The sequence below is a fragment of the Alphaproteobacteria bacterium genome (assembly GCA_016722515.1).
In the GTDB taxonomy this organism is placed as follows: domain Bacteria; phylum Pseudomonadota; class Alphaproteobacteria; order Rickettsiales; family JADKJE01; genus JADKJE01.
In genome coordinates this window covers 230,686-346,028 of record JADKJE010000002.1, presented here as the reverse complement: position 1 = coordinate 346,028, position 115,343 = coordinate 230,686, and the positions used below count along the sequence as shown (strand labels likewise).

Annotated in this window: 106 protein-coding genes, 1 tRNA gene, 1 other RNA gene and 1 pseudogene (2 of these 109 only partly in view); 40 read left to right on the top strand and 69 right to left on the bottom strand. The window is 44.0% G+C overall.

From position 1 onward, the window contains the following. From tsaB to IPP74_06310, 7 genes are all read left to right on the top strand, one after another. Window positions 1–585 carry the 3' portion of a tRNA (adenosine(37)-N6)-threonylcarbamoyltransferase complex dimerization subunit type 1 TsaB gene (gene tsaB, locus IPP74_06340; protein MBL0318890.1) on the top strand. It extends 114 nt beyond the left edge of the window, so the window shows 585 of its 699 coding nt (coding positions 115–699); the start codon falls outside the window, past its left edge; its stop codon occupies window positions 583–585. 72 nt (window positions 586–657) lie between these two features. After that, the gene (locus tag IPP74_06335; protein ID MBL0318889.1) at window positions 658–1,317 is read left to right on the top strand and encodes a porin family protein; all 660 of its coding nucleotides are present in this window, start codon (window positions 658–660) and stop codon (window positions 1,315–1,317) included. A gap of 109 nt (window positions 1,318–1,426) precedes the next feature. Beyond that, on the top strand, window positions 1,427–2,371 hold the full coding sequence (locus IPP74_06330; GenBank protein MBL0318888.1) for a ribose-phosphate pyrophosphokinase: 945 nt from the start codon (window positions 1,427–1,429) through the stop codon (window positions 2,369–2,371). Window positions 2,372–2,393: 22 nt separating this feature from the next. Further along, window positions 2,394–3,086, top strand: coding sequence for a 50S ribosomal protein L25/general stress protein Ctc (locus IPP74_06325; GenBank protein ID MBL0318887.1), 693 nt, complete (start codon window positions 2,394–2,396; stop codon window positions 3,084–3,086). 26 nt (window positions 3,087–3,112) lie between these two features. Beyond that, a complete protein-coding gene (locus tag IPP74_06320; GenBank protein ID MBL0318886.1) occupies window positions 3,113–3,679 on the top strand; it encodes an aminoacyl-tRNA hydrolase in 567 nt (188 codons plus the stop codon). Window positions 3,680–3,693: 14 nt separating this feature from the next. Continuing rightward, window positions 3,694–4,794, top strand: a complete 1,101-nt coding sequence (gene ychF / locus IPP74_06315) for a redox-regulated ATPase YchF (GenBank protein MBL0318885.1) — start codon at window positions 3,694–3,696, stop codon at window positions 4,792–4,794. A 5-nt stretch (window positions 4,795–4,799) separates the two neighbouring features. Beyond that, window positions 4,800–5,591, top strand: a complete 792-nt coding sequence (locus IPP74_06310) for an FKBP-type peptidyl-prolyl cis-trans isomerase (GenBank protein MBL0318884.1) — start codon at window positions 4,800–4,802, stop codon at window positions 5,589–5,591. 14 nt (window positions 5,592–5,605) lie between these two features. Here IPP74_06310 and IPP74_06305 read toward each other — a convergent pair whose 3' ends face one another. The 7 genes from IPP74_06305 to IPP74_06275 all read right to left on the bottom strand — a co-directional run bounded on the left by IPP74_06305 (window position 5,606) and on the right by IPP74_06275 (window position 15,385). Further along, window positions 5,606–6,280, bottom strand: coding sequence for a M50 family metallopeptidase (locus tag IPP74_06305; protein MBL0318883.1), 675 nt, complete (start codon window positions 6,278–6,280; stop codon window positions 5,606–5,608). A gap of 16 nt (window positions 6,281–6,296) precedes the next feature. Then, window positions 6,297–6,839: an RDD family protein gene (locus IPP74_06300; GenBank protein MBL0318882.1), complete on the bottom strand. Its 543-nt coding sequence runs from the start codon at window positions 6,837–6,839 to the stop codon at window positions 6,297–6,299. A 2-nt stretch (window positions 6,840–6,841) separates the two neighbouring features. Next, complete coding sequence (gene surE, locus IPP74_06295; GenBank protein ID MBL0318881.1) at window positions 6,842–7,591, bottom strand: 5'/3'-nucleotidase SurE; 750 nt, start codon at window positions 7,589–7,591, stop codon at window positions 6,842–6,844. A 6-nt stretch (window positions 7,592–7,597) separates the two neighbouring features. Then, on the bottom strand, window positions 7,598–8,872 hold the full coding sequence (gene serS / locus IPP74_06290; GenBank protein ID MBL0318880.1) for a serine--tRNA ligase: 1,275 nt from the start codon (window positions 8,870–8,872) through the stop codon (window positions 7,598–7,600). Then, entirely contained in the window at window positions 8,847–9,632 is a 786-nt protein-coding gene (gene tatC / locus IPP74_06285; GenBank protein MBL0318879.1) for a twin-arginine translocase subunit TatC, read from the bottom strand. Before tatC ends, serS begins: the two co-directional genes overlap by 26 nt. 137 nt (window positions 9,633–9,769) lie before the next feature. Next, the gene (locus IPP74_06280) at window positions 9,770–14,653 is read right to left on the bottom strand and encodes an NAD-glutamate dehydrogenase (GenBank protein ID MBL0318878.1); all 4,884 of its coding nucleotides are present in this window, start codon (window positions 14,651–14,653) and stop codon (window positions 9,770–9,772) included. Between the two features lie 231 nt (window positions 14,654–14,884). Next, a complete protein-coding gene (locus IPP74_06275; GenBank protein MBL0318877.1) occupies window positions 14,885–15,385 on the bottom strand; it encodes a CarD family transcriptional regulator in 501 nt (166 codons plus the stop codon). A gap of 255 nt (window positions 15,386–15,640) precedes the next feature. On the opposite strand from IPP74_06275, the gene IPP74_06270 reads away from it, so the two are divergent. After that, window positions 15,641–16,969, top strand: a complete 1,329-nt coding sequence (locus IPP74_06270) for a peptidoglycan DD-metalloendopeptidase family protein (protein MBL0318876.1) — start codon at window positions 15,641–15,643, stop codon at window positions 16,967–16,969. Here IPP74_06270 and IPP74_06265 read toward each other — a convergent pair. Continuing rightward, window positions 16,959–18,686 (bottom strand): hypothetical protein, encoded by a 1,728-nt coding sequence (locus IPP74_06265; protein MBL0318875.1) that lies wholly within the window; start codon window positions 18,684–18,686, stop codon window positions 16,959–16,961. The two genes, IPP74_06270 and IPP74_06265, sit on opposite strands and share 11 nt — an antisense overlap. Window positions 18,687–19,064: 378 nt before the next feature. Between IPP74_06265 and mreD the strand changes: the two genes are divergently transcribed. The 13 genes and pseudogenes from mreD to IPP74_06200 all read left to right on the top strand — a co-directional run bounded on the left by mreD (window position 19,065) and on the right by IPP74_06200 (window position 32,129). Next, window positions 19,065–19,598 carry a rod shape-determining protein MreD gene (gene mreD, locus IPP74_06260; GenBank protein ID MBL0318874.1) on the top strand — a complete coding sequence of 178 codons (534 nt, stop codon included), beginning with the start codon at window positions 19,065–19,067 and terminating at the stop codon, window positions 19,596–19,598. Continuing rightward, on the top strand, window positions 19,588–21,351 hold the full coding sequence (gene mrdA / locus IPP74_06255; GenBank protein MBL0318873.1) for a penicillin-binding protein 2: 1,764 nt from the start codon (window positions 19,588–19,590) through the stop codon (window positions 21,349–21,351). Before mreD ends, mrdA begins: the two co-directional genes overlap by 11 nt. After that, window positions 21,348–22,475, top strand: coding sequence for a rod shape-determining protein RodA (gene rodA, locus IPP74_06250; GenBank protein MBL0318872.1), 1,128 nt, complete (start codon window positions 21,348–21,350; stop codon window positions 22,473–22,475). The genes mrdA and rodA overlap by 4 nt, the downstream gene beginning before the upstream one ends. A 9-nt stretch (window positions 22,476–22,484) precedes the next feature. Further along, complete coding sequence (locus IPP74_06245) at window positions 22,485–23,777, top strand: D-amino acid dehydrogenase (protein ID MBL0318871.1); 1,293 nt, start codon at window positions 22,485–22,487, stop codon at window positions 23,775–23,777. A gap of 142 nt (window positions 23,778–23,919) precedes the next feature. After that, a complete protein-coding gene (locus IPP74_06240; protein ID MBL0318870.1) occupies window positions 23,920–25,344 on the top strand; it encodes a hypothetical protein in 1,425 nt (474 codons plus the stop codon). A gap of 56 nt (window positions 25,345–25,400) precedes the next feature. Continuing rightward, entirely contained in the window at window positions 25,401–25,757 is a 357-nt protein-coding gene (locus tag IPP74_06235; protein MBL0318869.1) for an STAS/SEC14 domain-containing protein, read from the top strand. Window positions 25,758–26,076: 319 nt separating this feature from the next. After that, window positions 26,077–26,682, top strand: coding sequence for a hypothetical protein (locus IPP74_06230; GenBank protein ID MBL0318868.1), 606 nt, complete (start codon window positions 26,077–26,079; stop codon window positions 26,680–26,682). A 187-nt stretch (window positions 26,683–26,869) separates the two neighbouring features. Further along, complete coding sequence (locus IPP74_06225) at window positions 26,870–27,853, top strand: AAA family ATPase (GenBank protein MBL0318867.1); 984 nt, start codon at window positions 26,870–26,872, stop codon at window positions 27,851–27,853. Next, window positions 27,850–28,437, top strand: a complete 588-nt coding sequence (locus tag IPP74_06220) for a BON domain-containing protein (GenBank protein ID MBL0318866.1) — start codon at window positions 27,850–27,852, stop codon at window positions 28,435–28,437. The genes IPP74_06225 and IPP74_06220 overlap by 4 nt, the downstream gene beginning before the upstream one ends. Next, window positions 28,437–29,380 (top strand): annotated as a pseudogene (gene gshB, locus IPP74_06215) (glutathione synthase). The gene IPP74_06220 and the pseudogene gshB overlap by 1 nt, the downstream one beginning before the upstream one ends. A 92-nt stretch (window positions 29,381–29,472) precedes the next feature. Beyond that, window positions 29,473–30,501, top strand: a complete 1,029-nt coding sequence (locus IPP74_06210; protein ID MBL0318865.1) for a Ppx/GppA family phosphatase — start codon at window positions 29,473–29,475, stop codon at window positions 30,499–30,501. Further along, entirely contained in the window at window positions 30,449–31,168 is a 720-nt protein-coding gene (locus IPP74_06205; GenBank protein MBL0318864.1) for an RlmE family RNA methyltransferase, read from the top strand. The genes IPP74_06210 and IPP74_06205 overlap by 53 nt, the downstream gene beginning before the upstream one ends. A 28-nt stretch (window positions 31,169–31,196) precedes the next feature. After that, entirely contained in the window at window positions 31,197–32,129 is a 933-nt protein-coding gene (locus tag IPP74_06200; GenBank protein MBL0318863.1) for a tyrosine recombinase XerC, read from the top strand. A 2-nt stretch (window positions 32,130–32,131) separates the two neighbouring features. Here the strand turns inward: IPP74_06200 and IPP74_06195 are convergent, their stop codons facing one another. From IPP74_06195 to secF, 16 genes are all read right to left on the bottom strand, one after another. After that, the gene (locus tag IPP74_06195) at window positions 32,132–33,454 is read right to left on the bottom strand and encodes a hypothetical protein (GenBank protein MBL0318862.1); all 1,323 of its coding nucleotides are present in this window, start codon (window positions 33,452–33,454) and stop codon (window positions 32,132–32,134) included. Next, window positions 33,451–34,371 carry an ABC transporter ATP-binding protein gene (locus IPP74_06190; GenBank protein ID MBL0318861.1) on the bottom strand — a complete coding sequence of 307 codons (921 nt, stop codon included), beginning with the start codon at window positions 34,369–34,371 and terminating at the stop codon, window positions 33,451–33,453. The genes IPP74_06195 and IPP74_06190 overlap by 4 nt, the downstream gene beginning before the upstream one ends. Window positions 34,372–34,400: 29 nt before the next feature. After that, the gene (locus IPP74_06185; GenBank protein ID MBL0318860.1) at window positions 34,401–35,024 is read right to left on the bottom strand and encodes a hypothetical protein; all 624 of its coding nucleotides are present in this window, start codon (window positions 35,022–35,024) and stop codon (window positions 34,401–34,403) included. Then, window positions 35,018–35,722, bottom strand: coding sequence for a TPM domain-containing protein (locus IPP74_06180; GenBank protein ID MBL0318859.1), 705 nt, complete (start codon window positions 35,720–35,722; stop codon window positions 35,018–35,020). Before IPP74_06180 ends, IPP74_06185 begins: the two co-directional genes overlap by 7 nt. Further along, entirely contained in the window at window positions 35,723–36,316 is a 594-nt protein-coding gene (locus tag IPP74_06175) for a LemA family protein (protein ID MBL0318858.1), read from the bottom strand. A gap of 97 nt (window positions 36,317–36,413) precedes the next feature. Beyond that, a complete protein-coding gene (locus IPP74_06170; GenBank protein MBL0318857.1) occupies window positions 36,414–36,509 on the bottom strand; it encodes a hypothetical protein in 96 nt (31 codons plus the stop codon). Window positions 36,510–36,557: 48 nt separating this feature from the next. Beyond that, window positions 36,558–36,633 (bottom strand) — tRNA-Ala (locus IPP74_06165). A 105-nt stretch (window positions 36,634–36,738) separates the two neighbouring features. Beyond that, window positions 36,739–37,203 (bottom strand): type II toxin-antitoxin system HicB family antitoxin, encoded by a 465-nt coding sequence (locus IPP74_06160; protein ID MBL0318856.1) that lies wholly within the window; start codon window positions 37,201–37,203, stop codon window positions 36,739–36,741. Between the two features lie 30 nt (window positions 37,204–37,233). Next, window positions 37,234–37,893 carry a dTMP kinase gene (gene tmk / locus IPP74_06155; protein ID MBL0318855.1) on the bottom strand — a complete coding sequence of 220 codons (660 nt, stop codon included), beginning with the start codon at window positions 37,891–37,893 and terminating at the stop codon, window positions 37,234–37,236. Continuing rightward, window positions 37,886–39,190: a hypothetical protein gene (locus IPP74_06150; protein ID MBL0318854.1), complete on the bottom strand. Its 1,305-nt coding sequence runs from the start codon at window positions 39,188–39,190 to the stop codon at window positions 37,886–37,888. The genes tmk and IPP74_06150 overlap by 8 nt, the downstream gene beginning before the upstream one ends. Before the next feature lie 82 nt (window positions 39,191–39,272). Further along, window positions 39,273–40,679: an insulinase family protein gene (locus tag IPP74_06145; GenBank protein ID MBL0318853.1), complete on the bottom strand. Its 1,407-nt coding sequence runs from the start codon at window positions 40,677–40,679 to the stop codon at window positions 39,273–39,275. After that, on the bottom strand, window positions 40,679–42,058 hold the full coding sequence (locus IPP74_06140; GenBank protein ID MBL0318852.1) for an insulinase family protein: 1,380 nt from the start codon (window positions 42,056–42,058) through the stop codon (window positions 40,679–40,681). The genes IPP74_06145 and IPP74_06140 overlap by 1 nt, the downstream gene beginning before the upstream one ends. Before the next feature lie 133 nt (window positions 42,059–42,191). Beyond that, window positions 42,192–42,842, bottom strand: coding sequence for a DUF3035 domain-containing protein (locus IPP74_06135; GenBank protein ID MBL0318851.1), 651 nt, complete (start codon window positions 42,840–42,842; stop codon window positions 42,192–42,194). 20 nt (window positions 42,843–42,862) lie between these two features. Continuing rightward, window positions 42,863–43,366, bottom strand: a complete 504-nt coding sequence (lspA, locus tag IPP74_06130) for a signal peptidase II (GenBank protein ID MBL0318850.1) — start codon at window positions 43,364–43,366, stop codon at window positions 42,863–42,865. Beyond that, entirely contained in the window at window positions 43,363–44,322 is a 960-nt protein-coding gene (locus IPP74_06125) for a bifunctional riboflavin kinase/FAD synthetase (GenBank protein ID MBL0318849.1), read from the bottom strand. The genes lspA and IPP74_06125 overlap by 4 nt, the downstream gene beginning before the upstream one ends. Before the next feature lie 12 nt (window positions 44,323–44,334). Next, entirely contained in the window at window positions 44,335–45,279 is a 945-nt protein-coding gene (gene secF / locus IPP74_06120) for a protein translocase subunit SecF (GenBank protein ID MBL0318848.1), read from the bottom strand. 158 nt (window positions 45,280–45,437) lie between these two features. Between secF and uvrB the strand changes: the two genes are divergently transcribed. After that, a complete protein-coding gene (gene uvrB, locus IPP74_06115) occupies window positions 45,438–47,441 on the top strand; it encodes an excinuclease ABC subunit UvrB (GenBank protein ID MBL0318847.1) in 2,004 nt (667 codons plus the stop codon). Here uvrB and IPP74_06110 read toward each other — a convergent pair. The 4 genes from IPP74_06110 to IPP74_06095 are packed head-to-tail and all read right to left on the bottom strand — an operon-like array spanning window position 47,438 to window position 51,426. Beyond that, on the bottom strand, window positions 47,438–47,953 hold the full coding sequence (locus IPP74_06110; protein ID MBL0318846.1) for a GNAT family N-acetyltransferase: 516 nt from the start codon (window positions 47,951–47,953) through the stop codon (window positions 47,438–47,440). The two genes, uvrB and IPP74_06110, sit on opposite strands and share 4 nt — an antisense overlap. After that, window positions 47,935–48,882: an ATP-grasp domain-containing protein gene (locus tag IPP74_06105; protein ID MBL0318845.1), complete on the bottom strand. Its 948-nt coding sequence runs from the start codon at window positions 48,880–48,882 to the stop codon at window positions 47,935–47,937. Before IPP74_06105 ends, IPP74_06110 begins: the two co-directional genes overlap by 19 nt. Before the next feature lie 55 nt (window positions 48,883–48,937). Then, the gene (locus tag IPP74_06100; protein MBL0318844.1) at window positions 48,938–49,960 is read right to left on the bottom strand and encodes a D-alanine--D-alanine ligase; all 1,023 of its coding nucleotides are present in this window, start codon (window positions 49,958–49,960) and stop codon (window positions 48,938–48,940) included. Then, a complete protein-coding gene (locus IPP74_06095; GenBank protein MBL0318843.1) occupies window positions 49,957–51,426 on the bottom strand; it encodes a KamA family radical SAM protein in 1,470 nt (489 codons plus the stop codon). Before IPP74_06095 ends, IPP74_06100 begins: the two co-directional genes overlap by 4 nt. A gap of 172 nt (window positions 51,427–51,598) precedes the next feature. Between IPP74_06095 and IPP74_06090 the strand changes: the two genes are divergently transcribed. Continuing rightward, complete coding sequence (locus IPP74_06090; GenBank protein MBL0318842.1) at window positions 51,599–52,378, top strand: phosphatidylcholine/phosphatidylserine synthase; 780 nt, start codon at window positions 51,599–51,601, stop codon at window positions 52,376–52,378. Between the two features lie 34 nt (window positions 52,379–52,412). On the opposite strand, the gene ccmD is transcribed toward IPP74_06090, so the two are convergent. From ccmD to ssrA, 3 genes are all read right to left on the bottom strand, one after another. Next, window positions 52,413–52,514, bottom strand: a complete 102-nt coding sequence (gene ccmD / locus IPP74_06085) for a heme exporter protein CcmD (protein MBL0318841.1) — start codon at window positions 52,512–52,514, stop codon at window positions 52,413–52,415. Further along, the gene (locus IPP74_06080) at window positions 52,514–53,110 is read right to left on the bottom strand and encodes a hypothetical protein (protein MBL0318840.1); all 597 of its coding nucleotides are present in this window, start codon (window positions 53,108–53,110) and stop codon (window positions 52,514–52,516) included. Before IPP74_06080 ends, ccmD begins: the two co-directional genes overlap by 1 nt. Before the next feature lie 23 nt (window positions 53,111–53,133). Next, window positions 53,134–53,482: a transfer-messenger RNA gene (gene ssrA / locus IPP74_06075) on the bottom strand. A gap of 32 nt (window positions 53,483–53,514) precedes the next feature. Between ssrA and IPP74_06070 the strand changes: the two genes are divergently transcribed. Together IPP74_06070 and IPP74_06065 are read left to right on the top strand one after the other, a co-directional pair. Beyond that, window positions 53,515–54,471 (top strand): FAD-dependent thymidylate synthase, encoded by a 957-nt coding sequence (locus tag IPP74_06070; GenBank protein ID MBL0318839.1) that lies wholly within the window; start codon window positions 53,515–53,517, stop codon window positions 54,469–54,471. Between the two features lie 67 nt (window positions 54,472–54,538). Continuing rightward, the gene (locus tag IPP74_06065) at window positions 54,539–56,818 is read left to right on the top strand and encodes a PAS domain S-box protein (GenBank protein MBL0318838.1); all 2,280 of its coding nucleotides are present in this window, start codon (window positions 54,539–54,541) and stop codon (window positions 56,816–56,818) included. A gap of 13 nt (window positions 56,819–56,831) precedes the next feature. Here IPP74_06065 and IPP74_06060 read toward each other — a convergent pair whose 3' ends face one another. Genes IPP74_06060 through tkt form a run of 3 tightly spaced genes read right to left on the bottom strand, consistent with a single transcriptional unit; the run spans window position 56,832 to window position 61,091 of the window. After that, the gene (locus tag IPP74_06060; GenBank protein ID MBL0318837.1) at window positions 56,832–58,031 is read right to left on the bottom strand and encodes a phosphoglycerate kinase; all 1,200 of its coding nucleotides are present in this window, start codon (window positions 58,029–58,031) and stop codon (window positions 56,832–56,834) included. Between the two features lie 4 nt (window positions 58,032–58,035). Continuing rightward, window positions 58,036–59,040 (bottom strand): type I glyceraldehyde-3-phosphate dehydrogenase, encoded by a 1,005-nt coding sequence (gap, locus tag IPP74_06055; GenBank protein ID MBL0318836.1) that lies wholly within the window; start codon window positions 59,038–59,040, stop codon window positions 58,036–58,038. A 26-nt stretch (window positions 59,041–59,066) separates the two neighbouring features. Continuing rightward, window positions 59,067–61,091 (bottom strand): transketolase, encoded by a 2,025-nt coding sequence (gene tkt / locus IPP74_06050; GenBank protein MBL0318835.1) that lies wholly within the window; start codon window positions 61,089–61,091, stop codon window positions 59,067–59,069. Window positions 61,092–61,238: 147 nt separating this feature from the next. Between tkt and IPP74_06045 the strand changes: the two genes are divergently transcribed. The 4 genes from IPP74_06045 to IPP74_06030 all read left to right on the top strand — a co-directional run bounded on the left by IPP74_06045 (window position 61,239) and on the right by IPP74_06030 (window position 66,081). After that, entirely contained in the window at window positions 61,239–62,051 is an 813-nt protein-coding gene (locus IPP74_06045; protein ID MBL0318834.1) for an ABC transporter permease, read from the top strand. After that, on the top strand, window positions 62,041–63,396 hold the full coding sequence (locus tag IPP74_06040) for an ABC transporter ATP-binding protein (protein ID MBL0318833.1): 1,356 nt from the start codon (window positions 62,041–62,043) through the stop codon (window positions 63,394–63,396). Before IPP74_06045 ends, IPP74_06040 begins: the two co-directional genes overlap by 11 nt. Window positions 63,397–63,404: 8 nt before the next feature. Then, window positions 63,405–64,070 carry a sulfotransferase gene (locus IPP74_06035; protein ID MBL0318832.1) on the top strand — a complete coding sequence of 222 codons (666 nt, stop codon included), beginning with the start codon at window positions 63,405–63,407 and terminating at the stop codon, window positions 64,068–64,070. Between the two features lie 151 nt (window positions 64,071–64,221). After that, complete coding sequence (locus IPP74_06030) at window positions 64,222–66,081, top strand: hypothetical protein (protein ID MBL0318831.1); 1,860 nt, start codon at window positions 64,222–64,224, stop codon at window positions 66,079–66,081. Window positions 66,082–66,228: 147 nt separating this feature from the next. Here IPP74_06030 and IPP74_06025 read toward each other — a convergent pair whose 3' ends face one another. From IPP74_06025 to coxB, 9 genes are all read right to left on the bottom strand, one after another. Then, window positions 66,229–67,623 carry a threonine synthase gene (locus IPP74_06025; protein ID MBL0318830.1) on the bottom strand — a complete coding sequence of 465 codons (1,395 nt, stop codon included), beginning with the start codon at window positions 67,621–67,623 and terminating at the stop codon, window positions 66,229–66,231. A 27-nt stretch (window positions 67,624–67,650) separates the two neighbouring features. Further along, window positions 67,651–69,144 carry a carboxypeptidase M32 gene (locus tag IPP74_06020; protein MBL0318829.1) on the bottom strand — a complete coding sequence of 498 codons (1,494 nt, stop codon included), beginning with the start codon at window positions 69,142–69,144 and terminating at the stop codon, window positions 67,651–67,653. A gap of 10 nt (window positions 69,145–69,154) precedes the next feature. After that, window positions 69,155–69,892, bottom strand: coding sequence for an SURF1 family protein (locus IPP74_06015; protein MBL0318828.1), 738 nt, complete (start codon window positions 69,890–69,892; stop codon window positions 69,155–69,157). Window positions 69,893–69,925: 33 nt separating this feature from the next. Further along, window positions 69,926–70,207 carry a DUF983 domain-containing protein gene (locus IPP74_06010; protein ID MBL0318827.1) on the bottom strand — a complete coding sequence of 94 codons (282 nt, stop codon included), beginning with the start codon at window positions 70,205–70,207 and terminating at the stop codon, window positions 69,926–69,928. Window positions 70,208–70,341: 134 nt separating this feature from the next. Then, window positions 70,342–71,178, bottom strand: coding sequence for a cytochrome c oxidase subunit 3 (locus IPP74_06005; protein MBL0318826.1), 837 nt, complete (start codon window positions 71,176–71,178; stop codon window positions 70,342–70,344). 114 nt (window positions 71,179–71,292) lie between these two features. Beyond that, the gene (locus IPP74_06000) at window positions 71,293–71,817 is read right to left on the bottom strand and encodes a cytochrome c oxidase assembly protein (GenBank protein ID MBL0318825.1); all 525 of its coding nucleotides are present in this window, start codon (window positions 71,815–71,817) and stop codon (window positions 71,293–71,295) included. Between the two features lie 114 nt (window positions 71,818–71,931). Continuing rightward, the gene (locus IPP74_05995; protein ID MBL0318824.1) at window positions 71,932–72,873 is read right to left on the bottom strand and encodes a protoheme IX farnesyltransferase; all 942 of its coding nucleotides are present in this window, start codon (window positions 72,871–72,873) and stop codon (window positions 71,932–71,934) included. Further along, complete coding sequence (gene ctaD / locus IPP74_05990; GenBank protein ID MBL0318823.1) at window positions 72,874–74,469, bottom strand: cytochrome c oxidase subunit I; 1,596 nt, start codon at window positions 74,467–74,469, stop codon at window positions 72,874–72,876. A 24-nt stretch (window positions 74,470–74,493) separates the two neighbouring features. Next, a complete protein-coding gene (gene coxB / locus IPP74_05985; GenBank protein ID MBL0318822.1) occupies window positions 74,494–75,321 on the bottom strand; it encodes a cytochrome c oxidase subunit II in 828 nt (275 codons plus the stop codon). 305 nt (window positions 75,322–75,626) lie between these two features. On the opposite strand from coxB, the gene IPP74_05980 reads away from it, so the two are divergent. Then, window positions 75,627–76,814, top strand: coding sequence for a DNA polymerase III subunit beta (locus IPP74_05980; GenBank protein ID MBL0318821.1), 1,188 nt, complete (start codon window positions 75,627–75,629; stop codon window positions 76,812–76,814). A gap of 79 nt (window positions 76,815–76,893) precedes the next feature. Here IPP74_05980 and IPP74_05975 read toward each other — a convergent pair whose 3' ends face one another. The 3 genes from IPP74_05975 to secB all read right to left on the bottom strand — a co-directional run bounded on the left by IPP74_05975 (window position 76,894) and on the right by secB (window position 78,699). Beyond that, on the bottom strand, window positions 76,894–77,262 hold the full coding sequence (locus tag IPP74_05975) for a hypothetical protein (GenBank protein ID MBL0318820.1): 369 nt from the start codon (window positions 77,260–77,262) through the stop codon (window positions 76,894–76,896). A gap of 347 nt (window positions 77,263–77,609) precedes the next feature. Beyond that, complete coding sequence (locus IPP74_05970; protein ID MBL0318819.1) at window positions 77,610–77,978, bottom strand: hypothetical protein; 369 nt, start codon at window positions 77,976–77,978, stop codon at window positions 77,610–77,612. Window positions 77,979–78,144: 166 nt separating this feature from the next. Then, the gene (secB, locus tag IPP74_05965) at window positions 78,145–78,699 is read right to left on the bottom strand and encodes a protein-export chaperone SecB (GenBank protein ID MBL0318818.1); all 555 of its coding nucleotides are present in this window, start codon (window positions 78,697–78,699) and stop codon (window positions 78,145–78,147) included. A 150-nt stretch (window positions 78,700–78,849) separates the two neighbouring features. Here secB and IPP74_05960 point away from each other — a divergent pair, with 150 nt between their 5' ends. From IPP74_05960 to IPP74_05940, 5 genes are read left to right on the top strand one after another with little or no spacing between them, the layout of a single operon-like run. Further along, window positions 78,850–79,506 carry a Tim44 domain-containing protein gene (locus IPP74_05960; protein ID MBL0318817.1) on the top strand — a complete coding sequence of 219 codons (657 nt, stop codon included), beginning with the start codon at window positions 78,850–78,852 and terminating at the stop codon, window positions 79,504–79,506. 15 nt (window positions 79,507–79,521) lie between these two features. Further along, entirely contained in the window at window positions 79,522–80,781 is a 1,260-nt protein-coding gene (locus IPP74_05955) for a murein transglycosylase A (GenBank protein MBL0318816.1), read from the top strand. 11 nt (window positions 80,782–80,792) lie between these two features. Then, complete coding sequence (locus IPP74_05950; protein MBL0318815.1) at window positions 80,793–81,992, top strand: efflux RND transporter periplasmic adaptor subunit; 1,200 nt, start codon at window positions 80,793–80,795, stop codon at window positions 81,990–81,992. Continuing rightward, complete coding sequence (locus IPP74_05945; GenBank protein MBL0318814.1) at window positions 81,989–85,141, top strand: efflux RND transporter permease subunit; 3,153 nt, start codon at window positions 81,989–81,991, stop codon at window positions 85,139–85,141. Before IPP74_05950 ends, IPP74_05945 begins: the two co-directional genes overlap by 4 nt. Beyond that, a complete protein-coding gene (locus IPP74_05940) occupies window positions 85,131–86,666 on the top strand; it encodes an efflux transporter outer membrane subunit (protein ID MBL0318813.1) in 1,536 nt (511 codons plus the stop codon). Before IPP74_05945 ends, IPP74_05940 begins: the two co-directional genes overlap by 11 nt. Window positions 86,667–86,847: 181 nt before the next feature. Here the strand turns inward: IPP74_05940 and IPP74_05935 are convergent, their stop codons facing one another. The 4 genes from IPP74_05935 to IPP74_05920 are packed head-to-tail and all read right to left on the bottom strand — an operon-like array spanning window position 86,848 to window position 90,213. Then, the gene (locus IPP74_05935; GenBank protein MBL0318812.1) at window positions 86,848–87,534 is read right to left on the bottom strand and encodes a hypothetical protein; all 687 of its coding nucleotides are present in this window, start codon (window positions 87,532–87,534) and stop codon (window positions 86,848–86,850) included. 19 nt (window positions 87,535–87,553) lie between these two features. Next, window positions 87,554–88,237, bottom strand: coding sequence for an IS30 family transposase (locus IPP74_05930; GenBank protein MBL0318811.1), 684 nt, complete (start codon window positions 88,235–88,237; stop codon window positions 87,554–87,556). Window positions 88,238–88,285: 48 nt separating this feature from the next. Further along, window positions 88,286–88,567: a helix-turn-helix domain-containing protein gene (locus IPP74_05925; protein ID MBL0318810.1), complete on the bottom strand. Its 282-nt coding sequence runs from the start codon at window positions 88,565–88,567 to the stop codon at window positions 88,286–88,288. 56 nt (window positions 88,568–88,623) lie between these two features. Further along, window positions 88,624–90,213 (bottom strand): ABC transporter ATP-binding protein, encoded by a 1,590-nt coding sequence (locus IPP74_05920; GenBank protein ID MBL0318809.1) that lies wholly within the window; start codon window positions 90,211–90,213, stop codon window positions 88,624–88,626. 377 nt (window positions 90,214–90,590) lie between these two features. On the opposite strand from IPP74_05920, the gene IPP74_05915 reads away from it, so the two are divergent. Then, window positions 90,591–92,729, top strand: coding sequence for an ankyrin repeat domain-containing protein (locus IPP74_05915; GenBank protein MBL0318808.1), 2,139 nt, complete (start codon window positions 90,591–90,593; stop codon window positions 92,727–92,729). Window positions 92,730–92,869: 140 nt separating this feature from the next. Here IPP74_05915 and IPP74_05910 read toward each other — a convergent pair whose 3' ends face one another. The 3 genes from IPP74_05910 to IPP74_05900 all read right to left on the bottom strand — a co-directional run bounded on the left by IPP74_05910 (window position 92,870) and on the right by IPP74_05900 (window position 96,370). Continuing rightward, the gene (locus IPP74_05910; GenBank protein MBL0318807.1) at window positions 92,870–94,297 is read right to left on the bottom strand and encodes a PcfJ domain-containing protein; all 1,428 of its coding nucleotides are present in this window, start codon (window positions 94,295–94,297) and stop codon (window positions 92,870–92,872) included. Window positions 94,298–94,506: 209 nt separating this feature from the next. Then, window positions 94,507–94,752 (bottom strand): hypothetical protein, encoded by a 246-nt coding sequence (locus IPP74_05905; protein MBL0318806.1) that lies wholly within the window; start codon window positions 94,750–94,752, stop codon window positions 94,507–94,509. Between the two features lie 148 nt (window positions 94,753–94,900). After that, window positions 94,901–96,370, bottom strand: a complete 1,470-nt coding sequence (locus tag IPP74_05900; protein ID MBL0318805.1) for an exodeoxyribonuclease VII large subunit — start codon at window positions 96,368–96,370, stop codon at window positions 94,901–94,903. A 103-nt stretch (window positions 96,371–96,473) separates the two neighbouring features. Between IPP74_05900 and purD the strand changes: the two genes are divergently transcribed. Beyond that, window positions 96,474–97,754 (top strand): phosphoribosylamine--glycine ligase, encoded by a 1,281-nt coding sequence (gene purD, locus IPP74_05895; GenBank protein MBL0318804.1) that lies wholly within the window; start codon window positions 96,474–96,476, stop codon window positions 97,752–97,754. A 125-nt stretch (window positions 97,755–97,879) separates the two neighbouring features. On the opposite strand, the gene mltG is transcribed toward purD, so the two are convergent. The 6 genes from mltG to ubiG form a co-directional block, all read right to left on the bottom strand. Further along, window positions 97,880–98,890, bottom strand: a complete 1,011-nt coding sequence (gene mltG, locus IPP74_05890; GenBank protein ID MBL0318803.1) for an endolytic transglycosylase MltG — start codon at window positions 98,888–98,890, stop codon at window positions 97,880–97,882. A gap of 2 nt (window positions 98,891–98,892) precedes the next feature. Continuing rightward, the gene (gene fabF / locus IPP74_05885) at window positions 98,893–100,155 is read right to left on the bottom strand and encodes a beta-ketoacyl-ACP synthase II (protein MBL0318802.1); all 1,263 of its coding nucleotides are present in this window, start codon (window positions 100,153–100,155) and stop codon (window positions 98,893–98,895) included. A 13-nt stretch (window positions 100,156–100,168) separates the two neighbouring features. Further along, window positions 100,169–100,414: an acyl carrier protein gene (locus IPP74_05880; GenBank protein ID MBL0318801.1), complete on the bottom strand. Its 246-nt coding sequence runs from the start codon at window positions 100,412–100,414 to the stop codon at window positions 100,169–100,171. Between the two features lie 99 nt (window positions 100,415–100,513). Then, window positions 100,514–101,251, bottom strand: a complete 738-nt coding sequence (fabG, locus tag IPP74_05875) for a 3-oxoacyl-[acyl-carrier-protein] reductase (GenBank protein ID MBL0318800.1) — start codon at window positions 101,249–101,251, stop codon at window positions 100,514–100,516. Window positions 101,252–101,382: 131 nt separating this feature from the next. After that, on the bottom strand, window positions 101,383–102,117 hold the full coding sequence (locus IPP74_05870) for a response regulator transcription factor (protein MBL0318799.1): 735 nt from the start codon (window positions 102,115–102,117) through the stop codon (window positions 101,383–101,385). A 232-nt stretch (window positions 102,118–102,349) separates the two neighbouring features. Continuing rightward, entirely contained in the window at window positions 102,350–103,099 is a 750-nt protein-coding gene (gene ubiG, locus IPP74_05865) for a bifunctional 2-polyprenyl-6-hydroxyphenol methylase/3-demethylubiquinol 3-O-methyltransferase UbiG (protein ID MBL0318798.1), read from the bottom strand. Window positions 103,100–103,224: 125 nt separating this feature from the next. On the opposite strand from ubiG, the gene IPP74_05860 reads away from it, so the two are divergent. From IPP74_05860 to IPP74_05850, 3 genes are all read left to right on the top strand, one after another. Further along, window positions 103,225–104,463, top strand: coding sequence for an aspartate kinase (locus tag IPP74_05860; protein ID MBL0318797.1), 1,239 nt, complete (start codon window positions 103,225–103,227; stop codon window positions 104,461–104,463). Between the two features lie 2 nt (window positions 104,464–104,465). Next, window positions 104,466–104,783, top strand: coding sequence for an iron donor protein CyaY (gene cyaY, locus IPP74_05855; protein MBL0318796.1), 318 nt, complete (start codon window positions 104,466–104,468; stop codon window positions 104,781–104,783). Between the two features lie 103 nt (window positions 104,784–104,886). Next, window positions 104,887–106,587, top strand: coding sequence for an ATP-binding cassette domain-containing protein (locus IPP74_05850; GenBank protein MBL0318795.1), 1,701 nt, complete (start codon window positions 104,887–104,889; stop codon window positions 106,585–106,587). Here the strand turns inward: IPP74_05850 and IPP74_05845 are convergent. The 10 genes from IPP74_05845 to IPP74_05800 form a co-directional block, all read right to left on the bottom strand. Continuing rightward, window positions 106,554–106,856 (bottom strand): hypothetical protein, encoded by a 303-nt coding sequence (locus IPP74_05845; GenBank protein MBL0318794.1) that lies wholly within the window; start codon window positions 106,854–106,856, stop codon window positions 106,554–106,556. The genes IPP74_05850 and IPP74_05845 overlap by 34 nt on opposite strands. Before the next feature lie 17 nt (window positions 106,857–106,873). After that, the gene (locus IPP74_05840; GenBank protein MBL0318793.1) at window positions 106,874–107,446 is read right to left on the bottom strand and encodes a hypothetical protein; all 573 of its coding nucleotides are present in this window, start codon (window positions 107,444–107,446) and stop codon (window positions 106,874–106,876) included. 112 nt (window positions 107,447–107,558) lie between these two features. Next, window positions 107,559–107,804 carry a hypothetical protein gene (locus IPP74_05835; protein ID MBL0318792.1) on the bottom strand — a complete coding sequence of 82 codons (246 nt, stop codon included), beginning with the start codon at window positions 107,802–107,804 and terminating at the stop codon, window positions 107,559–107,561. Beyond that, window positions 107,801–108,172, bottom strand: a complete 372-nt coding sequence (locus tag IPP74_05830; GenBank protein ID MBL0318791.1) for a hypothetical protein — start codon at window positions 108,170–108,172, stop codon at window positions 107,801–107,803. The genes IPP74_05835 and IPP74_05830 overlap by 4 nt, the downstream gene beginning before the upstream one ends. A gap of 165 nt (window positions 108,173–108,337) precedes the next feature. Continuing rightward, on the bottom strand, window positions 108,338–108,676 hold the full coding sequence (locus IPP74_05825; protein MBL0318790.1) for a hypothetical protein: 339 nt from the start codon (window positions 108,674–108,676) through the stop codon (window positions 108,338–108,340). A gap of 89 nt (window positions 108,677–108,765) precedes the next feature. Further along, window positions 108,766–109,503, bottom strand: a complete 738-nt coding sequence (locus IPP74_05820) for a hypothetical protein (protein MBL0318789.1) — start codon at window positions 109,501–109,503, stop codon at window positions 108,766–108,768. Between the two features lie 113 nt (window positions 109,504–109,616). Then, complete coding sequence (locus IPP74_05815) at window positions 109,617–110,372, bottom strand: hypothetical protein (GenBank protein ID MBL0318788.1); 756 nt, start codon at window positions 110,370–110,372, stop codon at window positions 109,617–109,619. Window positions 110,373–110,546: 174 nt separating this feature from the next. Further along, window positions 110,547–111,308 carry a hypothetical protein gene (locus tag IPP74_05810; protein ID MBL0318787.1) on the bottom strand — a complete coding sequence of 254 codons (762 nt, stop codon included), beginning with the start codon at window positions 111,306–111,308 and terminating at the stop codon, window positions 110,547–110,549. A 174-nt stretch (window positions 111,309–111,482) separates the two neighbouring features. Beyond that, window positions 111,483–112,238 carry a hypothetical protein gene (locus IPP74_05805; protein MBL0318786.1) on the bottom strand — a complete coding sequence of 252 codons (756 nt, stop codon included), beginning with the start codon at window positions 112,236–112,238 and terminating at the stop codon, window positions 111,483–111,485. Between the two features lie 12 nt (window positions 112,239–112,250). Further along, on the bottom strand, window positions 112,251–115,343 hold the 3' portion of the coding sequence (locus tag IPP74_05800) for a hemagglutinin repeat-containing protein (protein ID MBL0318785.1). The gene runs 1,095 nt beyond the window's last position; 3,093 of the gene's 4,188 nt are visible here — the last part of the coding sequence; its start codon lies off the right edge, out of view — the gene reads right to left on this strand; it ends in the stop codon at window positions 112,251–112,253.

Sequence of the window (115,343 nt, the reverse complement as noted above, 5' to 3'; positions counted from 1 at the left end):
TTATTATCATTAATAGAAAAAACCCTTACCAAAGCAGCGCTTGAATGGCCAGCCATCACAAGGGTTGGTGTAACCATAGGGCCTGGCAGCTTTACAGGCGTTCGCATTGGCATTGCTGCCGCTAAAGGATTATGCCTACCTGGAGCCATTCCTTTACACGGAATAAGCTGCCTGCTCGTGCAGGCCTGGGCAGCACAACAGATCATTCAAAGTCAGACTTTTGCTTCTATGCCCACGGAAATAATGGTGGTCATGGATGCGCGGCGACAACACGTTTACTCACAACGATTTGGCCCCACCCTCCAAGCGCTTTCGTCCCCCGCGTTATGTTCGTATGAAGAAGCTGCGCAACATATTCAGGCCCATACCTGCCTTGTTGGCTCAGCCATTGATCTTTTATTGCCCTACATACTAAACCCCTCATGCATCCTTATCCGTGATATGCTGCTTAACGCATCCATCGTCGCACAAGCGATTGAGTTTTATCTGAAGACCAGTGAGGAAAGCAACCTGATGTCTACGTCTACGATTGAACCTCTTTATATTCGCCCTCCTGACGCAAAACCGCAGAGCATCCCCTTCTAAAATATTCGTTGCCCTCCACATAAAATCTACTTATACTGCAAGGCATTGATTCATTGAAAACTGGAGATCACCATGAAACATTTAACAATCGCTAGTCTGTTTGCTATTTCTGTTTTGGCCGCTACCAGCGCGCAAGCTCAGCGCCCTGCACCTTCATCATTTTATGGAAGCATCAATGCAGATCTTGCCTTGCCAAGCGATTCCGATGTGAAAGGTGTGGTATCTGGTGATGTAAAATATGGGTTCAGCAGCGGTGGTAATTTCGCTATCGGGTATCAAACAGCAGAATCAAAAGGCGCATTTGGTCGCTTCCGTGTTGAGTTAGAAGGCGGTATGTATCGTTATGGCCTAGACTCAGTAACCGCTGGCTTGGTTACCAATTCAGACCCTAAGGGCGATTTGTCTATGTATACCGTTATGGGCAATCTTTTGTATGATATCAAAACACCTTACATCGTCACCCCTTATGTTGGTGTTGGTGTTGGTGAAGCATTTATCAGTTACCCTCGTAAGGATAATTTAGGAAACACCGATTCAACTGATTCAAACTTTGCCTACCAGTTCATGGCCGGCCTTTCCTATTCCCCAGAATCGATGCCTCAATCAGACGTGTTCTTTGGCTATCGTTATCTGAATGCAGGCACCCCCGAATACCCGACTATTGGTGGCAAGGTTAAAATTGATTCTGTTGAAGCCAGCAACCTTGAACTTGGCTACCGATATCATTTCTAAGCTTTGGCATCGGGACTCATTGGTTTTGGGTTAAATTTCTGATTTACAAAGAAACCTTTACCTGATATGCTGCCACACCCTAATATCAAACCATTTCGTGGAAAGTGACATGAAGATCCTGTCATGCAGTAGTAACATTCCTCTTGCCCAAGATATCTGTGCCCAGCTTGGCACGGCCTTGACGGGTGCTGACATCAAGCGTTTTGCTGACCAGGAAGTCTTTGTCGAAATCAACGAAAATGTGCGTGGGTGCGATGTCTTCGTTATACAGCCCACCTCTTATCCTGCCAATGACCATATCATGGAATTGCTCGTATCGTTAGATGCGTTGCGTCGGGCATCCGCTAAACGTATTACGGCCGTTATCCCCTATTTTGGATACGCCAGACAAGACCGCAAGCCCGGCCCCAGAACACCTATTTCTGCAAAATTAGTTGCGAATTTAATTACCTCAGCTGGCGCTAATCGGGTTCTGACACTCGATCTTCATGCTGGACAAATCCAGGGCTTCTTTGACATTCCAGTTGATAACCTGTATGCTGCACCGGTTTTTGTCCGTGATATTTGCAGCCACTTCAGCCAAGACAACCTCACCGTTGTCTCTCCTGATGTAGGCGGCGTAGTGCGGGCACGGGCGATTGCCAGGCATCTGAATGCCGATCTGGCGATTGTTGATAAACGTCGGGAGCGCGCTGGTGTTTCTGAAGTGATGAATATTATTGGCGATGTTAGCGACAGACATTGTGTCATGGTTGATGATATCGTTGATTCTGCTGGGACGTTATGTAATGCAGCAACTGCCCTTATGAAAGAAGGGGCGTTATCTGTTTCTGCTTATGTAACCCACGGCGTGTTATCGGGTAAAGCTGTTGAACGTGTTGCTAACTCAGCACTTAAAGAATTAGTCATTACCGATAGCATCAAGCCAACGGAAGCTGTCCTTTCCACTGGCAATATACGTATTCTTACCATCGCCCCTTTGTTGGCCGAAGCCATCAAGCGGGTTGCAGAAGAAGAGTCTGTATCAAGTTTATTTGAAGTGCATTGCACATAAAGAGATAACAAGGAGTTCAAGTATGTCACAAGCTATCGAATTACAAGCTAATTTACGCCAAGGAACCGGAACCGGTGATGCCCGTTCTTTACGCAGACAAAATCAGTTACCTGGTGTTGTATATGGCGGAAGCATCGAGCCAATGCATGTTGCCATCGATTCTTCTGCGCTTCACAAAGCTTATTTAAACGGCGGTTTTTATTCTAGAGTCGTTAATTTGAAATTAGGCAATGAAACTATTCGCGTTTTACCTCGTGAAGTTCAACTTCACCCAGTAACGGATGCACCTTTACATGCGGATTTCCTTCGTCTAGTAAAAGGCCATACCGTAACTGTGAACGTACGCGTTATTGTTAAAGGCGCTGAAAAATCTCCCGGTATCAAACGCGGTGGTAACCTTAATCTTGTTCGCCACGAAGTACAGTTTGAGTGCGATTCTGAGCATATTCCTGATTCTATCACTATCGATGTAAGCGGCCTTGAAATTGGTGATAGCGTTCATATCAGCCATGTTCAATTACCACAAGGCGCCACCCCAACCATTAAAGACCGCGATTTTACGGTTGCGACGATTGTTGGCCGTCTCAGTGAAACAGAAGCTCAACCAGGCGCTGACGCTGCTACACCTGGTGCTGCAGCTGCCGCACCAGCGGCTGCTAAAGCTCCTGCTGCAAAAGCTCCTGCTGCAAAACCGGCTGCTGGGAAAAAGGGCTAGATTTCTAATCTAGTTTTAACATTCTCATGTTAATTGTTGGCCTAGGAAATCCTGGAAAGCAGTACGAATCAACACGTCATAATGTTGGTTTTATGGTTATGGATCGTGTTGCTTCTGAATATGGGTTTCCTGCTTTTAAGGAAAAGTTTCAGGGGCTATTTTCAGAAGGGATGGTTGCGGGTCAGAAAGTTTACCTCTTAAAACCTCTGACCTTCATGAATCTTTCTGGCCAATCGGTACGCAGTTGTTGCCAGTTTTTTCGTATCCCCACCGAGAAGCTCGTCGTTGTCCATGATGACCTTGATCTGACCTGTGGAAAAATTCGTGTAAAAAATGGCGGTGGGAATGGCGGGCATAATGGACTCAAAAGCATTGATAGCTGCCTTGATGTCAATTACACCCGCATTCGTTTTGGCATTGACCATCCGGGTCATGCCCAGGATGTCGCCCATTATGTCCTTAGTTCTTTTTCAAAAGAAGAGCGTGGCATAGTCGATGATGTTATTAAACACATTAGCCAGTTTATGTCTTTGATTTTAACCGGCGATTATGATCATTTTATGTCAAAAGTTGCTCAATCCAAAAGCGTCTAACCTAAGGAGTCGATATGGGATTTAATTGTGGTATTGTTGGTCTGCCAAATGTTGGCAAGTCTACTCTCTTTAATGCATTGACCAGTACCGCAGCGGCAGAAGCTGCCAATTATCCGTTTTGTACCATTGAACCCAATGTAGGACGCGTTTCGGTACCAGATGAACGTTTGACCACCCTGGCTGCGATTGCTGGATCCAAAGCCATCATCCCAACCCAACTGGAATTTGTTGATATTGCCGGACTAGTAAAAGGCGCCAGTAAAGGGGAAGGGCTGGGGAATCAATTCTTGGGTCATATCCGCGAAGTCGATGCTATCATCCAGGTATTGCGGTGTTTTGAAGATGGTGATGTCACTCACGTTGAAGGAACCGTCGATCCGTTGCGCGATGCTGACATTGTGGAAACAGAACTAATCTTTGCCGATCTCGATAGCATTGAACGCAGGCTTCCTAATCTGCAGAAAAAAGCCAAGTCAGGCGATAAGGAAAGCAATGAAATCCTTCCGATTCTTGAAGCGGTTAAACAGGTGCTTGAACAAGGCAAACCTGCCCGGACTGTTAAGCTTGACCCTAACCAGGTAAAGCATTTCAAACAACTTCAACTCCTTACGGCAAAACCTTTGGTGTATGTTTGCAATGTTGCCGAACATGAAGTCCAAACAGGTAACGTACATAGCGAGAAAGTAAAGCAAAAGGCCGCTGCCGAGAAAGCCAGCGCTGTTATTATTTCTGCCAAAATTGAAGCAGAAATTTCTGCTCTCCAGGATGAAGCAGAAAAACAAGAATTTCTAAGTTCGCTTGGCCTTAGCGAAACTGGATTAAGCCAGATTATCCGAGAAGGCTATGCTGTCCTTAATTTAAATACCTTCTTTACCATTGGCCCAAAAGAAGCACATGCCTGGACCGTTCTCAAAGGTGCTGTTGCCCCTCAGGCTGCCGGCGCCATCCATACTGACTTTGAGAAAGGCTTTATTCGCGCTGAAACTATCTCCTATCATGACTTTGTTTCCTGCAAGGGTGAACAAGGCGCAAAAGAATCTGGTAAAATGAGACTTGAAGGAAAAGAGTATCTCGTGCAAGATGGAGATATATTCCATTTTAGATTTAATGTTTAGGCCCTATGAAAAAAAATGCTTCGGAAGGACTGATCCCCAATAGAGTTATTTTTTGGCTAACCATTGCCGTTATTGTTTATGCTGTTTTTAATGCAGTTAAAGACGACAATAACAGCGCAGACAAAAAAAAGAAAAAAGCAGAACAAGAACAATCTGCCACGGCTGAGGTCCCTAAAACACCTCACGTTGTTACCGCCGAACACAATCATTTGATCTTAAAAACGCAGAACGCTCAACCCGCATTACAGCCCAGCGCACAGCAACAAGCCGCTACATCTTCGCCGATCCCTATGCCTCCACCAGGTTCTTCGGCTCCGGAGACATCCTCTGGCGAAGGGCATTCGATGGTTGAACGGATGGTAGCCCGCTATCTTGCTCCCACATTGCAGAAATCAGTTGAGACACAAATTGATGCCCGCATGGAACAATTGCATCGGCAAAAGAAGCTGATGGCAGCCAATCCCAAAAGCCAAAGAATGGAACTTAAAACCTTTGATAACATCATCGGCAAAGGCAATATCATCCGTCAAGGCAGCGTGGTGGAATTTGATATCACCCTTTGGTATTTTGATGGCCTTGAAGTCATGCCTAAACGCACCGTCACCATCATTGAAGGGCACAGTCAAATTTACGAGGGGGTTGAACAAGGCCTGATCGGCATGAAAGAAGGCGGAACCCGTACCTTAATTATCCCTGTTCATCTCTTAACTTCTAGAAATGACAATGTGTTAGGCGCGGTCACTTTTTATCCAGAAACAGGGTTACTGGCAGAGGTCGAAGTAAAAGACGTTAAATAAAAGGCGCCAAACACTTACCACCCGTTCATGCAATGATCTATCCAGATAAACCGCATCGTAATCACCGCCATAGCAAACCAACACATTAACCACACAGGGGTTGGCGCAGATAAGAGATCACTCAGGCTTTGTGCATCCACATCCATCTGTAGAAACACAGAATCGATCGGCACCAGCATAACGCTTATAATCAATGAAAGGCTGATGATTTTATAGAAGATGCGTACGCCCACAACTCTGCGCAGCGGGATAATCATAATTAATCCAAAACAGACTAATTCTCCAAGCAACAAAGCATTATCAGATTTACCAACGAATAAAATGGTGATACCCACCAGCAACGCAGCGATGGTCGCAGCAAAATTACCCAGTTTGGGCGACATTATTTGCGCTGAATAGTAAATTAGGACGCCACCGAATATATTTCCCATATAGCCAGCAAACAGCGGTATCCATAAATCATGATGCGTAAAGACAGCTTTTACATTGCCTTTTGCAAAATCAAGCGACATAAACTTGCCACCACTTAAGACAGCGACCATACCTTGGCTAAATTCATGAAAAAACAATCCCAGCCACCTGACTGGAATATCTAACAATGGCAGAAAATAGATCGCTATCGCTACCCCGAGCGCCAATAGGAACTGCTCCGTCCGCTGATGAATAATTTTCTCAATTGTATTGAGCATATCTCCCCGGTGGTTCTCAACACGTTTCTAAATAGCGTTTCAACTTATTTTCGTGAATTACCACTGTGTGTGATATGATATCATGCCACCCCTGTCCTTTACTGCTAAAAACAATCCAGATAAACCCCAACCCCAATGGTAGGGTTGCCAACATATACCCCATGAGTCGAATCACGTATTGTTTTTTGGAGGGTTCCGCCAACGTCTCAGCATCGACTATTTTTAATTTAAACAGCGTTTTGCCCGGTGTAGCATTTTTAGAAATCCAAAAAAGAAAAATTAAAGCCAGTAAAAATAGGGATTGCAGGATATAACTGGTTATGAATTTCCCAAAGATGATTTGATCCTTATGAGTCACAATGCGATTTGCTATTTCATAACTGGACATATCGCCAAACATCATCTTATTAAAGATGGCAAACAAGGGAACAATAATGATGCAGCTGAGAATTAAATCAATAAAGGTTGCCAACAACCTGATAAGCGCTGATGCATAAGGAGGTTTATTCTCTAACACTGCTTTTGCCTTTTTCTGAGCAATTGTTTTATATAATAGCATTGTTAATCTCCCATTTCTGCTGTTAGGGTTAGTAGTGTAGCATGATCCGTCAATCCAAGACAAAGCGGGGTAATAGACGTATATCCGCCATACACTGCATGGATATCGGTACCCATAACCGTATTATCTTCGATTCGTCTTTTTCCTATTGTGAAACATCTTTGGTTAAATTCATCTAAATGGCTGATTAAATTTCCACCAATTTTTCGTTTTCCAAGCGATGTTCGTTTGATTCCTTTGGATGGACCGGCTGGAAAATTAACATTCAGGCAAAAAGGTTCACTCATTGAAGGCAACAAAAGGTGGCGAAGGACATGTAGGCCATGCTCTTGGGTAAAATCCCAAGAGAGTGGATGTGTATCCGTATAATATTGACTCAGGCAAATAGAGTTAATCCCAGACAACATGGCTTCAAACCCGGCAGAGACCGTACCAGAATACAGAACATCATCACCTAGATTTGCACCACGATTTATACCAGACAAGACTAAGTCGGGTTTTTTATGGAGCATAATTTCATTAATGGCCAGCATCACACAATCGGTCGGCGTACCATTAATGCTGAATCTTTGGGTAGCATGCTGCGTGATATAAAGCGGACGCTGTAGCGTTACCGAATGGCCACAACCGCTTTGATCACTTTCAGGAGCAATCACCCACACATCTGACGACAGGTTACATGCCAGTCGGTAAAGCAATTCAATCCCGTCGGCATTATAACCATCATCATTCGTGATCAGAATTCGCAACATTCCTGTCTACACTAACGGTTTGATAACACTAAGACCATCCATATACGGCAACAAGGCTGAAGGTATCCGCACGCTACCATCTTGCTCTTGATAATTCTCCAGAATAGCCACGATGGTCCTTCCTATCGCCAATCCAGACCCATTGAGTGTGTGAATCAAATGGGTGTGTTTTTCTCCCTGAACTCGATGTCGTGCTTTCATGCGGCGCGCTTGAAAATCGCCACAATTTGAACAGCTGGAAATCTCCCGGTAAGCCTTTTGGCCAGGAAGCCACACGTTAATATCATAGGTTTTCTGCGAAGCAAATCCAGTATCTTGCGAACATAACAACATCACTTCATAAGGAAGCTCCAATCGTTGCAACACGGTCTCAGCTGCACTTAACATACGCTGATGTTCTTTTTCCGATTCCTGGGCAATGGTAGCACTCACCATTTCGACTTTACTGAACTGGTGCTGACGAATCATGCCCCGCGTATCTTTCCCCGCTGATCCAGCCTCAGAACGAAAACAAGGCGTGTAGGCCGTAAAGCGGAATGGAAGCTTATCAGTGTCCCATATAGCATCTCTCACCAAATTAGTCAGCGAAACTTCCGATGTTGGAATGAGCCAATGCCCCGTATTTGTCTTAAATGAATCTTCTCCAAATTTTGGAAGCTGGGTGGTCCCAAACATGGTTTGGTCCTTAACTAACAAAGGAGGCACCACTTCCTGATAACCAAATTCTCGTGTATGGATATCCAGCATAAAGTTAGCCAGCGCCCGCTCCAATCTGGCAAGTCCTGATCGCAACACCACAAAACGACTGCCCGATAATTGCGCTGCCGCCTCAAAATCCATCATTCCCAGCTTTTCACCTATTTCCCAATGCTCTTTGGGTTCAAATGCAAATGATTTAGGCTCTCCCCATTTTTTTACGACCACATTATCTTTCTCGCTCTCACCATAGGGAACTTCATCGATAAGTATATTAGGAAGCCAGGATAATGTTTCAGCCAACGGATCATGATCCTGAATGGATTTTTCTTTTTCGGCTAGTTGCAGATTAATCTGTTTAGATTCTTCTAATAAGGCAGAGGCATCAAGGCCTTTGGATTTTGCCTGGCCTACTTCTTTAGCAATTTGATTCCGCTTAGCTTGAAGCAGTTGAACTTCAGACATTGATTCACGGCGTTGTTTATCCAATTCCAGCAATTCGGATGAACGTGTCTTTTCACCTCGTTTTTGCATGGCTTGATCAAAGGTTTCGGGATGTTCACGTATCCACTGAATGTCGAGCATAACGCAGTTTCCTCCTTTCAATAAGTTTACCAGTCCATATAGAACATTCGTACAAGAAGCATAACGGTAAGGAAAGTGAAATTTGACTCAAAACATCTGGAGGAGTCAATATAGCACCAATGATAAAGATAATGACGATAGCAATCCTACGTTTTTTAGCCAAAGACTGCGATGAGATTAAACCGGCTGCAATCAAGGCCACAAGCAATACAGGCATTTGAAATGCTACTCCAAATGCCATCACCAGCTGCATCACTAAATCCAGATAATCACTGATCCTGGCTTCCAGCTGAATTGCTAAATGCCCCGATCCTCCCAAGGTTTCAAATCCAACAAAGAATTTCCATGCAAACGGAATAAGCACATAGTAAGCAAATGCCGCACCCATAAAAAAGAGAGCAGGCACCGCAACGAAGAATGGCATTACCAATTGCTTTTCATGCTTATAGAGCCCAGGCGCTATGAAACGGTAAATCTGATTAGCCATAATCGGAAACGTTAAAAACAAAGCCGCAAAGAAAGAGACTTTCATGTAGGTCATGAATGCTTCGGTCAGTGCCGTATAGATCAATCGGCGATCCTCCCCTTTTAATACATCAGCAAGTGGCACTAATAAAAACTGATAAATGTCTTCGGCATAAAAATATGCTGCGCAAAACAAAGCAAGGAACAAACCCGCGCAGAGGACGACCCTGCGCCTGAGTTCGGCAAAATGCGCCAGTAACGGCGCCTCCATTAATTCGCTTTGTGGTTCATTCATAGGGCATTTCTACTATTTCAGCACAGATCGGTATAAATCTGCGATGGTGGCAGGCAAGCGCAGTGCTTTGTTGCTTTCACACCACCCACCTTTTGGCATCCCCTCTTCCCAATAGAGGAGAGGATGCATTAAAGATTCTAACCAATCGCCGCCAAAGACTCAACCCGTTTCACCGCTATAAGCAATACGGGGAAGTCAAGTTTGCTTTGCGACTGTATATCCACAATAAAACGCTCATAGCGTTCCAGCTCTTTGACATATTCGTTCCACCAGGCATTGAGCGCAATGGCTGCACTCTGTTGCTTTTTGCAATGCGCAAGAACCGATGATGTCAAACGCATCTGTTGGATATACAGATCGCCAATAATGGTCTTAAGCGATAATCTTTCCCAATAATTACCCAGTGGCAAATTATTCATCTGCGAACGTAACCAGCCAATATGCAGTTTAGTCCCCAATAGGAAATAAATTTCGCCAACGAGACCAGGAGCTTCTTTACCAGCTTGCGCTGCTTTGACAATATCGCATGCGGATGGGAGCGCCACCAATTTTGCGATATGCGAAGCTAGCGCTTTAGGAATACCAGCATCAACATAGCGGGTGCACCGCGCATCAAATGCATTTTTGGCAACCGGTGCCAAGATGTTTTCGAGGCAATCCACTAATTGTTGAACACCGTCTTTATATTGATTCACAACAGCTTCGATATCAAGCGGCTGGGTATAATTTCTTAATAACCAGAAAATGACCCGTTCCAGAAGATTCCTCAGTTCCCAATGAATATTGGATAATTCATCTACGGAGACCTTACCATCTAGTTTCTCAAGCTCATCCCAAATTTTTGGAAGCTGATAGATATCACGCGCAGCAACATAGGCACGTGCCGTATCACACGCTTTCAAACTGGTATCTTCAACCACCTGGTTATAAAAACTGCTGCCCATCCGGTTAACAAAATCATTGGTGATGATCGTTGCGATAATTTCGCGTTTTAACTGATGGTTCATCAATTCCGCTGTATATTTCTTGCGTAATAAGGATGGGAAATAATCAAGGAATTCGCCATTAAAATACGTACTGTCCGGTACATGAGAATCAAGGATCTCGGTGTAAAGATTTAACTTGCTATACGCAAGCAATACGCAGAGCTCTGGACGTGTTAGTGACATCTTGCCTTCTGATCTTAACTTGGTAACCGCTTCACTATCAGGCAAGAATTCAATGGAACGATTTAATAATGACGACTGCTCCAACCGAGTCATAAAACGATCATGCAGCTCAAGGCTGGTTGGCCCCTGGCTCATAGCGATAGTCACCGCCTGCGTTTGTAAGTAATTGTCGCGCAAAACCAGCATTCCGACATCATCCGTCATATCCGCCAAAAACTTGTTACGTGCTTCTAACGACATATTATGGTTTTCGGCAATTGCCGTCATGGCAATTTTGATATTCACCTCATGGTCGGAACAATCCACACCGGCCGAATTATCCATCGCATCGGTGTTGATACGCCCGCCAGCACGTGCATATTCAATACGCCCTAATTGGGTGCATCCCAAATTTCCGCCTTCACCCACGACTTTACAGCGTAACTCACTGCCATTGACCCTGAAAGCATCATTGGCTTTGTCACCGACTTGTTCGTTGGTTTCGGTTTTCGATTTGACGTAGGTTCCAATACCTCCGTTCCACATAAGTTCAGCTGGCGCCAGCAAGATAGCCCTAATCAGCTCATCGGGCGTGCATTCTGCACGATGAAAATCAAGTGCTTCCTGAGCTTCGCTAGAGAGCTTAATCAATTTACTGGAGCGCTCGAAAATGCCGCCCCCCTTAGAAATAAGCTTAGGATCGTAATCCATCCACGACGAACGTGGTTTTTCAAATAAGCGTTTACGTTCTTCAAACGATATCGCTGCATTGGGATTAGGGTCAATGAAAATATGGATATGGTTAAAGGCTGCTAGTAATTTAATATGGTTAGACAAGAGCATACCATTGCCAAAAACATCTCCGGCCATATCGCCGATTCCCACGGTAGTGAAATCTTCCTGAGCGATATTTTTACCCATTTCATGGAAATGCCGCTCAACCGATACCCAACCACCTCGAGCCGTAATACCCATTTTCTTATGATCATAGCCAGCAGAACCACCCGATGCAAAAGCATCCCCCAGCCAGAATCCATAATGTTCTGATACAGCATTGGCAATATCAGAGAAAGTTGCCGTGCCTTTGTCAGCCGCTACGACTAAATACGGATCATCGTCATCATAACGAGTTACCTGCTTAGGATGCACCACGTTGCCTGACACGATATTATCCGTAAGATCTAACAACCCAGAAAGGAAGGTTTTATAGCAAGCAATCCCTTCAGCAAGAGCCTGTTCACGCGTTCCACCCACGGGTGGTTTTTTAACAACAAACCCACCCTTGGAGCCAACTGGCACGATGACCACGTTTTTAACCATCTGAGCCTTAACCAATCCCAGAATTTCTGTACGAAAATCTTCTGGACGGTCCGACCAGCGAATACCACCACGAGCCACTTTACCACCACGCAAATGAATACCTTCTACCCGAGACGAATAGACAAATATTTCGGCATATGGTTTAGGCAATGGCATGTCCGGAACCATTTCTGAACGAACCTTGAAGGAAATATAATCCTTTGGACCGCCCGATTCGGCAACCTGGTAATAATTGGTCCTCAACGTTGCTTTAACCAAAGCAACGAATCGACGCAAAATGATATCCTCAGCAATATTCGTCACTCGTTGCAATTCTTCCTCGATGCTTTTTTGAATAGAGGCCGATTTATCCGATGTTTTCGCTGCTTTTGGTTCCTTGCCATTTAATTCAAATCGCTGAACGAATAAATCACGAATAAGGCGAGACACCTCAGGATATTTCGCAAGTGCTAGCTCAATCAGTTCCTGACTATAATGGAAGCGGATTTGCCTTAAATAACGGGCATAGGCTCTTATTAACATTACTTCACGGTAGTTAAATCCCGCAATGAGGATAAGTTTATTATAGGCATCATCATCTGCCTCTCCCGACCAAATCCGGAAAAGTGCTTCCTCAAATTTTTGCTTAATTTGCACCAGCGGTTGTTTATTGCCTTCTCCCAACGTCAAGCGGTAGTGATGGACCCAAATGGCTCTGCCTGCATCATCAAAATTAACTGGAAAACTTTGGGAATCAATCGCTCGCAATCCCATATTCTCAAGCTTAGGCATAATATCAGACAAGACTAGCTGTTGATCAGGATTAAATATTTTGAGATGCACAATTTTTTTATCGTCATCTGAACTTTCGTAAAGATTGAATACCGTTTTCTTCTCTTTGAGCGCTTGCTCGATGGGTTCAATATCATAAAAGCCGCATTTGGGAGCAAATTTGTTTTTATACCCAGCCGGAAACGCATTCGCATATTTGCGGTATAAACTATCGCCGACACTTTCATCCATTCGCGCAACTAACTCATCATGCAACGAATCATTCCATGAAAAAGCGGCCTCTACCAACTTGGCTTCAAGACTATTGATATCATATTTAGGTATCGCACCAGGGTCTGTTTTCACAATAATCTGTAAACGCGCCATTTTGGAATCAGATATTTGTGTATAGCGATTGGCAACCGTCCCACTAAAGGCCTTCGTAAGGATTGTCTCAAACTCGTTTTGCAACGAAGTAGACACACGATCTCGGGGAACAAAGATAATGCAGCTCATAAAACGTTCAAAACGGTCTTTACGAACGAACAGACGTATTCTTGGCCTGATTTCAAGGGCAATAATACCCACACAGGTTTCGTAAAGATCATCCACAGATATCTGCAGCAATTCATCCCGAGGAAACGCTTCAAGTACAGCAACAACCTCTTTACCACTATGCCCCTCAGAAGCAAAGCCGGCTTTGCTAATCACTTTTTGAATTTTCTTACGAATTAAGGGAATAAGGCTGGCACTTTGGAAGTACACCCTGGAAGTAAACAAGCCCAAAAAGCGATGCTCTCCGACCACGTTCCCCTGTTGATCGAAACGCTTTATCCCAATAACATCCATATAGACGTTACGATGCACTTGCGAAAGGCGGTTTGATTTGGTGATCTCGATCAATTCCTCATTTTTTACGAAATGGAGAACTTCAGGAGGTAAGGCTTGTAAGCCAACGGGCTCAGAGGTAGCATCCTTGTAACGATACACACCAAGCTCTGATCCTGGCAAAATCCTCAAACAATCCTGACCTTTCTCATCGACGAATTCATACTCAACACTGCCTAAAAAGGTAAAATTATTATCACGTGCCCACATCAAGAAAGCTTCCACTTCCTCTACTTCAGACTTTTCAATTTTTTCAGGAAGATAGGATAATTCAAGAATTTCTCTATCAAGCTGTTTTAGCATATGCTTCCAATCCTCAACCGCAAAACGCGTTTTCGTAAGGACTTCATGCAACATGCTCTCGAGTAGCTTATGGTATTTTTTATCGGAAAGGTAGGTGATCTGAATGTGAACAACTGATTCACGCTTAACCTCCTCACCTTTGGAGTTATAAGGCAGCAATCCTTTGATCTCACCTTTGGTATCCCTTTTAATAGACAACACGGGGTGAATCAAAAGATAGACCTGGTATCCTAACCGGTTAAGAGCGCTTGATACTGAATCAATGATAAAAGGCATATCATCATTGACCATCTCGATAATCGTGTAATGGGATGTCCAGCCATTCTCTTCTGTTTTAGGATTATAAATTCTGATTTTAGATGCACCCACCTTCCGTTTAGACGAAAACTCGTACAGTGATTCAGAAATTTTGAATAGATCATCGTAAGAATAAGCCGCCAAATCCTCACCACTGACCTGATGAAAGAGCTGTTCTATAAAGCCCTTAAGCAATGCCGGGGCACCTTTGGGACCTTTATCCGTAATAGCTTTAATAATTTTCGCTGTTTCTTTGTAGACAACTTTAGGCATATCGGCCGACCTCACATCTATTTCAGTGCTCGCGTTTTCCATATAAGGATCCTTAATCTGGCCCAAAAAGGGCATATCATAACTTATAGTGAGATTATTAAAAATTTCTATAGGAAAGTTAAAAACATGGAAATAATATGAGAATTAATTCAAAAACCGGGATTACGCACTCGTTTGAACACTAAAAATAGCGCTGATCACAAATGTGTCTTTCTTCCATTACCCGGATTTTCAGACTCTTTTCAAAACGTAAGGAGACGAGCCAAAGGCGAATTAAGCGGCTTGTTTTATTTTGAGTATATCGAAAACCAAAAGCTTAGCCTGATCACGATTTAGCGATTCAATAGCAGAAAGCTCATCAATAAAACGCTTGAAAGCAGAATCATAAATTTGACGTTCGCTATAAGAACAATCTGGATTTTCAATATTACGATGAAGATCACGGACAACAGTAGCCAGCGATGATAAATTACCTGAGTTAATAAGCGACTCAAACAATTGGGCTCTGCGACTCCACATGCCACGATGATTGGTTGGCCTTGTTTTAAGGACGGCCAGGGCCTCCTGCAATTCTTTTTTAGTACTTAATTTACGTAAACCTGCAGCAATAATGTTTTTAACAGGAACATGAACCGTCATTTTGTCTTGGGGAAAAGATATAACAAGTACATCAACAGAAATACCACCAACTACTTGAGCAATTTTTGAGGTTACTACACCGACTCCGTGGGTGGGATATACAACATGATCATTCAAAGAAAAAGCATTCATCATTACGTTAGAGCCTCGGCGTTAATAAATTGTTAACCCATACCAAACAGTCACTGTACCACAGAACCCAGCAAAGATAAACAAAAAACAACCACATTGATAAAGGTGCATTTAAAGATTGCATTATTATAATTAAAATGTATAATTACTGCTCACATTGAGTTACTTTTGTCCGTTTCGCCTTGATGCCATGAGGAAATCCAGGTAAACACAAGTATAACTCATGCCACAGCCTTCGCTAAACCAAAGTAGGTGGTAATGAATATCATTCCTAAAAGACAGGCATTTTTTGTCGTCGCTTTTGTTGCTCTCTACCTGGTTACGGTTGGTATATTTCATATCAACAACCCTCAAGGCCAACCAAAGCATCTCTCTTCCCGCCCCTTTGTTTATCGCGCTGAAGCACCTGTTGCTGCATCCAACAGCGGCATTAAGCAGCTGGATGTCAAAGTTCGAAATGGCGATAATTTTGGCTCTATCCTTAAAGATGCCGGCATCAGCGATGAAGACAGCTACGCCGCACTTCAATCGCTAAAAAGCAAATATGATCCTACCCAACTTTCAATCGGTCAGGAAATCAAAATTACCCGTTATGACATTGACCGCAAAGCCCGACGTTACGAGTTACGCTCCCTCACCATCGTTCAAACCCCACAAATTAAGCACACCACTGTGCGCACCCATTCCGATGATTTTATAACGTCAACCACCATTGAGCCCACTGTTAAAAAGACATTTCATGCCGTAGCCGAAATTAAAGACAGCCTGTTTAATGCGGGCACTTCTGCCGGGATCCCTGTTAATATCCTTATGGAAATTATTAAATCGTATAGTTATGACGTTGATTTCCAGCGAGACATTAAACCCGGAGATAAACTAGAGATTTTATTTGATCGTTACTACACCGAAAGTGGGGAATGGGTACGAGATGGCAGTATTATGTACTCGTCATTACGTTTAGCCTCTGGTAAACCCCTGAATTATTATTATTTCCAAACCCCACAGGAATCAGGTTTTTATAATGAAAACGGCTTTTCCATTCGCAAATCCATCTTAAGAACCCCGATTAACGGCGCCCGCATTACCTCAGGTTTTGGCATGCGCATGCACCCATTACTGGGTTATACAAAAATGCATAAAGGCGTTGATTTTGGTGCGCCGGTTGGAACGCCTATTTATGCCGCAGGCGACGGTAAGGTCGTCAAAATTGGAGTCTATGGTGGTTATGGTAATTATATACAGATCAAGCATAACAATGAATTTTCAACAGCCTATGCCCATATTTCTCGTTTTGCCAAAAACGTGACTAATGGCGTTCGTGTTAAGCAAGGGCAAGTCATTGCCTATGTAGGCTCAACCGGAAGATCCACGGGCCCCCATCTGCATTTTGAACTGTTGCGCCTCTCTCAGCCTGTTGATCCCAAATCAATCAAGGCTGTGCCACAAATGCGCCTGGCTGGCAAAGATTTCAAACGTTTTGAAAATAATCGTGAGCATATTCATACCTTGCTCACCTCTTTGCCCAGTATGTCCAATATGGCCGAGGCCCTCCCTAATGCAACTGAGCCTAAAACATCTAAGCAATAATATCCATGTGTTGAATCGCGCGATGGAACTCAGCCTGTTCAATAAGGGGATTCTCCACCAGTGAGGTCACTCTATTAAATCGGATATCTCCCCGCAAATGGCTGCTGACTAATTGTTGGTCAAAAATCACTTTTATATCCTGTTGCATGGCCGAACTGATCTCACTCTCACTACGGATAATTAATTCTAAACGCTTTTGATTTTCGTCGCCAGAAATCAACCCATCAAATTGAATCTTACCTAAATCCTGCACATGGGCATTGACTACAAACCGTTGTTTTTTACCCTCATCCTCGGCTGATTCCGAATTTTTTCTTTTTTCCGGATAGGTTTTCATGAACATGGGCAATTGCAACACTTCATTTCCTTGTTGCCACGGAAATAATAACGTTTGCCAGTCGCGTGACAGCAATGAATGATCATAAACCATTTTTACAGCGTGAAATTCCTGATGCAGCTTATCATATAATTCGGCATGTCCGTTTAATCGCAGATGTGACTTTTGCTCTGTTGTAAGAAAATCATCCAACGAGCCACTCACGATCGCTTGAAGAAATTGAGTCGACGAGGTGATAGAAGCCGAAGATAGTTTTAAATGCCCCCCCTTTTCTGACTTCGTTTCTGCAGTCGACGGCAATGAGGACAACGCCTCAAGCAGCCGCTCAAATAACATCCACCTCACATCGCCGTTGTTTCCCAAAGGAAGATGCTCCATCATCGCATCGAATGCCTGGCTCACAGGAGGGCTAATCGCTGTAATACTTAGAATGATCTCCTCGTCCTGAGGAAAAGCGTTCGCTGGAATAACCAATGTGCCCACCGTTGTTCTAATTGAAAATACCATGGCATCTGGATGTTGTTTCAATGGGTTTTCTAACACAAATGTAGAATCTGTTTCTTCAGCCCCAGCACCTAAGAATACATTCGACGGATATGGTTGAATGCTTAGCTCAGCCTTCATATTCCCTGCAAACAAAAATTCCAGTCCAGCTTTTGGCAACCCGTGCGCCAGGGATTTATTAATGTTAAGCTCTGGAATTAACTGCTCATGATGCTTATCGCTGATAGTGGCCTCTAACCATGATTCTATGATATCCACATTTACATCCTTCAGCTGAGCAATCACCTGTTGTGGAGCAGTCGTCGTACTCATCTCTTCTAACGAAAGCACCTGTGCATGCAAACGATAGCCTTTAAGATCCCCAGCATTAGCTGGTGGCACACTATCGTCACTGACAGATCCAACGTCAACTCCCAATATAAAATCATCTATTGGCAAACCTGGTTGAGCCTGCAAAGGATCCGTGGCTTTTGGTTGAAAACTGCGAAGCGTCACCTCTGTCGTATACGATGGCGTTTGTAGCAAAGGGGATGCAGCTGGTTTCGCATTTATTTCGGCTTCAATGGATTGTTCAACATGATTAATTGTGGCAGGATCAAAATTAAGTGGCGACAACCTCACCCTGACAAGCGGACTATTTTCCACCCATTGGATATTGGCTACTGCTTTTTGTGCAATGGCATACGGAAGAAGAAAATCACCTTTGACCGTTTGGGCTATTGTTTGACTCTGCGCGGGATTGGGCGTAAGCACTGCATTTAAATGTGTACCTTTAGGAATTTGATTCATTAAAACCGAAAGTGGAAGCACGGGCACTAATCGCTGCCCAAGTACAGTTGTTAAATTGGGAACTAACTGCTGACCTGTTATTTCCATGTCTTTTTTCTATTCCCGTTCATTTTCTTTGATTCCCTTAATATTCAGAGTATAGATTTTGAGCTTCTATGGCAAACAGAAAATAATCAGAAACCTGCGCAGCATTTTATCAAGATAGCATAGATTATTTCCCTAATGGAAGGGTGTTTTAAATATTTTATCCCTTGGTTTTTAATCAAGCCCCTTTCCCACATGACAAACACTCTAAAACAGCATTCGGCTGCTTCGTAACATTGAACCTAAAAAGAGCCTTTAAAACTATTACAGGAACCATACGTGCTGAATATACCCTATTTTTAGGTTGAAAAAACAACCGCCATATAAATAGACATCTTGATCCAAGCTAGCTATAATACCTATAGGTCATAAGGTATTTTTTTGATAAGCATGAAATTTAAGCGTTTTCTCAAATCCTATTCCCTTCTGCACGCGCCAAAGCTTCTGCTGATCTTTTCGCTGTGCCTGGAAGCGCTCGTCCCGCCCATCCCTGGCATCATTGATTTTATGCCGTTGCTACTCATGATGATTGCCTTTTACTGGTCTATCTATCATCCCGAACGCCTTCCTTACCCTTTTTTATTTTTCATCGGGTTCTTCCAAGATATTATTTTTGATGAAATGTTAGGACTATCCTCTTTCATCCTTATTGTCTTTTCAGTCCTTTTAAGACGAACACAAAAAAAACTTATTCATCGCGGATTTTTAACTTTATGGTGCGTATTCTGTCTTTTGATTATGGCATTTGAAGCGTTGCGTCTGCTGATTTCGGCGTTTTCAAGCCCGTATGTCTACATGCTTGAAACCGTCCTCATGCAGGGCATCATCAGTGCCGCCTGTTACCCGTGCATTCATTTTCTGTGTAGCGGAATTTTAACCATTGAGCACGACAATAAACGACGCTATGCGAAATGAAATAAAGCGAAAAAAACAATTTAGTAGACGTGCCCTTGTTTTTGGAGGCGCTGCCGGCTGTTTGGTAACAGGTTTAATCAGCCGCCTTTATTATCTGCAAGTGATTAAGGGTGATAAGTACAGGACACTTTCCGATAGTAACAGCGTTAAACTGGCGATTATTCCGCCGCCAAGGGGGGTCATCCTTGATCGCCACAACCTCCAAATGGCTAAGAACCGAAATTTTTACCGAATCCTTTATTCCCCTAATAAGGCTATCGATTATCATAAAATTGTTGGAATACTCACCGACATTCTTAAGCTCACGCCTGAGCAGCAAAAAGTCATGTTGCTTAAAATCAAACGCAGCCCCCGCCTTACCGTTGAATTATACGACCACTTAACCTGGGAAGAATTAGCTCATCTCAATATCCGCTTACCCGACTTACCCGGCATTGAAATTGAAATGGGTAAAATGCGTGATTATCCGTTTGGAATGTCAGCCGCGCACCTGCTTGGCTATGTTGGTTCACTGGATAAAAAGCAACTCGAGGCAAATCCCTTTCTGAATCACCCCGATCTCAAAGTTGGCAAGAACGGCATTGAAAAAGCGCAGGAAGAAACACTCCGTGGCAAGGTTGGGGTCAGGCGTATGGAAATTGATGCCAGAGGCCTCACTATCCGGGAATTATCACGTGAAGAAAGTGTTATCGGCAACACACTCAAATTAACGATTGATTCTCGATTGCAAACCCATGCACAGCAGCACATGCAGAATAATGGAGCCCTTGTCATGCTGGACATCCCAACAGGTGATGTCCTGTGCATGTACTCATCCCCCAGCTACGATGCAAATCAATTTATATATCCCGATTATCTCAAATCCTTAATGCGTAACCCGCTTAAACCTTTTCTGAATCGCTGTATTTCAGCAACGTACCCACCAGGATCAACCTTTAAGGTTTCGGTAGCTTTGGCCGCCCTAGAAGCTGGGGTCATTGATGAAAATACCTCATTCTTCTGTGGTGGTGGCCTTGCACTGGGTAATCATTATTTTCATTGCTGGAAAGAAGACGGACATGGAACCATCTCTACCGTAAATGCAATCGCCCAGTCATGCGATACGTTTTTCTATAATACCGCACGGAAGCTTGGCATTGACCTCATGTCTGAGATGGCATTCAGGGTTGGCCTTGGCAAACGTACCGGTATAGAGCTTCCGAGTGAATATGCGGGTTTGATTCCCACAAGGCCTTGGAAAAAGAACGTGTTAAAACAGGAATGGCAGCAAGGCGATAATTTTAATACTGGAATCGGCCAAGGCTATGTTTCAACAACCCCGTTACAGCTGGCCCTTATGATTGCAAGGATTACCAGCAACAAACAGGTTGAGCCCCGCATTATCAAAGCAGCACATGCTCCTCAATTTTCCGATTTACATATTTCAGAAAAGAGCCGTGCAGTTGTTCGCAAGGGAATGGAGACAGTGGTTAATTCGCCGTTAGGCACAGCCTACGCACATCGTATCGAAGCGCCCGAATTTGCGATGGCAGGCAAAACAGGAACAGCTCAAGTCGTCTCCAAAAAGAATGAGGACAAAGTTGCCGAAAAAGAAACCCATGCTCTCTTTGTTGCTTACGCTCCCATGTCACACCCCCGTTATGCAATAGGGATTATCGCAGAACACGGAGGACACGGTGGAACAACCGCAGCTCCCATTGCAAAAGAAATGCTGACTAAAGCCCAGGAACTAAAGAGCGGAGAAACCTCATGACTCGATATGCACATCAGACGCTAAGCGATAAACTGCAAGCAGTTCCAAAGTTATTACTTCTTCTCATGACGGCCATCTCTGTTTTTGGATTTTTCATGATGTTTTCAGCAGCAGGCGGCAACATGTCGCCTTGGGCTTCACGACAGATATTTCGGTTCTTATTCTTTTTTATACTAATGATCGTCATTGCTATCACCGACATTAAAATATGGCTTCGTTATTCGTATGTTTTTTACCTGGCAGGATTAGTCATGCTGGTTGGCGTTGAAGTGGTGGGCTCAACTGTGATGGGTGCGCAACGCTGGCTTCGCATTGGGGCATTTTCTATTCAGCCTTCTGAAATCATGAAACTGGCCATGATTTTTGCGCTTGCCCGTTATTTTAACGGGTTACCTGGCCAGGAAGTTGAACATAATCTTCCCCTTTTGCCCGCTCTTGGCATTATTGGCATTCCCGTAGGATTGATTGCCCACCAGCCAGATCTTGGAACCGCGATGATTTTACTAATGGTCGGTGTCATTATCTTTTTTGCAGCAGGCGTGCAGATTTGGAAGTTCATAGCCGTAGGCGCTACCGGGCTTGCCTTCCTTCCCTTGGTATGGCTTAACCTCTATGATTATCAAAAAGAACGTATCCACACTTTTTTAAATCCTGAAGAAGACCCCCTCGGATCAGGTTATAATGTGCTTCAGTCGATTATCGCGATTGGTTCAGGTGGATTTTCCGGCAAAGGATTCATGCGAGGTTCACAAAGCCAGTTAAGCTTCTTACCAGAAAAACAAACCGACTTTATCTTTACGATGGTCAATGAAGAATTTGGCTTTCTGGGTGGCGTCTTTGCGCTGCTTTTATTTCTAGGCATCACCCTTTATGGTATTTATCTTGCTTCAAAAGTGAATAGCCAGTTTGGCCGCCTACTTGGTGCCGGCATTATTGGCATGCTCTTTCTGCATGTATTTATCAATGCTGGTATGGTGATGGGGTTATTACCGATTGTCGGGGTTCCTTTTCCATTGGTATCATACGGAGGAACAATTATGGGCGTAACCATGTTAGGGCTTGGGTTTTTAATGAATGTCTATATTCACCGCAATTCGACGCTTGATAATTATCGTGGGTTCTAGGAGACAAATATGCGTGTTGCAATCCTTGGTGCGGGTGTTATTGGTGTTACGACCGCTTACTACCTTGCAAAGTCAGGATATAAAGTAAGCGTCTTTGATCGTGCCCCCGGCAGTAGCCAAGAAACCAGCTATGCTAATGGCATTCAATTAAGTTACAGCCATGCCTCTCCCTGGGCCGAGCCAGGAGTGATTCCTAAAATTATCAAATGGTTTGGTGATGATGAGGCTCCTTTAGTGTTTCGTTTTAAACCTGATCTTTCCTTAATGCGCTGGGGGCTTTCCTTTCTTAAACAATCATCAAGTAAACACCACTTATATAATACCGCATCGATCTGGCGCCTTTCATCCTATTCGCGCTCTATTTTGCATGAGTTTCTCGCCCATGAATCGGTAGAATTTGATTATCTTCAGAAGGGTATTTTGCATATTTTTCAACATCAGGATGAATTAGATAACGCAATCAAACAAGCGCAATATCAAGAAAGCCTCGGCTGTGACTATGCATTGTTGAACCGCCAGGCCTGCTTTGAAAAAGAGCCCATCCTTGAACAAAGCCCTTATCCGCTGGCGGGAGCGATTTATTATCCCTTGGATGAAGTCGGCAATATCTTTACCTTTACTCAGAAAGTAACGGATATCTGTAAAACATTAGGTGTTACCTTCCATTTTAATACCACGATCGAATCACTTCATACACAACAGAATCGTGTGGTATCGATGAATACCAATCAGGGAGTTTTTGATTTTGACCTCTATGTAGTCGCACTGAGCGCCTATAGTGGCGCTTTAGTGCGCCCCCTTAAGATTCATCTGCCTATTTATCCGCTTAAAGGCTACACCCTCACTATTGCGGTTCCAGAGAATCATCCATTACCCCTCCCTGAATCAAGCATTACCGATGAAGCCAATAAAATTGTTTTTTCGCGTCTTGGTAACGCGCTCCGTGTTGCCGGCACCGCAGAAGTCGCTGGGTTTGATACCTCCATCCAGAAAAAACGGATTGAACTTATGAAAAAACAAACCGGCGATATATTTCCAGCTTACCAACACCTCATCCATCAACCTGGTGCCGTACAGGAATGGGCCTGTTTGCGCTCAAGCACTCCCTCAGGCGTTCCAATTATTGGTCAAAGCAGCTATTCAAATTTATATCTCAATACGGGTCATGGCTCCCTCGGATGGACGATGGCTATGGGTTCCGCTAAAATTTTACATGATTTAATGGTTCTTGGAAAATCTGAAATCCCCAGCGATACCTACGCTCCCCAAAAAACACACCATTCATCCCAAAAGAGCAGTTAGAACGTAGAGAGAGAGAAAGAGTCCGCCGAGCTGAATATACGCTATTTCAGTTAATGTATTTTAACCATTCTAAATGGATACAAAAGTTGTTGTTCGAATTCTCTTTTCTATTGTATCCTTATGTTAGCCATAAGGGGGATGCATGTCCAAAGATATAACTCCATTTTTTCCAAATTTATCCGGATCCAATGCCATTACACATATCTCTATAAAACAATGTCCAGGAATGTGGACCCTCATTTTTCCAGTTGCTGATGATGATAAGAAAGCTTTCGATTCTGCCATGAAAGATTTGGTAAGAGATGTCATTACGAGATTAGACCATAAAGATATTATTGAAGTGCGGATGGAACCCAATATGGTATCTGAATATCTGTTGCTGCTTGCGCGCCGACTCTATGTCATCAATGGCGAAAACAGGGTCGTTATATCACCTTGGAATTCCATAAAAATATCGATTCTGGATAGCGACAATAACATCATTGAGACCGTTGGCATAGACTCCTATCTCTGCGACCTTGCTGTTAATATCTCCATTATAAATGAGAAATTATTACGCACTCTGCTGCACCATATTGCAACGTCAAAAGATCAAGTGAAATGTATTTTCAGTCAGCGCATTAGCCAGCTCGACTGCGTTGAAGAAGGTTGCAAAGCCTATTCCTCTTTTTTAGAAACATGCGGTGCTTTTGAAGAATATATTGACCGTCTGTCTCGCAAAAAGCAACCTGATAGAATGTGGAAACATTTTATCCAAACACGCCATAATCAGTATCTGGATATGAGTTTGGGCATATTAGCCCAGCGGACACACGACATGTCTAACTTACCTATGGTAGAGCAACAATTTCAAAGCTTATATCTATTTTCTCAAAAGACTTATCGCGAAATAAGACTGATAAAAGCAATGATGAAACTTGACCAGCTGCAAATAAAGTACGATCAGTCATTTCACGATAAGGATAAATCAAAAAAACTGAGAAACCGATTACATCACGTCAAAAAGACCCTTGCTCACTTAAGTCATGACACATTTCACTCTCCCCGAATTTTGAACCCCAGAGAGCTTGACTTGATCAATGACCAAGACTCACCGGAATCGTCTGCCCTGAGCATGGATTTACAAATCTCATTATCCACACCATGGGATATGGGCACGGCTCAACATAACCTCAATCGTTTTCTCCGCGCTGCTGATAGGTACTTTGTTCCCAAAGAAACCCTGACTCTTTGGTTTAGTTACCTGCATCCCTTACTTGATATTGGCATATTGAACCAAGAAAACCTAGCCTATCAAAAACGTTTTGATGATTTCATGCTCAGGCACAATATCAAAACAGAAGAGTCTGCTCAAACAAGTCATCGATCACACTGGCTTTCCACTATTATAACGTTTCCGTTTCCAAGGAAAAAGCCCATAGGGCCTACACCGGTTATTTTAGCCCCATCCCACACGGATGCGGAAGAGGCAACAGCCACCTCCCAAAAATACCGCTCAAGAAACGTCCGTTTTCTGGCCAAAAGCGCCTCATCAAAAGAAAGGACAGTGTCTGGCATTCCCCGTTAATCAATTCACCACCTTTTGAGGCTATAATGGAAAGGAAGACAAGAAAGGAAATGCGTATGATTAGCTTTGAGTATCTATCCAGGAACATCGTTAAAGTTACGATTCAGGGCAAAGTGCAGATAGGCGATTTTTCAGCCATAACCCCGCAAATCGATAACGTAATCCAGCAATCTGGGAAAATCCGTATCTTGGTCGATGGCAGCCTGTTTAAGGGCTGGCAAAGCGCACGCGCCTTTCAGGAACACATCCATTTTGTTATGCTCCGCCACCGAAAAATCCAGCGCGTAGCGATTATTCCTGGCGCATTATGGCAATATGCCATGATCAATATGGCCAAAAGGTTTGTGACATTTGAGATGAAGATCTATAAACGCAAACACATAGAAGAAGCACAAACATGGCTTCTTAGCTAGTGCTTTAATTCATACACTTCTTTTAGGTTTAGCCTTGCTAGAGCGCATGCTTCAGCCAAACGTTAGGGTTCTTCAATTAAATCTATATTGACTTTATGGGGTTTAATCCCTATAATTCCTATATAGTTTAAGCAGAAGGAGTTTGAAAATGCACCCATCTACCCTTTTTGACATCACTGCCTTTGTCACAATCGTTTTTTTTCACGGCGCTTGTTGTTGCCTGCCCATGAGGCCTTCTATGAGTTTTTGCTCATAATTCACAGCAACCACACCATCCAGGAAAGAGGACTTTATTTCATATAGTTAAGAAGGAATTACGATGCCAGGATCTAGAAATATACTTAGACAACCAGAAGACTGGTTTGTTCAATTACACAAAAAACACGTCCAGGAAAACAGGAAAGACAAACTTGTTGAAAAATACCTTAACCAATTGCATGGCATGAGGTGGTATCAGCAACTTTCACCGGCAATAAAAAAAGAAGTATGGAACCACTTGCACACCAAGTTGCATGAAGAGGTAAAACGCGCAGGAACCATATCGGAATATAGCTATGCCAGGGCTGCTCTGAGGCGTGGGGTCATCGCGGCAATCGTTACCGCTGGCGTGATGACACCACTTGCCTTCTTGATTGGCGGATTTACCCTGGGTATTGGACTTCTTGTTCCTCTTGTTGGCGCAGCGGTTGCTTTTGGCTTGGTGATGGGAACAGCTTTTATCAATTACGCTCAGCGTATCGAAGCCGGCGTTAAAGGAACCTTTGATTTGCATACGGACAATCATGTCTCACTCCTTAAGGACCTTGCAACCAAGAGGCAAACAAAGGCGTTTCAGAATGAGCTTGCAAAGATCAAAGACAAAAAAACCTTTGTGGAGCGATTATATGAACAACGACAAAACATAGGCTTATCGGTAAATGCCTAATAGGTCCTGCTGTAGAGTTTATTCACTCTTCCCAAGCGCGAACCGTGAACCGCAGACATAATATTATGAAACAAGAAAAATCTAGAGCACGACATATTGGGCATTTACCAATCATAAACACTTTCCTCTCAAACTCTTAACATGACGCATGTACATCACGTCAAAAAAAGTCTATTATAAGGGAGTTATGGCACATCATTCCTACATCATCGTTATTGGTAATGAGAAAGGCGGATCAGGTAAAACCACCACCGCAATCCATTTAATCATGAGCTTATTGAAACTTGGATTTACGGTCTGCAGTATCGATACCGATCCGCAGCGTTCACTCACCAGTTATATTGAAAATCGTCAGCAGACGATTATTAAGCAAAATGTGCAATTACCTTTTCCTCGTCATTTTATGATTAAGCAAAGCCCCTTCAAAAATGCAGTCGAAAGTGAAGCCGACGAAAGCAACCGGTTACTTGCTGCTATCAGTAAAGGCCTGGAGACATCTGACTTTATTGTGATTGACACACCAGGAAGTGATAATTTCATGTCACGCTTGGCTCACTCCTATGCCGATACCGTCATTACACCGGTAAATGATAGTTTCATGGATCTGGATGTGCTTGCCAAAGTAGATAATGGCAAACTTGATATTGAACGCCCTGGACGCTATAGCCAGATGATTTGGGAAGTAAAGCTGCAAAAAGCCAAACGGAATCGCGGTCAGATTGACTGGGTGGTGATGCGCAACCGTCTTCTTAATTTAGACGCTAAAAATAAACGGCATGTGGCGACGGTATTAACCAATTTATCCAAACGATTTGGTTGCCGAATTGTTCCTGGGTTCAGTGAGCGTGTTATTTTTAAAGAATTATTTTTAAGCGGTCTTACCTTGCTGGATGTAACCGATTCCAGTTTAGATGTAAAACTTAATTTATCTCACGTAGCCGCACGGCAGGAGCTGTTCCGTTTTATCGAATCGCTCAATATTCCATTTTTAAAAGGGAAATTAAAACTTTCCGCCTTGCTGCATAATAGTCACCAGGGTGGGCCTGAATCAACGCCTCTTCATGACCTGGCTCCGCAGAATATGTTTATCAAATCAACTCTGGAGAGTATGGACACCTTACGCAGCTTGCGTTATAATCTGAACAATGTTTTTCAAAAGGAAACGGCATGACCCTCATTTCAAAAATCAACCTTACACTTACACTCGGCGTCTTAACAATGTTATCGCTTAATGGATGCGTTCCGGTAGTCGGAGCTGCGGCAGCAACCACAGGGGTTTTTGCTTCGCAAGACCGTACTGTAGGCAATGCTATCGACGACAAAACCACGTGGGCAAAGATTAAAGACCAATATATTCAAAGCCCAGATCGCCAGTTGCTTTCTGGCGTCAATGTCGAAGTGATAGAAAACCGCGTCTTACTTTCTGGAAGCGTTGACACACAAGAATCCGCACTTAAAGCAGTTGAATTGGCCTGGAAAGTTACCAGTGTAAAAGAGGTCATTAATGAGATTCAAATTCGCAAAAAGAGCGCAAAGAACTTTGCCATTGATAGCTGGGTAACCACACAGGTTAAATCAAAATTATTAGCCAACGAAAATGTACGCTCCATTAATTATCATGTCGAAACCGTCAATGGCGTTGTGTATTTATTTGGTTTGGCCAAAAGCCAGAGCGAGCTTGAAGCGGCAACCAAAAGCGCCAGCACCGTTCCTGAAGTTAAAAAAGTTGTCAGTCACGTTCGGATACAAAAATAATGGCTATCATTGCCGTTCAAATGGACCCTATTGAGTCCATCAACATCAAAACAGACACCACGTTTCTGTTGGCGCTTGCCGCCCAGAAACGTGGTCACCGGCTTTATTATTACCAGGCAAAAACCCTGTCCTTCGAAAATAATACGATTACTGCCCTGGCTTATCCGATTACCGTTAAAAACATCGAAGGCGCACATTATACACTTGGAAAGTCTGAGCGGCTTGATTTGGCCAAAACAGATGTTGTGTTAGTACGCCAGGACCCACCCTACGATATGGCCTACTTGACTTCGTGCCATTTGCTGGAGCATATTGAGAAACAAACCGTTATTGTGAATAACCCTAAAGCCATTCGCAATTCTCCGGAAAAACTTGCCATTCTCCAATTTTCCGACCTTATCCCACCCACGCTCATTTCAACCGATAAAGAAACTATCCTTGCGTTCCTGGAATCGCACCATGATATCATTTTAAAACCCCTTTATGTCTGCGGTGGCACCGATGTGTTTCGTGTTAAAGAAGGCGACGCCAATACGATAGCGCTTATGGATATTTTACTTACCAAATACCAGCTACCGCTGATTGCACAAACTTACATTCCAGAAGTTACCAAAGGGGATAAACGGGTTATATTAATTGATGGCGACCCGGTAGGAGCCATTTTACGAGTACCCAAGGCCGGCGAAACCAGGGCCAATCTTCACGTCGGTGGCAAGGCTGCCCAAACCGAGTTGACCGCCCGTGATACGTTCATTTGCCGCCGCATTTCTGGCTATCTGCGGGAACAGGGTCTATTCCTTGCCGGCATTGACATTATCGGCGATTTTTAACCGAAATCAACGTCACCTCCCCTACCGGATTCCACGAAATTAACCATTTTAACCACAGCTCACTAGAAGAGACCTTCTGGGACAGGCTAGAGCCACACATTCCCTCCCGTTAATAAATTTTGTCATAAATTTACGAAATAGCTGATTTTAACAAGATTTTCTGGTAAGATACCCCTCAATAATCGTATGTAACAGGAACTCAGGTATGTTTGAAGGGCGGCAACCCTCCAAAATTTATGCTGCCATTGACCTTGGCACAAATAATTGCAGGTTGTTAATTGCAGCCTATGTTGGCGGCCAACTTGTTGAAATTGACCGGTTTTCTCGTATTGTCCGTTTGGGTGAGGGAATCACCTCCCATAATGTCCTTTCTCGCGAGGCAATGTCCCGCGCATTAGATGCTCTTCGTGTCTGTTACCGCAAACTTTCCATGTATCAGCTTGATGGGTTTCGTTTTGTTACAACGCAAGCCTGCCGTCTTGCCGACAATGCCGATGATTTTATCGAGCGGGCCCAGCGCGAAGCTTATATCAACCTTGAAATTATCTCCACCGAAGAAGAAGCTAAGCTTGCCTTTATGGGGTGCGCTTCCTTAATACGCCGTCCTAAAAAAGACGTCTTGTTGATTGATATTGGCGGAGGCAGTACCGAATGCGTGTGGGGCCGTTTTAACGAAGACAATGCGTTCTCTATCATCGGCTGGTTTTCACTTCCCTGTGGCGTCATGACACTCTCAGAACTCTTCAACGAAGACCAAGATACGGATTGCCATTATGAGCAAATGCTGAGTCATGTCCTGTCTATTTTAGCCGACAACGACCAGACACCCTGGGGTAGCCATGCATTTGCCGATGTTGATATGCAGGTTATTTGTGCCTCTGGAACCATTACCACCCTCACAGCCGTGTACCGTAACTTGGAACGCTATAACCGCTCAGAAATCGATGGCTTACACCTAACGACCACCCAAATTAATGATGCCATTAATATGATCAAACTCATGAACCGGCAAGAACGCACCGATCATCCTTGTATCAGCTCCGACAGGGCTGATTTGATGTTGCCAGGATGCGCGATTTTACAGGCTATTTATCAACATTGGGATATACCATTGATGACTGTAGCCGACCGGGGAGTACGTGAAGGGATCATTTATTCCCTCGTCAATCAGGACATTGCCCATGAACAAGCAGCTAGGAAAAAACAAACCGCGCGCAGTGAGGCGGTTGACTAAAACCGTTAAAACGGCAAAAGGTCGTAAACTCTCTTCAACCTTGTGGTTACACCGCCAACTGAACGATCCTTACGTGGCACAAGCCAAGGAAGATGGTTACCGTTCGCGTGCCAGCTATAAGATCAAGGAGGTCCAGGAAAAATTCCATATATTCAAGCCGGGCTCCCATGTCGTCGATATTGGTAGTGCACCAGGCGGCTGGTGCCAGGTTGCATCCGAATATATCGCTAAAAATCCAAACAAGCCCGGTATGGTCTATGCCATCGATATCTTAGAAATGCCTCCTATTCCAGGCGTTACGTTTATCCAAGGCGATTTTACCAGCGAAACGGTTCGTCAACAATTTCACTCCAGCATAAGCGAACCTATTGATGTCGTGATGAGCGATATAGCGCCTTCTACCTGTGGCAATCCGCAAATAGACCATCTGCGTTGTGTTGCCATGTGCGAAGAAGCACTTTTTTTTGCTTTGGATGTTCTCAAACCCAACGGGCATTTTGTGGCTAAGATTTTTCAAGGCGGCGAAGAACCTATTTTCTTCAATTTGCTGCGTCAGCATTTCAAAGAAGTAAAACGGTTTAAACCGCAAGCAAGCCGTGTAGGTTCACCAGAAATTTACCTTGTTGCGCTACATAAGAAATCAGCGGTTCCACCTTCGACCACCTAATTGCCACTCATTTAGAGGATAGGTTGACATGTCTGCATTGCACATTCCGGAAATCCTGGACGAATGGTCTGAATACCTAACGCATGAACGGCGTTATTCCAGGCACACCCTGGATAATTACCTGCGCGATGTACGACAGTTCCTTGCTTTTTTGCAGCAACATCGGGGGCAAGAAACATCGGTTGATGCATTGGTCAAACTCGAATTACCTGTTTTTCGTGCGTGGTTAGTGTACCGCAATAAAGAAACCTATCATTTCCGGGCAACCGCACGCGCCGTATCATCGGTAAGAAATTTTTTCCGCTACCTTGCCAAATTTCATGATCAGGTAAACCCTCATATTCAAAAACTAAAAACACCGTCTATTCCAGAAGCATTACCTCGTGCCTTGTCGATCAATGAAAGTAAAAAAACACTGGATGAGGCGATGACCATGGACGATGAGCCGTGGGTGAATGCTCGCAATCATTGCCTTGCATTGCTGCTCTATGGTTGTGGGCTGCGTATCAGTGAAGCATTATCCCTTACCAAACGAACCGTATCTAAAACGCACACACTGCATATTGTGGGTAAAGGCAATAAAGAACGTCAGGTGCCTCTGTTGCCGATCGTCCGGCTGGCACTGGATGACTATCTTGCGCAGTGCCCCTTTCCCATTAGCATTGATGATGTCATTTTTAAAGGGGTGCGGGGGAAACCTTTACGCCCAGAAATTTTTCAAAAACTTCTGCGGGATATCCGCAAACTCTACCAACTCCCCAATACGGTAACACCGCATGCATTGCGCCATAGTTTTGCTACCCACTTGTTAGTGAACCATCCTCCCGGCATGGATCCCTTGCGTTTTATCCAGCAATTGCTTGGGCACGCCTCCCTGGCAACAACACAGCGTTATACTAAAATTGACAGTGACTATTTATTAGCAGCTTATCAAAAAACACATCCACGTGCAGGTGGGTAACGTTACTGCGCCTTCTGCCAATATTGACGCCATTTTCGTATAATGCCCACCACGACAAGTATCGCCTGTATATAACCAGAAACAACCGGCGTCATATCAGTGCTGATAAAGTTAGGTAATTTAAGAGGAATAAACAGCTTCGCAATTCCCCCCATATGCAGCACACCAAACAAGCTCGGCACAATCGCATATAAGACAAACAGATAAAATAAAGTAACGATTGCTGGACTGCGGCCATTGGGTGTTAACCGAAAATAATGGAGTATGGCAATGTCACGCAACATAAATCCAAGCATCGATAGTAATATAAGAGACCGTGTTTGTTGATCTTCTTGATGACCAATCAGCGATATAACCGTGACAACCAGGCATACACAAAGACTCGGAATCCAGCGTGGCACAGCATAAAGAAACGTTGCTTTGGCATTTTCTTTCCAGGCATTAAGGCATTTGCGATAACGGATTCCATCCCATACATCCATGAATGCAATCACGTACGTCCAGCTTAAGGCAATGAATGCTGCCGATGAAAGCAAAACAGGGGCTTCACCAGCAGTGTAAAACCCAGGAAAATACACCATACAAAAAATAAGAAAAGCGAGCCAATACCAAGGCGTGTTATGCATCCGCAACTGTAGGCGCAATAAACAATAAATCCCGAGCAGCAGCCACATCAAAAGCAGCAAGGTGGTGATATTGGCAAAAATCACGCTTGATAATGTCACCCCATACCACGACATCATCGGCGCGGCTTTGATTCCCCAAAACTCAGTATGATCGATTGCAAGGATGGTTGAGGCTCCGTAGGCTCCGAGGATAAGGCCGCCAATATAGGCGGCATTCACCCCGAATCTTGCTTTTACATGTGGCCTTCCCTGCAACTGCACCAGGCTGAAGAAAAGCGAACCAACGTGGCAAAGGAGGCCGCCCATTACATAAGCCCCGACAATCTGCAAGGCAGACCCCGTGGCTTCTTCCATAGGAAAAACCAGCACAAATATCGCAAGTGCACATAATCCGCCATACCACATAAAAATAGTACTGCCGAGCAATTTGCCCCAGCTTAAATTCCAGGGAGTCACCGAGGATAACCGTTGGAAATCCCAGGTGTTTTCTTGTATTTCTTCAATGACCACCTCGCATGCCCTACGCCCGCCCCATAACCCGATTAATACCAGATAAATGGTCGACATCATGTGCGAAGCAAAATGAAACTGAAACGCTATATAGGCAATAACACTGATTACCAGCGGCATCATTACAAGACGATGGGGGGTTAATTCTGACCAGCTATAACGCTGTATATGAGGATTAAGCTGCATCATAACGGATTTCCTTTTTGCGTTAATGACAGATAAATATCCTGCAATTTCTGTTTTTGAAGTTGAAATGACATCACAGGAATATCCTGTTCTATCAGCCTCTTTAAAAATTCATGATGTTGGGCTTCTGTCATGTTCAATTCAATATAGATTTCGCGACCTTGTGTTTTAACACCAAGAACCTCAGGCATATTTTTTATTTTATCTTCAAATGCCACGGCATCCTCAGGTAATGTCAGCATAATCAGGCTGGTGTCTTTATTGGCAGGCTGCGACAAACGATGTTCGACCACTTCGCCATCGCGCAGTACCAGCATGTCGGTACAATAATCTTCGAGTTCAGCCAGAATATGCGACGACACAAGCAACGTCATCCCTTCGTTATTTAGTGTCTTAAACAGGTGTGATAATTCAGTGCGTGCTTCAGGATCAAGTCCTGATGCAGGTTCATCCAACAGCACTAATTGTGGTCTATGTACAAGCGACATAGCAATGCCTAAACGTTGGCGCCAACCGCGTGAGAGGACACGTGATGAAGAATGTAAATACGAGGTCAGTCCCACACATTGCGCTGCCCATAAGACTTGTTTTTCTATCGTATTTTGCGGCAATTGATGGATGCGGGCAATGAACATTAAATTCTGATAAACGGTAAGGTCGTGATAGACCCCAAAAAAATCAGACAGATAACCAAGCATCTGATGCGCACGACGCGGATGCTCAACCACATTGACACCATTGACAGTAATCTGGCCTGAAAATGGTTCATCAAGCGCCGCAATGCACCGCATCAAGGTTGTTTTCCCTGCACCATTTGGCCCAACAAGTGCCGTTATGCTTCCTGAAGGTATGTCAAACGACACATTATTCAGTGCACGCTTACTGGGATATTCAACATATAATTTTTCGACATGGATCATAACCATCCTATTATTTTATAAATAGTGCACTATTTCCGCATGACAACCACATCGGTTTTTAATAAATCGGCACCACCATCATCAGGAAAGTGAGGCACAAGTAACTGAGTGGCTGCGTCAATAGCCGTTACGCAGGATTGGGTTAATCCCTGTAAGCGGATAGACGCGGTTAAGTTGCGAATGACTTCATTCCATTGTTCGTCAGAAATCATCTCACGCACAACCTGATTGGGCACTATCTGAACATAATGTTCAGCCAGCGAAACATAGAGTAATAGCACAGGAGTTTTGGCTGGCACCTGCCGCGAAAGAGTTACGTATTCTTCACATGCACGACGGCTAGCTCGTTGCGTACGAATATGTTTAGGAATCAAAAAAGCCCCCCCCATACCAACCCAAGGGATCACCGCAACTAATCCAATAACAGCCAGTTGAACAACCAGAAGCATCGGAAAATGTATTATTCTTTCGTTAACCCACAACAGCGCTGCAACCAGCGTTCCCAACATCAACCCATAGACCAGAATAAAGCTATGGTACACGTCACTAGCGCGGGCAATAATCGTGACTAATTCGGCACTGGTTTGTTCTTCCGCTTTTTGCGTAGCCAGCGATATCGCATCTTTATCCAGTTGTGAAAATAGATTTACCATGATCCTGATGACCCTCCTCCACCAAAACTACCACCGCCACCGCTAAAGCCACCGCCTCCCCGACCATGACCACCACCAAAACGCATGCTGGAAAAGAATAAGAGCGCTAGCACCGGATGCCGAATACAGAAATAGATAAAAAACAGCAGAAATATAACCGCCAATAGCGTATGTAATTTGCTAACTGGTCGTTGCTGGACAGATTCGAGTCCTGCCGGCATACCTTTACCACCCAATACCGAAACAATAGCGTTGGTTCCATCGACAATGCCTTGTTCTAGTTTACCAGCACGAAAAGCCGGCAAAATAATACTATGAAGGATCACGCTTGATTTGGCATCGGTGAGTTCGCCTTCTAATCCATAACCTACTTCAATCCTTATTTTGCGATCCGTCGGTGCAACAATCAGCAATACACCATTATCTTTGTCCTTTTGGCCTATGCGCCAGTGACGCCCTAATTGATAACCGTAATCTTCAATACTGGTACCTTGAAGTGAAGAAAGCGTCACCACCACCACTTGATTGGTAGTTCCTCGCTCATAATCAGCGAGCATCGCATCTAACGCCTGCACGGTGTTTGCAGATAGAATATGGGCATCATCTACCACACGCCCTGTTAGCGCCGGGAATTGCGGTGCCGCAATCGCCACAGCGCTGATGAATAAGGCGGTGATAAAGGATAATAAACGTGTCATCTAGAATTTCACGGCTGGTGGTTTTTCAGATCCTTGCGTTGCTGCAAAGGTTTGTTTTGGTTTAGCGCCGTAAAATTTAGCCCAGATTATACCCGGGAATGTGCGCACTCTTACATTATAGAACTGCACTGTTTCGATATAATCTTTACGCGCAACGGTGATGCGGTTTTCAGTGCCTTCAAGCTGCGATTGCAATGCCAGGAAATTTTGGTTAGCTTTTAAATCCGGATAACGTTCCGCCACCACCATTAAGCGTGAGAGTGCCGAAGATAATCCTCCTTGCGCCTGTTCGAATTGTTTAACCGCCGCTGGATTGCTCAGCATTTCTGGAGTCAGTGTCACTTTGGTTGCATTAGCACGCGCACTGATCACATCCGTCAATGTTTTTTGTTCAAAATTGGCATAACCCTTTACCGTTTCAACCAAATTTGGGACCAGATCGGCACGTCGCTGATATTGGTTCTGCACTTCAGCCCACGACGCATTCACTTTTTCATCGAGTTGCGGAATGGTATTCATGCTACCAACGATGGACGAACCAAAAATGGCCACAATCACAACGATGGCAATAATAACTAAATATTTAGGATTCATATCGACCTCTTAGATTTTAAACTTATTTTATATATAGGTGCAAGACACAGGGAAGTCAATGAGCGGACATCTTAATATATTGAATATCAATATGATCTCAATCCCACTCGTAAGACGCCCTGCAACAAAGCCAAACATGTTGGCGCAGCATCCCATTGGTTTCGGGAGATCGGTATCCGTAAATAATAGGTATGTGCCCGGTTTTTAACGCCTTCTTGTTTCAGCCCGCAAGGGCGAAGGGTGGTGGAGATAAGCGGATTCGAACCGCTGACCCCCTGCGTGCAAAGCAGGTGCTCTACCAACTGAGCTATATCCCCACATGAGAGACCCATCCTATAAACATGATGGGCACAGGTAGGCAAACGTTATACATCACTTTAGCGCTAAGGTCAAGCCCCTAAAACCCTCAATATAGGTATCGATTAGCCACCATAGAAAGGCTGCGTTAATTGTTGCTCGGGCGGCAAATCTTCAACGCTGATAAGGATACGCTTGCCCATGACCGCAAAGGCCCGGTTGATCTGCGATAAATTCGATTCATGCTTTACATCCAAGAGCTTTTCAACATAGGGAAGATGGCAACTTAATCTTCTGGCTAAGGCTGATTTTTTCATGCGTTTGCTACGCATTTCCCAATAGAGCAATAATTTGGCAGCCATGAGCGGTGGAACAGAAATTTCATATTCGCCTTTTTTGAGAGCCGTTGGATGGGCTATGCCTTCATCACGTTTAATTTTATAGGAAATCAGTGTTTCTAATAAACGTCCCGCATTCAGAAGAGTTTCGTCAAAGGTTTTACCGTCAGTCAAGCCACCTAAATCAGGAAAATCAGCTACAAATCCAGTTTCTTCAAAGACAATACGCACAGGGTAACGAATATCACTCATAGGATGAACTCTTACAGATGAAATAAAAAGTTAAGATTTTTTAGAACCAAGCGCCTTAAGCTGCTGGCCGAATCGTGTATTGACCATATTCACAATATCGCGATGCAATTCATCAGGGTTCCGATCACTTGAATCACAATAAAATACGTAGTTAGGATAGGCCTTGCGGTAATGCTGATATCCCGAACGAACGCGCTCGTGATATGCCTCCCCCTGGGTTTCATAATGATTGGTATCCATACGCGCATGGGCACGGTTTAAACCCGTTTTAACATCAACATCAAGCCATATCACCATGTCTGGATGGATTCCACCGATAGCCGCATGGATAATCGACCATACATAATGGGGTGAAAGACCTCCGCCAAATGCCTGATAAGCAATCGTTGATGGATTGAAACGATCACACACCACCCACTTACCCTGGTTAATAGCCGGAAGAATTAATTTCATGACGTGCTCACGCCGCGCAGCCACATGCAAAAATAATTCACTGACAGGATCCCATAATTCGTCTTGCGATTCCGTCAATAATGTGCGAATTTTTTCGGCCTTAAACGTCCCACCTGGCTCGCGCGTTCTAAGGCAAGGAAAGCCGGCACGCTCTACGACTTCTGCAAGCATTTTTGCCTGCGTTGATTTGCCGCTGCCTTCACCACCGTCAAATACAATCCATGGTGCTTTAGACATGGGTACGCTCCCTGGCCTTCTGTGCCAGTAAATCAAGAGCAAAACGCTTGCCAATTTCTACGGCTGGCTGATCATACGCATTGATATTCATTAATTTTGCCACCAGCATGGTTTCCAACATAAAATGCATAGCTAATGCGCCGATGCGGTATTCGTCCAAGTAACCACAATTGATCGTCCGCAAGGGACAGCCTTTGGTAAGTAAGGCATTGACCGTTGCTTGATATTCTATTTCAACCACTTCTGCTAACGTGCTTCCTACTAAGCCATTATCCCATGGTTTACATTGCTTTGGTATTTCAATTTCCAGATGGGGAATAATCGGAACACCCCTTAGTACGGTAAACCATTTATCTTTAGGCCCATCTAAAAATAATTGCAGCTGGCTGTGTTGGTCCATCGTGCCTTTGGCTTTAATAGGAGTAATGCCCTTTCCGCCTTTGCCCAAACTCTCAGCAATGAGTTGTCGTACCCAATCAACTAATCCGAGTAGCCCATCACTGTAGGACATCATGACCGATTGCTGGATTCCACGCTCCAGCATCACCACATGCATCGCAGCACCTTCTATCACCGATTGGCTTGTTCCTTTTAAGCAATGAGCCAATGTCTCATTTGCTCCTTCACATACATTCTGGATATTCATCGATGCTATCGCAGCCGGTAGCAGACCAACATTCGTAAAGATGGCGAATCTGCCGCCAACCTCAGGGCGATGATCCTCTACTCGAGCCTTAATCGCTTCTGCAAAATCACGCAGCGGCGAAGGTTTAGGATCGCTGATCATCATAAATTGACCAGGTTGTGGCTCGGCACCGGTTACTTCTTTGGTAAAGGTATAAAATAACGATAATTGTGTAAGCGTTTCAACCGTTGTTCCTGATTTGCTGATCACCACAAAAGCCGTTTCCCTAGGATTAATCTGGCAGTATAAATCGGTTATCGCGCTGGGATCCAACGTATCTACAAAATAAATCCTCGGCATCTTTCCGTAAGGAGCAAAAGGTCGCCGCATCAGCGACACCAAAACCTGACCACATAAACTCGCCCCTCCCATTCCCAAAATAAGGATATTCTTGTAGCGGCCTTTTAATTGCTCAGCAATCTCACAGATTGAAGCCAATGTCTCCTGGTTGGGCAATTCAAGCCAGGGTAGCGCCCCCGCCTTAAACTCAGTTGCGATTTCGTCCATTAAATCATGGGCACGCAATACCGTGTGTTGGAAAAAATCTCGGGAGATTCCCAGAAAATTTTCTTTATCAAAAAATCCGGCATGAATCGTGTGATCATATAACATACGAATATTCCATAAAATTGGTCAGATACCGACGTTGATAACCGACATTGTATAATATGTCAAGATTATTTACAAATACCAACTACTTACCAACAACCACAAAAGAAAGCTTGTCCACTGATAGCAGCGATTTTGCCACCCTCTTAACATCCTGCGCGGTCACTTTAGCAACAGATTCATTGCGTTGCTGCAAGAAATCCTTACCCAGATTATCCAACTGCATAATCGTCAGGAACAATGCCAATTTATCATTTGTATCTAATTGTAGCGGAAATGATCCAATAAGATAACGCTTGGCATCTGCCACATCTTGTTCAGTAATATTATTACTGGCATCCTGGACCACGTCCTTGATCACCCTCAGAGCCTGGTCAACATTCTTGGATTGGGTCGCCGCTCCACCTCGCAGCAAAGAGGCGTATTTATAATTTTCCAGGTAGGTATAGGCCGAATAAACTAACCCTCTTTTTTCACGCAATTCTTTCATTAGCTTCGACTCAAAACTGCCGCCTCCCAAAATATAATTGAGAACATAGGCGGCATAAAAATCAGGATCCTTCCGTTTAACACCTTTACCAGCAAACATAATTACACTTTGCGGGATGGGTCTTGATACGGTTTGCGTGCGATAATTAAGCTGTGTTACCTCCGCCACTTTATCCGGTAAGGCTTTGCCATTTGTTTTGGCTTGATCTGGAAGCACTCCTAGATATTTATCCATCCAGTTGGCAATAGTATCCGCACTCACATCACCCACCATCGTCACAACCATTTGGTTTCTTGTTATTTTTTGGCTGATATAGGTTTTAACATCACCGGTTCCTACTGCTTCAACCGATTTTCTATTGCCAATGGAAGGATGTGCATAAGGATGCTTGCCAAACAAGGTTTCGTTGAGAGCTTTTTCACCTACATAATTGGGATCTTCCTCACTTTTAGTGATGGCCGTTATAATTTGCTTACGCACCCTGGCCATATCACCTGTGTCCAAACGCGGCTTGGTCAGCGCAAGCGATAATAATTCAAAAGCCCTATCCGCATTTTCTTTCAGCATTTTCATTTCGATAAACAAATAATCATTATCGATATCAAATGACATCTGGATGGCTTTTTTCTCTAATTCTTTTTGAAATGCCTGGCTGTCATAACTCCCAGCCCCTTCATCCAGCATTGAAGCAACCACATTGGCGAGGCCTTCTTTGCCAGCAGGATCATACGCCGCCCCACCGCCCTTAATGGCGATACGCACACTCACAATTGGCAGCGCATGCTCTTCCACATACCAGGCTGTTAAACCTGATTTCCCTGAAACTTCACGCACATTGTTTAAATTGCGAGCCGTTGATACGCCCCCAGATGCCTTCGCTGCCACCTTAGGAGGAAGGGCAATACCATCAGCAGCCACCGTCATTTGAGGTGCACCCAGCGTGAGAATAGCAACACATAAACCTAACATTGTGCCATATCGATATGTGGATATTAGAGTCATTAGATTTTCCCCCGTGCTGTTGATTGCTTCGGACTGCTTACTGGTTTCTTATCGGCTTTGGCATCCTGCTGTTTAGGTAATAACACCCCCACAACCGATTGCTGTGGCTTAAAGACCAAGCGCGCAGCATCTTGCACTTGTTTTGCCGTCACTGCATTCATTTTATCAGGCAGTGTCTCAACATAATCCGGCGACAAACCAACAACCATTGCCTCGCCAAATGCAAATGCCATCCCCTTAGAACTATCTCGATCATAAATTGATTGCGCACGAATAACGGTTTTTGCTCTTTCTAGTTCTTCTGAAGTAACACCTTTATCAACAATTAAATCTAATTGTTTGCGAAGCGCTTTTTCAAGTTCGGCCAATGATGTTTCTGGATGAGGAATCACATACATACCAAACACGGTATCAAAGGTACTCACATCATCATAAAAAACAGAAGCAGACGCCGCAACCTTCTGGTTTACCACCAGCGATTGATAAAGTCTGGACGTTTCACCGCCTCCCAAAATATGTGCGAGCACCGTTAGTGCATAGGCATTTTCCTTTCCTACAGAACGTTGCCCTGGCGCTAGGAAATACATCATATATTCAGCCTGCTTCACTTTCTCATCCGTATAGGTGACGTGAATTGGCGCAATATGTGGCGGCTCCGTTATGTTTTTGGCCACGTTAGGTTTTGCCGCAGGAACTTTGCCATAGGTTGCCTCAGCAAGCGGCCTTAATTCTTCTGCAGTTATATCTCCAGAAACCACTAATATTGCTTTATTGGGTGCATAATGAAGATGATAAAAAGATTGAATCTCACTGGGGGATAATTGCTTAATTTCGTGAGACCAGCCAATAATAGGACGCCCATAAGGATGATTCTGGTATAAGGCAGCCTTCATTTGTTCCATCAACATGGCGCTTGGTTCATTTTCGGTACGAGTGCGCCTTTCTTCAAGGACAACCTCACGTTCTTTTTTAATTTCATCGTCGGATAATTTAAGTTTAGTCATCCGTTCTGCTTCAAGCCCCATGACCAATAATAATTTATCTTTGGAAATCGTTTGAAAATAAGCCGTAAAATCCTGACTGGTAAACGCATTATCATTACCACCATTTTTGGCAATGATGCTTGAAAACTCACCCGGTTTTAATTTTTCGGTACCTTTGAACATCAGGTGTTCTAAAAAATGGGCAATGCCACTTTTGCCTACTTCTTCATCTTTAGCCCCTACTTTATACCAGACCATGTGGGTAACTACCGGTACGCGATGATTAGGTATCACCACAACCTGCATTCCGTTAGCCAACGTAAATTGCTGATATATCGCGGCCATACATTGAAATGGCAGCATCGACAAAGCCAGGATTAAAACAACCAAACGCATGCTATTCCCTCACACACTAAAAAGATTCTCAGCAGCAACACCACCGTGCCGCATGCTATCAAACTGCCCTTACCTTATAAAATAGTTAATCTTCCAACGGGAGATACCGTTGGAAAAGGTAACCTATTTTAAACTATTCGCCAAAAATTTTCTCTAACGTCGATGGCTCTTTCTGATTTTTGTTAACTACATTGCCTTCATTAACAGGCTTTCCTTCCACCTTATTTTTTTCAATCCGTTCTTTTTCTTTGGTTGCATCAACCACCGGCTGTGGTTTGTCTTCCTTATCCGTACGGAAGAAACGCGCCCAGAATCCAGGTTTCTTTTTGCTCGTATTGGTATCCGTTTCCAATGGCGGCAGACTGTCTTCAACCAACGCCTGCTTCACATTCGGATCAGCTTCTTTTAATTTAAGATGCTCTTTAAATGATTGCTCTGCATTGGAAACGGCATGTGCCTCAACCGGAGCTGGCTTCGCTTCACCATCAGGCGTTAGATTAGGAGGCTGTTGCCCAACATCTGGCTCGGCATCTTCTGGCGTTCCAAGCAATAATTTTTTAGCCGATGCGCTAGAAGAATTTTGGTTAGGCCTTGGGCTTCCAGGACGCGGAGGCCTCAATTCAAAATCCGGGGGAACGCTCAGTGGATTATTAGCCACGACAGAATACTCATCCGGTGCCGCATTTTTAACACCCAATGCATCGCGCACATCATAAGAGCCACAAGCACTTAGCGATATTGCACCAGCTCCGATCCATAACCAATTAACTTTCTTCAATGACATATGCCTTTCCTCTGGAATCGCTATTGTTCCCGTTTTTTAAATGTATCTTTTTTGAGCCTATAATCTTCCAATACAGACCCAAAACACAACAAGGTAACCCCTATAAAAATAACCGAGTCTGCAACGTTGAACGCAGGCCAGTGATATTCACCCAGATGAAAATCCAGAAAATCAATGACATATCCATAACGCAGCCTATCTACGACATTCCCGAATGCACCGCCTATAATTAACCCCGTACCTACAGGCATTATGAGTAATGCCGATTTCCGCACCCAAACAAGCAACGTTACCGAAATCAAACAGGCAATAGCCGTGAATATAAACTCACTTCGGTGTAAATCGCTAAACATCCCAAAGCTAATGCCTCGATTATGTACAAGCACCAGGTTGAACATACGCATAATCGGCATGAATGTTACTTCGTTAACCGCAGAGGTAACAATAAGATGTTTAGTCCATTGGTCGAGTATCAACACAACCAAGGCAATCGCCGCAATGCTAAGATATTTTTTGAGGATCATAGATGACTTCTAGTTTGATTATACGTTAATAGCGCATTTTGTGCGTTCTTACAATCCTGTTCTATTTGATTCTTTAAGGCCTCTACCGATTCAAACTTTCGTTCTGCTCGTATAAAATCAATCAATTCGACATATATTTTGTGACCATACAATTCATTTTCGGACTCAAAATTAAAAAAATGGATCTCCAACGATGGGTCAAACTGACCAAACGTGGGCTTAACCCCTAGGTTTGCAACACCTTCGATCCACCCTGTATGATCACCTATTTGTGCACGCACCGCATACACTCCGTATAATGGATGTAAAATAGGCCCCAAGAAAAAATTGGCCGTAGGAAAACCCAAGCGTCTTCCCCTCTGCTCTCCCTTAACCAACAGTCCTGAAACAGCATAGGGACGACCCAGTACAGCAGAAGCCTCCCTAACATGTCCCTGAACTAACAAATGCCTGATATGTGAGGACGAATAAATGTGTTTGTCATCACCCTCTTTCTTTAAAATGGTGACACCAACGCCATGATATTTGGCATATTCAAGCAGCCGGGAAACATTTCCCGATCGGTGTTTGCCAAACGCAAAATCCTCACCTACTACCACATGCCGAACACCATAATGGCCAAAGAGAACATCTTGAATAAATTCATCTCCCGACATATTAGCCAAGGCCGCCGAAAATTCGACCAGAAACAAATAATCAATGCCCGTTTCCTTAAGGCATTGTTCCTTTATAGCTTCGGGATAGATCAGAAAAAAAGCGACCTCTGGTTTTAAGAGGGCTAAAGGATGGGGATCAAATGTAATCACCGCTGAATGCGTGCTGAGTTCTTTGGCAATTTGGCGCGCTTTAGCAATCACCGCCTGATGGCCCTTATGTACACCATCAAAATTGCCAATGGCCACCACCCCTTCCTTCACATTCAACGGGCATGTACCAGGATAGGTAAGCTTAATCATACCACTTCCACGCTACTTTTGTTTTACAGCCTCAGTTGTTTCGCCACGTTTGAAATCAAACAAGAGGAGCAACGTTCCACCTACGAAAATCGAAGAATAGGTACCGATCACAATACCGAATAACATAGCCATGCTGAATGAACGGATAACCGGACCGCCAAACCAGACCAATGCGATCACGGCAAGCAGCGTCGTTGATGACGTCAGCAAGGTTCTGGAAAATGTTTCATTGAGGCTCAAATCGATTAAATCCGCCATTTTCATTTTTTTGAAACGCCGTAAATTCTCACGTATCCGATCATAAACCACCACCGAATCGTTAACCGAATAACCAACAATAGTCAGCACCGCAGCAACAGAGCTTAGATTAAATTCCAACTGTGTCAGACTGAAAAACCCTAAGGTAAGGACGGCATCATGGAGCAAGGCCAAGGATACCCCCACACTAAATTGATATTCGAATCGAAACCACACATAAGCACCGATACACACAATCGCCAGCGAAAGAGCTAACGCACCGGCTTTAATCAGCTCATCGCCCACTTTAGGACCAACCACATCCGTACGACGATACTGAATGCCCCCCTGACTCACGCTGGATAATTTATGTTTAATCGCTTCAACAATATCATTTTGTGATGTTTTGGTTTTATCCAACCCTACGCGTATCAACACATCATTAGCAGATCCAAAACGCTGGATCGTAACCTCCAACGGCACGGTCTTTTCCAGTTCCTTTCTCAGCAAAGAAAGATCAGGCACTTGCTCGAAGCGCACTTCAATGAGCGTACCGCCAGTAAAATCGATACCAAAGTTAAGGCCGCGCGTACACAGCAAAACCACCGTTAAAATAATAGCAATAACAGACAGCACATACCCAAAATTTCCTAAACGCATAAATTTGATTTTAGGATTATCCGGGAATAATTTAATAGGGGCAATAATAAGTGACGACATGAAAACTTCCTTAACTATTGACGATCACTATGCCAAAACTATGGCAAAAGGCAAGCAAATACAGCGATTTGATGAAGAGGCCATCCCCATCACCTTAAGCGTCTCCCTCTACCTTAGTTCTTGATTCATTTAGCTTTTCACTCTAAACTCGTTCTCTTATGAACCAACCTTTTGAAGTTATAGCTCCCTATAAACCCGCAGGAGACCAGCCCGCCGCCATCCAGAAGCTGGTTGAGGGAGTACAGCGCCATGACCAAAACCAGGTTTTGTTAGGTGTCACTGGATCAGGGAAAACCTTTACGATGGCTAATGTGATTGCCAACACCCAGCGTCCAGCGCTGATAATGGCTCACAATAAAACCCTGGCTGCACAACTTTATAACGAGATGAAACAATTTCTTCCAAACAATGCGGTAGAGTATTTTGTTTCTTACTATGATTATTTCCAGCCTGAAGCCTATATTCCCAAAACCGACACCTACATCGAAAAAGACTCTTCGATCAATGAACAGATTGATCTGATGCGACACTCCGCTACCCGTTCTTTGCTGGAGCGGCGCGATGTGGTGGTGGTTTCTTCCGTTTCATGTATTTATGGACTGGGCGCTCCAGAGGCATATCTTAAAGCACGTATTGTGTTGAAAAAAGGGCAAAACATCAGCCTTTCCCTGCTTGTACGCGAATTGATCAACATCCAGTACCAGCGTAATGATATCGACTTTCATCGCGGCACATTCCGGGTTCGCGGCGATAATATGGATATTATCCCCGCTCACATTGATGACCGCGCATGGCGTCTTTCTTTTTTTGGCGATGAAATTGAAACCATCACCGAAATTGACTATCTCACTGGCCAAAAGCTCCGCTCCTTAAGTGAAATCAGCATTTACGCCAACAGCCACTACGTCACTCCTAGAAATACCATCGAAAAGGCCATTCATTCAATCAAAGCCGAATTGAAGGATCGTCTGGAGTATTTCCAAAGCCAAAACAGACTGGTAGAAGCACAAAGGCTAGAACAACGCACCCAATTTGACCTGGAAATGATGATTGAATCCTGTACGTGCAAAGGGATCGAAAATTATTCACGCTACCTGTACGGACGCAATGCCGGCGAACCACCTCCAACATTATTTGAATATCTGCCGCACGATGCCTTGCTCTTCCTGGATGAATGTCACGTGACTGTTCCGCAGATTCAAGGCATGTTTAATGGCGACAGGGCTCGCAAAACAACGCTGGTTGAACATGGGTTCCGTTTGCCGTCGGCATTAGATAACCGGCCGTTGCAGTTTACCGAATGGGAAACGATGCGACCCCTGACTATTTTTGTATCCGCCACACCAGGACCTTATGAACTCAAACAAACAGACGGCGTTTTTGTTGAACAGGTTATCCGACCCACTGGACTGGTCGATCCAACCTGTATTATCCGCCCCGTTGAAACTCAAGTAGATGATTTAATTGGTGAATGTAAGGCTCTAGCTGCCAAAAATCAGCGTGTCCTCGTCACGACCCTTACCAAGCGTATGGCTGAAGATTTAACCGACTACCTTCAGGAAACCGGCGTCAAAGTTGCATATCTACATTCGGATATATTAACCCTTGAACGCGTTGAAATCATCCAAAAGCTACGCCACGGCGAGTATGATGTATTAGTGGGCGTAAACCTGCTGCGGGAAGGATTGGATATTCCTGAATGTTCATTAGTCGCCATTTTAGATGCCGATAAAGAAGGCTTCCTGCGTTCTGAAACTGCCTTGATCCAAACCATTGGCCGCGCCGCCCGCCATCTGGAAGGCCGCGTGATCCTCTATGCCGATAAAATGACTGGCTCCATCCAGCGTGCCCTTTCTGAAACCGACCGACGCCGCGCCATTCAGCAAGCCCATAACGATAAATACGGAATTGTGCCGCAAACAACATCCAGAGAACAGAATAATAATTTACTCCCCTCCCAATCACATACATCCGATGAATTAGCTACCATGCCAAATTTACCCAAATTAACCGGCAAAGCGTTACAACAGCATATCGCCAAAGTCCGCAAGGAAATGTTGACGGCGGCTGGAAATTTAGACTTTGAAAAAGCCGCGGGACTAAGGGATCATATTAAGCTACTGGAAGAGCAAGCCCTGATCTTATCACCCGATGTAGGTTAATAATCTTTTTTCACATACACCAATTTAGCATCACCAGGTTTATAAAAATCTGGGAATGTGGCCATGAGGTTATAACCCTGTTTTTGGTAAAAAACCTGTGCCGGTTTATAGCGTTCAAGCCCTGAAGTTTCGGCGTGGATTTGTTTCCCACCCAGTGCCTTAATATGGAATTCGCTGCGTTCCAGTAATTCGCCAGCAAGCCCCGTACCAGCATAGCGTGGCAACACGGCTATCCAGTAGAGATCAAACGCATCCCTGGTAAGCGCTATGTGCCCATAGCACGCATATCCTGCCAATTCATCACCGTTATAGGCAAATTGAAAGAAATAACCAGAATCACCACAGCCTCTTTCTAATGCTTCGGACACCAGCTCACCCGCAATCATGATTTCTTCATCTGAAAACACACTGGTGGCCGTCACCAACGCGATCACCTGCACCACATCATGGTGTAATGGGTATGTACGCCATTGAATATCAAAATTCGTCCTATTTAGGATAGCGGTGTCCATGTGCTGGCCCTCATTGCCGTACTACCAATTGCTTCCATCACCTGTTGCGAAGACAGTCCATATTGTCGCGTGGCGACCATAAACCCTCCCTCAGACATCAAACATGGGTTTGGATTCACATCAATCACCCAGGGCTTCCCCTGGTGATCCATTCTAAAATCAACCCGTGCATAACTATGCAAGCCAAACACATCCCAGCAGCGTCGCGCCAATTGTGAAATTTCATCCAAAGCGGTGCGATCTTCTGCTGAAAAAGTAAAGCTTCGCGGTGTCTGATTATATTCCTCTGATTCCTCTTCCCATTTGGCTGCGTAACCGACAATCTTGGGTTTATCCGTATGATAATTCTCAAATAGAATTTCCGCGATAGGCAATACATGGACAATGCCATCGATTTCTAACATCGACACATTAATTTCCCTGCCATCAACATAGGATTCCGCAAACCAATCACCGCCAAAACGGAATTTCATCGCCATCATTTTTTCAACAGCCGCTTCCACACCAGAAACAATAGAAGAATCATCGATACCAACCGACCCATGCAAACTGGATGATTTAACAATATAGACACCTTTTTCCTCAAAATGTTGGCCAAAGATCGAATCATGGTCAAACCATAAGGGAGTAGGTAACCGATGCTCTTCCAGAATTTTCTTAGCCTGCCTTTTATCTTCAACAAGACGAAAAACATGGGTTCTATTGCCAGTATACGGAACACCAACAGCATCCAGCCACGAGGTAGCTATATGGATTAGTTCGTCACGGCCATCAATATCTTCAACCAGATTAAAAACCAAATCGGCCTTCGCAATACTTTCAGGGCATCCTCCCGAACAACAATCTCCAAAATAGACATGCCCTACTCCATGGCCTAATTCTTCTAAAACAGCAGAGAGTTCATTGAGTTGCAAAAGTGTATCTTGCATCTCAGGTGCCCTATTTTCAGGATTACCGCTGTGAAGTATAACAATATTAGGCATATTAAACTATCGACTCCAGTTCGGCGTCCGCGTGTTTAAAAACAGAATTTAAGTGGTATCGACGGCATGCGTGGTTAATAATGTCACCAATTAATTCCTTGTAGTTCACTCCCGCCTGTTCAGCGAGGATAACCAGATCGGAATGTCCCGGACGTAACCCCGATAATGGATTGGCTTCCAAAAAGAATGGAAGGCCAAAACGGTCGCATCGAATATCAATACGCCCACCATCCACACATCCCAGAGCATTCCACGCCTGAAGTGCTACTTCCGCAGCATGTCTGGCTTCTTGATCATCCACCAATACATAATCAATCACATCTTCGCAATGTTCCTTATTAAAATAAGAATGACACCAACTTTCAGCATTACTGCGCAACCGAACTTCCAAGACACCGATTACTTTAGCGTGACGCCCTTCACCTAAAATACCGACTGTAAATTCACGACCCGGTAAAAAAGGTTCAACCAACACTGGCTGGTTGTACCGAGCCAATAACTCAAGGCTGTAATTATGCAGCTCCTGCGGAGTTGTTACCCGTGATGCTGCCGCTACCCCCTTACCCGTTCCTTCAGCAATGGGTTTTAGAAACAGGGGGTAGGATAATTTAACCCGTTTTATATCCTCTTCTGCAGCAATAACCGAAAACGGAGTCGTTGGCACGCCTACATCGCGGACAATCCGCTTAGCCATAGCTTTATCCATAGTGACGGTCATCACCAATGGCGAAGAAAAAGTATAAGGAATATCATAGGCATCAAGCAAGGCCGGAACTTGCGCTTCACGCCCAGTGCCATACATCCCTTCGGCAATATTAAACACCAGGTCCCATCGTTTGCCGCTGTTTAACATATTAGCCAGGCTTTTTACATTGCCGATACGCTCAACGTTATGCCCCAGTGATTCAATCGTTTCATGGAGTGCCTCGATGGTTTCAAGCGCATCAAACTCCGCCGTTTGTTCTTCGGTATAACCTTGGTTCAGGTAATCATCGCGAAGGTCATAAGTAAATCCGATTCTCATGCTTTTTCTCCAACATTGGGACTATACAAACCTTTCTCAGGATCGTAAGAAAAACCTTGATCACGCATAGCGCTTTGGCTGGTGCCAATCACACCTTGCGGATCAGGGTAACGATAGGTTCCACCTTCAAAATTGGTGAGCAGGAGATCGTCTCCTGCTCGACCCAAAATATAATCAGGCAGCAATGGGATTTTGCCTCCACCGCCGGGAGCATCGACCACAAACGTTGGGATGGCATACCCTGTCGTATGGCCTCGGAGTTGTTTCATAATTTCCAAACCTTTCTCAACAGGCGTACGGAAATGCGCCGACCCGGATACGGGATCACATTGGTACAAATAATAGGGCTTAACCCTGGCCCTTAAAAGTCCATGAAAAAGACTCTTAAGTGTAGAGACATCATCGTTGATGCCTCTAAGCAGAACCGTCTGACTACCCAAAGGTATGCCTGCATCCGCAAGCCTCGCACAGGCCTCTATCGATTCAGGAGTCAATTCATCGGGATGCGTAAAGTGAATGCTCATCCACAACGGATGATATTTTTTCAGCATTGAAGCTAGTTTTTTGGTAATACGCTGCGGCATCACCACAGGAATTTTGGTGCCGATCCGGATAAATTCCAGATGTTTAATGCTACGCAGGCGGTTCAATAACCATTCAAGCTTATCATCACCGATACTCAGCGGGTCACCCCCCGACAACAGGCAATCTCTAATTTCGGGATGGGCTTCGATATATTGAGCTGCCTTTTCCCACTGATCAATGCTGAAACTATATTCACCATTGGTTTCGCCTACCATCCGTGAGCGCGTGCAATAACGACAATAGGTCGAACAAAATCCGGTTGTCAAAAACAATACCCTGTCTGGATAACGGTGCACCAAACCAGGCGTTGCAGTATCATGGTCTTCACCCAGTGGATCAGGATCTTCTCCTTTAATCCGTATAAACTCATCCCCCACTGGAATATGCGTCATGCGCAGAGGCTGCTGAGGATTACGGGGATCAAACAACGATAGGTAGTAAGGCGTGATGGCAATAGGCAGGTTGCCGGTACGTTTTTCGACGGCCTTACGTTCATCCATCGTCAAATCCAGCATTTGCTCCAGAACTTCAACGCGTCGAACACGGTTTCTCACTTGCCACTTCCAGTCATTCCAATCATGGATCGTTGCCTGAGGATAAAATGTACGCAGGAATTCTTTTGAACGCTCACTGGTTGGAAAACGGTGATAGGCCGCCTGCTTCTCCTTTTTGGGTGAGTAGTTGATTGTTTGTTCTCGTTGGGGGGGTACACCGGTCGAGAGTTGCTTTACTTCAGCGATAAAATCACTGAGGGATTTTTCTGCAACACCGCCCCCTATATTATCCTGCCCCGTTCTAATTCCGCCTGTTTGGGCTGAAAGCGATTCGGTGGCCAGAACGCTCGGAGGTTTGTCTTGAACAACTAAAATATCTCTCGGCATTGTTTCCTCATAACAAATAAAAACAGGCTCAATCACATTTAAAACCTCTTTCCATAATTTCCAATATATTCTTAAGAATACGTTACCAACCATATGAAATGCGTAAAATTTCTTGCTAAGGCATCAAGAGAGGGCTAGAAATAGGAGTGTAGCAACTCATACATAGATACCCATGGAATCGTTTGACAATCACCAAAACCACAAGCCCAATGCCTTTCCGTTAACCAGGCTTTTTCCCAATATGGTAACCATCCTTGGCTTATGTGCAGGCCTTACTTCCGTTCGCTTCGCACTGCTGGGCCAATGGCAAATTGCCGTTATTTTTATCGTGGTCGCCGCTTTCATCGATGGGATGGATGGGCGTCTGGCACGCTTACTCAATGCTACCAGTAAGTTCGGCGCACAGCTTGATTCGCTCTCGGATTTCTTTAATTTTGGGGTTGCACCAGGTATCGCCCTCTATTTGTGGATATTAAAACAAGCGCCCATCAAAGGTATCGGCTGGGCATTGGTTCTGCTTTTTGCCGTTTGTATGGCTATTCGCTTGGCACGCTTTAACAGCGAACTGGATGATGAAGACCGGCCCGAATGGAAAGACCGTTTCTTTGCCGGCATTCCCGCTCCATGCAGTGCATGCCTTGCTATCGTGCCGTTTATGCTGACCTTTCAATTTGGGAATACCACCTGGCTATCTCAATTTGTGAATCCAACGACAGTACCTGCCTTTTTCCTGGCAATTGCCATTTTAACCGCCAGTCGGATTCCAACATTTTCTATCAAGAAAATTGTCATTAAGCGAGAAAACAGCTCCGCTGTTTTGGTTCTGGCTGGGATCCTGTTTATTTCCCTCATAACAGAGCCCTGGCTTACGTTCACAGCATTGGGAGCCCTGTATTTAGCCTCTATTCCATTCAGCGTGGCAACCTATTACCGTTACAAGGCCATCAGTTAGAACCCTGGCCTTTATTTCCAAACACGCACGAGGATTATTTCTTTTTTTTGATCAAGGTAGAAACAATCATCCAGCCTACCACAACAAGCGCTGTGGCATAGGCTCCCCAGACAAAAAACGCATAAGGTGCAAACATTATTTCTTCCTGAATGAGTCCAGGGAAATCACGTTATTGGAGGCTTTTTTGCTCGAGCTTTTCTTGCCTGGCTTTTTAGGTGATGCATCAGAAACTTCGTCTCCAGATTTGGACTTTTTGGTTTCCTTTTTCCCCTTTTCTTCACCTTTCTTTCCTGTCGCTTTTTTGGAGGGAACAGCGAATTCTTTGACTTCAGCTGTATGTTCTGGTTCCCAATCCTCATCGTCTTCCAAAGGCATTCTTCTGAATTGCAAACCAAATTGAACACTAGGGTCGGCAAATGAAATAATAGAACCAAAAGGAATAACCAACCTCTCCGGCACATTATTAAAGCTCAGTGATACACTGAATTTATCTTGCTCGATCTTTAAACTGTGGAATTGATATTGCAAGACAATCGTCATTTCCTCCGGATATTTTTTCCGCAGATAATCCGGTATTTCAACACCGGAAAATTGAGTCTGGAAAGTGATATAAAAATGATGGGCCCCTGGTAACCCGCCTTTGGCAATAATCTCTAAAGCCCGGCGCACAATCATATACATCGCTTCATCAATAAGCGCTTCGTAATCGATAACTATTTCTTCTGTTGTCATAACCATAACCCTATCACAAAATAAGCGGGGGGTTTCTGTTGCCCGGTACCCCCCAAACCGCGTTAAACTATGCAGCGTTAGCAGCTTCGAAAACGAAGTTGTCGTTTGCTACAAGTTTAGCAAATGTAACGTTGTCGTTAGCATTTGTTGTTATGACCCTGCGTGGTAAACCACCGGGGGTATCATGCCGGGCAAAAATCATTTCTTTATTGCGCGCGTCGAGCCTGTTTCGCCCCCATACTTACTGATGGTGGAGGCGCCGGGTACCGCCCCCGGGTCCACAACGTCTATTCCAAATAATGTTTATTGCCATAGCTACCCTATTAAGGTAACATTTTCATTATACTACGTTTAAAAACAAAAGTGAAGTTCATAGCCATATTTTTCAGATCCAGGACCTATTTATGTTAGATCAGCAGCAGCGTGAAGAGATAAACGCCCTTCGTCAGGAAACACATACGACCATGCGCGCAACCGTTCCTGCACTTGAGGACGTTATGTACGAACCGATTCCTGTGTTAGATCACGGATTTGTGCGCGTGGTTGATTACATGGGTGACGATGCAGCAATCGTTCAATCTGCGCGCGTTTCTTACGGAAAAGGAACCAAGAAAGTAAATCAGGATGCCGGCCTTATTAACTATCTGATCCGCCATCGTCACACGACTCCATTTGAAATGTGCGAAATTAAATTTCACATTAAATTGCCTTTTTTTGTTGCTCGCCAGTGGATACGCCATCGTACGGCTAATGTGAATGAATATTCAGCACGCTATTCGATTCTTGATAAAGAATTTTATGTACCAGCGAAAGAGCATCTTGCTCCCCAATCTAAATCTAATCATCAGGGACGGAGTGATCAATCGCTTTCAGAGACGGAGGCTGCCCGCGTTTTAGAGATTTTGAAGGATGATTCTATTCGAAGCTATCGTCATTATGAAGAGATGCTTAATCTCGACCCGGAAGGCAATGTACTCGACCAGGATAAGCAAGGACTTGCACGCGAATTAGCTCGCATGAACTTGCCTCTCAATTTCTATACTCAATGGTACTGGAAAATTGATCTGCATAATCTTATGCATTTTTTAGCACTACGTGCCGACAGCCATGCCCAATATGAAATCCGAGTGTATGCAGAAGCCATGCTTAGCTTGGTTGAAAAATGGGTACCGATCACGTATGCCGCTATGCAAAATTACGTGGTACGCGGCCAACATCTTTCCGGCAGCGCTATGGATATGATTAAAAAGCTTGTTCGCGGAGAGAAAGTTGATTTTTCTACCTCTGGCATGGGAAAACGTGAATGGCATGAATTGTTGGAAACATTAGAGCTTGACCCAACATTGGAAACGGTAGGTTAACGGACTAACCTCGCACGCCTCTCTTAGTAACAAACAGATCGAATGTGTTACTATGTAACTGGAGTGCGTGTTGTTAGCCGTTAAACGCATTATGTTAACCACCTCCTCCTCAACTCGCACACGATTACTCAGGAAATTAACTAACTTTCCGATGTTGTTTTCTGCTGTCCTTTATTGTGCCGCCTTGCTGTTTGATCTTGCTACTCCTCATGCAGTAGCCGCAGGCATAACTTATATTTTATTGCTCTTCTGCAGCATTTGGTTTGCACGACCCAAGACCATTCTCGTATGCGCCATCATCACCAGCATGCTGGCAATCATAGGCTATTTTATTTCGGGTCGTGCTTTTGATCAAGAATTGGCATCCTTGATCAATCGCACCCTATCCATTAGTGCCATATGGATCACTGCTTTTCTTATCTTTAGGCGAAAACAAAGCGAGCTTCGTCTGCAGGAAAGTACCCAGCGCATTCAATCCATTATTAATTATACACTGGATGCCGTGATTTCTATGGACGGGCAAGGACTAATTACCGAATGGAATGTTCTTGCTGAAGAAACATTCGGCTGGAAAAGACAAGAAGTACTTGGCATTCCTCTGGCTGAATTAATTATTCCTCCTGAACATCGTCATGCACATCATCAGGGTATGCAACGTTTCCAAAAGGATGGGGCCGGAAATATTCTATCTAAACGAATAGAAATGACGGCCCTTAATAAACAGGGAGAAATCTTCCCGGTCGAACTTGCCGTTACCGCTCAAAGACTCCATGAATCGTGTCATTTTACAGCCTTCATTCGCGATATTTCAGCGCGTAAAAAGGCAGAACAGATCTTACGCGAAAGTGAAGAGCGTTTCAGACTTATGGCCGATACAGCGCCAGTTCTTATCTGGATGTCTGAACCTGATAAACTCTGTAATTATTTTAATAAACCGTGGCTTGATTTTACAGGAAGGACCATGGAACAAGAGTTGGGAAATGGTTGGGCCGAAGGTGTGCACCCAGACGATCTGTCCCATTGCCTTAATATTTACATCAGTGCCTTTGATAAAAGACAACCGTTTGAAATGGAATACCGACTCAAACGCGCCGATGGTGAATATCGCTGGATGCTCGACCAAGGCACTTCGCGATTTACAGTTCAAGGCGAATTTGCCGGATATATTGGCTCATGTATTGATATCACCGATCGCAAACATGCCGAGAAACGCATTCAAGACCAATGCGGTTCCCTCGAAATTTTTACCCGCGCACTCGCCCATGATCTAAAGGAACCTGTACGCACCATCAGCGCATTTATGGATTTAATTGCCCAAAAACATTCACCTGAAAAAACCGAGGATTATTTTCAACATATTAAAGAAGCTGCTCATCGAATGAATATGCTCATAGACACCGTATTTCTCTATACGCAACTCGATGCACCGCAAGCGATCGCCAAAGAAAATTGCGATATGAATACCAAACTAATGGAAGTGAAAAAGAACTTGAATCAGTTAATTATTGAACGCAAACCCACGATTAGCAGCGACCCGCTTCCCAAAATTATTGCCAATCGCGTCCAGATGTTGCAAATCCTTCAAAATTTACTGGCGAATGCTATTTTTCATTCTCCTTGGCAGGTAACCATTCATCTAACCTCCACAGATCATCCTGATCATTGGTCCTTTTGTCTCCGTGATAATGGTCCTGGTATTGCCGCCGAATATCATGAAAAAATATTTTCCCCCTTTAAAAGACTCACAAGAAGGGAAGATGGAGCAGGATTAGGGCTGGCTATTTGCCAGAAGATCGTTGAATTTCATGGCGGCACCATCCATTGTGAATCACGGCAGGGCGAAGGAACCGCTTTCATTTTTACGATTGCCAAAGATATATCGTCACAACAACGTACCATTAAAGCTTTATCAACCGCACGTCCTCCTGCTCAGCATAGTAACGAAGGGCTCCCCATCTACACCATCTTGCTCGTGGATGATCGCCCTTCCGATGTTGAATTGACAAGAATCATGCTGATGGAAAACCCAGAATTTCAATTCCATCTGTTAGTCGCAGACAATGGAGAAGAGGCCCTCTCTATTTTACAGACTGAATTCGCAAAAGGTAACTCTATCGACCTGATGCTGATTGATATCAACATGTCCGGGATGGACGGGTTTGAACTACTGGAACACATACAACGGGATAAGACATTAAAACACATAGCATTAGTGATGTGTACCGGCTCCACCTATGACAAGGATAAAGAAAGGGCAGAAGCGTTAGGTGCTAAAGGGTACCTGATAAAACCGCCACGGTTTGAAAAGCTTAAGCCGATTCTGGAGCAGATTAACATTCAGCCATGATTGTGTATTCTGTTTAGGCTCTTAGCACTGCAACACCGGGTAATTCTTTGCCCTCAAGCCATTCAAGGAAAGCCCCACCTGCCGTTGAAATATAGCTGAATTCATCTTTAAGGCCAGCGAGAGATAATGCAGACACAATATCGCCCCCACCCGCAACCGATACAAGTTGTTTTTCAGCCGTGCGCTGTGCAACAATACGTGCAACAGCAGAAGTGCCCACATCAAAAGGCTGTATTTCAAACGCACCAAGTGGCCCGTTCCATACCACAAATTTTGAGGCCGCGATAACATCACTGATCGTGGCAACCGTTTTAGGGCCAATATCTAAAATCATCGTCCCTGCTGGAATTTTTTCTGCTGATACCACTCGGCACGTCGCTTTATGGACTAATTCTTTGGCCACAATCACATCTTCAGGCAATATAAATCGGCAATGTTTGGTTTTAGCTTTTTCTAAAATAATTTGGGCTGTTGCTAGCAAATCTTTTTCGACCAATGATTTTTCAACTTTTATCCCTTTAGCTAACAAAAAGGTATTGGCCATGGCCCCACCGACCATAATTGCATCGACTTTATCCATCAAATTTTCAAGTAATTCCAGTTTGGTCGAAACTTTAGAACCACCGACAATTGCTAAAATGGGCTTTGAATCTTTTTGCAGGATTTTTTCAAGATTTTCAATTTCTTCCTGCAATAATAATCCGGCGGCCGAAGGCAATGCTTTTGCCAAACCCACGATAGACGCGTGTTTGCGATGCGAGCATGAAAACGCATCATCCACATACAAATCACCTAAGCGAGCCAGTTTTTCAACAAAGGCTGGACTGTTGGCCGTCTCGCCTTTATGAAAACGCAAATTTTCTAGCAACAATACTTCGCCATCTTTGAGTTTAGCCACAGCTTCTTCTGTTGCTGGCCCGATGCAATCAACCGCAAAATTCACCGTTTTTCCACCAAGGCTTGCACTTAAGGCATCCGCTAAGGGAGCCAACGAGCAATCCCGGACAAATTCACCATCAGGCCTACCAAAATGCGACAACACGATTACCTTAGCCTTTTTATGAATGAGGTATTCTAACGTCGGAATGAGTTTTTTAACCCGGGTTAAGTCTTCTATGCGGCTGTTTTTCATGGGCACGTTTAAATCGACCCGGCACAGCACACGCTTACCCCGAACATCAAGCTGGTCTACGGTACGCAACGATTTAGCCATATCGTTACCTTTTTCCGATCAATGCTGCCACATCAAGCATACGATGCGAAAAACCCCATTCATTGTCATACCAAGCAGCCACCCGGCAAAAACGTTTTTGCACAACATGTGTTTCTTTTGCATCGACAATCGCACTATGGGTATTATGATTAAAATCAATTGAAACCAACGGCTCGTGACATACTGCCAATACACCTTTCAGTTCGCTTTCTGCTGCTGTTTCAAATGCCTTTACTAAGGTCTCTTTATCCGTATCCTGCCTTGCCGTAAACGTGAAATCAATTAACGACACATTGGGTGTCGGCACACGAATAGAGGTACCATTTAATTTGCCCGCCAATTCTGGAATGACAAGACCAATAGCTTTGGCAGCACCTGTGGATGTTGGCACCATCGACATGGCGCACGCACGAGCACGGCGTAAATCACGATGCGAGCCATCAACAACATTCTGATCACCTGTGTAAGAATGAATAGTTGTCATGAAACCAACGTCTATCCCTACTGCCTTTTGCAAGGTTTGAGCAACAGGAGCCAACGCATTGGTTGTACAAGAACCGATAGACATAATTTTTAATTCTGGATGGATCACATGATTATTGACCCCATAGACAACGGTTGCCTCAGCGCCATCAGCCGGAGCCGAAATCAACACTTTACGAGCACCTGCCGCCAAATGCTTACCTGCTTCTTCCGATTTAGTAAATTTACCGGTGCATTCCATCACCACGTCAATATTAAGGGCCAGCCACGGTAATTTCGCCGGATCTCGCTCCATAATCACTTTTATTTCCTGGCCAGCGACGCGCAAGGTTGATTCATTCACCACCTCTACTGCAGGAAACGCACCATGCACCGAATCATGTTTAAGTAAATGCGCCATCATTTCAATAGGGCCACTTCCGTTTACCGCCACAATGTGGATATCGTTACGGCCCGATTCAACCAACGCCCTTACCACGCAACGACCAATTCTGCCAAATCCATTAATCGCAACTCGCACCGTCATCGTTCACCTTCCGCTTATCTGATGTTTTATTTTCTGTTTAAAGCTTCTGTTACCTGAGTCACCACTTCTTCGGCGGTAATCCGGAAATATTTATACAGATCCCCTGCTGGAGCAGATTCACCAAAACTTTCCATACCCACAAAAATTCCGTGTGGGCCAATGTATTTGTCCCATCCATAACGGACAGCGGCCTCGATAGCAACCTTCACCGTTTTAGTGCAAAGGATAGAAACTTGATATTCCATAGGCTGTTTATCAAATAACTCGGTTGATACCATGGATACCACCCTTACACCAATATGCTGTTGCTCAAGATCCTGCTTTGCTTTCATGGCAATCTGTATTTCTGATCCAGTAGCAAAAATAGTTACCTGCAATGGGATGTCTTGAGGCGATTCACTGAGGATATAAGCACCTTTTGCCGATTTGTTTTCTTCGCTGTCATGACGTTGCAATGGCAATCCCTGACGCGTTAGTGCCAAAATAGATGGGCCTGTTGTATTGCGTAAGGCAATTTCCCAACACTCTGCCACTTCAACCGCATCACACGGGCGCAACACTAACAGATTAGGAATCGCCCGAAGCGATGCCAGATGCTCAACCGGTTGGTGCGTAGGACCATCCTCACCCAGACCAATAGAATCATGGGTCATCACATAGACGACTCGTTGCTTCATTAAAGCAGATAAACGGATAGCCGGGCGGCAATAATCGGTAAATACCAGGAAGGTTCCACTGTAAGGAATAATCCCCTTATGTAGCGCCATGCCATTCATCGCAGCAGCCATAGCATGCTCACGGACGCCGTAATACATATAGCGTCCGGAAAAATCGTGAGGCTTAATTGCTTTTAACTCTTTGGTCAACGTATTGTTGGAGCCGGTTAAATCAGCCGATCCGCCAATCATTTCGTGGATATGTTTCGTCAACACCTCAAGTGTTTCCCCAGAAGATGCCCGCGTTGCTATCCCACATTTTGTATCAATGAAATGTTGTTTTATATCCTGGACGATTTGCGATAAATTAGCTGGCAATGTACCGTCAAGCGCCTCTTTAAATTCCCGCTTATGCGATGATTGATTTAAACGATGCTGCCAGGCTTCATGTTCGCGCTGGTGGCTTTTGCCAATTTCACGCCATGCACTTAAAACATCCTCTGGTACATGGAAGGGTTCATGGTCCCACGTCAAATTTTTTCGAGTGCCTGAAATTTCGTCTTTACCTAATGGGCTACCATGCGAGGAGCTCTTGCCGGCCTTGGTAGGCGCACCATAAGCAATGGTGGTTTTGCAGGCAATCAGTGATGGTTTATCACTTGATTTAGCTTGTTTAATTGCATCATGAATTGCTTGCGGATTATGCCCATCGATTGCCACGACATTCCATCCACTGGCTTTAAAGCGACCTAACTGGTCATCTGATACCGATAAATTAGTTGGCCCATCAATGGTGATACCATTATCATCAAATAACACAATGAGCTTATTCAACTGAAGATGGCCAGCCAATGATATAGCTTCATGACTGATGCCTTCCATTAAACAGCCATCACCCACAATCACATAGGTACGATGATCAACTAGTTCCTTGCCAAAACGGCTGGCAAGGATACGTTCAGCAAGCGCCATCCCCACCGCATTAGCAAGCCCCTGCCCAAGAGGGCCGGTGGTGGTTTCAACACCGGGGGTATAACCATATTCAGGGTGACCGGGAGTTTTTGAACCCAACTGACGGAAACGCTTTAATTCGTCCAAAGTTACGTCTTCGTAGCCGGTTAAATGCAGCAACGCATAAAGCAACATCGATCCATGTCCTGCCGATAAAATCAGGCGGTCACGATCTGGCCAATTCGAATCTTTAGGATCAAATTTGATAAAATGCTGAAACAACACAGTGGCCACGTCCGCCATTCCCATCGGCATTCCAGGATGTCCTGAATTGGCTTTTTCAACGGCATCAATCGCTAAAAAACGTATAGCATTAGCCATGTCTTGATGGGTGATCGGGGTTTGGGTAGAAGTCTCAGATAAGGATGCTGGCGATAATGTCATAACTCTGCAGGAAATAGGTTGTTTTGCTTGTGAGCTCATACTGTGTGGGTTTTATATACTAAATCTCTCGCTAATACAATAAATTCCGGGTAGGATTTAATAAGATTCATACTTTGAAGTGCGTCTCCTGGTTGAAAAGGAAGGATCATGTTTCGTTCCCTTGTGGAATTATCTCGTATATGGTCGCGTCACCGCCACCTCCTGCTCATGCTGGCTAACCGGCAATTTTTGGTTCGCTATCGCGGCTCTTTTCTGGGCATTTTCTGGACGCTCCTGAACCCGTTATTGTTGCTTTTAGTTTATGGATTTGTTTTCACCTATCTTTTTCCACCCCGGTGGAATGTCGCATCACAACAGCAAATTCCGTTCGCCGTTATTTTGTTTGCTGGCATTATGGTTCATCAATATATGGCCGATTGTTTGGTACGTGCCCCCGGCTCTATCCTTGAACAAACCAGCTTTGTCAAAAAGATCGTGTTTCCCCTGGAGTTACTGGTTCCCAGTTATGTCCTATCCAATCTTACCGTGTTTATGATTCAGTGGCTGTTACTGTTGGTAGCAACGGCGGCCACGTCGCATCAAGTCCATATCGCGTCGATTATCTGGCTGCCTTTTGTTTTTATTCCGTTTACATTCATGATCATTGGCATAAGCTGGATACTTGCCGCCATCGGCGTTTATATACGCGACATCTCCCATATGATGAACCTGGTGATGATGGTGCTGTTGTTTATCAGCCCCGTTTTTTACCCCCTCGATGTTTTTCCAGAGCCGTTTAAACATTTTCTGTATCTGAATCCGCAAACGTTTCCCATTGAACAATTAAGGAATTTAATGATTTTTGGCACAACACCGAATTGGTCTGGCATGGTTATTTATGCCGGCTGTAGCATCGTTATTTTATGCGTTGGATTTATGTTTTTCCGCCTGATGAAGAGGGGGTTTGCCGATGTCCTATAAATTTCCTCCCAGCGATGCTGATGAAGTGCTTACCCTCGATGACATTACCAAAACCTATTTTCTATTTGCCCACCCAACCGACCGCATTAAGCAGTGGCTATTTGGTCCATCTAAAACCTATTACGAAGCCATTAAGGCGCTTCACTCCACGACCTTTTCCGTAAAAAGAGGAGAGACCGTTGCCATTATCGGCAAGAATGGCTCTGGAAAATCAACCCTACTGCAAATCATTGCCGGCACACTGCCCCCCACTTCAGGCACCCTTAAACTAAACGGGAAAATTGCCGCACTGCTTGAACTAGGATCAGGTTTTAATCCTGAATTTACTGGCATTGAAAATATTCATATTAACGCGGCCATCTTGGGATTAACCAAACCAGAAATTGAAGGAAAACTGGATTCCATCATACAATTCTCCGGCATTGGCGATGCGATTTACCACCCAGTTAAAACTTATTCAAGTGGAATGTTCGTGCGTCTGGCGTACGCAGTTACCACAGCAACCAATCCTGATATTTTAATTGTCGATGAAGCCCTGGCCGTAGGCGATGAACGTTTCCAACGTAAATGCTTTGCGCATATGGAAGATTTTCGCAGCCGTGGTGGCACGATTCTTTTTGTCTCGCATTCCATGCCTACCGTTTTAGAATTATGTAACCGTGCTATTTTAATTGATCAGGGCGAAATATTATTAGATGCCTCCCCCAAGCAGGTGGTTTCCCTTTATCATAAATTGCTGTTTGCTCCCACCGAGCATCAACTTAAAATTCGCGAGGCGATTCGTTCGCAAACCGCCGTTAGTGCCGACACTAATTTTTCCTTATTGGCCCAACAGCCCATCGGTGAAACCGTACTTGAATCTCATTTTGATCCGAGTTTGATTCCCGAAACGACTATTTCGTATCAATCCAGCGGTGCGGAAATTCTTAACGTCAGCATTACGGACATGGATGGTAAGCCCGTCAACATGCTCCTACCCCGCCATCCGTATAAAGTTGATTATGTGGTACGGTTTGACCATGTGGCTCCTGGTCTTATGTGTGGCATGATGATCAAGACTAAAAGCGGCGTTCATATTGGCGGCAAATCGACATTAATTCCTACGGATATCTGCCATACACTGGTTGCTGGCTCTCATCTCAATGTCTCATTTACCTTTACCTGCCTGCTGGCTCCCGATATTTATTTCCTCAATTGCGGATGCTCCGGAACGATTGGCCAGGAAAGCACCTTCCTTCATCGTATCGTTGACGCCGCGGCCTTTAAAGTACTCCCCGAAATCGACATTTCTCCCAGTGGAATTGTTGATTTCTTGATTGAACCTTCGTTTACACTGGCTTCTTAAGGGATGATATGTCAATCGATTTTCTAGGTATTGGCGCACAAAAAGCAGGAACCACATGGGTTCATCATCATCTATCCCTTCACCCACAGATCCGTTTTCCCGGAGGTAAAGAAATCCATTATTGGGATAAACAATTTCCGCATCGCTATGACGATTATCTCTCCTTATTTCCCGATCATCCCCCGATTTTGAAATTTGGAGAAATAACCCCTGCCTATGCCATATTACCGGCGGAAATCGTGACAAACATTCACAACACCGCCCCCCTGGCAAAAGTCTTTTTTATCACCCGCAATCCAATTGAGCGAGCCTGGTCTTCGGCCTTAATGGCACTAGAGCGCAGCGAGATGAGGGTTGAAGAAGCGTCCGATCAATGGTTTATAGATCATTTCCACTCTCAAGGCTCACGTCTTCGCGGCAATTATCAGCGTACCATTGATCTGTGGACTCGACATTATCCCGCCGAACAATTCCTATTATTATCCTTCGATGAAATGGTAGGATCCCCGGAATTATTCCTTAAGAAACTATGTGCCTTCTTAGATGTTGATACTGATTTTTTTGAACAGCATCCCCAACGTATCGAGCGCAACAAAATTTTTGCCAATACCGCCTATCCACTAAGGCCAACGTTGCGTCCAGTATTGGAAACATTATACCCTCACACACGATAGCGACTCCCACAGTAAAGAATCATGATCGCTTTAGCCCACGACCCGTTTCCTCATTGCGAAAATGGGAGCACAAGCGTAGACTACGCTTATTAACCTTTTTATTACTTCCTCCTACTAGCATGGGTCAAACCAACATGATATGGTTCAGTTTATGAAAGTTTCACATTCCTTGAATATGACGGCCGTGATGCAAAGCGGACGATATACCCCCGTCGTGATTGGCTGGCTTTTCTTTTTATCATTCAGCTTGCTCATCCAAAGCAGCATCTATGTGAACACTCACTTCTTTGCGTGGAACCTTGGATGGGTCTTTACGTTCCCCCTTTACATATCAACCTTCTTACTGCTGGCACTCAACAAACCGATCAATGACGAAAAAATTGCGTTGATGGTACCCTTTGCCTTACTCCCTTTTTTCTTGCCCTTCTCTTTGCAGATCACACATAATTTAGTGTTGGTGATATTGGCTTTGATTAATTTATTTTTCTTTTGTCTCTTATGCCATTGTTCTTTATGGAACTGGATTAAACGCTCTCCACTTACGATGACTACAGGAGTAAGCGCTTTTGTCGGCATTACGGCAGCCGTGTTCCTGGCATTTTTTGTTCATCATCTTTCTGCACCTTTATTTGCTTTTGCCCTGGTCGCCTGTAGCCTGTTCCGCGCCGAAAGCAAAGAAGCCTTTTACCGTTCTCCCATTGATAGGTATGATATTGCCTACCCTGTCATACTAGGTTTAGCCCTTTTTGGACTTCGCTATTTGGATCCGGTTCTTCAAGGTCATATTCACGGCTATGCCAAAACAATTCCTACTCTTCTTATTTTTACCTATGTGCTTTTAGGTATCGTCGGCTGTTATTTCTATCATGAACGTCCTATACGTTTTGGCTTGGGATTATGCATGATTTATATCATTTCATCCATCCTGCCCTTTAAAGATAACCTGCCATTTGATTCTAATATGCTTATTTTAGCAGGTGCCATCTCGTTAATACTAGCTCTTAAGAACCATGTGTTATTATCGTTAAACACCGCATACGGAAAAGTGTATGTGGTTGAACATCCCGACCTTCATCTTCATATATTAAAGAACGGAAGCATCGTCCACGGCGTTCAATCGCTTGAAGAATCACGTCGAAAAGAACCCTTATCTTATTATAATCGCAAAGGTCCAGCAGGTGACATCTTTTCGTGCCTGCCAGTTGCCCAATTGCCTCAAATAGGAATTATTGGATTAGGGGCTGGCTCCTTGGCCGCTTACGGAAAGGCAGGCCAAACCTTCACTTTCTTTGAGATAAACCAATCGGTTGTTGATATAGCAAAAAACCCAGCCTATTTCACCTTTGTGAAAGACAGTGCAGCCTCCATCAACTATATCATCGGTGAAGGCAGAGAAGAAATCAGCAAAACACCCCCCGCTTTTTTCGATACCTTGATTATCGACGCCTACCACGAAGCGGATTCACCGTTAGAACTCTACACCGCTGAGGCCGTTGAAACCTATTTAAGCGCACTCCAGGATAACGGATTACTTATATTCCATATTGCTTCACACAATACCGCGATGCAGGCCGCATTGGCAAAAATCGGCGAAACACTTAATCTCAAAGGCGCTTTTCGTCGGGACAGTAGCGATAAACGGATGCACAGCAACACCATTGATGTTGCCACCAAAGGACTCATTGCCTTCAAAAAATCAGCCAAACCCACATTGGATGATACCGTTAAATTCTATACGAATCGCATCGATGATATACTGACAAGGTGTGGCGTGCTTAAATCTTCACCGAAGGCACTGGTCCCTTATGTTCATTTTGATTCCGAATGGGTAGTCATGTCTCGTGTCGCCAGCTCAATAGAGCCAGTCATCAAAGAATATCAATGGCACGAACTTCATACCCTTAAGGATTTGCCCTTGCTTACCGATAAATCGATTCGTAAAGCCGCCATTCTTAAAATGTATCAGGATGCCTTTGAACAACTTGTCGCCCATTCAGAAGGTAGCCGCTAGTCTATCTTGAAGAATCCATCCATCGGAAATCTCCGGTATTATGGTGTATCTCGATGGGCGCCTATACTGGCTGTGTCTGTGTTGGCATGACATTGCTTCCACATTCTCAAAACCAATCGTGGTTCTTTTGGGTTCGGTTACGGATGCTTAACGATGATGCGACGATGCAATAAACGATTTCACTGCATCAATGGAATTAGGTAAAACAGTATAGCGCTCCTCACGTTCCATCAAATCACTCAAGAAATCCGGCAGTGGGCTAACAGGCAATGAACCCATTTTTACCGCTTCAGCGAATTTGATTGGATGGGCCGTTGCCAGTGTAATCATTGGACTCACCGGATCGCGGCGGCAATGACGCGCAGACGCAACACCAACAGCCGTATGTGGATCAAGCACCAGCCCCATGTCATGATAGACATCACGCATCGTTTGCAGCACTTCGCTTTCTGAAACAGTCCACGCATCAAATTGTGCTTTTGCTTCCGCTAAACGGTTGGGCTCGACCCGTAATGTTCCGTTTTCGGCAAACACATCCATTAAGTGACGCACAGCATCAGGATTGCGATCATGAATATCAAACAATAACCGTTCAAAATTACTAGAAACCTGAATATCCATACTTGGGGTAAGCGTATGTTTCAACGTTTGACGGCTGTAATCATTCATCTCAAAAAAGCGGTACAAAATATCATTAACGTTGGTCGCCACCACTAATTGATGAATTGGCAATCCCATGCGACGTGCAATCGAACCGGCATAAACGTCCCCAAAATTACCAGTAGGCACCGAATAACCCATCGATACAAAAGGCGCACCCAGTGCAAGCGCTGAATAAAAATAATAGACGGTTTGCGCCATGATCCTCGCCCAGTTGATCGAGTTAATCGCCACGAGCGATTTATCACCTAGGAACGATTGGTTGAGGAATAATTGTTTCACCATAGCCTGACAATCGTCAAAGGTGCCCTCTATGGCAATATTGTGTACATTAGGCCCCGTAATGGTCGTCATTTGCCGACGCTGAACCGGCGATACTTTTTGATACGGATGCAATATATAAATTTTAGCCTGCGTACAGTGCTGACAGCCCTCAATAGCAGCTGAACCCGTATCTCCTGAGGTTGCCCCCAAAATAACAACTTCCTCTCCTCTTTTTTTAAGCACATAATCAAGCAATCTACCCAGCAACTGCAAAGCAACATCTTTAAACGCAAGCGTTGGACCATGAAATAATTCGAGCACCCATTCATGATGCCCAATCTGGGTAAGTGGCGTAATCAGATGATGACGAAATGTTTTATAGGCATCTTCGATAATGGTTCTCAAATCATCTTCGGGAATAGAATGACCGATAAACGGACGAATGAGTTCATAACATAAGTCATTATACGACAAGGGTGCCAATGCAGCGATTTGTTCTGGGGAATAAAAAGGAAGTGATGATGGAATATAAAGACCTCCATCATCGGCCAAACCAGCCAATAACACTCCTTCAAAATCAAGTGGCTTTGATTTGCCGCGGGTACTTACATATTGCATAGTTTATACTCTCTATCTTTATCTATGTTAGGCCAGGTAACGCTTGCGCAGGTGATTTTTATAGCACTCAATATCAAGTGGCTTGCCCGTTACTTTTTCAATCAGAGTATTGGTTGTATAACGTGATCCAAGCCCATGAAGATGCTCTTGCAGCCATTTTCTGAGTGACGAAAATTCGCCTTGGCGAGTCTGTTCAGACAAATCAGGAATGGCCTGTTCAACGGTTTGGAAAATTTGCGCCGCTAATATCGCACCAATGGTATAGCTTGGGAAATAGCCAAACGTTCCATCCGTCCAGTGGATATCCTGCATGCAGCCGTCTTTATTGTCAGGCACTTTGATATTAAGGTATTTGAGCATCCCCTGTTCCCAGGCGTCTGGAAGCTCATCAATGTTTAAATCGCCCTTAATCATATATTGCTCAAGGTGATAACGCAGCAAAATATGTCCCGGATACGTCACCTCATCGGCGTCGACACGAATGAGCGAAGGCTCAACCTTGGTCACTGTTCTATAGATATTGGATGCCGAAAGGGCTCTGCTGGTGCTTCCATATATCTGTTTCATATGCGGAACGGCAAATTCCATAAAAGGATGGCTCATGCCTATTTGCATTTCCCATAATAATGATTGGCTTTCATGAACCCCCATACCCCGCGCTTTTCCTACAGGCTGGCTGCGCCATTCACAGGGAAGGCCGCTTTCATAGAGCGCATGGCCATTTTCATGAATCACTCCATACATGGATGATAGGGGATTTTCTTCATCGTAACGTGACGTAATCCTCACATCACCTGGAACACCACCACAAAACGGATGGGTGCTGGTATCAAAACGCCCGTGCTGGCGATCAAATCCCAGCTTATCCAAAAGGAATTCAGCTAGGGCTTTTTGCTTTTCCACACTGACTTTTTCTTTAAATGCAGTCACTTTATGATTTTTTGATTGATGCTCCAGTACCGACTGCACAAACTCAGGAAGGAATGCTTCTAATGATTCAAAGATCCCACTGAGCGTCTTTTCTTTCATACCGGGGTCATACTGATCAATCAACGCCTCATAGGGAGAACAACCAAAGGCGGCACCTTTTACTTTAGCAACCTCTCGCACGAGATCTAGTACTTTTTGTTGAAGCGGGCGGTAGGTTTCAAAATCATTATTCTTACGTGCTTCTCTCCAGGCATGCTCACAGGTCGTTCCCGCCTTCACAAGCGCTTCTATTAATTTGCTATCGACAATCGTAATATGTTTCCACGATCGTTTCATTTCGCAAAGGTTCGCTTTTTGCCAGGGATTTAATTTTGCTTTATGGTTTTCCGCTTCATCCAATAAACCACCAATATCGGGATCACTTAAAATCGCATGTTCTAATTTTTGAAGTGTCGCTAATTGATCACCTCTAACTTCAGAACTTCCTGGCGGCATCATGACGGCAGAATCCCATTGCAGTACGGATCTTGCACCCTGTATATCATCAATTTTCTTAAAAACTTTTTCTAACGTTAAATACGCTTTGACCATAAATACTCTTTTACGATTTTGGTTGATTGGATTGCTTAGCTTGCTGGCGTCGATAAACCACAAAAATAATCACCACGGCAGCCGATAATAGATACCAGGTAATAGCATATTGTAAATGATCATTACGCACGCGAATTTCTTTATCACCTTTAATATAGCCATCAACCTCCCCCTGTTGATCGGCCTCCTTTATTTCGCGGATATAATAGGGTGGGAATATTTTATTGCTATGTTTTGCCATCGCAGGAATATCAACCCAAAACCATGTGTTCTTATCAATCTGATGGCCAACCGCAACCATTGGCTTTTTTTCACCCTCTAACACAATCCCACGTACCGTATAAGCTTGTCCTGGATTGGGTATCGCTCTTTTTCCCGCATCCATTTTGGATTGCACAACCCAGCCTCTGTCAATCAATATCCACCGCCCATCTTCAAGCTTAAAAGGCGCCAATACATCAAGTCCAGGTTTTCCTCCGGGAATAATGGTCCCCATCCAGACGTGAAATTCTTCGGCGGAAAAAGTGCCCGTAAGCAACACTTCTCGATAAAGCTGACCTGCTAATTGTGCATCGTGAAGGGGTAATGTAGTGAGTGGGGGCCGATGAAGCTGCTCCTGCACCTGTGAAATCAATTTTTGCTTCCACTGCAGCCGAAATACCTGCCATGTGCCCATTGAAAACAATAAAACAAACGCACAGATTGTGGTGATTACCGGCAGCCATTGACATTGCTTATTCTTAACCATGCTTATCCCTTTATCATTCTAAGAAACGCACGCCTATTTATTGTCATGCTCTTTCTCTCTTGGTTGTTGTTGCTCATAGGTTCCGATTTTCCATCGATATTCCATTCCTATGAACAATCCTTTGGCTAATCTAAGAAGTAGCATAGATGCAATGAAGACAAATGGAATCCACAAAATAGCATGCACCCAAAACGGTGGACTATAAAAATACTCCACAAACAAAGCAAGCGTAGTCACCATAAAGCCGACAAGAAAAATAGCTACGTAAGCAGGCCCATCAGCTGAATCTTCACCATTAAATGTCAAACCACACATCGCACAGTGATCAACCCTTCTATACCAACTTCTGAATAGAGAAGCCTTGCCGCATTGGGGACAACACCCGAATAAACAAACTTTCCACAAGGAAGGAGGCGCATTACTGATCATGATTGCTTGAAGCCTATGGCTTAGGCTCCCCAAATATAGACACAGCTAAACAAAAACAACCAGACAACATCAACGAAGTGCCAATACCATGCAGCAAATTCAAGCCCCAGATGGTGATTTTGATTGAAATGGCCCTTAGAAGCACGAAACAGACAAATGGTCAGAAAAATCGAACCAATCAGTACGTGCGCACCATGGAAGCCAGTAGCCATATAAAACACTGATGGGTAGATACCACCCGTAAACTTAAAGTCAGCACTCATGTATTCATAGGCTTGCAAACCAGTAAACGTCATTCCCAAAAGAACCGTCAACAGCAATCCTGTTACCATATCACGTCTCTTACCTTCATAAAGAGCATAGTGTGCCCAGGTCACGGTGGTTCCAGAAAGCAAGAGTATCAATGTATTGATAAAAGGAATATGCCAAGGATCAAGAGGCTTAATGCCTTCTGGTGGCCAGGTTCCCCTAACGATGCTATCATTCTCAAAAATATGGGTAGCGCCATTCAATAATATCTGCGGAAAAAGCGCGGCTTTAAAAAAGCCCCAAAAGAACACGGCAAAAAACATCACCTCTGACAAAATGAAAAGAGCCATACCAAGGCGAAGTCCGTGACGTACAGTCTGATTGTGTGCTTTGTCTACGTGCGCTTCTTTCACAACATCGCGCCACCAAACAAACATGACGGCCAACACCCCCACAAGCCCTAAAGGGCCTATGATTTTTCCAAGCGGATTATTGTGCATAAACAAGACACCGCCAACCATCATCGTCATGGCCGCAAACGCTCCCAAAAGAGGCCATGCACTTGGATCAACCAAATGGAAAGGATGCTTTTTCTCAGATGCACTCATACTCAACTCCTACGTCTTTTTTTTCTAACTTTATCGTTTGCGTATTAACAATCAGTTATCAATGAACGATTCTTCATTAAAACCACCTTGTTGCCGCAAGCACTGATTCTATACTTATTTACCGGAAGCGGTATAAAAAGTATACGACAACGTGAAGGTTTCAACGTCATCGTTATCCTTGTCCTTTTCAATAGCAGAATCTATGTAAAATGTCACGGGCATTTCTACATATTGATGGGGAGCTAGAGTCTGTTGATTAAAACAGAAACACTGGACTTTATTAAAATATTTGGCCGCCTTAAGAGGCGTTACATTAAAGGTTGCCATCCCGGTTGAGGCTTTGTTGCCAATATTACGTGCGGTAAAATAGACGGTTATCGGCTCGCCTGGATGTAATTTTATTTCTGGTTGTTTCGGAGCAAATTCCCACTGTAGTCCTGGCTCTATTTCGCTATCAAAACGAACCGTCATCTCCCGTTGTCCTACTTCTAAAGAGGCAATTTTTGCTTGCTTGGTCGCCCCACCATAGCCTGTTTTTTCACAAAACAAACGATACAAAGGAAAGGCAGCATAGGCAAATGAAAACATCCCTATGACAACACAACCAATGGCAAGAACGACCCTTCCATTCTTTGACATCGTTATCCCTTTACCTTAATCATGGTGACTACAAAAAAAACAACCACCAAGCATAATAACGCAATAAGCATCGCGTAATTTTTATATTTTTGTCGCTTATAGACATCTGGTTTTTCAGGCATGGATATCTCCTATCCAATTCATTAACGGAGCGTCAATAACATGATCTAGCACTAAAGCAAGGAACAACAGGAAGAGATACATGATCGAAAAACCAAATAATTTTTTGGCATCCACTTCGCGATCATGTCTATAGACCTTATAGCTGAGTTGAATAAAGCGCAAACCCAAAACGGTTGCCATGATGAGGTACAACATACCGGAATGACCTAACCATGACGGGACCAATGTGATTGGAATCAACAGCAATGTGTAGATCATGATATGGTTCTGCGTTACTCTGCGGCCCCTGACAACAGGTAGCATCGGTATATTAGCCTTGGTATAATCACCGGCCCGAAACAAGGAAAGCGCCCAAAAATGAGGTGGCGTCCACATAAAAATAATCAAAAACAAAATAACGCTATCAACTGAAATACTTCCTGTAATGGCAGCCCAACCTATCATTGGTGGGAAAGCTCCAGCTGCACCACCAATCACAATGTTTTGTGGAGTCTTGCGTTTTAACCACATGGTGTAAATCACGACATAATAGAGAATAGCGGCAGCCAAAAGTGCAGCAGCCACATAATTTACCACAACCAGCATAAGAAAAACGCTTGCTGCAGATAAAAACACACCAAAATGCAGCGCTTCCGCAGGGGCAATTAATTGCTTTGGAATGGGCCGTTGTGATGTTCGCTGCATAATCGCATCAATATCGCGATCATACCACATATTGATGGCACCAGCTGCCCCCGATCCCATGGCAATACACAAGATGGCAATCAGGGCGATAAACGGGTGAACCTGCCCAGGAGCCACCAACATTCCACATAAACCGGTGAATATCACCAGTGACATCACCCTTGGCTTAAGCAAAGCCATATAATCACGCACCCGTGATGGGTAGATGTCCATAGACGCTCGCGGATAATCGATTGCTGACTGTTTCATCTATTTTATTTTTGGTTGCTCATCAAACGTATGGAAAGGAGGAGGAGAGCTGACGGTCCACTCTAATGTTGTTGCACCTTCGCCCCATGGATTATCTCCACATTTACGGCCACGTGTAATCGTGTAAATAGCGATAAAGACAAACAATAACACACCTGCATAGGACACATATGACCCGATGGACGAAACAAAATTCCATCCAGCAAACGCATCTGGATAATCAGGAATACGACGAGGCATACCCGCAAGCCCTAAAAAGTGCTGAGGGAAGAACGTAAGGTTCACGCCAATAAACATAATCCAAAATTGAATTTTTCCTAATAATTCTGGATATTGACGGCCGGACATTTTTCCAATCCAGTAATAGAAGCCGGCGAATGCTGCGAACAACGCGCCAAGTGACATCGTGTAATGGAAATGCGCCACAACGTAATAGGTATCTTGGAAAACGCGGGTGATACTGCTATTTGCCAAGACAACGCCGGTAACTCCACCAACGGTGAACAGGAAAATAAAACCAAGCGAATAAAGCATAGGTGTGTCGAAACGAATAGATCCACCCCACATCGTTGCTATCCAACTAAAGATTTTTACCCCAGTAGGCACTGCAATAATCATGGTTGCTGCTGTAAAATAGGCCAAAGCATTTACGCCAAGACCAACTGTAAACATATGGTGTGCCCAGACCACGAAGCCTAATCCCGCGATACTGACCATGGCATAGACCATTCCCAGATAACCAAATACAGGCTTGCGTGAAAAAGTTGAAACGATCTGGCTGATAATGCCAAAACCAGGAACAATCACAATATAAACTTCAGGGTGACCAAAGAACCAGAACAAATGCTGGAAGAAAACCGGATCACCGCCACCAGCTGGATTGAAGAATGACGTTCCAAAATTTCTATCTGTGAGCAACATCGTAATCGCACCACCAAGAACTGGCAAGGCCAGCACCAACAAAAAGGCAGTGATCAAGACCGACCAAACATAAAGTGGCATTTTATGCAATGTCATTCCAGGAGTACGCATATTGAAGATGGTCACGATAAAATTGATCGCACCCAAAATGGACGATGCCCCAGCCAAGTGAAGGCTAAAAATAGCAAGATCAACGCTCGGCCCAGGGTGTGAAGCCGCCGTACTCAGTGGGGGATAAATCGTCCAACCGGTTCCAGCTCCCTCACCGACAAACGCCGATGAAAGCAACAGACAGAAAGATGTAACCAACAGCCAAAAACTGATATTATTTAAACGAGGAAACGCCATATCTGGCGCACCAATCATAATCGGGACAAACCAGTTGCCAAAGCCAGCCATCAGGGCAGGCATAATCATAAAGAACACCATGATTAAAGCGTGAGCTGTCAGGAATACGTTATAGAGTTGATAATTTCCGTGAAAAAATTGATCCCCAGGCAGCATTAATTCAGCACGCATTGCAACCGAGAAAGCTCCGCCAATCAAGCCGGCCAATATCGAAGCAATAAGATACAAGGTGCCAATGTCTTTGTGGTTAGTTGACAATAACCAACGACGCCATCCCTTTGGATGATGATCGTCATGAGAGGAATGATAAACTGTAGTGCTTGACATAAACGTACCTAAATCCTTGCTAGATTACTGAGTAATTGTACCCGATGAAGGGAGCTGTGCTATTGCCTTACTTGATGCTGGAGCCGCAGCAAATTTCTTTTTGGATTGTTCAATCCATTTAGCAAACTCTTCCTTACTAACCGCATTCACCACGATTGGCATGAAGCCATGTTTAATCCCACATAATTCAGAGCATTGCCCATAATAAGTTCCTGGTTTGGTTATTTTAAACCATGTCTCATTCAGCTTACCTGGAATCGCATCCATTTTAATAGCAAAGGCAGGGATGGCCCAGCAATGGATTACATCTGCTGCCGTCGTTTGCAGACGAATGTTTGTGTCTACCGGTAGCACGACAGGATTATCAACGGTTAAGAGACGTGGCTGACCAGGTTTGAGATCTTTTTCATCAACGATATTGCTATCAAAAGACAGGTTGCCATAATCAGGATATTTATAGCTCCAGTACCACTGATAACCAATAACTTTTAATGTCATTTCTGCTTTTGGCAAACGCTCAGCAAAAAACAAAATTCTAAAAGAGGGAATAGCAATCGCAATAAGAATAAAAATGGGGACAACCGTCCAAATAACCTCAATGAGGGTATTATGAGTTGTTTTACTCGGTACAGGATTTTTCTTTTCGCGGAAGCGATAACAGGTAACGGCCAACAGCACCATCACAAACACACTGATTGCCGTAATAATCACCAGCAAATAATTGTGAAAGCCATTCAGCTGAGCCATCAACGGTGATGCTGCATCTTGGAATCCTATCTGCCAGTTCTGTGCAGCGGCAAAAGCATCGACGCTCACAAGCGCAAACGAAACAAACAGCATTGTCACTGCCATCAGCATGAAAAAGACATTCTTACCCTTTACCATGGTATCATCCTTCTATAAACAAGGTACAACTAATGCGGCTTTAAAAGCCCTGCATTCATGCAAGAATACACCACGCAGACCGAATATCAAGTATTCATGCCTGGGGTGGTCCCATTTTATCTATATAACCACTCAGGCAAAATGTAAAGCCGTGATGTTAAAAATTCATCGCAAAGTCACGAAAATTGAAAGGTTTTTCTAAAAGCCAGTGACAATCCATTTTAACCATGCTACATTTTTTTTAGGTCTATATATTAATTTAAGGTATTGCTATGGAAACCGATTTTCTTTTATCTGACGCAGCCGTTACACCCGAAGCGTCATCCCAGCCCAATCAAGTGGATGCATTCGCTGTTTCCGTTAAACGAGATGTTTTCCTCAAAGCCCTGTCTCACATTCAATCCGTCATTGAGCGCCGCAATACCATTGCGATTCTTTCAAATGTTAAGATTGAAGCAATCGGCAGCTCTGTGCAGCTGACGGCAACCGATATGGACCTCACCGTTGTTGAATCGGTTCCAGCGACCGTCAGCAAAGAAGGCGCCATTACCATTCAGGCCCACACCCTTTATGATATCGTCCGCAAGTCTGAAGATGAAAGCATTTCAATCGCATCCTCCGCGAAACAGGGACAAGTCAATGTTTTATCAGGTTCATCTGAATTTACACTCCTAACCCTGCCAGCCAGAGAGTTCCCTAATATTGACACGGCAGGCACTTCACATCATTTTTCATTGCCATCCAGCGAATTCCTTCAGTTACTTGAAAAGACGTCCTTTGCTGCCTCTACAGAGGAAACACGTTATTATCTGAATGGTGTCTATCTCCATGCTGTTCAAGGTGATTCGCCAACATTGCGCACGGTAGCCACCGATGGACACCGCCTCGCTTTAGCTCAAGTAAGCCTTCCGGTAGGGGCCGAACAAATTCCTGGTGTTATTTTGCCACGTAAAACAGTCAATGAATTACGCAAAATTATTCAAGACAGCGAAAAAGAAGTAAAAATTTCTATTTCCCAGTCTAAGATTGTGATTCACGTGGGAGAGCTGGTTATTATCTCAAAATTAATTGATGGCACGTATCCAGATTATAATCGCGTTATACCCAAGCAAAATGATAAAATCCTGGAAGTCAGCACCCAGCAATTTATTCAAACGGTTGACCGGGTTTCAACCGTTTCGTCTGAAAAAACCCGCGGGATTAAAGCGAATCTCCAACAAGGGAAAATGCTTTTGTCTGCCGCTCGTGAAGATAATCATGCCGGCCACGAAGAAATATCCGTCAGCTATGCTGCGACCCCATTAGAAATTGGTTTTAATGGTCGATATTTACTAGACGCCCTTGCGCATGTTGAAGGTGATACGGTTCAGTTCACCATAGCAGATGCGGGAAATCCAATCTTAATCCGCGATACATCCAATGTTGGAGTTTTGTTCGTGATTATGCCAATGAGAGTTTGATTGGCAGGCGCATAAATCGATTTAGATAAAAAAACTCCCCTCCTTGCGGATGGGAGTTTTTTTACAGGGAACTCGCTTATTATTGATTGTTATGACGGTCCTCGTGACGGTCTCTGCGATCCTGGCGTCTTTCGACCCGATCATGACGGCGTTCTTTTCTATCACGATGACGTTCTCTTACATCATGACGAAAGTTTTTGCGATCCTGAGACAATTCTTTCCTGTCTGCAGCTAGCTCATCTGTATTGCCAGCAGCTTTATCAGATCTTAATTCTTGTCTATCCTGCTTGATTTCACGGCGATCATGACGGATTTCACGGTTATCCTGACGAATTTCACGATTATCCTGACGAATTTCGCGATTATCGTGCTGAACTTCCTTACTTTGAGCCATAGCAGGAGCGCCTAAAGCAGCAGTAGCTAGTAATGTAAACAGAATATTTTTCATAGTTTCAATCCCGACTTAAAGTGTTAATTGATAAATCCACATCCATTCTTTGGGCATACCAACCCGAGTAACAGACACAGCTCTCACATTGACTTATAAATTAAATGTCTAGCCAATGGCTTTAACATCATTCCAAAGGCGTCAATCTGACTGGAGTAATACGCACCAGTTCAGACATTCCTTCGCTTCAAGCGTAAAATTATTTTCAAATAAAAACAATAGGTTGTTTTATCTGGCTTTTATGCACCATAAACCTGCAGACACCTTATGTCCTCGAGGCTGTACTGCGTACACATACCCCCACACAAACTTACCCTTCCCGAAAGAAGGGTGCGCTTACGATATCTTTAGTTATGATTTTCGTTTCTTTTGTGAGGATCCTCATGATGTTCATCGCGATGCCCATGACGACGGTCGTGACGAACATGTTTTCTGTGTTTCTTATGCTTCGCATGACGGACTTTCTTATCATGATGACGCTCTTTTGCATCGTGACGAAGCTCTTTGCGGTCTTGCTCAATTTCTTTTCTGTTTTCTGCAACGCCAGCTCTATTACCAGTTGCTTGGTCGACGCGCAGTTGATGCTCATCTATACGAAGCTCGTGTCTATCTTGATTGATCTCACGGCTATTTTTGTGGATCTGATGGTTTTGCGCCATAGCCACATTACTCAAGGCAGCCGCAACGATAACAGTAAAAAGCATTAGCCGTTTCATAGAATTAATCCCACATTAAAATACCGCCCGCATTCATCTCTCCTTAGCTAACACCAACCAGAAACAAACACCCCCTCAAATCACCTTTAATGAATAAGGTCATCTCATTAACAATATCCTAATTATGAGGCATGTCTAACTATTCAGCGAATGCCTGATCAGCGCCTTAAGCAACTTCCTGCCTGTTTTGCCTTTTACGCGATTGATAAAGGTTAGAGAAGTCGATAGGATCGACCATCAATGGAGGAAATCCACCATCACGGGTAGTATCAGAAATAATACGCCTTACGAATGGAAAAAGTAACGTTGGGCAATACACTAATAAGATAGCCTCACGTTCTTCATCAGGGATTTGCTCCAATGTGAACACGCCTGCATAGGTAAGATCAACCAAAAAAGCTGTCTTTTCTTGAAATTTGGCAGACACAAGGGCTTGCAACGCAACTTCAAACGTCTCTCCCTGCAACCGTTGTGCATTTATATTAACCGTTACTTCAATGCGTGGCTGCTCATTAGAAGGACGCAGGCTTATCGGTGAATTTGGATTTTCAAACGAAAGATCCTTTACATATTGGATATTACTGATCACACGTCTTTCTGTCGCATTTTCAGAAGCAGGGTCGCCTGCAATTGCCTCGCTAGAAAATAATCCACCCTGAGCAGCGTCTGATTGCTGATTTACGGTATCAGTAGTTTTTTTGCCTTTTTTGCCCTTTGACATGACGAAAACCTCTATTTATCAACTGTTAATGGTCTTTCAATATAACGTACCTAACATTTAAAGTCAGCTAGAAAATGATGATGGCTATTGAAACCAAGGCCGAATATGATAACGTGTCCACTATCGCGCCCTAAAAACATGGAGCTAAAGATGTCTTCTCAATTAATGGAATTGCTTTTTTTTGCTGCTCTTGCAGCCTTTGTTGCTTATCGCCTTTATAAAGTGCTTGGCCAGGAAGATCCCGAACAAGAGCTTCGTAAGCGCACACAACATCCTGTTAATCCCAATCTAAAACCCACCCAGGCACGCGTGTTTGACCTTGAACCCACCCAGGAATTTATACCCGTCAACATCCCTAAATCCATCGCATCAGTCCTGGTAGACATCAACCAGAAAGACCCCAGCTTTACACTTGAATATTTTATTCAGGGTGCCAAGGGGGCATTCGAAATGATCATCAGCGCGTTTTGTAAAAGCGATGTTGAAACCTTGAGATCGCTCATCCATCCCAAAGTCTTAGCCCCATTCTTAGAAGATATTGAACGACGCAAAGCCGAAGCAAAAACCCTGGAAACAACATTAGTTGCCTTTGTCTCTGTTGACATAAATGATGCCACATTGGAAAATAACAAAGCCCAAGTAACAGTAAAGTATGTGACTCGTCAGATTTGTTTGATTAAAAACGAGAAAGGTGCGATTATATCCGGCAGTCCGTCCGACATTAGCAGACTTGAAGATGTCTGGACGTTTGAAAGGACATTAAATTCCCGCGATCCTAATTGGATTTTAGTTGCAACCAATGCTTAAATTATGAAAACGGCCATGAAATCACTTAAATATACCCTTGTGAACTGCGTGGTAATAATGCTTGTTTGTTCTTGCTCGCCAGAACAGATGAGTTTTCAATTGAATGAATTTAACCAACGGGCCAGCGAACTTGGCACGAATATAAAGCTAAAAACATCATCCTTCTTCGATGGCTTTAAAAAGAAACACACGTTTACCCATCAAACCATGCCCAAGCCGACCACCTTTGAAGCACTAGCCGACTGGAAAGCCGACCTGCACTCAGGTGGCTTGCGAGCTTTTCTCCTCTCGTGCAAGAAAATAGAACAACTATCTCCCGATGCCCCCATTGAACCTAAAAATATCGGCGGAAAAGCAAGCGATTGGCAACCCCTTTGCCAGAAGGCGCGACAACTTGATGATGGCGATGATATAACTGCGGAAGCTTTTTTTGAACATAATTTCACTCCTTATAAAGTTGAAGAAGAAGCGTTCTTCACCGGTTATTATGAAATTTTTATTTATGGCAGCAAGAAACGTCACGGGCCTTATCAATATCCCATTTATGGCACTCCTAAGGATTTAGTTACGGTTAATCAGCCCTCAGAAAATAGCTCTGGTACCGTTCCATTAACCGGCAGGATAGTCGATAATGTATTGCAACCTTACTACACCCGAAAACAAATATCAGAAGGCATCCTTGCCAATAAAAAACTTGAAATAGCCTGGGTTGATGACCAAGTCCGCCTTTTCTTTATGCATGTTCAAGGCGTTGGAACCTTGCTTTTGGACGATGGCGATACCATGCGCGTTGGCTTCGCTGCCAAGAATGGCCATCCCTATACAGCCATTGGCAAAGTACTAAAGGATAAAGGCGAATTAAATGCAGATAGCGTTACCGCACCATCTATTATGAAGTGGCTTTATGACCATCCCGACCAGGCTCAGGATATCATGAATAATAATGCGTCTTATATCTTTTTCCGTAAAACGTTAAGTTCTGGACCTTTGGGTGCCCAAGGTGTACCCATCACAGGCGAAAGATCGATTGCGATTGATCACGATTACATCCCTTTTGGAATGCCAGTGTGGGTTGAAACGGCTATTCCCTACCCTGGGGGGCCTAAACCGTATCATCGTCTTGTCCTTGCACAAGATAGTGGCAGCGCCATTAAGGGCCCGGCTCGCGTTGACATCTTTTTTGGCGCAGGCCAAGATGCCGAGTGGAAAGCTGGAAATTTGAAAGGAAAAGGTAACATATATCTACTAATTCCTAAAACAATTAATGTTAATTAGGACCAAAGGATATGCCTAAAATTATAATTCGGCTCGTTATTATCTTCACCATTCTTGGTGGAGCTGCTTATTATGGTTTTGTTTATCGAGGAAACAAACCGCAAGGTCAAGGCGCCCCTCAAATGGGCGCCATGGCTGTCAGCATCGCTGAAGTCATAGAAGAACCTCACACCGAGTGGCGACTCTTTTCTGGGCGGTTGGAGGCCTTTCAAGAAGCGGCCATCCGTTCACGTGTATCTGGCACCATCGATAGCATTCACTTCCAAGAAGGCGCACAGGTTAAAAAAGGTGACAAGTTAATTACCATTGATCCACGGCCTTTTCAAGCTGCAGTGGAACAATCACAGGGGCAGGCTCAAGCCGCTGAAGCCAATTATGAGAATGCCAACACTAATTACGAGCGCGCTCTCAAGCTCATTGAAACCCATGCCATTTCGCAGCGAGAAATGGATGAAGCTACGTCTCAAATGAAACAGACAAAAGGCGCCTTCAATACTGCCAAGGCCAACGTAACTCAAGCCAATTTAAATCTAGCCTATGCTAATATCACAGCACCCATATCAGGCAAAGTCGGCCGCATCGAGGTTAAAGTGGGCAATGTTGTTGATGCTGGGGCAAATTCACCGGTTTTAACATCAATCGTTTCCACTAGCCCCATCTATGCCAGCTTCGATATGGATGAACAAACGTATCTGGGGTTTACAAAAGATAGTTCCCCTGCAAAACTCAAAGATATACCCGTTGAGCTCTCCCTTACTGAAAAAAATGAATTCCCTTATCAAGGCCATATCGACTCATTTGATAACCAGCTTAACATTACCACCGGCACGATGCGTGTGAGAGCCATACTCGACAATGACGATGGCGCATTGGTTCCAGGTCTCTTTGCCCATGTTCGTATCGGTTCCCCTAAGCCGCAAAATGTTATCCTGATCAATGAACGCGGTATTAATACCGATCAAGATAAAAAATTCGTCTTTGTGGTCAATGGCAAAAGCATCGCAGAATTCAGACAAGTCGAACTTGGCGAATCAGTCAATGGACTCCGCGTTATCCGATCAGGCTTAAATAAGGGCGATAAGATTATCGTCAATGGGTTGTTTATGATCCGGCCAGGCATGCCTGTTGCACCGACCTTGGTTGACATGAAAACGCTTCAACCAGAACCTTCTAATGGTCAAAAACCTTCCTCGAGCCAACAAGAATTATGAATATTTCAAATTTCTTCATTGATAGACCTATCTTTGCTTCGGTGTTATCCCTGTTTGTTTTTATTGCTGGAGCTATTGCCGTTTGGCGCCTTCCCATTGCTGAATATCCACAGGTTGCACCACCTTCTGTTGTTGTCCGCGCTATGTACCCTGGGGCCAGCCCCAAAGTTATCTCTGAAACGGTTGCCGCCCCCCTTGAGGAACAAATTAACGGCGTGGAAAACATGCTTTATTTATCATCTCAGGCAACAACCGATGGCAACATGGCCATTACGATTACGTTTAAATTAGGAACAGACGCCGACAAAGCGCAGCAATTAGTACAGAATCGCGTTTCGCAAGCCTTGCCACGCCTCCCTGACGTCGTCCGAGCCCTCGGTGTAACTACCGTTAAAAGCTCCAGTGACTTAACCATGGTTGTCCACTTATATTCGCCTAATAATCGCTATGATCTTTTATATTTAAGAAACTATGCTCTGCTGAACATCAAAGATAAACTTTCCCAGGTACCAGGGGTTGGAGAGACCCTCATTTTCGGAGGCGGCGACTATGCCATGCGCCTGTGGCTCAATCCTCAAAAAATTGCAGAGCGCCATCTTACTGCCCAAGATATTGTGGCCGCCGTGAGACAGCAAAACACCCAAGTCGCCGGCGGGATTGTAGGTGGCTCACCTTATGGCCCCCATGTTCAATTTGAACTGCCCGTCAATGTTGCTGGCCGCCTTCAGTCGATAGAAGAATTTGAAAACATCATTGTTAAAGCGGACGGCCATGGAGCGGTGACGCGGTTGAAAGATGTTGCGCGTATTGAACTGGGATCGTCCGATTACGCCCTTCGATCATTGCTCAATAATAAGCCAGCCGTTGCACTAGGTATTTTCCAGACTTCCGATGCCAATGCCCTGGAAATCTCTACGCGCATTCACGAACTCATGAAGGGATTTAAGAAAAACTTCCCAGAAGGCGTGGATTACGACATCGTTTATGATCCAACCACCTTCGTTCGTGAATCAATTAAAGCCGTTATTGAAACCCTGCTTGAAGCCGTTGCATTAGTGGTTCTTGTGGTCATTGTGTTTTTGCAAACCTGGCGCGCATCTATCATTCCGTTGCTGGCCGTTCCCATTTCCATTGTTGGTACGTTTACCTTTTTGCTATTATTTGGTTTTTCCATTAATGCGCTAACGCTCTTTGGCCTTGTGCTTGCCATTGGAATTGTGGTTGATGATGCAATCGTGGTCGTCGAAAACGTAGAACGAAATATAGAAAAAGGTCTTTCCTCACGCGATGCCACCATCGTTGCCATGCGCGAAGTCAGCGGGCCAATTATTGCTATTGCCTTAACGTTATGTGCCGTCTTTGTGCCCATTGCATTTATCAGTGGCCTTACCGGACAATTCTATCGTCAGTTTGCGTTAACCATTGCCATCTCCACGGTGATTTCTGCGTTTAACTCTCTGACATTAAGCCCGGCACTGGCCGCATTATTGCTGCGATCCCACGATGCTCCCAAGGATTGGTTTGCTCGTTTCTTAGATCGTGCTTTGGGATGGTTTTTCCGACCATTTAACCATTTTTTCCATCGCTCTTCTGAGCGCTATAGCGGGGTTGTTTCTAAAATTATCCACCACCGTGTGCTCGCTATGTTCATCTATTTAATGGTGATCTGCTCAACCTGGTTTGCCTTCCAACATGTCCCCACCGGTTATGTCCCCGCACAGGACAAGCAATATTTGATTGCCTTTGCTTTATTACCAGGAGGCTCTTCGCTTGACCGCTCCGAAGTTGTGATGCGCAAAATGTCAGAGATTGCCCGCAACCATCCTGGGGTGGAAAGTGCCGTAGCCTTTCCAGGCCTTTCGATTGCTGGCTTCAGCAACAGCCCCAATGCGGGTATTGTGTTTGTCACTTTAAAACCGTTTGATCAGCGTAAAACCCCTGAATTATCAGGGTTTGCCATAGCACAAGCGTTGAATGCCAAATATATGGGCATTCAAGATGCTTTCATTTCCATCTTTCCACCACCTCCCGTACCAGGCCTTGGCACCATTGGTGGCTTTAAACTGGAAATCCAGGATCGTTCCGATGCAGGGTATGATGCACTTTATGGCGTCACACAGGCCATTATGGGTAAAGCATACCAAACACCTGGCCTTGCTAATGTTTTCTCTAGCTTTCAAATCAACACCCCACAACTACAGGCCAATGTTGATCGTGTCCGCACCCTACAAATGGGTATCCCGCTACAGGATGTGTTTGATGCGTTGCAGATTTTTTTAGGATCATATTATATTAATGACTTCAACTTGTTTGGACGAACATTTCGCGTGATTGCCCAGGCAGATGCTCCTTACCGCGCACACAAGGAAGACATTGCCAATATCAAAGTACGGAACCCTCAAGGGGAAATGGTGCCGCTTGGTTCGCTAATCAACGTTACTGAAACCTATGGGCCCGATCGCGCTACACGTTATAATGGTTTCCGTTCTGCCGATATGAATGGCGGACCCGCACCTGGAGTATCTTCGGGTCAGGCACAAGAAATGATGGAAAAAATACTGCACGACATATTGCCCAAAGGAATGAGTTTTGAATGGACCGATCTTACCTATCAGCAAATCCTTGCTGGCAATAGCGCCATTTACATTTTTCCTCTCTGCGTGTTTTTTGTGTTCCTGGTGTTGGCTGCCCAATATGAAAGCCTGGCATTACCACTTGCGGTCATTCTTATCGTACCCATGTGTTTGCTTTGTGCGATTACCGGTGTCTGGCTAGCTGGCAAAGATAATAATATCTTCACCCAGATTGGGTTCATTGTTTTGGTAGGGCTTGCCTGCAAAAATGCCATTTTAATCGTCGAATTTGCCCGCGAGCTTGAGCGTCAGGGTATGAGAACCTATGATGCTGCGGTTTTAGCAAGTAAGCAGAGGCTACGTCCTATTTTAATGACATCCTTTGCGTTCATTATGGGCGTTATACCGTTAGTGGTTTCAACCGGAGCAGGTTCGGAAATGCGTAATAATATGGGAGTCTCGGTTTTTTCGGGAATGCTCGGCGTTACGTTCTTTGGCTTATTATTAACACCGATGTTTTACGTCCTGTTGCGCTTTATTGCTATGAATCTCCGTGGAGAAAAACATGAAAAATAGCATGGTATCTTTTGGCACGTCGCTGCTTTCTGGTCTAGTTACCTTAGGTGTTACACTGGCAACAACCAGCCTGCTACTTACAGGCTGTGATCTTGCGCCTAAATTTAAATTACCCAGCTTTAAAGTAGGGAATGCCTATAAAGAATCCTCTCCCATAGACCATTCTTCTAAAATCGACAAACCCGAAGATGGTAATTGGACGAAAGCAACGGCACCTGAGCAATTAGCAATCCCTGCTGATTGGTGGACTCTATTTGACGACATCCATTTAATGTGCCTGATTGAAGAAGCCAATGACAAAAACCCCACAATTAAAGCAGCTAAAGAGCATGTGGAACAAGCGCGTAGCCAGGTTAGAATTGCCAGTAGTGCTTTTTTCCCAGCCATTGATGCTGGCGCCAGTCCCTCGCGCCGCCTTTCTTCCGCTGCATCACAAAAACAATTTAATCCCAACCCCGTTGTTAAGCCTTACACACTTTATAATGCCCAAGGCACCATCTCATATGATTTCGATATTTTTGGTCAGAATCGCAATAATAAAGCATTTGAATCATTTAAGCTTGCATCCTCGCAAGCCACATTAGATGCCATACGCTTGACCTTACAAGCCGATATTGCCCACTATTATTATACGTTGCGTGCATTAACCGCTGAACAGGCCATTTTGAAACAATCACTCACCGGGAAAGAACAGGCGCTAGAACTTATCCAGCAAAAGCGAGATCTAGGTGCCGTTGGCGATTTGGATGTTTCCCGCTACGAATCTGATCTAGCTCTAACCAAGGCAGATGCGTTTGCCATTCAACAACAAATAGAACAAACGGAACATGCGCTTGCGGTGCTCACCGGCAAATTACCGAATGAGTTATCACTCATGGTTGAGCCCCTGGTTGATGCCCCGCCCGTTGTTCCAGCCGGCTTGCCTTCCGAATTATTACAGCGGCGCCCTGATATTCTTGCTGCTCAAAAAGATATGGCCGCCGCCAACCAACATATTGGCGCGGTTAGGGCCTCATTCTTTCCTCATATTTCACTTTCGGCACTCGGAGGATTTGAATCCAGCGAATTAGGCGATCTTTTTAAATGGTCCAGTCGCACCTGGCTTTTGGGCCCCTTAGTGGGCACCACACTCAGCATTCCTATTTTTAAGGGCGGCGAAGGACTTGCTTCCCTGGCAATGAGTAAATCATCGTTTAGAGAATCCGTGGAGATTTATCGTCAAAAAGTACTCACCGCTTTCCAGGAAGTAGAAGACCAACTCAGCGCCAACCGCTCTCTTACCCTACAGCAAGAACAATTGGCAGACGCGTTAAAAGCTTCGTTAACGGCCGATTCCATTGCCAAACAACGTTATGATAGTGGTGGAATAAGTTATATTGAACGCTTGGATGCAGAGCAGGTTATGCTAAATACTAAGCGTCGCTCTATCCAAACGCTTGGCCAGCATTATATCAATACAATTCAGTTGATCCGGGCACTCGGCGGCGGTTGGAAACCATCCCAAGACGAGAAGAAGGCGGAATAAGCAGAATAATACGTTATCTAAAATAGCATTTAAAACTATTATGATGGCCAACTGACACTCTTATTGACACAAAATGGGTGCTTGTGTCAGTTGAAACTCTGATAAATCAAGGGTTAGAAGATAGCCAATTGACACTTTTAATTGACATACAATCAATGCTTGTGTCAGTTAGAAAGCCTAGTTACACGGCATACCATTTTGCATTACGACCTGCTCCCTTGCACTCAGCTTTCCCAGACTTCTTAAGTACAGCAAGGTAATAACGGATAGTTCTGTCTTCTGCATGTGGCAGCACTTGCCTGAAATCATCAAAAGGACACCCATGCTTTTTATTGCGGCGCAAATGCTCTTCAATCAGAGTTAAATGATGATTCTTGGATAGCCCTTTTCGGCGGGTATATTCGCCTTTCCTATCCATAAAATCATGAAATCGTTGCGATAGAATGAACTTATATTGGTTGCTGCTGCGTTCTAATATTCCCAGATCCACCAATTCCTTCGCATATTTTCTTTCTGCTTCAAATAGCTTCTTATCCTCAAATACCTTGTCAATAACAATAAGGTGGTGAGCAGTAAATGAGGCTAGAGTCTTGCTGCCAACCTGCTCTAAAAAGTTTAGGAATTCTGGATTTTTAATCTGTCCATAAATAGCTAGCAAGACGTTATGCTTATCTGTTCCAGTATATTCAGGCAGAGGTTTAGACTGTATAACCGCCGTGCTGAACATTAAATCGACACCTTGGCCTGAGCGCTCTACAAGCCCACATTTCTCAAAAGCCTCAGCAATACGCCTGTTTCGTGGATTTTGTTTATCAAGAATATTGGCTTCTGTAATGCCTTCTGGAAATCCTCCAGGGTTCTCAACCAACAATCTCTTTGGATATTGTCTAACAGAAATGGAACTGGATAGTGCCACATTCAAGTTTGAAGTGCAAACCTCTGACATTTTTTAGGAATGCCTCATTAGGAGTTATCCAATTGAGTTTTTTGCGTGGTGTTAGGTTATAGTTATCAATGGTTTCATTGAAATCCTCCTTGTTGTATGTGTGAATGTTCGTTTTTCTGGGTAAGTCTCTTCGCAGTCTTCCATTGGTATTCTCGACGCCGCCCTTTTGCCATGATGCATATGGGTCGCAGAAGAAGGTTTTGATGTCCAGTGCTTTACCCCATAACTGGTGACGGGTAAATTCACCACCATTATCCAAAGTCAACGACTTGCGTGCTTTTGAGGTATTTTGGTTGCAGGTTAAGGATTGCGTTTGCAACGTCATCGGCCTTTTACTGGGCAATTGCTTGCTGAGGGGTAAACATGGTCTGTCTTTCCCTGAGAACCAGAATAGGTTGAGACCCTTACAGAAGCTCATCAAATCCCCTTCCCAGTGACCAAATGTTGTCCGCTTATCAATGTGCTTGGGCCGTTGATGGATAGAGACTCTGTTTGGTATACGTGAAGCACCAGCGCCTTTAGATTTTCTTAGTCCCCGCTTTGCTTTATGCCGTGGAAGGAACTTCCAGATTTTCTCTTTTCGTCTGGAACCTGATAAATCCAGTGGTAGATCGTTTCGTGACAAATGGATTTTAGCTCGGTTTGACCATGCTTAAGATGACCGGCGATTTGCTCAGGTGTCCAGAAAATGGTTCTGCATGTGTTCCATAACACATTCCTGGAGCTTGATATCCTTGTCGAGTCGCGCTTGACGGCAACGGCGGCCAGCTGCCAGGCGATGTGCCGTATCCGGCCAATATTGACCTGGCGGTGCTTCATTGCGCTTTAGCTCCCGATAAACGGTACACACTGGACGGCCGATCGCTGAAGCAATCTGGCCTGCTAGCAGGCCAGATTGCTTCAGCTGAGATATCTTTGCTCTTTCATCATAACTTAAATGGTTATATCTTTTCATACGCAACATCTTTTTGATTATCTGTTTTGACAACAAACATCATAAGGTGTTGCACTTCATTTTAGAACAGGCCGGGTTCCGTCTTCGATGATGTGTCCTTTATCAAATACTAAAATGCGATCCATCGCCGATAATGTTGATAACCGGTGGGCAATCACAATGGTGGTGCGGCTTGCCATCACCCCTTGTAAACTATCTTGGATGAGTCTTTCAGTGACTGAGTCCAATGCTGAGGTGGCTTCATCCAAAATGAAAATCGGTGCATTTTTCAATATAGCGCGGGCTATGGCGATGCGCTGCCGTTGGCCGCCGGATAATTTCACACCGCGTTCGCCAACTTCTGCATCATAGCCTTGCGGCAGCAAATTAATGAACTCATGGCAATGGGCTCGTTTAGAGACTTCAATCACCTCTTCATTGCTAGCGTTAACATTGCCGTAGCGTATGTTGTCCATCAGTGAACGGTGAAACAGCGAGGTGTCTTGGGGAATCATGGCTATTGCCTGGTGCAATGAATCTTGAGTTACCTGCGAAATATCCTGGTTGTCAATGAGGATACGGCCGCTGTCAACGTCAAAAAATCGCAGGATTAAATTCACAAAACTGGTCTTGCCCGAACCTGAAAATCCCACCAATCCTACTTTGGTTCCGGGTGCGATAGTGACGTTTTTATTCTCAAATAAATTATTGTTCCTTTGATAACGGAACGAAACATGGTCAAACGTAATGGTGCCTGATGTTATCTTCAAATCAGGAGCGTTGGGCTGATCCGTAATGTCATGGGCTTTTTGAATGGGAACAAGTGCTTGCTGGCATTTGCCGATCTCTTTGAAAAAATTAGGTAGCTCAATTCCTGAAAGCCAGGCCATTACGCATATCCCCCAACTGGAATAAAAGATGTAGCCCAGCTCCGCAGCAGTGATGTGCTCTTGCTGCCATTGCGAAATCATGAGCGCCATCATGCCCACTCCCACCACTAAAAAAACCAAAGGTCCTAGAATCATCCTTATTTTAAAAATAAGATGCAGAACCTGCTGGTGCTTTTCGCGCTCTTCTTTTTGTGCAGCATTAAGATATTGCCACTCCCAGTCAAACCTGGCAAAGAGTTTGGTGGCAGTGATGTTGGCAAAACTATCGACGATGATGCCGCTGATTTTGTTTTTGCTGGCGGAATGCTCCATCGATGTGCGATTACAGCGTTTGGCGTAAAGGAAACAAATCCCCAAATGGGTACAGAACCAGCCACATATCACGACTCCAAATAATGGATGCATCCGCGTAAACAAGGTCGTGGCGATAACTGCAGCAACTGCCGCTGGAATAAACAGGGTTAGCAATAATTGCATAATGCGCGTGCAGGCTTCGGTGATGTCGTCAATCTTGCTGGATAAATCACCCGATAAATGATCGGCAAAAAATCCGTGCGAATGTTGGCGGATATACTGTACCATCGCCATACGAATGGATGCTTCAAAACGCGGATAGGTGCGCGATGCTAAAAAGTCAGAACATCGATACATCACCTCAATAACAAACCAGAAGCCAAGCACGGTAAGAACCGGCGCAGCAAATGCGCTCCAGGCAAGGGAGCTGTCTCCACTATAGGCAATCACGGCTCCCACAAAATGCTGGAATAAATACGGCATCAAGGTCCAATCGGCAGCTCAGGCCAGATGCGCAATCAACAGCATGATAAACCACATGCGTTGCTGGCAAATGAAATACCAGAGGAAGGGGAGCAGGTGTTTGGGAAGGGATGGGGATGGGTTCATAATGGGAGTATCGTTGATAGCTGTTGCATTATCTTAACATGGAAAGGGTTAAAGAAGGAGTTTTTTAATTTTCCCCAAGAAAACAGCCTGTTGTGTCCGCTTTTGATAGCATATTAATATATTTTTATTATCTAAGTGTTGTTAATAGCAATTGAATATGTATGGTTGTATTGATCTTTTTTTGGTTGTTTTCATAAAACATTAACAATATTTGTTTATTATTTATGTATATAGATAATAAAGTACTGTATATGAAAAATGACACACACGAATATCGCATAATAATAGGCCCTGACATACCTAAATTAGCAGCAGATTATATTAAATCTGGTCTCATGCAAGCGGGAATTCGCTCGAATCTTCAGGTTTATGGTGAACCTAATTATACTTTCTTTCAAGACGGGAATTTAAAACAAAATCCAATTTCTGTTCATTATATGTTTTTTGCACATGGAGGTGTTTCCCAAGATCAGATGCACAAAATAAACGTCAGAGGAATAGAAGAAAACACCGAAAATGTCGTAGCAATGATGGGGCATTTTGGCATTCAAGGTGGGCATGTTTTTTCTTGTTTTTGTGGTGCTGCTAAAAATGCTGTTTTGAAGCTCGGAGATAATATTCCTGTTATCTTCCACAGTGGAGCAAAATACGAGACATTGAATTCCATGAATGCGGAAGAAATAGTAGCGTTGACTCAATTCAGGAAAAAAATACGGGATCAAAAGGGAACATATCCTTCGCTCTTTGATGAATTCGAACATAGCTTGATGACGTCACCTGAAACAGTGATTTTTTCAATATCAGTTAATAATACAGTCAAAACATTCAAAGCTTCGGCCCCGAAAGATGGCACTAGTGCAGATGAGTTAGAAGAGTATCTCAATGCTCAACTAGACGACTTTAGACAATTTCGCCAAAATGAATTGGGACATGATAAAGAGATGTTCCTGGATTTATCCCCTAGCGGTCTTGATATCGCAAACGAAAATTCTAGGAATAGGTATCTTGAAAGGGCATTTCTGATTGAAGCAGACCGGAACTCCAAATATGCAGTTGAGCGCATAGAATCCTATTTAGAAAATCATGTAAACCCTAATGCAACTTTAATGGATGGATTTAACGCGCTTAATTCTGCCTACACAAAGGGGAGAACAGAAATAGTAGAACAATTATTGAAGCGCCCTGACATAAACGTTAATGCAGCCGATATATATAATCGCACACCACTTAATATAGCCTGTGACAGGGGGGATAAAGAAATAATAGAGCAATTATTAGCTAATGAGAGCATCAATGTTAATGCAGCGGATATATATAATCGTACGCCACTTTATATGGCCTGCCAAAGTGGAAATAAAGAAGTGGTGGAAAGGTTGTTGAAACGCGATGACATCAATGTTAATGCGCCAAATGCTCAAGGTTTTACCCCGCTTCATATAGCCTGCCACAGCGGAAATAAAGAATTAGCAGAACTATTATTGGAACACAAAGACATCGATGTTAATACGCCAAATGCTCAAGGTTTTACCCCACTTCATATAGCCTGCCAAAGTGGAAATAAAGAATTAGTAGAGCTGTTATTGAAACACAAAGACATCAATGTTAATACGCAAAATGCTCAAGGTTTTACCCCACTTCATATAGCCTGCCAAAGTGGAAATAAAGAATTAGTAGAGCTGTTATTGAAACACAAAGACATCAATGTTAATGCGCAAAATGCTATAGGTTTTACACCGCTTCATATGGCCTGCCAAATCGGAAATAAAGAAATAGCATCTCAATTAATTGCGCACCCAGACATTAATATTAATGCGACGGATTCTCGAGGCTTTACCCCACTTCATATAGCCTGCCAAAGTGGAAATAAAGAATTAGTAGAGCTGTTATTGAAACACAAAGACATCAATGTTAATGCGCCTAATCTTCAGGGGGAAACTCCACTTTATATAGCCTGCAGAAATGGGCACAAAGAAGTGGTAGAGTTTTTATTAAAACAAGAAAAGATAGATGTTAATGCGCCTCGTTCTTTTATTGATATGGCACCGTTATTCATGGCCTGTGAAATGGGAAATAGAGAAATAGCCTCTTTACTGATAAATCATAAGGGCATAGATGTTAATGCACCTAATTCTAATAATAAAAGTCCACTTTATCAGGCTTGCGAATATGTGAATAAGGAAGTGGTGGAACAGTTGTTGATGCATAAAGATATAAACATCAATGCACATGCTAAAGACGGAAGGACAGCATACGAAGTGGCGCAGTTTTATAGCACAGATATAGCAAATATTATCGATGTGGCGCGCAAGCAACAGAAGCTCGTCCTAGGAAAGCATACGCAGAGTGTAGTATTGCCTACTTCAAATATTAAATCCGGGAAGGGCGTTTGATTTGATTCTTCACTTCAGTGATTTTTTCACGGGTGCATGCTGTAACACCGTTTGTTGAAGATTGCCAGAGACTGTTCATTAAAGTGAGCCATAAGCGCCGCATATACACGTTCTTAGGTTCAACCATTCTTACGCAAAACTCATCCACCCACACCCCATCCAAGTTTACTCCACTTGTTTTGGTGCATTTCTTTCTCATTTTTAAACCTCTTCTCCAAATCAACCCCTTCTGCAAATTCCGAAACATCTTTGAATTTTAACCAACCCGATGGTAGAACTTTGGTTTCCTGCATCGTAACGTAAAGATCATCCAAACTCTGCCAGGTACGCGGAACACGTAATTGTGCAAATACATCTTTTTGACGAACGCCCCTATGTTTCTCACAAGCTCCCTGAATTGGAAACACAATATCTCCGATATTAAGCCTATCGACAAAGGTTGCCACCGCCTTGATAACCTGATCCGAAACCGCCGGATCATCATTGCGGCCCTTGAGCTGATTCACCGCAAATGTTCGTTTGATTTGATCAATCTGCACCGTGTATCGCTCACCGTGTTGATCGGTTATAGAATAAATATGCGCACTACCATAAACACATTCCGTATGATGAAAAAGGTAACTTAAGCAATGGTTCATCTCAACTCCCTCGCGTAGGAGAGCATGATACGTGGTCAGCGGCGTAAAGCGGATTGAATTTATGTAATGCGTATCGGTTAATGGGTACCAGTCACAATTCTCTCTTTTTGTCGTAGAGTCCTGTGATCGATAAGGTTCCAAGGTATCACTTAATTCACCCACATGCCTTTGCCACCGCGAGGCATACGTATAGATCTGTCTCGGATTAAGCGTTTCGCATAACATCCTCGTTACCATATGAGTGATGAGGGTTGAATATTCAGGCTTCAAAGCGTTCCTACTAGCATCTTCATACGATTGGTCTTTGAGCCTCATATACATGAGCGGTTCTAAAAACCAAAAATTAAGATCATGTATATAACCAGCCAAACGCGCCTTTGCGGATTGATAGCTTCCACTATCTTTGCCTGGAAGCATGGCCGATTTCCATTTGCCCATACTGTTCTTTAGACTCCCTTCGGCAGGCCCATTCATGCAATTGGCAATTAACAGCATGCGCCTAAAATCTTCAGGATGTTGTTTGAATAGAGGGATTTCGCTCTTCAATAAACAGACAGACGATAATTCTAATGTGGTTAATGTTTTAACCAACCGCTCTATCTCTTCCGAATTATCCCCATCAAATCCTTCTATAGAACGGATCACTATTTCAGATGTATTTAATAGCTCTTGGACCGCTTGATCAACAGGCACCCCATTCATTATAGACTCCTGAAGCTGGTCCATAGCAAAAGGATTACGCTCCTGCCAATCCGAGTATTTTAAAAAAGGAAATCTGGCAAACACATTCGCCAATGGGTCATCCGCATGCGTTAATGGTGGCGATGATGAGGGACCGATCGAATGATTGCGATGAATAGATTTATGAAAATTAAACGCGTATGGATTACAAATCCGATTGACCCACGATCGGTACGTATAAAGCTTCATGCTGTTAATATCTTTTAAAAAATTATTATATGATAAAAAATTTATATCACAGCATCATAAATATTTTCAAATATAAAAAGATAGACAATCGAACGTTATTAGATATATTAACCCAACAAGGTCACCCCTAACTCTCGTAACCGTTTTAGCTGTTCTTTTTAGGAGAGAGGGTGTGTGTGAGTGAGTGAGTCGCTGTTTGGAAACTCTATTTATTTCCAGGCAGGATCGCCCATATTAATTTGCTTTTTGGTTGTTAAAGCGCCTGTAGCAGCACCAAGTGCACCCCCAACAACCGCGCCTGTACCGACGTTTCCACCCATCAATGCACTGCCTACGGCACCTGCCCCCGCACCAATACCAGCACCACTAAGAGCCCGGTCCGTTTGGCTAGTTCCACACGCCGAAACTGCCCCAGCCAGCATGACAACAGAAACTAAAATCAATTTTTTTTTCATACACATCTCCTCTTTTTTCATAAAGCATCTTTAAGCCTAATACTACAATAATACGCCCTATTATTTAAAAATGCATGAATACACCATCCAAGTTAAAAGGAAAAAATTAAACAATAGCCATTTATGATCTATGAATAAGAATACACACTTAAGATAACGTCTTTGTGATCTTGCCATCCTGAAATTCAATCTGAAGGAGGCCTGACTCCGGGAAATCCTGTTGTGATGCGATAATCTCATGTTGATCATTATAAATAATCGCAAATCCACGCTTAAGGGTTTGTTTATAATCAAGCACCTCAAGCATACGCTTGAGTGAACCCAATTGCGTTAGTTTTTCTAAAAATCCATAGATGATTCCCTTGGTTAAAGAGACCTCAAGGCGCTGTAATTCTTGGGTTTTAAGGGCTATCATTGGGCGCGTATCCACACGCATAATGGACTGCTTAACAAATTTCATCCGCTGCCGCGAGTGCATGATAATAGTGCGCATCGACATATCCAGATGCAGCAAGAGATTATCGATTGCTTTGGCGTAATAATCCATTTGCTGGTTAGGATGTAACAAGCGGGACTGCATCAGGTCAATCCGTCCCAGTTTCACCTGTACATATTGATCCATCGCAGCACGCAATCTATTTTGCAAGCTTTCCAGATGAAATGCAGCCTGCTCCATTTGAGCTTTAGGGTGCGATAACGAGCGGCACTCCTTTTCTAAATACAGCTCCCTATATTCAAGATATTGGGTTGTTCCCCAATAACAGCGTGATGCCAAATCCATCACTTCATTCATTAAATCGTGATGTGTAATAGGACTCACCATTTCTGCTGCAGCTGTTGGTGTTGGCGCTCTTATATCGGCAACGAAATCAAGGAGGGTTGTATCCGTTTCATGACCAACCGCCGAAATGACGGGGATATGCGACAGCGCAACAGCCCTCACCACCTCCACTTCATTAAATGGCATTAAGTCTTCAAACGATCCTCCACCACGGGCAATGATAAGCACATCGGGCTTGCCTTGCTCAACCGTCATGGCGTTAAATCCGGCCACGGCGTGGGCCACCTGGTCAGCAGCATTAAACCCTTGCACAGCAACGCCCCAGACGAGTACGCGGCATGGGTAGCGATCTCCCAGACGGTGTAATATATCTCTGATCACAGCTCCGGTTGGCGACGTAATAACCCCTATAATTTGCGGAAAAACCGGTAATTTGCGTTTATTTTCTGGAGCAAAGAGCCCCTCTGCTTCCAATTGCTTTTTGCGCTTTTCAAGCATCGCCATCAGCGCACCAAGCCCTGCGGGCTCCATCGACTCGATTCTTAGCTGGTAGTTGGAACGCTGAGGATAGGTCGTTAATTGTCCGGTGCAAATGACTTCAAGTCCATCTTCGGGAATCATACCTAATCGAGCAACAACCTGCTTAAAACACACGGCATTTAAAACGGCTTCGTTATCTTTGAGCGACAGGTAAAGATGTCCCGATGGCCCATGAAATTTAGACCCCGAAATTTCGCCTCGCACCCTTACATAACCAAAGGTGTCTTCGATCGAGCGCTTTACCGCCTGCGAAATTTCTGAAACGGAGAATTCTGGAACATTATGGGTTGGAATCATGGAAGTATCCTATCCGATCGCTTTTATGTTTTCAAAACGTTTATCTCAGCTTATGCTGTTGTTTCAAAAAATTATGTTGATAGACATCAAGAGGAAACATTTTATGAAAGTGCTAGTGATTGGTTCAGGCGGACGCGAACATGCCATGTGTTGGGCATTATCCCACTCGCCTTTATTATCAAAATTATATATAGCTCCTGGAAATGGTGGAATGCACGATCTGGGCGAATGCGTAGAAATTGCCGTCCACGACCATCAGACCGTCATTGCCTTCTGCCGTTTGATGTCTATTGATCTCATTGTTATTGGGCCCGAAGCCCCACTGGTTGCCGGACTTGCCGATGATCTGGAAGCCGCAGGATTTCTAGTCGTTGGACCCAGCGCAGCCGCAGCCCAGCTAGAAGGCTCTAAAGCCTTTACCAAACAACTTTGTGACCATTATAATCTGCCCACAGCCCGCTATAAGCGTTTTAATACCAGTAAACATGCCATTGATTATGTCAAAACCCAAGCAATGCCTCTTGTGATCAAAGCCGATGGCCTTGCTGCCGGTAAGGGAGTCATTATTGCCCAAACGCAGAAGGAAGCCATCAATGCCATTCAAGACATCCTCGATACCAAAGTGTTTGGAGATGCTGGCAACAGTTTAGTGATTGAAGAATTTCTAGAGGGCGAAGAAATCAGCTTCTTCGCCCTTTGTGATGGCAAAACAGCCCTACCCTTTGGTTCGGCTCAAGATCATAAACGTGTAGGTGACGGCGATACTGGCCCCAATACGGGTGGCATGGGAACGTATTCTCCAGCACCGGTGATGAATGACGCATTGCATGAGAAAATCATGCAACACATTATCAGTCCAGCCTTAAAAGGTATGGAGCAAGACGGCCATATTTTCAAGGGCTTCCTCTTTGCAGGATTGATGATTAACGATAACGAACCTAAACTCATCGAGTTTAACGTGCGCATGGGCGATCCCGAAACACAGGTTATTTTGTCACGACTGAAAACCGATTTTCTGCAATTGCTTTTAGCAACTGCGGAAGGCAGTCTTGATAAACAAACTATCGAATTCCATCCACATGCTGCTGTGTGTGTAGTAATGGCCGCTAAAGGCTATCCCGGGACCTATCAAAAGGGTTCGGTTATTAACAATCTTGAAGCCGCCACCACATTACCCCACGTTCAGATTTTTCATGCCGGAACGTCTTTGAAGAATGGAAACATGATCGCAACAGGCGGAAGAGTTCTTGGCGTTACTGCGACTGGCGCTTCTGTACTAGACGCACAGCAGCAAGCTTATAAAGCGGTCGATCTCATTCAGTGGCCAGAAGGTTTTTGCCGCAAGGACATCGCTTGGCGAGCCATCAATCGCCTTCGATCATAACAATCCATAGTCGTGCATCTATGATATGGACACACTCGACAGCTCACTCACTAAAATACCCGACACTTTGGAAAACAAAGACTGAGCCCAGCTTTAGCCCACAAAGAGCCGTTAAATGTGTTTACTTATTTTCCTTGGGCTTCTTTCAATTTGCGATTTTCTTTTCGCATGGCCTGGAGCTCTTTTACATATTGATTATGCTCAGCCAGCGTTTTAGAAAAATGGTGAGCCCCCTGACCGTCTGATACAAAAAAGATGGCATCCGTCTCAAAAGGGTGAAGGGCAGCTTCGATACTAGCTCTACCGGGATTATTGATTGGGCCGGGTGGAAGCCCTGCGTGCTGATACGTATTATAAGGCGAATCAAACTTCCAGTCTGAACGAGCAAGCGAACGCTCGATATACCCTTTTCCTTGAGAAAGTGCATATATAATGGTCGGATCTGTTTGCAGTGGAATTCCTTTACGCAGACGATTGATAAAGACGCCAGCAATAAGCGGGCGCTCTTCAGGGCGTGACGTTTCTTTTTCCACCAACGAGGCTAAAACCACGGCTTCTTCTTTAGAATTAAAGGGTAAATTATGGCCGCGCTTTTCCCACAGATCATTGAGCACGTCATTGAAACGATTTTGCATCTGTGTGATAATCATTTGCTTTTCATCACCATAGGAAAATAAATAGGTTTCAGGTAGTAAGGTTCCCTCTAACAAAGGAGCAGACGATTCAATATATCCAAGAAGCCCTTCTGTTTTGTGCAATTTCTCAAGCACCTGATAAGTAGTATACCCTTCAGGAACCGTAAATTTTCTGATTACTCTTTCTCCGCGCGAAAGACGCCGAATGACTTCTTTAGGAGAAACAGTTTTAGGAAATTGATACTCGCCTGCCTGAAAAGTAATATTGCGATAATAGAGCTTCAAGCCCAGACGGAATAAAAAAGGATTATCCAATATGCCGTTATCGCCAAGTTGCTGAACAATCGTATGAACCGAACTTTTTTTAGGAATGATGATCACTTTCTCAACAACAAGGTGTGAAGGCGTACTCATATAACGGTAAACAGCACCAAACAACCCTACCACCGACAGCATGGCGACCACAAGGATAATGCCTGTGATCAATATCATGCGACGCATGATTAGCTCTCAATTTTTTTGAAAAGAATTGAAGCGTTCGTTCCACCGAATCCAAATGAATTGGAGAGCGCTACATCGACATTGCGTTTCTGCGCCACATTGGCAACCAGATTAATATCACACCCTTCTGATGGATTCTCCAGGTTACGCGTCGGTGGTAACACCGAATCACGCATGGCGAGCAAACAGAAAATGGCTTCCACCGATCCAGCCGCTCCAAGCAAGTGACCAATCGAGGATTTGGTAGACGACATCGCTAATTTATAAGCATGTTCGCCAAATAATCGTTTAACCGCCGACAACTCAATACTGTCACCGACTGGGGTTGATGTACCATGAGCATTCACATAATCAACGGTAGCTGGTTCCAACTTGGCATCAGCCAAAGCAGCCCGCATGGAACGGAAGCCACCATCACCATCAGGCAATGGCGAGGTGATATGATAAGCATCACCGGATAATCCATAACCCACTAATTCCCCGTAGATCTTAGCGCCACGCTTTTTAGCGTGTTCATATTCCTCAAGCACCAAAATGCCAGCACCCTCACCCATCACAAACCCATCACGGTTTGCATCCCAAGGGCGAGATCCTTTTTCAGGAGTATCATTATACGCAGTCGACAACGCCCGCGCTGCAGCAAAACCAGCGACACCAATACGGCATATAGCCGCCTCGGTTCCACCAGCAATCATCACATCGGCATCACCATACTTAATCAAACGTCCCGCATCACCAATGGCATGAGCACCGGTGGAGCACGCAGTGACGACCGCATGGTTAGGGCCTCTGAATCCATATTTAATGGAGACATGTCCTGATACCAGATTAATTAAGCTAGACGGAATGAAAAAGGGGCTGATGCGTCGTGGACCATGCTCATGAAGCTCCAGTACGGATTCTTCAATTGCACGAAGCCCGCCAATTCCTGAACCGATTAAAACACCGGTACGCTCTTTGGCGATTTCGTCTTCAGGTTTCCAGCCAGCATCTTCAACCGCCTGCGTTGCAGCAGCAAGACCCAAATGAATAAAGCGATCCATTTTTTTGAGGTCTTTTTTGGATATCCACTCTTCCTCAACAAAACCATGAGGTTGACCAGCACCTGGAACCTGAGCCGCAATCTGCGCAGGCAAATCCGACGCATCAAAATGCGTGATTTTGCCAATGCCCGATTCTCCGGCTATAAGGCGGCTCCACGTTGGCTCAACACCGCATCCAAGCGGTGTGACCAATCCAATTCCTGTTACAACAACTCTTCTCATAAGTAACTACGTACTAAGCGTTTTGCTGGGTTTGTTCTTCGATATATTTTACGGCGTCTTCAACGCGCACGATTTTCTCGGCAACTTCATCAGGAATCTCAATTCCAAATTCCTCTTCAAAAGCCATCACGAGCTCAACCTGGTCAAGGCTATCGGCACCGAGGTCATCGATAAAACTTGCGTTAGAGGCAATGGACTCTTCTTCTACATCTAAATGCTCAGAAACGATTTTTTTAACGCGTGTTTCGATATCGCTCATATTTTTACCTATACTAAATTAAACAAATTTCCTAAGAAGGGATACCATCTTTTACGACAGAAGGCAAATTTGCGCAAGTCTTATTTGCCCTTCGCTACCTTAAATCATGACCATCCCACCATTTACATGGAGCGTCTGGCCGGTAATATAACGTGCTTCTTCACTGGCTAAGAATGCCACAGAGGCCGCTATATCACTGGCTTCTCCCATATAGCCAACCGGGATATTCTTTAAGATACCCTCTTTTTGTGCATCCGTCAAAATCTCCGTCATATCGGTTCGTATAAAGCCAGGAGCTACGCAATTCACCGTAATATTACGGGAAGCTGCTTCTTGGGCGATGCTCTTGCTCATACCGATCATGCCGGCCTTTGATGCCACATAATTGGCCTGGCCTGGATTTCCAGATACGGCAACCACTGAGGCGATATTAATAATCCGCCCATATTTACGTTTCATCATCCGTTTAAAAGCCGCCTGGTTAAGCAGCATGGTTGAGGTAAGATTGACCTCAATAACGGTATCCCAATCCTCCTGTTTCAAGCGCAGAACAAGATTGTCGCGAGTTAATCCTGCGTTACAGACTAATATGTCGACGCTTCCTGCAAGCTCCTCGGCTTTATCAAATAATCCTGCAGCCTGCTCCCTGTCCTTGAGATTGCAGGGTAAAGCAAACGCCCTCTCCCCTAATTGGGCGCAATGTTCTTGTAACACCTGCTCCCGGGTGCCGGACAACACAACCGTCGCCCCTTGTTTATGAAGGGTTTGTGCGATCGCAAACCCAATCCCTCCGGTAGCTCCCGTAATCAACGCTGTCTTACCAGTCACATTCAACATAATCACCCTCATTAATTAATAATCTGAACAACGTAGGGTGTTACCGGCTTTAGGTCATAAAGTCAACCTTCTCCAATAAGAAAAGCGCCTAATGGCGCTTTTCTTATTGGGCATGTTCATCGTCAACCTGGCTAGATTATTTTGCTTCCCGCCACAACACCTTCGGCGTCGCTCAGCACAAACGAAGGCTCTTCTGGGTCCTTCAGCACATAGCCCCGTCCCCAGACGGTTTCAATATAGTTATGGCCACCGGTGGAATTCATCAGCTTTTTGCGGAGCTTGCAAACAAATACATCGATAATTTTAAGCTCAGGTTCGTCCATACCACCATACAGATGATTGAGGAACATCTCTTTAGTAAGGATGGTTCCTTTACGTAATGACAAAAGTTCAATGATTGCATATTCCTTGCTGGTTAAATGCAATGGCTTATTATTAATTTCAACGGTGCGCGTATCCAGATTAACCGCTATTTTGCCGGTACGGATAACCGATTCTGAGTGACCCTTAGAACGGCGTACAATCGCCTGAATCCTGGCCACTAATTCACCTTTATTAAAGGGCTTGGTCAGATAATCATCAGCTCCATGGCCAAGGCCTTTGATTTTCTGTTCGGAGCTTGATAAGCCCGAAAGGATCAAAATAGGGATTTTTACTTTAGCAGAGCGAAGGCGTGCCAATACTTCATAACCATCGATATCCGGTAACATCAGGTCTAAAACAATAATATCATAATCATATATTTTTCCGATCTCTAACCCCTCTTCACCAAGCTCAACAGCATCACAGATAAATCCTTCAGATGCCAATGCCAGCTCAATAGAACGAGCGGTAGAACTATCGTCTTCAATTAATAATACGCGCATGGAAGCTCCTCGATAGCGTTAATACACAGAAAGCTGTGATTCCAAAGTCTCACATCAAATAGTTAATAATTCAACAACAAAACGTTAACTTTTTTGACAAGGATTTGCATCAAGGAATAATCCCCCCCCTTAATCACCCATCCTACAACAAGGATAGCAGATCAAATAAGCAAAGTGGAAGAGCAAAGTTCGATTTTTTAAAAATTTCTTTAGTGCCCTATATATCAATGGGTTATTCAGAAACAGATCGCAGGCACACCGCCATATAATTAACATCCAGTTGCGCCGTTAACGACCATTCCTGCCGAAGGATATTTAATGTAAAACCCTGAAATTCTTTAACCTTTAACCCATTCTGCTCTACCGCACGGCTCAATTCTGATGGACGAATAAATTTTTTCCATTCATGGGTACCGGTAGGCAACCACCGTAATAGATATTCAGCTCCGACAATTGCCTTAACATAACTCATAGGCGTGCGGTTCAGGGTTGCGATAAAGAGCAAGCCATCCGGTTTAACCAATTGGCTAAGCGCCCCAATGAACAACCCCACATCCGCTACATGTTCGATAATTTCAAGTGCTAGCACCACATCAAAGCTACGCTCTTGTGCCACAACCTGCTCTGCTGTTTGGTGGAGATACTCTATTTCAAGCTCTTGTGTCATGGCGTGTCGAGACGCTATTTTTATATTTCTTTCTGAAGCATCAATAGCTGTAACCGTGGCCCCCAGGCGACACATTGGCTCGCTGATTAAACCACCGCCGCAGCCGACATCCAAAACCGTCAATCCTTTAAAAGGCTTCTCCTGGGAAGCATCTTGCACCAAATGTGTTGTTATTTGGTCACGAATATATTGAATGCGGATAGGATTAAACTGGTGAAGCGGTTTAAAAGGCCCCCGCTCATCCCACCAAGCATCAGCAAGCGCCGAGAATTTCGCCACCTCATCATCATCAACTGTCGTGTTTTTAAAGCTCATATCCATATAGCTTACACTTATATCACACTCCCCTCTATCAGCAAATAGACAATTCCTTAGCTTTCGTGTATATTAGTGCCCTATTTTCATTTTTTCGTTTTGTTCACTTAAGTTTAAGTACATTTATGGCGCTTATCGTTCAAAAATTTGGTGGAACCTCTGTTGCAAACATCGAGCGTATCCGCAATGTCGCTAACCGGGTCAAAGCAGAAGTTGACCGTGGCAACCAAGTCGTAGTCGTGGTTTCAGCTATGTCAGGCACGACCGATCAGTTGGTTAATTGGGCCAAAGAACTCTCACCTCTAGTAGCAAAGGAAGAATTGGCCGAATATGACACTATCGTCGCCTCTGGCGAACAAGTGACGTCTGGCCTTCTTGCGCTTGCCCTTCAAGCCATTGGCATTAAAGCACGCTCATGGTTAGGCTGGCAAATCCACTTAAGTACGGATGAGACCCATAGCAAAGCACGCATTGGCGATATTCTACCCGACCGCATGCTTGAATCACTCAACAAAGGCGAAGTAGGTGTTGTTGCCGGATTCCAAGGCGTTGAGCCAGAAACAAACCGCGTTACTACGCTTGGCCGCGGAGGTTCAGACACCACAGCCGTCGCCATCGCCGCAGCATTAAAAGCAGACCGCTGCGATATTTATACTGATGTTGATGGGGTCTACACGACCGACCCACGTATCGTAAGCAAAGCACGCAAACTTCATAAAGTAGCCTATGAAGAAATGCTGGAAATGGCATCCCTGGGCGCAAAAGTATTACAGACACGCTCAGTTGAAATGGCCATGAAACATCATGTGGTTGTCCAGGTTCTTTCGAGCTTCGAGGACAGACCAGGAACGTTATTAGTTGACGAGGAGGAAATCGTGGAAAGACGTTTAATTACCGGTATCACTTATAATCGCAGCGAAGCACAGATCACGTTAACTAAAGTTCCCGACCATCCTGGGGTGGCGGCGTTAATGTTTGCTCCTCTTGCTAAAGCTGAAATCAATATCGACATGATTATCCAGAATATTAGTGAAGATGGCAAAGAAACCAACGTCACCTTTACCCTAGCCAGAAACGATATTCCCCTTGCCCGCAAAGTGCTAGAAGAACATAAAGCATCATTAGGCTATAAATCACTGTTGATTGATACCGATGTTGCCAAAGTATCGGTTGTGGGCGTTGGCATGCGCAGCCACGTGGGACTGGCGCAATTGATGTTCCAAACCTTAGCAGATCGCAGTATTAACATTCGCGCTATCACCACTTCGGAAATTAAAATCAGTGTTCTGATTGATGAAGAATACACCGAATTGGCTATTCGCGCCTTGCATACCGCATTCGATCTGGATGCCAAAGAAGAATAATCATGAATGAAGCCCAGTATCTGGAAACCGTTGCTGAACTTTTTTCATTACTGACTGACCGTGTTGAACTTGCCGATCATGAACAACTCTTTGATGTGGATTGCGTTCCTGGTATTGTCACCATTACGGCTCCATCGGGCAAACAATTTGTTATTAACCAGCATTTGCCGACAAAGCAAATTTGGGTATCATCGCCCATCAGTGGTGCTGGCCATTTTGCGTTTGATTCTTCTAAATCCATCTGGGTTAATAGTAGCGGACATGAATTATGTGAGGTTCTAAAATCCGACCTATTATCTTATGGACTAACCATTTCATAAACGAGGTTATCCCGTGCGTAGATCTAATAAAGAAGATCTCTTTCCTGGTGCCGCACCTGCGGCCAAAGGAAAATTGTCGGATTTAAGTCCTGTCCTTCATTATATGAAGCCTTATCAATGGCAATTAGTAGTCGTTTTTATTGCATTAATCTTTACCTCCAGTTCTGTTTTAGCCATGGGATGGGGAATTCGCAATCTAGTGGATGCCGGATTAACCCAAGGTGATCGCGCCTCACTCAATGAAGCAACGCTGCTTTTATTTGTCATTACGATTTCGTTGGCCTTTTTTACCTTTGTGCGCTTCTTTCTCATTACCTATGTTGGCGAACATGTCATTGCCGATATTCGCAAAGATGTTTTCAACCATTTAATCCATATGTCTCCTGAATTTTTTGAGACAACCGCATCTGGAGACATTTTATCACGCCTCACCACCGACTCCACATTACTGCAAACGGTCATTGGCGGCAGTCTATCTATTGCAATGCGTAATATATTGATGGTGATCGGCGGCATTTTCCAATTGATTATGACCAGCCCCAAATTAACAGGTTTTACGCTACTGATTGTTCCGGTTGTGATTGCCTGCATTATCATCGTAGGTAAGCGCGCCAGGGGACTTTCTAAATTAACCCAGGAAAAAATTTCACATATGTCATCACTGACGGAAGAAGTGATCCACGGCATTCGTACCGTTCAAGCATTTAATCGCGAAGCCTACGAAGAAAAATTATTTGGTGTCCAGGTTGCTGATACACTAAGCACCGCCATTCGACGTGTTGCTGTACGTGGCTCTTTAACCGCAATGGTGATTACACTAGTCTTTGGTTCAATTGTCGCGGCCTTATGGGTGGGTGGACACGATGTGCTCAATGGCACATTATCATCAGGAAGCCTTGTTTCATTTTTGTTTTATTCGGTTGTGGTTGCCAGTGCCATTGGCGCCTTAAGTGAAGTTGCCAGCGATGTCTCCAAAGCAGGAGGAGCCGCTGAACGTATTTTTGATTTACTCAAAATAAAATCCAAGGTTAACGATCCAGAACAGCCCATGGCTTTACCGACCTCCATCACAGGCTCTATTCAATTTTCTGATGTTTGCTTTTCCTATCCATCGCGTCCCGATACTCTTGCACTGAATCACATCACTCTCGCTATTCGTCCCGGCGAAAAAATAGCGTTTGTTGGCGAATCCGGTGCCGGCAAAAGCACGATCTTCCAGTTATTGATGCGTTTCTATGATATGAAATCCGGCGTCATCGCTATTGATACGATTCCGATCAATCAGTTAACCCTCCATGATTTACGTTCGCTTATTTCCATTGTGCCACAAGACCCGATTATTTTCACTGGCACGGTTGCTGATAATATCCGCTATGGCAATCCCAATGCTACGCTTGAAGAACTTAAAGAAGCGGCGTTAGCGGCTTCTGCCTTAGATTTTATTCAGGCTCTTCCGCAAGGATTTGATACACATCTGGGTGAAAAAGGCATACGCCTGTCTGGTGGACAAAAGCAACGCTTGGCCATCAGCCGCTCTATCCTTAAAAATCCTAAAATATTATTATTGGATGAAGCCACCTCGGCCCTGGATGCTGAGAATGAGAAAAAAGTCCAACAAGCCCTCACCCGCCTAATGGAAAACCGCACCACCCTCATCATCGCCCACCGTTTTTCAACAGTACAGAAAGCAGATCGGATTGTGGTAATGGATCAGGGTAAAATTGATTCTATCGGTACGCATCATGAACTGCTGAAGGAAGAGGGTATTTATCACCGATTAGCTAATTTGCAGTTGCAGGGGTAATGTGGCCTTGTTTCATCCAATGATGTGTTGGTTTGCGATTCTGCTTCTTTGACTGGATCGTCCTCTTTTTGCTTTGCTTCTTGCTGCGGTTCCTCGTTCTTGTTCATGCGGTTATTGATGTCTTTAAACATCTCGCCAATTTGCTTCCACCCATCCAGCGGAATACTGGCATTCAAACTTGAACCACCTGCATAACACAGGGTGGGCGCTAAAGCGCTGGCACCAACGAAGGCGCCGATAAGAATCGTTTTAGAAATGTTAGAGTTCATAAGTATCCTTTTTTACATTAATGGTCATACAAACAGGCCTTTTGCTGTTGGGAATTTGCCGCTAGCTTAATGACCTTATCATGTTGAGCAAGCAAAACTATTTGAGCACGGTTCAAGCACATGCCAAGCAATGAGTTGTCTTCTTTCATACAGTCATACAACTGTACATCCTTCAGTGATCCATCGGTTAATGGTTTTAAGCGGTCATCTTTGGAGTAGCGCTCACTCAGTAAACAGCTAATACCTTGGCTTTTCAGCTCTGATAACACTTCAGATAACAGCCGCCCTTTATAATCTGCCTTTGCAACCTGCTGAACCTGATATTGGCTTGTGGAAACACATGCCGCCACTGCCAACACAGCACACATGCTCAATAATCGGATAAAACACGCTTTCATGATAGAACCACGATTCTTGATAACTTCCCACCCTGATTGACGTGGCGACAGAAATGAAAAACGTTCGTTAGAAAAGCGTTTTTGAGTATCCGTAAGGTACTCTGTGGTATGATTAGGAGGAGTCTTATGATAATGACGACACCCCACTAGAGCTATTATAAGGAAAAAAACAGAAATAATTTTTTGAAACATAGTGGCTCTAATATTTATTAACCCAGTCTGTTGGTCCGTAATAATTCGAATGTGGCGACTACTATTCCTAAACAATAATGGGAGGTACCGGATCATTGGGATTTTAAACCTTTTACTCCTCAGCCCTCTTACTGCCTGTTATAGAATGCGTTTCAGTTATTGTCTTTTCTTGACGTATGCGATCTAGCTTCTCTGACTTTTGGTAGCGCTTCTCTAAGTCAACCATTCCTTTTAAGAATTGCTGATAGCTCGGAGAGGTTGCCTTATCATATGGAATAAATTCGATGCTTTTTAGGATATCCTTCAACATTTTATCAGCATCCCACACCTCAAGACCGGGGGCTACGATTTGGGTCATGGTAACTTCCAAGGAAGGATCTTGCCTAGGATTCTTGGGTCTTGGCAGTCAATACTAGTAAAGATATATTTGCCTCCAGTTGTTGATAATCCTGACAGACCAAAACGTTCTCTTGATTCATACTTAATACAGGTCAATTGATTAATGTGTAAATTGGCCGCTTCATCGTTTGAGAATTTATCCCGATCTACAGTTTTGCTGGATTTCTCGGCAGTTCTTAATTTTCTTTTCTTGGTGAAATCAAATCGGTCAGGTGACTCATGGAAAGGATCAACCGCAAGTGTTACCTTCCGATCATCATGATTAATACGAAAAATAGTATTATTCTTTCCAATTACTACTTCCCATCCATCCTTCGCAGGAGGCAAAAGAAAACCGTTCGGTATAATAACGTTTATTGGGATCGGTTAGGCATTCTCTTTCAACATTAGTATGGGGACGAAAATGATGTTGACAGCTTGAGGTGGTCACAATAATTAACAAACACATAATTCGAATAAGCAACATTTAAAACTCCAATTAATAAGGACAAATCAATTTACTCGTGCAGTAATAGTTTGAATGAGGCCCTCCTCATATTCTTGCTGATTTTTCTTAAATGCCCTTGGCGTATCTGCCAAAGGTGTAATAAAAATGCTTGCCGAACTGTCCTTTCTCTTAGTATTGAATTGAAACGTTGATCCTTCATAAAATGTCACCCACCAACCTTTCTGATTTGGAGATAAAAGGGAAAAACGTTCAGTACTAAATTCCGTGTTAGGCTTTATTGGATACTCTTTCTCGATCGCAATTGTATGACTTTCATACAAATAACAGCCCATCAGACTAACAGCTAGCAATAGAATTAAAGAAGAATAACGTATTGCTTTCATAAAGCGGCCTTTTTCATATGTGGTATAAAGGATATTTATCTTGCTGATTTAATAGAGGTACTTTGAACATAAGACAAACTATGTTGGCATTATTCATGAGTGGTTATCATTCGACCTTGTGTGATGTCCGGTTGAGAACACACCTTCTTGCCGTTTAACTTAAAACAACTTTTTTCTTTCCATGAATCCTTATGTTTTAAATAATGCTGATATCCGGGTGAGGTTTCCTTATCCAAAGGAGTAAATTGAAGACTTTTAATGATGTTCGTGAGCATCTTACTGCCATCCCATAACTCTAGACTCTTATCGCCTATATTTTGGGATATAGAGAAATTCATTGTCGGCCCATGCTGAGGATCCTTGGGGTCTAGGCATCTAAACTCAGTATACCCATCCATAACAATCCCCAACATAGGATAACTCTCAGCAGAGTCATATTTAAAGCAATTTATGTTGTTGATTTTTATGTATTCTCCCGTCATTTTGGTGAATTTTTTAAAGTCCATTTTATTAACAAACTTCTTTATTTGCCTCATAGTGAGCTTGTTACTGAATTCAAATTTTTCTGGAGATACTGAGAAGGGATCAATTTTCAATGAAACAGACCGATCTTCTTTACGAATTTTGAAAGTAATATCTCCATTATAATAGGTCAGTACCTCCCATCCTGATTGAGGGGGAGACAGAAATGAAAAACGTTCGTTAGAAAAGCGTTTTTGAGTATCCGTAAGGTACTCTGTGGTATGATTAGGAGGAGCCTTATGATAATGACGACACCCCACTAGAGCTATTATAAGGAAAAAAACAGAAATAATTTTTTGAAACATAGTGGCTCCTAATATTTATTAACCCAGTCTGTTGGTCCGTAATAATTCGAATGTGGCGACTACTATTCCTAAACAATAATGGGAGGTACCGGATCATTGGGATTTTAAACCTTTTACTCCTCAGCCCCCTTACTGCCTGTTATAGAATGCGTTTCAGTTATTGTCTTTTCTTGACGTATGCGATCTAGCTTCTCTGACTTTTGGTAGCGCTTCTCTAGGTCAACCATTCCTTTTAAGAATTGCTGATAGCTCGGAGAGGTTGCCTTATCATATGGAACAAATTCGATGCTTTTTAGGATATCCTTCAACATTTTATCAGCATCCCACACCTCAAGACCGGGGGCTACGATTTGGGTCATGGTAACTTCCAAGGAAGGATCTTGCCTAGGATTCTTTGGGTCTTGGCAGTCAATACTAGTAAAGATATATTTGCCTCCAGTTGTTGATAATCCTGACAGACCAAAACGTTCTCTTGATTCATACTTAATACAGGTCAATTGATTAATGTGTAAATTGGCCGCTTCATCGTTTGAGAATTTATCCTGATCTTCAGTTTTGCTGGATTTCTCGGCAGTTCTTAATTTTCTTTTCTTGGTGAAATCAAATCGGTCAGGTGACTCATGGAAAGGATCAACCGCAAGTGTTACCTTCCGATCATCATGATTAATACGAAAAATAGTATTATTCTTTCCAATTACTACTTCCCATCCATCCTTCGCAGGAGGCAAAAAAGAAAACCGTTCGGTATAATAACGTTTATTGGGATCGGTTAGGTATTCTCTTTCAACATTAGTATGGGGACGAAAATGATGTTGACAGCTTGAGGTGGTCACAATAATTAACAAACACATAATTCGAATAAGCAACATTTAAAACTCCAATTAATAAGGACAAATCAATTTACTCGTGCAGTAATAGTTTGAATGAGGACTATTATCGCCAAACAAAGAGGGTACGGCAGCTACAGCTCCTATAAATTCACTTGGACTTGAGGCATTGCCGCCAATAATCGTAGGTCCTGGATCATTGGGATTTTAAACCTTTTACTCCTCAGCCCCCTTACTGCCTGTTATAGAATGCGTTTCAGTTGTTGTTTTTTCTTGACGTATGCGATCTAGCTCCTCTGACTTTTGGTAGCGCTTCTCTAAGTCAACCATTCCTTTTAAGAATTGCTGATAGCTCGGAGAGGTTGCCTTATTATAGGAAATGAATTCTATGCTTTTTAGGATATCTGTCACTATTTTATCGGCATCCCATGCTTCAAGGCCAGGGGCTACAATTTGGGTCATACTCACTGATAAAGTTGGTTCTTTCTTGGGATCTTTGGGGTCTTGGCACTCAAAATCTGTGTCATATTGTCTTCCACCAGTTGTCGCAAAACCTGCAAGACCAAATGCATCAACCGTATAAAACCTCAAACAACTCATTTCGCGCACTCTGACTATCTCAGAGGCTACTGTCTTATAGGTACCTCGATTGATATTATTGTTGAAGCGTTTAATCCATCGTTCACCTGCTCGTCCGGAATAACCAAAAACCTCAGGCGATTTATCAAATGGATGTACACTGACTTTAACCTTACGATCCTCATGGTTAATTCTAAACGAAATAAATTTGGTTTCTCGAATAGTTACTTCCCAGCCCGAATGTCTACTAGGGGGCAAAAAAGAGAACCGCTCGGTGTAATATCGTTTACTAGTATCGGTAAGTGATTCATGGGTAATCTTGTCGCTAGGATGGGGACGATGTCCACAGCTTGACGTCATCACAATAATTAACATAGACATAATTCGAATCAGTAACATTTAACGCTCCAATTAATAAGGACAAATCAATTTACTCGTGCAGTAATAGTTTGAATGAGGACTATTATTTCCCAATAAAGATGGTAAGGCAGCTACAGCTCCTATAAATTCACTTGGACTTGAGGCATTGCCGCCAATAATCGTAGGTCCTGGATCATTGGGATTTTAAACCTTTTACTCCTCAGCCCCCTTACTGCCTGTTATAGAATGCGTTTCAGTTATTGTCTTTTCTTGACGTATGCGATCTAGCTCCTCTGACTTTTGGTAGCGCTTCTCTAAGTCAACCATTCCTTTTAAGAATTGCTGATAGCTCGGAGAGGTTGCCTTATCATATGGAACAAATTCGATGCTTTTTAGGATATCCTTCAACATTTTATCAGCATCCCACACCTCAAGACCAGGGGCTACGATTTGGGTCATGCTCACCGATAAGGTTGGTGCCTTTTTAGGGTCTTTTGGGTCTTGGCAGTCAAAATGTGTATCATATAGTCTTCCACCCGTTGTCGCAAAACCTGCAAGACCAAATGCCTCAACCGTAAAGAACTTCAAGCAAGTCATTTCCCTTACCCTGATTGTCTCAGAGGTTACAGTCTTATAACTACCTCTATTGATATTACTGTTGAATCGTTTAATCCACCTCTCACCAGCTCGTCTGGAATACTCAAAAACTTCAGGTGACTTATCGAAAGGATCAACCGCAAGTGTTACCTTCCGATCATCATGATTAATACGAAAAATAGTATTATTCTTTCCAATTACTACTTCCCATCCATCCTTCGCAGGAGGCAAAAAAGAAAACCGTTCGGTATAATAACGTTTATTGGGATCGGTTAGGTATTCTCTTTCAACATTAGTATGGGGACGAGAATGATGTTGACAGCTTGATGTAGTCGCAACAATTAACAAACACATAATTCGAATCAGTAACATTTAACGCTCCAATTAATAAGGACAAATCAATTTACTCGTGCAGTAATAGTTTGAATGAGGACTATTATCGCCAAACAAAGAGGGTACGGCAGCTACAGCTCCTATAAATTCACTTGGACTTGAGGCATTTCCACCTGCAATCATAGGTACCGTATCATTTGGATTAATAAAGTGGCCAGCAAAAGTCCATTTATTTTCGCCCATAGAGTTCTGTAAAACGTCTGTATTCACTGGCGTTCCATAGAAACCAACAGTCAACTGTAAACCATCAGTCCCATCCAATATAAGAAGCTGCTGATACAAATCCTCGCCGCCAGCACTATGTCCAGCTTCTATTACCTTCCCATCAAAATTAGGCGCTATTTCCACCACTAACCCCGCCGTTGCTTCCGCATTAGGGTTATAGCCCGTCACTATTGATAGGCCAACTTCCAGCAAATCAGGCACAAAACCATGCGAGGGATTGTGTGCCGCAATGAACTCATCTGGTGCACCGAGTTGCATGGCACCATTACGAATGGCATCGGTCAGCGAGTTCAAAATTCCGTTATTGAATATAATGTTGCTGAACGTATAGTTATTACCTAATTCGGCAAACTTTACCTCATACTTCCCTTCTGCGCCTATTAACAGATAATATTTCCCATCTTCAAACTTGATTTCAACAGGTTCTTTATTTTCCAGCATCGCTTGCCTTGCTTCATCCGTTATCCCAATAATACTGATAGCATAATGTTTTTTCTCGCCATCCACTAACGCGAAGAACTGGCCGATCAAACCTTTATTATTATCGGGAGTTGGGAATAAATCCAATAATAAGGCATTGATCATTTCTGCTGTTTGTTTATCAATTGGGATATCCACATCCAGTGAGTTCTTTTCATCACGGGTAATTTCTTGCACATCGTTGACATCACGGTTTAGCCCGTCTAACTGGGGATCATCTTCCGCAAGCGTCTGGCCTCCCACAATAATCGTTCCTGATCCAATCGTTGCATGGGTGATGCCGGTTTTGTTGTTGTCCGTCAACTGGACTTTAACCGAACCGCTTCCCGGGAAATTTGTGCCCGACCCTGGTACTGGCTTCTTGGGCTCTTCCTTGGATTTCATAGGAGCGCTGCCGTAAGACACCAGATTACTCAACCCATCACCGTTGAAAATACTGTTCCACGATTCGGTTGCGCCCGTAAAACCAACACCAAATCCAAGATTATCTGAACTCCATACTTCTTCATCATCCAAATTCGAAAACACTAAGGATCCTGTATCAAGGGTAAGGTGTCCGCCATCAATATAGGATCCATCCTCTTGCGGCGTTGCTTGCGCAATTAACGCCCCATTAATGGTGGTGGTGCCGCCAACAGTGATGTTGACGGAGTTAGTACCAATGATCGAGGTTACATCATCCGTCCAGGTACGATGGCCCTCGCCACTGCCGCTTGCCATATTAAATCCACCTGTGGGGGCAATTCCCTGAAAACCGATTGAAACACCAATGCTCATCCCCGCGCTTTGGGAACTTTGCGATGTCTCTGACGTATTCTGCACGGAAGCCACAAGCAAATCACCGCCTACATCCATATTCACATTTTCTGCCTGGATGTTTGCGCCTTTTACCGTAGTATCATTACCGCTGGTTAAGATAAAATCATGACCCGCTTCAACCTTCGTTTGCGTGTAGGTTGAACCACTCGTTTCATATTTTGAAGAACTAGTAGATACACCAAGCGTTGCCGAAATACTGGGTAATAAGCTTGTCATAAGGTTCGAAGGATTGCTCAAGGCTGAAATTCCACCAAAATTATTGTACAGACGATATCCTTTATATGCGTTTACGGCAAGGCCAATGGGGGCATATTTACCAGTGTTGGTGTTATTCTCTAAACCTTTAGTTGTATCCATGATACTCGTTAAACTCTCCTGGATAGCCACCGTCACGCCAACACTGGTCATCTGGTGTTTTTCCAAATAGCTGTTATCCGCAGCTAGCGCGAGGAGGTTGATATCATTATCACTACTGAGGATCACATCATGGTTAGCATAAAGCTGGCTCGACAGGATGTTAATATCATCACTAGCATACATGGTGATGTCATGGCCGGCTACCATCATGGAAGGCAGTAAGGTTTCCTGGTAGCTGTTGATCCTGTCTTTGGTTTGCTGGTAGCTCACCCCAAAACTCATGCCAGAAAGTCCGCCGGTGAAACCGCTGTCCTTCTTATACACGTAGCTGGATTCATAACCTTTACCGGCTTCTACTGTAATGCCGCCTGTGTTGTTGTGGTCGGCATCGGCGAGTAAATGGATGTCGTTACCTGCTTCTGCGTAAGAGGCGGTAACGTTGATATTATCATTGGCGTTGATGTTAATGTTATTTCCCGCCGTTAACGTAGAACCACGCAAGCTTTCTTTGTCTTGTTTGACCTCCTTCTTGCTAGAGCTCATAAAGCCATGGCTGCTGCTGGTTTCATGGTAATGATAGCTTTCGGTTTCGGCACCGATGGTGACATTCTGTGCGGTTAAATTAATATCACCCGCGCTTTGCGCATCGCTGCCTTTGATGGTGATGTCGTTGGCGGCATTTAACACCAGCTGCTGGCCGCTTAATAACGAGCCAATTTGCAAGGTGCTGTCGCTGGTGTAATGGCTGTGGCGATAGGACGCATCGGTGTGGTTGTTTAAGGCCTGGCTGTCGATGATGATATTGCCGTTGGTCGATGTTAAGCTGCCGGTTCCACCGGCATCCAGCACACCGCCGTTAAAATTGATATCGCCGCTGGTGGTGAGGTTTACGTTGTTTCCTGCGGCAAGGGTTCCTTGATGTTGCAGTGTTTCAAACGTGCTTTTGCCGTAGCTGCTTGATCCTACGGATGCGCTGTTGCTGATTGTGTCTGCGGTGATATCCAGATTATTGCCCGCTTTGATTAATCCACCTTGGTTTGAAACGGTGCTTGAGTTGATAGTGACATTATGCTGCGCCTGGATGCCGCCCTGATTGGTGATGCTGTTGCCTGTTAAGGCAATATCATGGCCGTTAAGAGTGGCGCCGGTGTTTTGTGCAATGTCTTTTAATTGGGCATCGCTACTGGCTAGATATACAGTAGG

What these genes read in the sequence shown, in the direction of transcription:
- IPP74_06335 (MBL0318889.1), top strand. Translation starts at nt 658, where the DNA reads ATGAAACATTTAACAATCGCTAGTCTGTTTGCTATTTCTGTTTTGGCC.
- IPP74_06330 (MBL0318888.1), top strand. Translation starts at nt 1,427, where the DNA reads ATGAAGATCCTGTCATGCAGTAGTAACATTCCTCTTGCCCAAGATATC.
- IPP74_06325 (MBL0318887.1), top strand. Translation starts at nt 2,394, where the DNA reads ATGTCACAAGCTATCGAATTACAAGCTAATTTACGCCAAGGAACCGGA.
- IPP74_06320 (MBL0318886.1), top strand. Translation starts at nt 3,113, where the DNA reads ATGTTAATTGTTGGCCTAGGAAATCCTGGAAAGCAGTACGAATCAACA.
- ychF (MBL0318885.1), top strand. Translation starts at nt 3,694, where the DNA reads ATGGGATTTAATTGTGGTATTGTTGGTCTGCCAAATGTTGGCAAGTCT.
- IPP74_06310 (MBL0318884.1), top strand. Translation starts at nt 4,800, where the DNA reads ATGAAAAAAAATGCTTCGGAAGGACTGATCCCCAATAGAGTTATTTTT.
- IPP74_06305 (MBL0318883.1), bottom strand. Translation starts at nt 6,280, where the DNA reads ATGCTCAATACAATTGAGAAAATTATTCATCAGCGGACGGAGCAGTTC.
- IPP74_06300 (MBL0318882.1), bottom strand. Translation starts at nt 6,839, where the DNA reads ATGCTATTATATAAAACAATTGCTCAGAAAAAGGCAAAAGCAGTGTTA.
- surE (MBL0318881.1), bottom strand. Translation starts at nt 7,591, where the DNA reads ATGTTGCGAATTCTGATCACGAATGATGATGGTTATAATGCCGACGGG.
- serS (MBL0318880.1), bottom strand. Translation starts at nt 8,872, where the DNA reads ATGCTCGACATTCAGTGGATACGTGAACATCCCGAAACCTTTGATCAA.
- tatC (MBL0318879.1), bottom strand. Translation starts at nt 9,632, where the DNA reads ATGAATGAACCACAAAGCGAATTAATGGAGGCGCCGTTACTGGCGCAT.
- IPP74_06280 (MBL0318878.1), bottom strand. Translation starts at nt 14,653, where the DNA reads ATGGAAAACGCGAGCACTGAAATAGATGTGAGGTCGGCCGATATGCCT.
- IPP74_06275 (MBL0318877.1), bottom strand. Translation starts at nt 15,385, where the DNA reads ATGATGAATGCTTTTTCTTTGAATGATCATGTTGTATATCCCACCCAC.
- IPP74_06270 (MBL0318876.1), top strand. Translation starts at nt 15,641, where the DNA reads ATGAATATCATTCCTAAAAGACAGGCATTTTTTGTCGTCGCTTTTGTT.
- IPP74_06265 (MBL0318875.1), bottom strand. Translation starts at nt 18,686, where the DNA reads ATGGAAATAACAGGTCAGCAGTTAGTTCCCAATTTAACAACTGTACTT.
- mrdA (MBL0318873.1), top strand. Translation starts at nt 19,588, where the DNA reads ATGCGAAATGAAATAAAGCGAAAAAAACAATTTAGTAGACGTGCCCTT.
- rodA (MBL0318872.1), top strand. Translation starts at nt 21,348, where the DNA reads ATGACTCGATATGCACATCAGACGCTAAGCGATAAACTGCAAGCAGTT.
- IPP74_06245 (MBL0318871.1), top strand. Translation starts at nt 22,485, where the DNA reads ATGCGTGTTGCAATCCTTGGTGCGGGTGTTATTGGTGTTACGACCGCT.
- IPP74_06240 (MBL0318870.1), top strand. Translation starts at nt 23,920, where the DNA reads ATGTCCAAAGATATAACTCCATTTTTTCCAAATTTATCCGGATCCAAT.
- IPP74_06235 (MBL0318869.1), top strand. Translation starts at nt 25,401, where the DNA reads ATGATTAGCTTTGAGTATCTATCCAGGAACATCGTTAAAGTTACGATT.
- IPP74_06230 (MBL0318868.1), top strand. Translation starts at nt 26,077, where the DNA reads ATGCCAGGATCTAGAAATATACTTAGACAACCAGAAGACTGGTTTGTT.
- IPP74_06225 (MBL0318867.1), top strand. Translation starts at nt 26,870, where the DNA reads ATGGCACATCATTCCTACATCATCGTTATTGGTAATGAGAAAGGCGGA.
- IPP74_06220 (MBL0318866.1), top strand. Translation starts at nt 27,850, where the DNA reads ATGACCCTCATTTCAAAAATCAACCTTACACTTACACTCGGCGTCTTA.
- IPP74_06210 (MBL0318865.1), top strand. Translation starts at nt 29,473, where the DNA reads ATGTTTGAAGGGCGGCAACCCTCCAAAATTTATGCTGCCATTGACCTT.
- IPP74_06205 (MBL0318864.1), top strand. Translation starts at nt 30,449, where the DNA reads ATGAACAAGCAGCTAGGAAAAAACAAACCGCGCGCAGTGAGGCGGTTG.
- IPP74_06200 (MBL0318863.1), top strand. Translation starts at nt 31,197, where the DNA reads ATGTCTGCATTGCACATTCCGGAAATCCTGGACGAATGGTCTGAATAC.
- IPP74_06195 (MBL0318862.1), bottom strand. Translation starts at nt 33,454, where the DNA reads ATGATGCAGCTTAATCCTCATATACAGCGTTATAGCTGGTCAGAATTA.
- IPP74_06190 (MBL0318861.1), bottom strand. Translation starts at nt 34,371, where the DNA reads ATGATCCATGTCGAAAAATTATATGTTGAATATCCCAGTAAGCGTGCA.
- IPP74_06185 (MBL0318860.1), bottom strand. Translation starts at nt 35,024, where the DNA reads ATGGTAAATCTATTTTCACAACTGGATAAAGATGCGATATCGCTGGCT.
- IPP74_06180 (MBL0318859.1), bottom strand. Translation starts at nt 35,722, where the DNA reads ATGACACGTTTATTATCCTTTATCACCGCCTTATTCATCAGCGCTGTG.
- IPP74_06175 (MBL0318858.1), bottom strand. Translation starts at nt 36,316, where the DNA reads ATGAATCCTAAATATTTAGTTATTATTGCCATCGTTGTGATTGTGGCC.
- IPP74_06160 (MBL0318856.1), bottom strand. Translation starts at nt 37,203, where the DNA reads ATGAGTGATATTCGTTACCCTGTGCGTATTGTCTTTGAAGAAACTGGA.
- tmk (MBL0318855.1), bottom strand. Translation starts at nt 37,893, where the DNA reads ATGTCTAAAGCACCATGGATTGTATTTGACGGTGGTGAAGGCAGCGGC.
- IPP74_06150 (MBL0318854.1), bottom strand. Translation starts at nt 39,190, where the DNA reads ATGTTATATGATCACACGATTCATGCCGGATTTTTTGATAAAGAAAAT.
- IPP74_06145 (MBL0318853.1), bottom strand. Translation starts at nt 40,679, where the DNA reads ATGACTCTAATATCCACATATCGATATGGCACAATGTTAGGTTTATGT.
- IPP74_06140 (MBL0318852.1), bottom strand. Translation starts at nt 42,058, where the DNA reads ATGCGTTTGGTTGTTTTAATCCTGGCTTTGTCGATGCTGCCATTTCAA.
- IPP74_06135 (MBL0318851.1), bottom strand. Translation starts at nt 42,842, where the DNA reads ATGTCATTGAAGAAAGTTAATTGGTTATGGATCGGAGCTGGTGCAATA.
- lspA (MBL0318850.1), bottom strand. Translation starts at nt 43,366, where the DNA reads ATGATCCTCAAAAAATATCTTAGCATTGCGGCGATTGCCTTGGTTGTG.
- IPP74_06125 (MBL0318849.1), bottom strand. Translation starts at nt 44,322, where the DNA reads ATGATTAAGCTTACCTATCCTGGTACATGCCCGTTGAATGTGAAGGAA.
- secF (MBL0318848.1), bottom strand. Translation starts at nt 45,279, where the DNA reads ATGTCGTCACTTATTATTGCCCCTATTAAATTATTCCCGGATAATCCT.
- uvrB (MBL0318847.1), top strand. Translation starts at nt 45,438, where the DNA reads ATGAACCAACCTTTTGAAGTTATAGCTCCCTATAAACCCGCAGGAGAC.
- IPP74_06110 (MBL0318846.1), bottom strand. Translation starts at nt 47,953, where the DNA reads ATGGACACCGCTATCCTAAATAGGACGAATTTTGATATTCAATGGCGT.
- IPP74_06105 (MBL0318845.1), bottom strand. Translation starts at nt 48,882, where the DNA reads ATGCAAGATACACTTTTGCAACTCAATGAACTCTCTGCTGTTTTAGAA.
- IPP74_06100 (MBL0318844.1), bottom strand. Translation starts at nt 49,960, where the DNA reads ATGAGAATCGGATTTACTTATGACCTTCGCGATGATTACCTGAACCAA.
- IPP74_06095 (MBL0318843.1), bottom strand. Translation starts at nt 51,426, where the DNA reads ATGCCGAGAGATATTTTAGTTGTTCAAGACAAACCTCCGAGCGTTCTG.
- IPP74_06090 (MBL0318842.1), top strand. Translation starts at nt 51,599, where the DNA reads ATGGAATCGTTTGACAATCACCAAAACCACAAGCCCAATGCCTTTCCG.
- ccmD (MBL0318841.1), bottom strand. Translation starts at nt 52,514, where the DNA reads ATGTTTGCACCTTATGCGTTTTTTGTCTGGGGAGCCTATGCCACAGCG.
- IPP74_06080 (MBL0318840.1), bottom strand. Translation starts at nt 53,110, where the DNA reads ATGACAACAGAAGAAATAGTTATCGATTACGAAGCGCTTATTGATGAA.
- IPP74_06070 (MBL0318839.1), top strand. Translation starts at nt 53,515, where the DNA reads ATGTTAGATCAGCAGCAGCGTGAAGAGATAAACGCCCTTCGTCAGGAA.
- IPP74_06060 (MBL0318837.1), bottom strand. Translation starts at nt 58,031, where the DNA reads ATGGCTAAATCGTTGCGTACCGTAGACCAGCTTGATGTTCGGGGTAAG.
- gap (MBL0318836.1), bottom strand. Translation starts at nt 59,040, where the DNA reads ATGACGGTGCGAGTTGCGATTAATGGATTTGGCAGAATTGGTCGTTGC.
- tkt (MBL0318835.1), bottom strand. Translation starts at nt 61,091, where the DNA reads ATGACATTATCGCCAGCATCCTTATCTGAGACTTCTACCCAAACCCCG.
- IPP74_06045 (MBL0318834.1), top strand. Translation starts at nt 61,239, where the DNA reads ATGTTTCGTTCCCTTGTGGAATTATCTCGTATATGGTCGCGTCACCGC.
- IPP74_06040 (MBL0318833.1), top strand. Translation starts at nt 62,041, where the DNA reads ATGTCCTATAAATTTCCTCCCAGCGATGCTGATGAAGTGCTTACCCTC.
- IPP74_06035 (MBL0318832.1), top strand. Translation starts at nt 63,405, where the DNA reads ATGTCAATCGATTTTCTAGGTATTGGCGCACAAAAAGCAGGAACCACA.
- IPP74_06030 (MBL0318831.1), top strand. Translation starts at nt 64,222, where the DNA reads ATGAAAGTTTCACATTCCTTGAATATGACGGCCGTGATGCAAAGCGGA.
- IPP74_06025 (MBL0318830.1), bottom strand. Translation starts at nt 67,623, where the DNA reads ATGCAATATGTAAGTACCCGCGGCAAATCAAAGCCACTTGATTTTGAA.
- IPP74_06020 (MBL0318829.1), bottom strand. Translation starts at nt 69,144, where the DNA reads ATGGTCAAAGCGTATTTAACGTTAGAAAAAGTTTTTAAGAAAATTGAT.
- IPP74_06015 (MBL0318828.1), bottom strand. Translation starts at nt 69,892, where the DNA reads ATGGTTAAGAATAAGCAATGTCAATGGCTGCCGGTAATCACCACAATC.
- IPP74_06010 (MBL0318827.1), bottom strand. Translation starts at nt 70,207, where the DNA reads ATGTGTGGTTTGACATTTAATGGTGAAGATTCAGCTGATGGGCCTGCT.
- IPP74_06005 (MBL0318826.1), bottom strand. Translation starts at nt 71,178, where the DNA reads ATGAGTGCATCTGAGAAAAAGCATCCTTTCCATTTGGTTGATCCAAGT.
- IPP74_06000 (MBL0318825.1), bottom strand. Translation starts at nt 71,817, where the DNA reads ATGTCAAAGAATGGAAGGGTCGTTCTTGCCATTGGTTGTGTTGTCATA.
- IPP74_05995 (MBL0318824.1), bottom strand. Translation starts at nt 72,873, where the DNA reads ATGAAACAGTCAGCAATCGATTATCCGCGAGCGTCTATGGACATCTAC.
- ctaD (MBL0318823.1), bottom strand. Translation starts at nt 74,469, where the DNA reads ATGTCAAGCACTACAGTTTATCATTCCTCTCATGACGATCATCATCCA.
- coxB (MBL0318822.1), bottom strand. Translation starts at nt 75,321, where the DNA reads ATGGCAGTGACAATGCTGTTTGTTTCGTTTGCGCTTGTGAGCGTCGAT.
- IPP74_05980 (MBL0318821.1), top strand. Translation starts at nt 75,627, where the DNA reads ATGGAAACCGATTTTCTTTTATCTGACGCAGCCGTTACACCCGAAGCG.
- IPP74_05975 (MBL0318820.1), bottom strand. Translation starts at nt 77,262, where the DNA reads ATGAAAAATATTCTGTTTACATTACTAGCTACTGCTGCTTTAGGCGCT.
- IPP74_05970 (MBL0318819.1), bottom strand. Translation starts at nt 77,978, where the DNA reads ATGAAACGGCTAATGCTTTTTACTGTTATCGTTGCGGCTGCCTTGAGT.
- secB (MBL0318818.1), bottom strand. Translation starts at nt 78,699, where the DNA reads ATGTCAAAGGGCAAAAAAGGCAAAAAAACTACTGATACCGTAAATCAG.
- IPP74_05960 (MBL0318817.1), top strand. Translation starts at nt 78,850, where the DNA reads ATGTCTTCTCAATTAATGGAATTGCTTTTTTTTGCTGCTCTTGCAGCC.
- IPP74_05955 (MBL0318816.1), top strand. Translation starts at nt 79,522, where the DNA reads ATGAAATCACTTAAATATACCCTTGTGAACTGCGTGGTAATAATGCTT.
- IPP74_05950 (MBL0318815.1), top strand. Translation starts at nt 80,793, where the DNA reads ATGCCTAAAATTATAATTCGGCTCGTTATTATCTTCACCATTCTTGGT.
- IPP74_05945 (MBL0318814.1), top strand. Translation starts at nt 81,989, where the DNA reads ATGAATATTTCAAATTTCTTCATTGATAGACCTATCTTTGCTTCGGTG.
- IPP74_05940 (MBL0318813.1), top strand. Translation starts at nt 85,131, where the DNA reads ATGAAAAATAGCATGGTATCTTTTGGCACGTCGCTGCTTTCTGGTCTA.
- IPP74_05925 (MBL0318810.1), bottom strand. Translation starts at nt 88,567, where the DNA reads ATGAAAAGATATAACCATTTAAGTTATGATGAAAGAGCAAAGATATCT.
- IPP74_05920 (MBL0318809.1), bottom strand. Translation starts at nt 90,213, where the DNA reads ATGCCGTATTTATTCCAGCATTTTGTGGGAGCCGTGATTGCCTATAGT.
- IPP74_05915 (MBL0318808.1), top strand. Translation starts at nt 90,591, where the DNA reads ATGAAAAATGACACACACGAATATCGCATAATAATAGGCCCTGACATA.
- IPP74_05910 (MBL0318807.1), bottom strand. Translation starts at nt 94,297, where the DNA reads ATGAAGCTTTATACGTACCGATCGTGGGTCAATCGGATTTGTAATCCA.
- IPP74_05905 (MBL0318806.1), bottom strand. Translation starts at nt 94,752, where the DNA reads ATGAAAAAAAAATTGATTTTAGTTTCTGTTGTCATGCTGGCTGGGGCA.
- IPP74_05900 (MBL0318805.1), bottom strand. Translation starts at nt 96,370, where the DNA reads ATGATTCCAACCCATAATGTTCCAGAATTCTCCGTTTCAGAAATTTCG.
- purD (MBL0318804.1), top strand. Translation starts at nt 96,474, where the DNA reads ATGAAAGTGCTAGTGATTGGTTCAGGCGGACGCGAACATGCCATGTGT.
- mltG (MBL0318803.1), bottom strand. Translation starts at nt 98,890, where the DNA reads ATGCGTCGCATGATATTGATCACAGGCATTATCCTTGTGGTCGCCATG.
- fabF (MBL0318802.1), bottom strand. Translation starts at nt 100,155, where the DNA reads ATGAGAAGAGTTGTTGTAACAGGAATTGGATTGGTCACACCGCTTGGA.
- IPP74_05880 (MBL0318801.1), bottom strand. Translation starts at nt 100,414, where the DNA reads ATGAGCGATATCGAAACACGCGTTAAAAAAATCGTTTCTGAGCATTTA.
- fabG (MBL0318800.1), bottom strand. Translation starts at nt 101,251, where the DNA reads ATGTTGAATGTGACTGGTAAGACAGCGTTGATTACGGGAGCTACCGGA.
- IPP74_05870 (MBL0318799.1), bottom strand. Translation starts at nt 102,117, where the DNA reads ATGCGCGTATTATTAATTGAAGACGATAGTTCTACCGCTCGTTCTATT.
- ubiG (MBL0318798.1), bottom strand. Translation starts at nt 103,099, where the DNA reads ATGAGCTTTAAAAACACGACAGTTGATGATGATGAGGTGGCGAAATTC.
- IPP74_05860 (MBL0318797.1), top strand. Translation starts at nt 103,225, where the DNA reads ATGGCGCTTATCGTTCAAAAATTTGGTGGAACCTCTGTTGCAAACATC.
- cyaY (MBL0318796.1), top strand. Translation starts at nt 104,466, where the DNA reads ATGAATGAAGCCCAGTATCTGGAAACCGTTGCTGAACTTTTTTCATTA.
- IPP74_05850 (MBL0318795.1), top strand. Translation starts at nt 104,887, where the DNA reads ATGAAGCCTTATCAATGGCAATTAGTAGTCGTTTTTATTGCATTAATC.
- IPP74_05845 (MBL0318794.1), bottom strand. Translation starts at nt 106,856, where the DNA reads ATGAACTCTAACATTTCTAAAACGATTCTTATCGGCGCCTTCGTTGGT.
- IPP74_05840 (MBL0318793.1), bottom strand. Translation starts at nt 107,446, where the DNA reads ATGTTTCAAAAAATTATTTCTGTTTTTTTCCTTATAATAGCTCTAGTG.
- IPP74_05835 (MBL0318792.1), bottom strand. Translation starts at nt 107,804, where the DNA reads ATGACCCAAATCGTAGCCCCCGGTCTTGAGGTGTGGGATGCTGATAAA.
- IPP74_05825 (MBL0318790.1), bottom strand. Translation starts at nt 108,676, where the DNA reads ATGAAAGCAATACGTTATTCTTCTTTAATTCTATTGCTAGCTGTTAGT.
- IPP74_05820 (MBL0318789.1), bottom strand. Translation starts at nt 109,503, where the DNA reads ATGTTTCAAAAAATTATTTCTGTTTTTTTCCTTATAATAGCTCTAGTG.
- IPP74_05815 (MBL0318788.1), bottom strand. Translation starts at nt 110,372, where the DNA reads ATGTTGCTTATTCGAATTATGTGTTTGTTAATTATTGTGACCACCTCA.
- IPP74_05810 (MBL0318787.1), bottom strand. Translation starts at nt 111,308, where the DNA reads ATGTTACTGATTCGAATTATGTCTATGTTAATTATTGTGATGACGTCA.
- IPP74_05805 (MBL0318786.1), bottom strand. Translation starts at nt 112,238, where the DNA reads ATGTTACTGATTCGAATTATGTGTTTGTTAATTGTTGCGACTACATCA.